At 59.6% G+C, this 114602-nt stretch carries 107 protein-coding genes and 1 tRNA gene (1 of these 108 running past the window's edge); 54 read left to right on the top strand and 54 right to left on the bottom strand.

Annotation, left to right across the window (positions count from 1 at the left end; all coding sequences use genetic code 11):
- From QP324_RS04065 to QP324_RS04050, 4 genes are all read left to right on the top strand, one after another.
- Nucleotides 1-518 carry the end of a sensor histidine kinase gene (locus tag QP324_RS04065; protein WP_284814613.1) on the top strand. The gene continues 661 nt to the left of window position 1, outside the view, so only the last 518 of its 1179 coding nucleotides appear in the window; its start codon lies beyond the left edge, outside the window; the stop codon is at nucleotides 516-518.
- Complete coding sequence (locus tag QP324_RS04060; RefSeq protein WP_284814612.1) at nucleotides 511-1170, top strand: response regulator transcription factor; 660 nt, start codon at nucleotides 511-513, stop codon at nucleotides 1168-1170. The genes QP324_RS04065 and QP324_RS04060 overlap by 8 nt, the downstream gene beginning before the upstream one ends.
- Before the next feature lie 86 nt (nucleotides 1171-1256).
- On the top strand, nucleotides 1257-1970 hold the full coding sequence (locus QP324_RS04055; RefSeq protein WP_284814610.1) for an ATP-binding cassette domain-containing protein: 714 nt from the start codon (nucleotides 1257-1259) through the stop codon (nucleotides 1968-1970).
- Nucleotides 1963-3453: a hypothetical protein gene (locus QP324_RS04050; protein ID WP_284814609.1), complete on the top strand. Its 1491-nt coding sequence runs from the start codon at nucleotides 1963-1965 to the stop codon at nucleotides 3451-3453. The genes QP324_RS04055 and QP324_RS04050 overlap by 8 nt, the downstream gene beginning before the upstream one ends.
- Before the next feature lie 140 nt (nucleotides 3454-3593).
- Here the strand turns inward: QP324_RS04050 and QP324_RS04045 are convergent, their stop codons facing one another.
- Nucleotides 3594-5057 (bottom strand): glyceraldehyde-3-phosphate dehydrogenase, encoded by a 1464-nt coding sequence (locus QP324_RS04045; RefSeq protein ID WP_284766890.1) that lies wholly within the window; start codon nucleotides 5055-5057, stop codon nucleotides 3594-3596.
- Nucleotides 5058-5112: 55 nt separating this feature from the next.
- Entirely contained in the window at nucleotides 5113-6096 is a 984-nt protein-coding gene (locus tag QP324_RS04040; RefSeq protein WP_284814607.1) for a nitronate monooxygenase, read from the bottom strand.
- 35 nt (nucleotides 6097-6131) lie between these two features.
- Here QP324_RS04040 and pth point away from each other — a divergent pair, with 35 nt between their 5' ends.
- On the top strand, nucleotides 6132-6779 hold the full coding sequence (gene pth / locus QP324_RS04035; protein WP_049379103.1) for an aminoacyl-tRNA hydrolase: 648 nt from the start codon (nucleotides 6132-6134) through the stop codon (nucleotides 6777-6779).
- Here pth and QP324_RS04030 read toward each other — a convergent pair.
- The gene (locus QP324_RS04030) at nucleotides 6776-7468 is read right to left on the bottom strand and encodes a TrkA family potassium uptake protein (protein ID WP_239273894.1); all 693 of its coding nucleotides are present in this window, start codon (nucleotides 7466-7468) and stop codon (nucleotides 6776-6778) included. The genes pth and QP324_RS04030 overlap by 4 nt on opposite strands.
- Nucleotides 7461-8813, bottom strand: a complete 1353-nt coding sequence (locus tag QP324_RS04025) for a TrkH family potassium uptake protein (protein ID WP_284814605.1) — start codon at nucleotides 8811-8813, stop codon at nucleotides 7461-7463. Before QP324_RS04025 ends, QP324_RS04030 begins: the two co-directional genes overlap by 8 nt.
- 80 nt (nucleotides 8814-8893) lie before the next feature.
- On the opposite strand from QP324_RS04025, the gene QP324_RS04020 reads away from it, so the two are divergent.
- Together QP324_RS04020 and QP324_RS04015 are read left to right on the top strand one after the other, a co-directional pair.
- Nucleotides 8894-9730: an SDR family NAD(P)-dependent oxidoreductase gene (locus QP324_RS04020; protein ID WP_284814604.1), complete on the top strand. Its 837-nt coding sequence runs from the start codon at nucleotides 8894-8896 to the stop codon at nucleotides 9728-9730.
- A gap of 24 nt (nucleotides 9731-9754) precedes the next feature.
- Nucleotides 9755-11389, top strand: a complete 1635-nt coding sequence (locus tag QP324_RS04015) for a peptide chain release factor 3 (RefSeq protein ID WP_284814603.1) — start codon at nucleotides 9755-9757, stop codon at nucleotides 11387-11389.
- A gap of 72 nt (nucleotides 11390-11461) precedes the next feature.
- Here the strand turns inward: QP324_RS04015 and QP324_RS04010 are convergent, their stop codons facing one another.
- Together QP324_RS04010 and QP324_RS04005 are read right to left on the bottom strand one after the other, a co-directional pair.
- Nucleotides 11462-13027 (bottom strand): TrkA C-terminal domain-containing protein, encoded by a 1566-nt coding sequence (locus QP324_RS04010; RefSeq protein ID WP_284791851.1) that lies wholly within the window; start codon nucleotides 13025-13027, stop codon nucleotides 11462-11464.
- A 152-nt stretch (nucleotides 13028-13179) separates the two neighbouring features.
- On the bottom strand, nucleotides 13180-14049 hold the full coding sequence (locus QP324_RS04005; protein WP_239277802.1) for a patatin family protein: 870 nt from the start codon (nucleotides 14047-14049) through the stop codon (nucleotides 13180-13182).
- A 25-nt stretch (nucleotides 14050-14074) separates the two neighbouring features.
- On the opposite strand from QP324_RS04005, the gene QP324_RS04000 reads away from it, so the two are divergent.
- Genes QP324_RS04000 through QP324_RS03990 form a run of 3 tightly spaced genes read left to right on the top strand, consistent with a single transcriptional unit; the run spans nucleotide 14075 to nucleotide 15363 of the window.
- The gene (locus QP324_RS04000; protein ID WP_225747272.1) at nucleotides 14075-14416 is read left to right on the top strand and encodes a hypothetical protein; all 342 of its coding nucleotides are present in this window, start codon (nucleotides 14075-14077) and stop codon (nucleotides 14414-14416) included.
- Nucleotides 14417-14427: 11 nt separating this feature from the next.
- Nucleotides 14428-14805: a hypothetical protein gene (locus tag QP324_RS03995; protein ID WP_284814601.1), complete on the top strand. Its 378-nt coding sequence runs from the start codon at nucleotides 14428-14430 to the stop codon at nucleotides 14803-14805.
- 18 nt (nucleotides 14806-14823) lie between these two features.
- Entirely contained in the window at nucleotides 14824-15363 is a 540-nt protein-coding gene (locus QP324_RS03990; protein WP_239277800.1) for a gamma carbonic anhydrase family protein, read from the top strand.
- On the opposite strand, the gene QP324_RS03985 is transcribed toward QP324_RS03990, so the two are convergent.
- On the bottom strand, nucleotides 15360-16013 hold the full coding sequence (locus QP324_RS03985) for a hypothetical protein (RefSeq protein WP_284814597.1): 654 nt from the start codon (nucleotides 16011-16013) through the stop codon (nucleotides 15360-15362). The two genes, QP324_RS03990 and QP324_RS03985, sit on opposite strands and share 4 nt — an antisense overlap.
- Before the next feature lie 234 nt (nucleotides 16014-16247).
- Here QP324_RS03985 and QP324_RS03980 point away from each other — a divergent pair, with 234 nt between their 5' ends.
- From QP324_RS03980 to QP324_RS03970, 3 genes are read left to right on the top strand one after another with little or no spacing between them, the layout of a single operon-like run.
- Nucleotides 16248-18626, top strand: coding sequence for an MMPL family transporter (locus tag QP324_RS03980; RefSeq protein ID WP_284814595.1), 2379 nt, complete (start codon nucleotides 16248-16250; stop codon nucleotides 18624-18626).
- Complete coding sequence (locus QP324_RS03975) at nucleotides 18619-19218, top strand: TetR/AcrR family transcriptional regulator (RefSeq protein WP_239277796.1); 600 nt, start codon at nucleotides 18619-18621, stop codon at nucleotides 19216-19218. The genes QP324_RS03980 and QP324_RS03975 overlap by 8 nt, the downstream gene beginning before the upstream one ends.
- Before the next feature lie 42 nt (nucleotides 19219-19260).
- Nucleotides 19261-20436, top strand: a complete 1176-nt coding sequence (locus QP324_RS03970; RefSeq protein WP_284814593.1) for a DUF6882 domain-containing protein — start codon at nucleotides 19261-19263, stop codon at nucleotides 20434-20436.
- Here QP324_RS03970 and QP324_RS03965 read toward each other — a convergent pair.
- Nucleotides 20413-21456, bottom strand: a complete 1044-nt coding sequence (locus QP324_RS03965) for a 3-hydroxyisobutyryl-CoA hydrolase (RefSeq protein ID WP_284814591.1) — start codon at nucleotides 21454-21456, stop codon at nucleotides 20413-20415. The genes QP324_RS03970 and QP324_RS03965 overlap by 24 nt on opposite strands.
- Nucleotides 21457-21480: 24 nt before the next feature.
- Between QP324_RS03965 and QP324_RS03960 the strand changes: the two genes are divergently transcribed.
- Nucleotides 21481-22323, top strand: a complete 843-nt coding sequence (locus QP324_RS03960) for an HAD family hydrolase (RefSeq protein ID WP_284814589.1) — start codon at nucleotides 21481-21483, stop codon at nucleotides 22321-22323.
- 120 nt (nucleotides 22324-22443) lie between these two features.
- Nucleotides 22444-26196: an acyltransferase family protein gene (locus QP324_RS03955; RefSeq protein WP_284814588.1), complete on the top strand. Its 3753-nt coding sequence runs from the start codon at nucleotides 22444-22446 to the stop codon at nucleotides 26194-26196.
- A gap of 189 nt (nucleotides 26197-26385) precedes the next feature.
- Here QP324_RS03955 and QP324_RS03950 read toward each other — a convergent pair whose 3' ends face one another.
- Nucleotides 26386-26709: a putative quinol monooxygenase gene (locus tag QP324_RS03950; protein ID WP_225747280.1), complete on the bottom strand. Its 324-nt coding sequence runs from the start codon at nucleotides 26707-26709 to the stop codon at nucleotides 26386-26388.
- Nucleotides 26710-26797: 88 nt separating this feature from the next.
- Nucleotides 26798-27388, bottom strand: coding sequence for a hypothetical protein (locus QP324_RS03945; RefSeq protein WP_284814586.1), 591 nt, complete (start codon nucleotides 27386-27388; stop codon nucleotides 26798-26800).
- A gap of 165 nt (nucleotides 27389-27553) precedes the next feature.
- Here QP324_RS03945 and QP324_RS03940 point away from each other — a divergent pair, with 165 nt between their 5' ends.
- A complete protein-coding gene (locus tag QP324_RS03940) occupies nucleotides 27554-28312 on the top strand; it encodes an AEC family transporter (RefSeq protein ID WP_284814585.1) in 759 nt (252 codons plus the stop codon).
- Here QP324_RS03940 and QP324_RS03935 read toward each other — a convergent pair.
- Complete coding sequence (locus QP324_RS03935) at nucleotides 28309-30042, bottom strand: alpha/beta hydrolase (protein WP_284814584.1); 1734 nt, start codon at nucleotides 30040-30042, stop codon at nucleotides 28309-28311. The genes QP324_RS03940 and QP324_RS03935 overlap by 4 nt on opposite strands.
- The gene (locus QP324_RS03930; protein ID WP_225747284.1) at nucleotides 30009-31817 is read right to left on the bottom strand and encodes an ABC-F family ATP-binding cassette domain-containing protein; all 1809 of its coding nucleotides are present in this window, start codon (nucleotides 31815-31817) and stop codon (nucleotides 30009-30011) included. Before QP324_RS03930 ends, QP324_RS03935 begins: the two co-directional genes overlap by 34 nt.
- A gap of 92 nt (nucleotides 31818-31909) precedes the next feature.
- Here QP324_RS03930 and QP324_RS03925 point away from each other — a divergent pair, with 92 nt between their 5' ends.
- Nucleotides 31910-33247, top strand: coding sequence for a hypothetical protein (locus QP324_RS03925; RefSeq protein WP_284814583.1), 1338 nt, complete (start codon nucleotides 31910-31912; stop codon nucleotides 33245-33247).
- Here QP324_RS03925 and QP324_RS03920 read toward each other — a convergent pair whose 3' ends face one another.
- The 4 genes from QP324_RS03920 to QP324_RS03905 form a co-directional block, all read right to left on the bottom strand.
- Nucleotides 33248-34228 carry a 4-(cytidine 5'-diphospho)-2-C-methyl-D-erythritol kinase gene (locus QP324_RS03920; RefSeq protein WP_284814582.1) on the bottom strand — a complete coding sequence of 327 codons (981 nt, stop codon included), beginning with the start codon at nucleotides 34226-34228 and terminating at the stop codon, nucleotides 33248-33250.
- Nucleotides 34229-35089 carry a 16S rRNA (adenine(1518)-N(6)/adenine(1519)-N(6))-dimethyltransferase RsmA gene (gene rsmA / locus QP324_RS03915; RefSeq protein WP_284814581.1) on the bottom strand — a complete coding sequence of 287 codons (861 nt, stop codon included), beginning with the start codon at nucleotides 35087-35089 and terminating at the stop codon, nucleotides 34229-34231. It lies immediately after the preceding gene.
- 72 nt (nucleotides 35090-35161) lie between these two features.
- A complete protein-coding gene (locus QP324_RS03910; RefSeq protein ID WP_239273875.1) occupies nucleotides 35162-36343 on the bottom strand; it encodes a resuscitation-promoting factor in 1182 nt (393 codons plus the stop codon).
- A gap of 285 nt (nucleotides 36344-36628) precedes the next feature.
- Nucleotides 36629-37483, bottom strand: a complete 855-nt coding sequence (locus QP324_RS03905) for a TatD family hydrolase (RefSeq protein ID WP_239273874.1) — start codon at nucleotides 37481-37483, stop codon at nucleotides 36629-36631.
- On the opposite strand from QP324_RS03905, the gene QP324_RS03900 reads away from it, so the two are divergent.
- Complete coding sequence (locus QP324_RS03900) at nucleotides 37482-37976, top strand: GNAT family N-acetyltransferase (RefSeq protein ID WP_284814580.1); 495 nt, start codon at nucleotides 37482-37484, stop codon at nucleotides 37974-37976. The two genes, QP324_RS03905 and QP324_RS03900, sit on opposite strands and share 2 nt — an antisense overlap.
- Before the next feature lie 10 nt (nucleotides 37977-37986).
- Complete coding sequence (locus tag QP324_RS03895) at nucleotides 37987-38487, top strand: GNAT family N-acetyltransferase (RefSeq protein WP_284766863.1); 501 nt, start codon at nucleotides 37987-37989, stop codon at nucleotides 38485-38487.
- Nucleotides 38488-38611: 124 nt separating this feature from the next.
- Here the strand turns inward: QP324_RS03895 and metG are convergent, their stop codons facing one another.
- The 3 genes from metG to rsmI form a co-directional block, all read right to left on the bottom strand.
- Complete coding sequence (gene metG / locus QP324_RS03890; RefSeq protein ID WP_284814579.1) at nucleotides 38612-40444, bottom strand: methionine--tRNA ligase; 1833 nt, start codon at nucleotides 40442-40444, stop codon at nucleotides 38612-38614.
- Nucleotides 40445-40596: 152 nt separating this feature from the next.
- The gene (locus QP324_RS03885) at nucleotides 40597-42453 is read right to left on the bottom strand and encodes a BCCT family transporter (RefSeq protein WP_284814578.1); all 1857 of its coding nucleotides are present in this window, start codon (nucleotides 42451-42453) and stop codon (nucleotides 40597-40599) included.
- 247 nt (nucleotides 42454-42700) lie between these two features.
- Nucleotides 42701-43555 (bottom strand): 16S rRNA (cytidine(1402)-2'-O)-methyltransferase, encoded by an 855-nt coding sequence (rsmI, locus tag QP324_RS03880; RefSeq protein WP_284766860.1) that lies wholly within the window; start codon nucleotides 43553-43555, stop codon nucleotides 42701-42703.
- Nucleotides 43556-43579: 24 nt separating this feature from the next.
- On the opposite strand from rsmI, the gene QP324_RS03875 reads away from it, so the two are divergent.
- Entirely contained in the window at nucleotides 43580-45199 is a 1620-nt protein-coding gene (locus tag QP324_RS03875; protein ID WP_198492750.1) for a dolichyl-phosphate-mannose--protein mannosyltransferase, read from the top strand.
- Between the two features lie 17 nt (nucleotides 45200-45216).
- On the opposite strand, the gene QP324_RS03870 is transcribed toward QP324_RS03875, so the two are convergent.
- The gene (locus tag QP324_RS03870; protein WP_284814576.1) at nucleotides 45217-45918 is read right to left on the bottom strand and encodes a zf-HC2 domain-containing protein; all 702 of its coding nucleotides are present in this window, start codon (nucleotides 45916-45918) and stop codon (nucleotides 45217-45219) included.
- Nucleotides 45905-46318: a DoxX family protein gene (locus QP324_RS03865; protein WP_049379053.1), complete on the bottom strand. Its 414-nt coding sequence runs from the start codon at nucleotides 46316-46318 to the stop codon at nucleotides 45905-45907. Before QP324_RS03865 ends, QP324_RS03870 begins: the two co-directional genes overlap by 14 nt.
- Nucleotides 46319-46474: 156 nt before the next feature.
- Between QP324_RS03865 and QP324_RS03860 the strand changes: the two genes are divergently transcribed.
- Nucleotides 46475-47191, top strand: a complete 717-nt coding sequence (locus tag QP324_RS03860; RefSeq protein WP_284814575.1) for a DNA-3-methyladenine glycosylase I — start codon at nucleotides 46475-46477, stop codon at nucleotides 47189-47191.
- A 14-nt stretch (nucleotides 47192-47205) separates the two neighbouring features.
- Here the strand turns inward: QP324_RS03860 and glpR are convergent, their stop codons facing one another.
- The 4 genes from glpR to QP324_RS03840 all read right to left on the bottom strand — a co-directional run bounded on the left by glpR (nucleotide 47206) and on the right by QP324_RS03840 (nucleotide 51749).
- Nucleotides 47206-48603, bottom strand: a complete 1398-nt coding sequence (glpR, locus tag QP324_RS03855) for a gephyrin-like molybdotransferase receptor GlpR (RefSeq protein ID WP_284814574.1) — start codon at nucleotides 48601-48603, stop codon at nucleotides 47206-47208.
- A gap of 143 nt (nucleotides 48604-48746) precedes the next feature.
- Nucleotides 48747-49457: a GNAT family N-acetyltransferase gene (locus QP324_RS03850; RefSeq protein WP_239279246.1), complete on the bottom strand. Its 711-nt coding sequence runs from the start codon at nucleotides 49455-49457 to the stop codon at nucleotides 48747-48749.
- A complete protein-coding gene (gene glp / locus QP324_RS03845) occupies nucleotides 49457-50767 on the bottom strand; it encodes a gephyrin-like molybdotransferase Glp (RefSeq protein WP_005329134.1) in 1311 nt (436 codons plus the stop codon). The genes QP324_RS03850 and glp overlap by 1 nt, the downstream gene beginning before the upstream one ends.
- A 55-nt stretch (nucleotides 50768-50822) precedes the next feature.
- Nucleotides 50823-51749: a UTP--glucose-1-phosphate uridylyltransferase gene (locus tag QP324_RS03840; RefSeq protein WP_284814572.1), complete on the bottom strand. Its 927-nt coding sequence runs from the start codon at nucleotides 51747-51749 to the stop codon at nucleotides 50823-50825.
- Between the two features lie 67 nt (nucleotides 51750-51816).
- On the opposite strand from QP324_RS03840, the gene QP324_RS03835 reads away from it, so the two are divergent.
- From QP324_RS03835 to mscL, 3 genes are all read left to right on the top strand, one after another.
- Nucleotides 51817-52392, top strand: coding sequence for a 5-formyltetrahydrofolate cyclo-ligase (locus QP324_RS03835; RefSeq protein ID WP_284814570.1), 576 nt, complete (start codon nucleotides 51817-51819; stop codon nucleotides 52390-52392).
- 48 nt (nucleotides 52393-52440) lie between these two features.
- Complete coding sequence (locus tag QP324_RS03830; RefSeq protein WP_284814568.1) at nucleotides 52441-53142, top strand: SAF domain-containing protein; 702 nt, start codon at nucleotides 52441-52443, stop codon at nucleotides 53140-53142.
- Nucleotides 53143-53253: 111 nt separating this feature from the next.
- Nucleotides 53254-53745: a large conductance mechanosensitive channel protein MscL gene (gene mscL, locus QP324_RS03825; protein ID WP_284814665.1), complete on the top strand. Its 492-nt coding sequence runs from the start codon at nucleotides 53254-53256 to the stop codon at nucleotides 53743-53745.
- Between the two features lie 110 nt (nucleotides 53746-53855).
- Here the strand turns inward: mscL and QP324_RS03820 are convergent, their stop codons facing one another.
- The 7 genes from QP324_RS03820 to QP324_RS03790 all read right to left on the bottom strand — a co-directional run bounded on the left by QP324_RS03820 (nucleotide 53856) and on the right by QP324_RS03790 (nucleotide 59239).
- Nucleotides 53856-54074, bottom strand: a complete 219-nt coding sequence (locus tag QP324_RS03820) for a hypothetical protein (protein WP_284814566.1) — start codon at nucleotides 54072-54074, stop codon at nucleotides 53856-53858.
- Between the two features lie 16 nt (nucleotides 54075-54090).
- On the bottom strand, nucleotides 54091-54699 hold the full coding sequence (locus QP324_RS03815) for a molybdenum cofactor biosynthesis protein B (protein WP_284766852.1): 609 nt from the start codon (nucleotides 54697-54699) through the stop codon (nucleotides 54091-54093).
- A gap of 85 nt (nucleotides 54700-54784) precedes the next feature.
- Nucleotides 54785-56251, bottom strand: a complete 1467-nt coding sequence (locus tag QP324_RS03810; protein WP_284814564.1) for a S1C family serine protease — start codon at nucleotides 56249-56251, stop codon at nucleotides 54785-54787.
- 109 nt (nucleotides 56252-56360) lie between these two features.
- The gene (locus tag QP324_RS03805; protein ID WP_284814562.1) at nucleotides 56361-57920 is read right to left on the bottom strand and encodes a HAMP domain-containing sensor histidine kinase; all 1560 of its coding nucleotides are present in this window, start codon (nucleotides 57918-57920) and stop codon (nucleotides 56361-56363) included.
- Complete coding sequence (locus QP324_RS03800) at nucleotides 57917-58615, bottom strand: response regulator transcription factor (protein ID WP_284766849.1); 699 nt, start codon at nucleotides 58613-58615, stop codon at nucleotides 57917-57919. The genes QP324_RS03805 and QP324_RS03800 overlap by 4 nt, the downstream gene beginning before the upstream one ends.
- A 165-nt stretch (nucleotides 58616-58780) precedes the next feature.
- Nucleotides 58781-58954: a 50S ribosomal protein L32 gene (gene rpmF / locus QP324_RS03795; RefSeq protein ID WP_005279913.1), complete on the bottom strand. Its 174-nt coding sequence runs from the start codon at nucleotides 58952-58954 to the stop codon at nucleotides 58781-58783.
- Nucleotides 58955-58969: 15 nt separating this feature from the next.
- Entirely contained in the window at nucleotides 58970-59239 is a 270-nt protein-coding gene (locus QP324_RS03790; protein ID WP_005323793.1) for a type B 50S ribosomal protein L31, read from the bottom strand.
- Between the two features lie 473 nt (nucleotides 59240-59712).
- Between QP324_RS03790 and rpmB the strand changes: the two genes are divergently transcribed.
- The 6 genes from rpmB (at nucleotide 59713) to QP324_RS03760 (ending at nucleotide 62534) form a co-directional block, all read left to right on the top strand.
- The gene (gene rpmB / locus QP324_RS03785; RefSeq protein WP_005279911.1) at nucleotides 59713-59949 is read left to right on the top strand and encodes a 50S ribosomal protein L28; all 237 of its coding nucleotides are present in this window, start codon (nucleotides 59713-59715) and stop codon (nucleotides 59947-59949) included.
- 2 nt (nucleotides 59950-59951) lie between these two features.
- Nucleotides 59952-60116 (top strand): 50S ribosomal protein L33, encoded by a 165-nt coding sequence (gene rpmG, locus QP324_RS03780; RefSeq protein ID WP_005279910.1) that lies wholly within the window; start codon nucleotides 59952-59954, stop codon nucleotides 60114-60116.
- A gap of 3 nt (nucleotides 60117-60119) precedes the next feature.
- Entirely contained in the window at nucleotides 60120-60425 is a 306-nt protein-coding gene (gene rpsN, locus QP324_RS03775) for a 30S ribosomal protein S14 (RefSeq protein ID WP_005279906.1), read from the top strand.
- Between the two features lie 15 nt (nucleotides 60426-60440).
- The gene (gene rpsR, locus QP324_RS03770; RefSeq protein ID WP_005279904.1) at nucleotides 60441-60695 is read left to right on the top strand and encodes a 30S ribosomal protein S18; all 255 of its coding nucleotides are present in this window, start codon (nucleotides 60441-60443) and stop codon (nucleotides 60693-60695) included.
- Nucleotides 60696-60935: 240 nt separating this feature from the next.
- Nucleotides 60936-61715 (top strand): putative nucleotidyltransferase substrate binding domain-containing protein, encoded by a 780-nt coding sequence (locus QP324_RS03765; protein WP_284814560.1) that lies wholly within the window; start codon nucleotides 60936-60938, stop codon nucleotides 61713-61715.
- A gap of 102 nt (nucleotides 61716-61817) precedes the next feature.
- Nucleotides 61818-62534, top strand: coding sequence for a TetR/AcrR family transcriptional regulator (locus QP324_RS03760; protein WP_204609795.1), 717 nt, complete (start codon nucleotides 61818-61820; stop codon nucleotides 62532-62534).
- A gap of 7 nt (nucleotides 62535-62541) precedes the next feature.
- On the opposite strand, the gene QP324_RS03755 is transcribed toward QP324_RS03760, so the two are convergent.
- The 5 genes from QP324_RS03755 to QP324_RS03735 are packed head-to-tail and all read right to left on the bottom strand — an operon-like array spanning nucleotide 62542 to nucleotide 68011.
- On the bottom strand, nucleotides 62542-63174 hold the full coding sequence (locus tag QP324_RS03755) for a hypothetical protein (RefSeq protein WP_239279234.1): 633 nt from the start codon (nucleotides 63172-63174) through the stop codon (nucleotides 62542-62544).
- Between the two features lie 24 nt (nucleotides 63175-63198).
- Nucleotides 63199-64095, bottom strand: coding sequence for a hypothetical protein (locus QP324_RS03750; RefSeq protein WP_284814557.1), 897 nt, complete (start codon nucleotides 64093-64095; stop codon nucleotides 63199-63201).
- A gap of 15 nt (nucleotides 64096-64110) precedes the next feature.
- Nucleotides 64111-65643, bottom strand: coding sequence for a bifunctional phosphoribosylaminoimidazolecarboxamide formyltransferase/IMP cyclohydrolase (gene purH / locus QP324_RS03745; protein WP_284814555.1), 1533 nt, complete (start codon nucleotides 65641-65643; stop codon nucleotides 64111-64113).
- A 27-nt stretch (nucleotides 65644-65670) separates the two neighbouring features.
- A complete protein-coding gene (gene purN, locus QP324_RS03740; RefSeq protein ID WP_284814554.1) occupies nucleotides 65671-66291 on the bottom strand; it encodes a phosphoribosylglycinamide formyltransferase in 621 nt (206 codons plus the stop codon).
- A gap of 10 nt (nucleotides 66292-66301) precedes the next feature.
- Nucleotides 66302-68011, bottom strand: a complete 1710-nt coding sequence (locus QP324_RS03735; RefSeq protein WP_284814552.1) for a DUF6350 family protein — start codon at nucleotides 68009-68011, stop codon at nucleotides 66302-66304.
- A gap of 412 nt (nucleotides 68012-68423) precedes the next feature.
- Between QP324_RS03735 and QP324_RS03730 the strand changes: the two genes are divergently transcribed.
- Together QP324_RS03730 and QP324_RS03725 are read left to right on the top strand one after the other, a co-directional pair.
- Entirely contained in the window at nucleotides 68424-69173 is a 750-nt protein-coding gene (locus tag QP324_RS03730; RefSeq protein WP_284786478.1) for a M23 family metallopeptidase, read from the top strand.
- A gap of 649 nt (nucleotides 69174-69822) precedes the next feature.
- Nucleotides 69823-70581 (top strand): M23 family metallopeptidase, encoded by a 759-nt coding sequence (locus tag QP324_RS03725; RefSeq protein ID WP_284814549.1) that lies wholly within the window; start codon nucleotides 69823-69825, stop codon nucleotides 70579-70581.
- Here QP324_RS03725 and pcrA read toward each other — a convergent pair.
- Nucleotides 70578-73091 (bottom strand): DNA helicase PcrA, encoded by a 2514-nt coding sequence (gene pcrA / locus QP324_RS03720; protein WP_284814548.1) that lies wholly within the window; start codon nucleotides 73089-73091, stop codon nucleotides 70578-70580. The two genes, QP324_RS03725 and pcrA, sit on opposite strands and share 4 nt — an antisense overlap.
- 97 nt (nucleotides 73092-73188) lie before the next feature.
- Between pcrA and QP324_RS03715 the strand changes: the two genes are divergently transcribed.
- The 3 genes from QP324_RS03715 to pgi all read left to right on the top strand — a co-directional run bounded on the left by QP324_RS03715 (nucleotide 73189) and on the right by pgi (nucleotide 76630).
- A complete protein-coding gene (locus QP324_RS03715; protein ID WP_023021988.1) occupies nucleotides 73189-73512 on the top strand; it encodes a chorismate mutase in 324 nt (107 codons plus the stop codon).
- A gap of 47 nt (nucleotides 73513-73559) precedes the next feature.
- Nucleotides 73560-74906: a Na+/H+ antiporter family protein gene (locus QP324_RS03710; protein ID WP_284814546.1), complete on the top strand. Its 1347-nt coding sequence runs from the start codon at nucleotides 73560-73562 to the stop codon at nucleotides 74904-74906.
- 86 nt (nucleotides 74907-74992) lie between these two features.
- Nucleotides 74993-76630 (top strand): glucose-6-phosphate isomerase, encoded by a 1638-nt coding sequence (gene pgi, locus QP324_RS03705; protein WP_284814543.1) that lies wholly within the window; start codon nucleotides 74993-74995, stop codon nucleotides 76628-76630.
- A 162-nt stretch (nucleotides 76631-76792) separates the two neighbouring features.
- Here the strand turns inward: pgi and QP324_RS03700 are convergent, their stop codons facing one another.
- The 3 genes from QP324_RS03700 to QP324_RS03690 are packed head-to-tail and all read right to left on the bottom strand — an operon-like array spanning nucleotide 76793 to nucleotide 82861.
- Complete coding sequence (locus QP324_RS03700; RefSeq protein WP_284814542.1) at nucleotides 76793-77206, bottom strand: YccF domain-containing protein; 414 nt, start codon at nucleotides 77204-77206, stop codon at nucleotides 76793-76795.
- Between the two features lie 18 nt (nucleotides 77207-77224).
- The gene (locus QP324_RS03695) at nucleotides 77225-78043 is read right to left on the bottom strand and encodes a DNA-formamidopyrimidine glycosylase family protein (protein WP_284814540.1); all 819 of its coding nucleotides are present in this window, start codon (nucleotides 78041-78043) and stop codon (nucleotides 77225-77227) included.
- An 18-nt stretch (nucleotides 78044-78061) separates the two neighbouring features.
- Complete coding sequence (locus QP324_RS03690) at nucleotides 78062-82861, bottom strand: ATP-dependent helicase (protein WP_284814538.1); 4800 nt, start codon at nucleotides 82859-82861, stop codon at nucleotides 78062-78064.
- 35 nt (nucleotides 82862-82896) lie between these two features.
- On the opposite strand from QP324_RS03690, the gene QP324_RS03685 reads away from it, so the two are divergent.
- The 5 genes from QP324_RS03685 (at nucleotide 82897) to QP324_RS03665 (ending at nucleotide 85417) form a co-directional block, all read left to right on the top strand.
- Complete coding sequence (locus tag QP324_RS03685) at nucleotides 82897-83655, top strand: 3'(2'),5'-bisphosphate nucleotidase CysQ (protein WP_239279221.1); 759 nt, start codon at nucleotides 82897-82899, stop codon at nucleotides 83653-83655.
- Nucleotides 83618-84463, top strand: coding sequence for a thymidylate synthase (locus QP324_RS03680; protein WP_284814535.1), 846 nt, complete (start codon nucleotides 83618-83620; stop codon nucleotides 84461-84463). Before QP324_RS03685 ends, QP324_RS03680 begins: the two co-directional genes overlap by 38 nt.
- Complete coding sequence (locus QP324_RS03675) at nucleotides 84463-84993, top strand: dihydrofolate reductase (protein ID WP_284814534.1); 531 nt, start codon at nucleotides 84463-84465, stop codon at nucleotides 84991-84993. Before QP324_RS03680 ends, QP324_RS03675 begins: the two co-directional genes overlap by 1 nt.
- Entirely contained in the window at nucleotides 84993-85274 is a 282-nt protein-coding gene (locus QP324_RS03670; protein WP_200436020.1) for a glutaredoxin domain-containing protein, read from the top strand. Before QP324_RS03675 ends, QP324_RS03670 begins: the two co-directional genes overlap by 1 nt.
- Before the next feature lie 70 nt (nucleotides 85275-85344).
- Nucleotides 85345-85417 (top strand) — tRNA-Arg (locus QP324_RS03665).
- Between the two features lie 211 nt (nucleotides 85418-85628).
- On the opposite strand, the gene QP324_RS03660 is transcribed toward QP324_RS03665, so the two are convergent.
- Nucleotides 85629-86579 (bottom strand): hypothetical protein, encoded by a 951-nt coding sequence (locus QP324_RS03660; RefSeq protein WP_284814532.1) that lies wholly within the window; start codon nucleotides 86577-86579, stop codon nucleotides 85629-85631.
- Nucleotides 86580-86854: 275 nt separating this feature from the next.
- On the opposite strand from QP324_RS03660, the gene QP324_RS03655 reads away from it, so the two are divergent.
- From QP324_RS03655 to QP324_RS03645, 3 genes are read left to right on the top strand one after another with little or no spacing between them, the layout of a single operon-like run.
- Nucleotides 86855-88789 carry a class I SAM-dependent DNA methyltransferase gene (locus QP324_RS03655; RefSeq protein ID WP_284814530.1) on the top strand — a complete coding sequence of 645 codons (1935 nt, stop codon included), beginning with the start codon at nucleotides 86855-86857 and terminating at the stop codon, nucleotides 88787-88789.
- Nucleotides 88789-90036, top strand: coding sequence for a restriction endonuclease subunit S (locus tag QP324_RS03650; RefSeq protein WP_284814528.1), 1248 nt, complete (start codon nucleotides 88789-88791; stop codon nucleotides 90034-90036). The genes QP324_RS03655 and QP324_RS03650 overlap by 1 nt, the downstream gene beginning before the upstream one ends.
- Nucleotides 90029-93118, top strand: a complete 3090-nt coding sequence (locus tag QP324_RS03645) for a type I restriction endonuclease subunit R (protein ID WP_284814527.1) — start codon at nucleotides 90029-90031, stop codon at nucleotides 93116-93118. Before QP324_RS03650 ends, QP324_RS03645 begins: the two co-directional genes overlap by 8 nt.
- A 205-nt stretch (nucleotides 93119-93323) precedes the next feature.
- On the opposite strand, the gene QP324_RS03640 is transcribed toward QP324_RS03645, so the two are convergent.
- Together QP324_RS03640 and QP324_RS03635 are read right to left on the bottom strand one after the other, a co-directional pair.
- Complete coding sequence (locus QP324_RS03640; protein WP_284814668.1) at nucleotides 93324-93503, bottom strand: hypothetical protein; 180 nt, start codon at nucleotides 93501-93503, stop codon at nucleotides 93324-93326.
- A 2-nt stretch (nucleotides 93504-93505) separates the two neighbouring features.
- Entirely contained in the window at nucleotides 93506-93958 is a 453-nt protein-coding gene (locus tag QP324_RS03635; protein WP_284814525.1) for a DUF2871 domain-containing protein, read from the bottom strand.
- Nucleotides 93959-94277: 319 nt separating this feature from the next.
- Between QP324_RS03635 and QP324_RS03630 the strand changes: the two genes are divergently transcribed.
- From QP324_RS03630 to QP324_RS03610, 5 genes are all read left to right on the top strand, one after another.
- Nucleotides 94278-95309, top strand: a complete 1032-nt coding sequence (locus QP324_RS03630; protein WP_284814523.1) for an ABC transporter substrate-binding protein — start codon at nucleotides 94278-94280, stop codon at nucleotides 95307-95309.
- 15 nt (nucleotides 95310-95324) lie between these two features.
- Nucleotides 95325-96932 (top strand): iron ABC transporter permease, encoded by a 1608-nt coding sequence (locus QP324_RS03625; protein ID WP_284814522.1) that lies wholly within the window; start codon nucleotides 95325-95327, stop codon nucleotides 96930-96932.
- Nucleotides 96933-96934: 2 nt separating this feature from the next.
- Nucleotides 96935-97963, top strand: a complete 1029-nt coding sequence (locus tag QP324_RS03620) for an ABC transporter ATP-binding protein (protein ID WP_284814521.1) — start codon at nucleotides 96935-96937, stop codon at nucleotides 97961-97963.
- 328 nt (nucleotides 97964-98291) lie between these two features.
- Nucleotides 98292-98645 (top strand): OsmC family protein, encoded by a 354-nt coding sequence (locus tag QP324_RS03615; RefSeq protein WP_336620582.1) that lies wholly within the window; start codon nucleotides 98292-98294, stop codon nucleotides 98643-98645.
- 67 nt (nucleotides 98646-98712) lie between these two features.
- On the top strand, nucleotides 98713-99705 hold the full coding sequence (locus tag QP324_RS03610; protein ID WP_284814519.1) for a DUF1906 domain-containing protein: 993 nt from the start codon (nucleotides 98713-98715) through the stop codon (nucleotides 99703-99705).
- Nucleotides 99706-99707: 2 nt separating this feature from the next.
- Here the strand turns inward: QP324_RS03610 and QP324_RS03605 are convergent, their stop codons facing one another.
- From QP324_RS03605 to QP324_RS03580, 6 genes are all read right to left on the bottom strand, one after another.
- The gene (locus QP324_RS03605; RefSeq protein WP_284814517.1) at nucleotides 99708-100730 is read right to left on the bottom strand and encodes a hypothetical protein; all 1023 of its coding nucleotides are present in this window, start codon (nucleotides 100728-100730) and stop codon (nucleotides 99708-99710) included.
- A gap of 39 nt (nucleotides 100731-100769) precedes the next feature.
- Nucleotides 100770-102413, bottom strand: a complete 1644-nt coding sequence (locus QP324_RS03600; RefSeq protein ID WP_284814515.1) for a cation acetate symporter — start codon at nucleotides 102411-102413, stop codon at nucleotides 100770-100772.
- Nucleotides 102413-102760: a DUF485 domain-containing protein gene (locus QP324_RS03595; RefSeq protein ID WP_239279186.1), complete on the bottom strand. Its 348-nt coding sequence runs from the start codon at nucleotides 102758-102760 to the stop codon at nucleotides 102413-102415. Before QP324_RS03595 ends, QP324_RS03600 begins: the two co-directional genes overlap by 1 nt.
- A gap of 290 nt (nucleotides 102761-103050) precedes the next feature.
- Nucleotides 103051-103914, bottom strand: a complete 864-nt coding sequence (locus QP324_RS03590; RefSeq protein ID WP_284814513.1) for an aldo/keto reductase — start codon at nucleotides 103912-103914, stop codon at nucleotides 103051-103053.
- A gap of 69 nt (nucleotides 103915-103983) precedes the next feature.
- Entirely contained in the window at nucleotides 103984-104343 is a 360-nt protein-coding gene (locus tag QP324_RS03585; RefSeq protein WP_005323855.1) for an FKBP-type peptidyl-prolyl cis-trans isomerase, read from the bottom strand.
- A gap of 122 nt (nucleotides 104344-104465) precedes the next feature.
- The gene (locus QP324_RS03580) at nucleotides 104466-105758 is read right to left on the bottom strand and encodes a citrate synthase (protein WP_040425095.1); all 1293 of its coding nucleotides are present in this window, start codon (nucleotides 105756-105758) and stop codon (nucleotides 104466-104468) included.
- A 160-nt stretch (nucleotides 105759-105918) separates the two neighbouring features.
- Between QP324_RS03580 and serC the strand changes: the two genes are divergently transcribed.
- The 3 genes from serC to QP324_RS03565 all read left to right on the top strand — a co-directional run bounded on the left by serC (nucleotide 105919) and on the right by QP324_RS03565 (nucleotide 108857).
- Nucleotides 105919-107037: a phosphoserine transaminase gene (gene serC / locus QP324_RS03575; protein ID WP_284814511.1), complete on the top strand. Its 1119-nt coding sequence runs from the start codon at nucleotides 105919-105921 to the stop codon at nucleotides 107035-107037.
- Between the two features lie 111 nt (nucleotides 107038-107148).
- Complete coding sequence (gene sepH / locus QP324_RS03570; protein WP_284814509.1) at nucleotides 107149-108024, top strand: septation protein SepH; 876 nt, start codon at nucleotides 107149-107151, stop codon at nucleotides 108022-108024.
- Nucleotides 108025-108026: 2 nt separating this feature from the next.
- Nucleotides 108027-108857: a hypothetical protein gene (locus tag QP324_RS03565; RefSeq protein WP_284814508.1), complete on the top strand. Its 831-nt coding sequence runs from the start codon at nucleotides 108027-108029 to the stop codon at nucleotides 108855-108857.
- On the opposite strand, the gene QP324_RS03560 is transcribed toward QP324_RS03565, so the two are convergent.
- Genes QP324_RS03560 through QP324_RS03550 form a run of 3 tightly spaced genes read right to left on the bottom strand, consistent with a single transcriptional unit; the run spans nucleotide 108818 to nucleotide 111755 of the window.
- A complete protein-coding gene (locus QP324_RS03560) occupies nucleotides 108818-109624 on the bottom strand; it encodes an RNA methyltransferase (protein WP_239279176.1) in 807 nt (268 codons plus the stop codon). The genes QP324_RS03565 and QP324_RS03560 overlap by 40 nt on opposite strands.
- Before the next feature lie 9 nt (nucleotides 109625-109633).
- Nucleotides 109634-111037: an NCS2 family permease gene (locus QP324_RS03555; RefSeq protein WP_284814506.1), complete on the bottom strand. Its 1404-nt coding sequence runs from the start codon at nucleotides 111035-111037 to the stop codon at nucleotides 109634-109636.
- Between the two features lie 49 nt (nucleotides 111038-111086).
- Entirely contained in the window at nucleotides 111087-111755 is a 669-nt protein-coding gene (locus tag QP324_RS03550; protein ID WP_284769405.1) for a DUF3027 domain-containing protein, read from the bottom strand.
- A 38-nt stretch (nucleotides 111756-111793) separates the two neighbouring features.
- On the opposite strand from QP324_RS03550, the gene QP324_RS03545 reads away from it, so the two are divergent.
- Complete coding sequence (locus tag QP324_RS03545; RefSeq protein WP_284814505.1) at nucleotides 111794-112558, top strand: glutaminyl-peptide cyclotransferase; 765 nt, start codon at nucleotides 111794-111796, stop codon at nucleotides 112556-112558.
- 6 nt (nucleotides 112559-112564) lie between these two features.
- Nucleotides 112565-113143 (top strand): DUF2771 domain-containing protein, encoded by a 579-nt coding sequence (locus QP324_RS03540; RefSeq protein WP_284814502.1) that lies wholly within the window; start codon nucleotides 112565-112567, stop codon nucleotides 113141-113143.
- Here the strand turns inward: QP324_RS03540 and QP324_RS03535 are convergent.
- The gene (locus tag QP324_RS03535; RefSeq protein ID WP_005323875.1) at nucleotides 113140-113520 is read right to left on the bottom strand and encodes a cold-shock protein; all 381 of its coding nucleotides are present in this window, start codon (nucleotides 113518-113520) and stop codon (nucleotides 113140-113142) included. The two genes, QP324_RS03540 and QP324_RS03535, sit on opposite strands and share 4 nt — an antisense overlap.
- 321 nt (nucleotides 113521-113841) lie before the next feature.
- On the opposite strand from QP324_RS03535, the gene QP324_RS03530 reads away from it, so the two are divergent.
- A complete protein-coding gene (locus QP324_RS03530; protein ID WP_284814500.1) occupies nucleotides 113842-114471 on the top strand; it encodes a resuscitation-promoting factor Rpf1 domain-containing protein in 630 nt (209 codons plus the stop codon).
- The last annotated feature ends 131 nt before the right edge of the window (nucleotides 114472-114602 follow it).

Raw genomic sequence — 114602 nt, 5'->3', positions numbered from 1 at the left:
GATCAGACGCTAAAGCTGCCGAGGAAGCGCTGGCCAGCATTCGCGATGGTGCAGATTCTGCGTTGGAAGAGGTACGCGGCATCGTCACGGCACTGCGCAGCACTGGTCCCACCACACTGAAGCCAACCACGCAGCTAGAGCACATCGAGGGAATCATCGATGGCTTCCGCGCGGCAGGCTTGGACATTTCGGCCCGCCTGCCGCAAAATTGCGAAGTTCCAGCACTCACGCAGTTGGCACTGGTGCGCATCATTTCTGAAGGCCTAACTAATGCGTTGCGGCATCAAGGAGCCGGTACACGGGTGGAAGTAGAGCTAGTGCTAGCCGACGTCGCCCAGATCGCCCTTAAATCTACCAACCCCTCCCCAACTGCCAGCCAAGTGCCCGGCAGCGGTGTGGGTCTTGTTGGCATTGCAGAACGCGCTCACGCTTTGGGTGGAAATCTAGAAACCCGGGGCGATGCCAAAAAGTTCATCGTGCGCGCCGAGCTACCGTTGCAGAAGGAAAGCCGTGTCTAAGATTCGTGTCCTGCTCGCCGATGACCAAGCGATGCTTGTTGCCGCATTGTCTACCATCCTTAACGCACAGGATGATATTGAGGTCGTGGCCACCGCCAATACCGGCTCAGATGCCGTCACCGCGGCGATGAGCCACCGCATTGATGTAGCCATCCTGGATATCCGAATGCCGGGAATGGACGGTATCGCCGCGGCCCAAGCGATCCTTTCCCGCTTCCCCGAGTGCCGAATCATCATGCTCACCACGTTTAATGAAGAGGAATTGGTAGCTCAATCTATCGCCTCTGGCGCGCATGGGTTCCTCCTCAAAGATGCGGATCCGGAGGTGTTAGCGGGGGCAGTCCGGGACGTCGCCAAGGGCGAATCGGTACTGGCATCCCAGGTGACCGGACCGGTTCTGGAGGCCTATCGCACCGCTCTTACGCGAGGCGAGTTGAGCGCGCAAGAGCGCCAAGGGCTTAGCCTGGTTACCCGGCGCGAGATGGAGGTACTTTCGCTCATCGCCCGAGGGGCCACGAATTCTGAAATCGCCGCCGAGATGGTCATCGCTGAAACGACGGTGAAGACGCACGTCTCTTCGCTCATGTCTAAGCTTGCGGCACGCGATCGCGTGGCGCTGGTGCTGTTGGCCCAACGCGCCGGAATTGCCTAGTCTCCTACTGCGGTCGGAGATATTCACTGCGAAGTCCGTCTTGTGGGCGGAAGATATTCGCGTCCCAGCACGGGAGACTACGCAGTATGAATTATGAAGTCTCCTTTGAGCACGTCTCCAAGTCTTTTGGGCCTCACATGGTTTTGCGCGACGTAGATTTTCGCATCGCGCCTGGTCGCGTCCACGCCTTATTGGGGCGCAATGGCGCCGGAAAATCTACGCTCTTTTCGATCTTTTTAGGCCTGCTCTCCGCCGATTCCGGGATGGTTAAAGTAGATGGCGTTCCCTGGTCTCGTGAAGTCCTCGACCACGTTGGTGCCTCCGTCAACGGCCCTGCCTTTTACGGGCATCTGTCTGCTGCAGCCAATCTTCGCGTACATACTAGATTGCTCGGGATGCCGGAGGCTGAGGTCGACCGCGTGCTCTCCATCGCCGGTCTCAGCGAAGTTGGTTCCAAAAAGGCAGAGTCTTTTTCTACCGGTATGAAGGCACGCCTCGCCTTGGCCCAGGCTCTCCTAGGCGATCCAGAAATCCTTGTGCTGGATGAACCACAAAATGGCCTTGATCCGCAAGGCATTGTAGAACTGCGGAACCTCTTGCAAAAGCTTGCTTCTGTCGGCCACACCGTAATCGTGAGCTCACATCAGCTCGGCGAGGTTGTCCATCTAGCCCAAGACATCACCATCCTTGCTGAGGGTTCCATTCGCTATTCCGGCGCACTGGAGAACTTGGCTCCCAGCGGTCAACTTGAAGCAGAATTTTTCCGCCTGACGTCTCCGGATGGTGAGCGCCATGTTTAAGCGCTACCTTTCCGCCGAGCTCCTGCGCAGCCGCGGTAGCGCGCTGCAATGGCTCCCGCTCCTAGCCATACCGCTCGTGGTGATGACCGTACTATTTTCCTCCTTTGCTTCCTCCACAAAGGACGCTACTGGCGTCTTAGGATGGCAGTCCATGTTCATCACGGGCATGTATGCACCTCTCGTTGCGCTTTTTGCCACTGTTGCCGAACACCGAGAGGCCCGTACCCGGAGCGGCGGAACGCTGTGGCGGCGAGTCAATCCTCACTATGAACAGGCATCCCGCTTTCTTGTCATTCTCACCAGCCTTGCGGCCTTCCTTCTCCTGAATTTCGGAGTTTCCTGGGCAGTGGTCGCACTTCAAGGACGAGCGAACCATCAATTGTTACTAGTAGCTGGAGTCTATTCCTTCCTGGGTGCCATCGGCATCGCCGGTCTCGCCGCAGCGAGTGCACGTCGTTGTGGTCTCGCCGCCGCGCTCGGTGCGGGTATTGTCTGGCAGGTAGTTAGCGTTTTACCGAGCATTGTCGAAGGCAATGCGTGGTGGGCTTTCCCTCCAGCATGGCCGTTGCGGCTATTACTTCCTGCACTGCGCATTCATCAGAATTCCGTTCCTCTCGATCCGGGAGATCCGCTGCTGCAAGAAAGTCCTGTGCCTGCTGCGGTGCTATGTCTCCTTTTGGCGGTAGTCGGTGCCTGCGCAGCAATCCTTACTCCTCGCCGTACACGCCCTCTTTCTCTGCTCCGCCGCGCGGAGGCACCTGCTACTACTGCCGCACCAACTACCGCTGCTGGAACTTGGACCCCCGCAGTTATACCTCGTGCCGCCGCTCGTTCCCGGCTTTTGGGCGCGGTGCGCGGACTTCATCGTGCCGCTTTGAGCCCCGCACTCATCGCCTGCCTAGCTTTAACCGCACTGGCTCTGGTTTTCCTCTCCGCTATCTACTCGCCTAGCTATGTAGAAGGGTTCTTCCTCTTCTTATTGCTACCGGTAGGTGCGGGGATCCTTCCCGTGATGGTGTGGCCCCTTCTCGCGCCCTCGTGGCCTCTCAGTTATATTGAGTCGCGCTATAGCCCAATCGCACTCCTTTTGTGGCTAGTTGGCACTGTTGTGCTCGTGTGTTCTGCCGCATCGCTCGCGATGGTCTGCTCTGGTGGTTCTGCCACGGCCGCAGCAGCACAGTTGCCTCTGGCTGTGGGGGTGGGCTTTGCCATCACAGTAGTTTCCCTAGTTATCGTGCTGCTTTTCGGTATTTTGAGCGCGCTCGCCTTCACTATCGTAGGCACGATAGTCTCCGTAACCCTCGGCGGTGATGTACTAGCCAAGACCTTCTTGTGGCTCCTTGCCTTTCCAGTGTGGCCGATGAATGCCGATTCTCCTGGACGCTACACCGTCGCGGCGCTTTTGACGTTGTTGATTGCTGTCGCTGGTTCATGGGCATCCGCACGGTTACTACGGACTACTGCTCTGCGGCCCACAGGGTAGAAACGCTACAAAGCAGCCACGATATCCGGCACTTCGGTCCGTTTTGAGTCAACAACGCGGCCGCAATATCGGCCCAGCACCGGGACACAAGGATAAAACGGCAAAAGCCCGCGGAAACCGCGGGCTAGAGCTAGGTGAACTTAGAGCTCAGAAGGAGATACGCGCTTCGGCAGAACAACCGGGCGGGTGTGCGCCAGCTCTTCTACGATGCGTACTACCTGGTTGGAGTAACCATACTCGTTGTCATACCACACGTACAGCACCAGGTGCTTGCCGGAGGCGATGGTAGCAACGCCGTCGACGATGCCGGCGTGGGTATTGCCGATGAAGTCAGAGGAAACAACCTCTGGAGAGGCAATGTAGGAAATCTGCTGGCGCAGGTCGGAGTGCAAAGAGACATTGCGCAGGAAGTCGTTGACCTCATCGCGCTCTACTTCCTTGGACAGCTCGAGGTTGAGCACGGCCATGGACACGTCCGGGGTAGGAACGCGGATGGCGTTGCCGGTGAGCTTGCCCTCAAATTCCGGCAGAGCCTTAGCCACAGCCTTGGCTGCGCCGGTAGCGGTAAGCACCATGTTCAGGCCTGCAGCGCGGCCGCGACGATCGCCCTTGTGGTAGTTATCGATGAGGTTCTGGTCATTGGTGAATGAGTGCGCGGTCTCCACGTGGCCGTGGTTTACACCGTAGCGGTCATTGATGACCTTGAGAACAGGGGTAATGCCGTTGGTGGTGCAGGATGCAGCGGAGAGAATCTGATCCTCATCGCTGATGTTGTCGTTATTGATGCCGTAGACGATGTTCTTGATATCGCCCTTGCCCGGTGCGGTCAGCAGCACGCGGGAGATGCCCTTGGCCTTGAGGTGCTGAGACAGACCCTCGCGGTCGCGCCATGCGCCAGTGTTGTCCACCAAGATGGCATTATTGATGCCATAGGAGGTGTAATCGATCTCGGCGGGATCATTGGCATAGATCATCTGGATCTTGGTGCCGTTAGCCCAGATAACCTCGTTTTCCTCGTCCACAGAGATGGTGCCGTTGAACGCACCGTGAACGGAATCGCGGCGCAGCAAGGAAGCGCGCTTGAGAATGTCACCGTCGCCCTTCTTGCGCAGGACGATGCCGCGCAGGCGAACGCCACCGTATGCTGCCTCGCGGGCGACGAGCAGGCGGGCCAGCAGACGTCCGATGCGGCCGAAGCCGTAGAGGACGACGTCAGTGGTCTCTAGGTCAACGCCAGCACCGACGATCTCGCACAGCTCGCCTTCCAAGTACATGCGGAGGTTTTCCTCGTTGGATTCCTCCCACCCGAGGACCAAGCGGCCGAGGTCCACACTAGCGGCACCCAGATTCATGTCTGCCAATTCCACCAGGATAGGCAGGGTCTCCGCCGTGGACAGGTGGCGCTGCGCAATGCGGCGGCCGTAGCGATGAGACTTGATGATGTCGATATCGGTCTGTCCCACCAGTGGGCGGCCGAAGATGGTGGTGACAACGTTATTGTTGCGGTGCAGCTGGTGGATGAGCGGAATCATCTGCTGCGCCAGCTCGAGGCGCTCGTTCCAATCATCATGGCCAACATGTGCGTTCGCAGTCACGTAATTCATTCCTTTTCTGTCACGGGGGTGGCATTAAATCTTCAAACATAAATATTAGCGCTTACTAGTGTGGGTTTTGGCATAGATCGTTCAGGATGTTGGCCACAGTACCCCCGTTAATTTTTGCCACGTCGGTACCTACGAGGCAGTAAGCTACGGCATCATCGTGCTGCGCACGGCGTTCCTTAAGCACAGGGTTCAAGAGCGGATAAACCGGTGGAAGGTTGGGGTGACTGCGGGTGTACTGAGTTTCTAGTCCACGAGCAAAGCGGCCCGAGAAAGCACGGGTAGACACGGTTTGCCCACCACGGCGCAGTAGCTGCCGGTTGTAGTCACTCGTTCCTGCTTCTTCGGTGAGCAAGAATGCGGAACCACAGGAACATGCGGCGACGCCATCCCAGGACATAGCGGTGGCTATATCGTCTGCGGTGCGCAGACCGCCGGCGGCAATGAGGGGAACTTCTGGGGCTGCGGTATGCACGTCGGACACCAATTCCTCCAAGTCCCGAGAATCGGGAGTCGCGGCTAAGTCCCAGGTTCCGCGATGGCCGCCGGCGGCTGGGCCTTGGACGCAGAGCACGTCGACGCCCCGACGTGTGGCGGCGGTTGCCTCCGCAGAAGTGGTGACGGTGGTCCAGGCCTCTGCGCCCGCGGCGTGGATTCGCTCTATCTGTTCAGGTGTGAAGGTGCCAAACATAGACCACACCACGCGGGCACCGCCGCGCAACGCTAGGTCCAGCTTCTCTTCAAAGCCAAAGGAGTAATCGGGATCAGGTAATGGCTGGTTTTCTGCTTGCGCCAGCTCGCGTGCGGCGGCGCGTTGCGCCCCGGAAAGCGGCTGTTGTGGGCAAAAGAGGTTTACCCCAAACGGAATGCCGGCACACTGGTCAATCTGTATGCGGGCAGTGTCTATGCTGGCAGAGCCCACACCTAAGGTGCCAAAAGAGCCGGCGGCATGGGCGGCGCGCACTAGTTCCGGGGTGGTGGGACCGCCGGCCATGGGCGCGGGGATTACGCTACGGGAAAGAGAGCTTATAACCTGACTCATACCACCCCACCCTACCGAGAGAGGAAGCTAGTGCAGTGGCAGCTTTAGGAGATTTTTTCGCGCGGTTCTTTGGCTCGAAGAATAAACCCACACCAGGCCTCAATCCGGACGAGCTAGAGGCGGAGTGGCTTATTGTGGGCTTGGGCAATCCCGGCGCAAAGTATGCCGCTACCCGCCACAATGTGGGCTATATGGCCATCGATGATCTATTAGCCGCAGACGGAGACGTGCTTGAGCCGGTACGTGGGATGGATGTGCAGGTCGCGCCACTTAGCTGGGCGGGGCAGAAAGTACTTGCCGTGCGTTCAGGAACCTTTATGAATCTTTCTGGCGATCCAGTAGCGCCGCTGGCACAGCAGCTAGGAATCGCCCCAGATCACATCATTGTTCTCCACGATGAGCTGGACCTTCCGGCCAATAGGATCCGGATCAAGCAGGGCGGAAATGAAAATGGGCACAACGGACTCAAGTCGCTCACGGAGCGCTTGGGCACCCGCGACTATCTGCGTGTGCGCATTGGTATTGCCCGACCACCCAAGGGATCGTCCATTCCGGATTACGTATTGGGCCCCGTGGATGCGGGCGCCGGCTTTGATGACGCCATCGCCACCGCGGCCGAGGCCGCCCGCCTCATCGTGACAGACGGGTTAGGCAAAGCCCAGAACCAGATCCACTCGCGCTAGCACTGGGAAAATTTTTCTAGGGCCTGGGGGCTGCCGGCGGCGACGATGAAATCGGTGGGGGTGAGCTCGGTGGCGTCGGCAAGCGGGGCCCACTCCCCTTCCGCGCGGCGCACAGAGACCAATTGCACGCGGTGCGTGCGCCAGATGGCAGAAAGGTCGAGCGGCCGGCCCACCAATGAACTAGGAACGGCCATCTGGGTCACGCCATAATCAGTGGCAATCTCTGCAAAATCACGGAAACGCCCGCCCAACAGATAAGCCACGCGGCGGCCAGTATCACGCTCTGGCCGGATGACATGGTGGGTACCAATCTGGCTGAGAATACGCGCATGTGCCTCCGAATCAGCCTTGGCCCAGATGTCTTTGACCCCCAACTCCACCAGATTGGACGCGGTGAGGATGGAATCTTCCAAATGGGAGCCGATGGCGACAATGACGCGCTCGACCTCCTCCACGCCCAGCTGGCGCAAGGCCTCTGGGTCAGTGGTATCGGCCGCAATGCTCTCCGTGAGGTAGGGAGCTTCTTCGCGCACGCGCTTTTCGCTGGAATCGATGCCGAGGACCTCAACGCCATTGGCCATCAGCTCATGAGCAAGCGAAGAACCAAATCGGCCTAACCCAATAACGACGACGGGTGGAATATCGATGCCGGCGCGGGAGCGTCCCAACGCCTTGAGAATATTAGCCAAGGAACGGCCTTTCTTCGGGGAAGCTATAGCGCCGGCTAACGGATTTCGCCGCCAGCGCTGCTACCAAGGTGGTTGGGCCAATGCGACCCAAGTACATGATGAGGCATAGCACAATCTGCGAGGGCGCAGACAGGCTTGCGGTAATTCCGGTGGACAAGCCCACCGTAGCGAAAGCGGAGAGCACTTCAAAGGACACTTGATCACCGCTAAACTCCGGATCGAAAAAGCGCAGCGCCGCCACGCCCAGCGTGACTACCATGACCCCGGCAAAGCTCAGCGCCAGCGCCTGGCGGGTCACCGACCGCGGAAGGCTACGGTGCCCAATGGTGGTGGTTTCCCGGCCCGTAAATTCTGCTGCCATGGCTGCCAAGAGCACGCAAGCGGTGGTGACTTTAATGCCGCCGGCCGTACCGGCCGAGCCACCACCGATGAACATCAAAATATCGGTGCCCATCAGTGTAATGGGGTGTGCCTGGCCATAATCGATGGCATTAAACCCCGCCGTGCGCGGAGAAGCGCCGGCAAAGAAAGAGTTGAGCAACTTATCCCCCAGCGACATCGAGGACAAAAGCCCGGTCCACTCCATGCACGCGAAAAAGACGCCGCCGGCGAGCAAGAGCACCATTGTGGCCGTTAGGGTCATGCGGGCGGTAATGGAAATGCGGTGGACCACATGGCGATCGCGGCGTACCAACCGCGCCAACTCCGCCCACACCGGAAAACCTAAACCGCCACCAATCAATGCGGCGGCCAAGGGCAGCAAAATCCAGGCATCAGAAACAAAGGGCACCAGGTTATCGCTATTGGTGCTAAACCCCGCATTGTTAAACGCAGAAACCGCATGGAAGATGCCCTCCCATACTGCGAGCGGAAAGGAATGCCCATAGCCAATCATCAAGCGCGCAGCCACAATGACGGCGATGATGGTCTCAGCCACCGCGGTAAATGCGAAGGTAAAAATCAGCGTCTTGCGGATACCACCAGGGGCGATAGGGCGCCCCTCATAAGCGCCGGTTTTGCGAGCCTTAAAGCTAATCCGGCCGGTAAATAGCAGGCCAGATAGCGAGGCGAGCGACATGATGCCTAGGCCGCCAAGTTGAATCAGCGCCAAGATGACGACCTGGCCAGCTGGGCTCCAGAAGCTACCGGTATCCACCACGATAAGCCCGGTCAGCGATACCGCAGACGTGGCGGTAAAAAGGGCAGACAGGAAGGAAGCGCGGGCGGTGCCGGCCTCTGCGAACGGCAGCATGAGCAAAACCGTTCCCACCAGAATCAGCAAGAGGAAGCCAGCCGCGGTCAATCGCGCCGGGCCCCACTGCCGTATGGAAAGCAAGTGTTTCACCAGCGGAAGTATAGACCTGCTTAAGGCGCAGGGAAACTGCTGGCCGGTGCTGCCCTCGGTGGGCGGTTAGGATTGGTGCTATGACTTCGCCAAATAGCACTGCCAAGACCATTGTGATTACCGGCGCATCCGGCGGGTTGGGGGCCGCGGCTGCTCGTCAGTTGCACCGCACCCGGCCACAAGACAACCTGGTTATCGTCGGCCGCAATCCGGAAAAGACCCGCGCGGTGGCCGAGGAAGTCGACGGCCAGTACTTCCTGGCGGATTTTGAATCCCTGGGCCAAGTTCGCCGCTTGGCACAGGACTTGGAGGGCCTGGAGCATATCCACGCCTTGGGCAATAATGCCGGCGGCATTTTTGACGGCCCCTCCACCACCGCCGATGGATTTGAGCGCACCTGGCAGGTCAACGTGGTGGCGCCCTTTCTCTTAACCTCGTTGCTGCGAGACAAGCTGCGCGCGGATAACGCGAACGTGGTTCAGACCGCTTCCCTAGCCAATTTCCTTATGTCTAAATTCGACCTCAGCGATCCCACTACGCTGGAGCACTTCAGCCCCGAGCGCGCCTACGGCAACGCCAAGCTGGGCGATATCCTGCTCACCCGTTATTTTGATGCCCACGGGCTTTCCGCGGTGTCCTTCCACCCCGGCGTGCTTGCCACTGATTTTTCCAAGTCTTCTACTGGCCTAATGTCCAAGATGTATTCCGGGCTGATTGGCAAGACCTTTGGCACGCCTGCAGACGGCGGCGATAACCTCGCCTACTTTTTGACCGGCACCGAGGGAATCCACTTTGAATCCGGCGAATACTACAACGACAAGCGCAAACCAGGCCTCCAGCGCCCCATTGCGAAGAAGCTGTCGGTGGCTCGCCGCGTCTTTGATGATTTGGGGCGCCGCCTCAATGTGGAGTGGTAGCGCGAAACCACTAGACTATGCCGCATGAGTTCTGTCGCTTCTGAGGCCTCGCGCCGCCGCACGTTTGCCGTTATCGCCCACCCGGATGCTGGTAAGTCCACGCTGACGGAGGCGCTGGCGCTGCACGCACACGTTATTAATGAGGCCGGCGCGGTCCACGGCAAGGGCAACCGCAAGTCCACCGTGTCTGACTGGATGGATATGGAAAAGGACCGCGGTATTTCCGTGGCTTCCTCGGCGCTGCAGTTCGAATATGCACCGGAGGGCCACGAGGGCGAGCCCTACATGATCAATCTGGTCGATACCCCGGGCCACGCGGACTTCTCGGAGGATACCTACCGCGTGCTCACCGCGGTGGATGCGGCAGTCATGCTTATCGACGCCGCCAAGGGCCTCGAGCCCCAGACCCTCAAACTCTTCCGCGTGTGCAAGGCCCGCGGCCTGCCTATCATTACCGTCATCAATAAGTGGGACCGCGTGGGCCGCGAGCCCCTAGAGCTTGTCGACGAAATTGTCAACGAAATCCAACTGCAGCCCACCCCACTGTACTGGCCGGTAGGCATTGCCGGTGACTTCCGCGGCCTGGCACACATCAACGATGATGGCGAGGCCGATGAGTATATCCACTTCATCCGCACCGCCGGTGGTTCTACCATCGCCCCAGAGGAACACTTTGCTCCGGATGCCGCCGGGGAGAAGGAAGAAGAGGTGTGGGAGACCGCAGTCGAGGAAGCCGAGCTCCTTGCCGCCGATGGTGCCCTGCACGACCAGGAGCTTTTTGAACAGTGCGTGACCTCCCCACTCATTTTTGCTTCCGCGATGCTGAACTTTGGTGTGCACCAGATTTTGGACACCCTGTGCGCCATTGCCCCGGCTCCGCACTCGCGCGACTCCGATCCGAAGGCAGTTGAGGCTGCCACCGGCGCCATTGATGAAGTCCGCGAGGTCAGCGATGACTTCTCTGGCGTCGTCTTCAAGGTCCAGGCAGGCATGGACCAAAAGCACCGCGATAATCTGGCCTTTATGCGCGTGGTATCCGGTGAATTCGAGCGCGGCATGCAGGTCAACCACGCCCAGTCCGGCCGCAGCTTTTCCACCAAGTACGCCCTGACTGTCTTTGGTCGCACGCGCGATACCGTGGATACCGCCTATCCGGGCGATATCGTAGGCTTGGTCAACGCCGGCTCGCTTGCCCCTGGTGACACCATCTATTCCGGCAAGAAGGTGCAATTCAAGCCCATGCCGCAGTTCGCGCCAGAGGCCTTCCGCATTCTGCGCGCGAAGTCGCTGGGCAAGTACAAGGCCTTCCGTAAGGGGCTGGAGCAGCTGGCAGCCGAGGGCGTGGTCCAGATTCTCAAGAACGAGGCGCGTGGCGATGCTTCCCCGGTCATGGCGGCGGTGGGCCCCATGCAGTTCGAGGTCATGCAGGCCCGCATGGAGTTCGAATACAACGTGGAAACCGTCACCGAGCCTATTCCCTATTCCGTGGCTCGCCGCACCGATGCCGAATCCGCCCCAGAGCTCGGCCGTCAGCGTGGCGTGGAAATCTTTACCCGCCAAGATGGCGAGCTCATCGCGCTCTTTGGCGATAAGTGGAAGCTCGCCTTCATTGAGAAGGAACACCCAGAGCTCACTATGGAAACCCTCGTGGCGGATTAGAAACCACACAGGTCCACATAGCAGAGAAAAAGGCCCCTTCCCGTTCTGGGAAGCGGCCTTTTCCGTTGCGTGTTAAACCATCAACATCACAGGGACAACGGCAATCTTGACCACCTGCCCCACCACAATGGTGGCCGCATAACCGGTCATGATGCGCGAGTCGGAGCTCAGCCCCGTGGCGTAATTGACCACGGCCGGCTGAGCAAAGATGCCAGAAAGTCCGCCAGAGGTACGGGTTTCGGACTGACCCATGAAGCGATTCGCTACAGCGAATAGGACCGAAACCACCACGGTGACAATGGCGGCGAGGATCATGCACTTCAGACCCATCCAGGAGAAGGCGGTGGACAAGAATGCCTCGCTGGATGAGAGGCCCACAGACGCCAAGAAGATGACGAGGCCCCACTGCTGGAAGGCGGTATTAATGGAAGCCGGAACCTGCCATGGAATGCGGCGGGTGCGGTGCAGCGCACCGAGGATAAGACCGGTAATCAGCGGGCCGAGCGCGAAGCCCAGCTCGAAAGAAGCACCACCTGGCATCGGTACCACGACCTGGCCCAGCAGGTAGCCCAAGAACAGGCCACCGCCCAACGCTACCCAGTTCAGCTCGGAGTAGGACTTAATGGAGTCGCCGAAGTAATCCTGGATATCGCCCAAGCGGTCAAACTTCACGATGAGCTCGAGGGTATCGCCGGAAGCCAGGTGAGTTTCATTATTGGCCAAGAATTCCTCATCGCCGCGCTGCACGCGCACGATGCGACCGCCATAGCGGGAGAACAGGTTGAGCTCCCCAACGGTGCGGCCGGCAATATCTTGGTTAGAAATAGCCACGGTTTCGATGACCAGGCGCTTATCCACGAACGGAGTTTGCGGCTGGCGCTTGCCCAACATCTGGGTGAGTTCGCGGGCCTTGGCCTTGGTGACCATCACGCGCAGGATATCGCCCTTGTGCAATTCGGGGCGATCGCCGGCAACCCGGACCTTATTACCGCGGCGAATGGTAGCGATAACAAAGTGATCCTTGAACTGTTCTTCCAAATCATCGTAGTTCACGTCTTTGGTAACGCGAATGGTGCGGGAGCGGAAGATCTTGGAGGCAGAATTGTCCTTATCGTGCTTGGCGGGCCAATTCTGCTTGAGCAGGAATGCCACGACCAAAATGGCCACCGCCACACCCACGGGATAGCCCAGCGAGTAGCCCACGGCGGGTAGCTCTTCACCGGTTTGTTGCTGGGCAACTGCCAGCGACGGCGTCGAGGTCGTGGCGCCGGCAAATACACCAACGGAAGCCAAGGTATCCAGCCCCAGCATGCCACCAAAGAGGATGGCTGCGCCCGCGGCCACCACAATCGCAATGGTCGCCGTGAGCATGTGCTTCATCTGCTTGGAAAAGCCCTTGAAGAAGCGCTCACCGGCGGACAGACCTTGCATATAAATAAAGAGTCCCAAGCCCAGCTCTTGCAGGGAGCTTAAGATGTCTTTATCTAGGTCAATAAACGAGCCGAAGGCCAAGCCCACAAACAGCGTGCCTGCCGCGCCAAAGCGCAGCGGACCGAAGGGGATCATGCCAAATAGCGTGCCGAGCAGCACTATGAAAAAGATGCTCAGCCATATATTTCCATCAAAAATTGCTAACACGCTGGAATATTTTAGGCATTTTCCCCCAAAATTCCACGTGAAAGGCACATTCTTTAACGACCACCAATGGCATCGCTACTGCTTAGACCCTTTTCGTCAGGGGCCACCCACCTCCAGCAGCGGCACATCTCACAGCTAACGCCCATAGTGAACTAATCGAGGAGGAATTCCTTCCACCGTGGCCACTCCGTGTAGGTCTGGGCTTTCCCTGCCTGATAGTTCGCCCGCAGCTTGTGTACGTTGCGTTCGGTGGAGGCCACCTGCATATCTTCCGGGAAAAATAAATGCGCCTTCCCTTGGCGCTCCAACTCCAAAAGCCGATCTTTGGCTGCGTTATAGAGGGCGGGGCGGGCTATAAGGGCGTCGGCAATAGCGGGGTACCTGCGGAAGATGCGGCGGACGAAGGCTGGGCGCGCAACCTCCGGGCGCACATACCCGCGCGGCTTAGTACCAATAAACAGAAACTTCTCGTATCCGGCCTCTTCTGCTTGCGCAATGGTAATGCCACCGGAAGAGCCCAAAGCACCGTCCACGTACGGCGCGCCGTCGATAAATCGCATCGGCATAATCAGCGGCAGCGTGGAGGAAGCGCGCACGCGCACGAAGAGATCTTCCGGGGTGTGGATGTCCTGGCGAGTCCAGTAAACAGACTCGCCGGTATCGGCGCGCGCTGCAGCAAGCACCATATCGGCCGGATGCTCGCAGTAGGACTGCCAATCAAAGGGCAAATCCCTGTCTGCTGCGCGCTCATAGATGTACTCGGCATTGAAATACCCGGTGCCACGCACCAGCGAACCCACGCCACCGAAGCTAGGGTTTTTAGCAAAGTCCGTAAAAGACTCTTCGGCGCGGCGGGCATCGCGCGACAAGTAATTAACGGTGTGCGATGCCCCGGCAGAGACGCCGCCTACCCAGCCAAAGTCCACGCCTTCTTCGATGAGTTTGACCATACAGGCGGCAGTATAGGAATTGCGCATGCCGCCGCCTTCAATAACGAGTGCGGTGTTACTGGCGTCAATCATGGTGCCCCATACTACGCTGGGCCCAATGAAGCGCATTTTCCGACAATTGCTCGCGGACGAAGAAGGCACCTTCGATATCGAAACCGGCCAGCAGCCCCGCACCGGGTTCGCCTATAACCCCACCGGGAAGGTGCTCCTGCGGGTGACGGAGCCTACCCCAGCCGCGGTGAGCAAAGCCTTGGCCTTAGCCAAGGAACACGGCGCGCGGTATCTCGGCACATGGCGCCAGCCCGATGGTCCACTCGTCTTCCTCGCCACGGCCGTAACCCACGATGAATCTGTGGCCCGCGAGCGCGTTGCCGCCACCGGGCAGCGTGCGTACTTCGACTTGGAGCGCTGCCGCACCATCACCGTGAGCGCTCACTAGACTGGGCTCCCATGGGATTTAAAGATGCACTTGCCCGGCTGACCGGCGCGCAGTCCCCACGCCTGGCCCGCCCAGATTCCGCGGCGCTCACCTCCCACATTGACCGGCTGGAAATCCACACCGCAGGGCCGCTTATCATCGTCGTTACTGACCAGCCCGGCGCCGAGGTACTGCGCGAAGTAGCCCGCGCCCGCGAGTCAGCTACGCTGGATTCTCCCACCACGACGGTGCATTTTCCCGCCGTAAAAAAGGAAGCCTTGCCCATCAAAGATCCTCGGCACGGCTGGGTCATACCGATGACGCCCGCGCTTGCCGACGCCCTCGTAGACAACCTCCCCTACCCCGGCGACTACGAGCTTTCCCCCGCCGTAGCCGTGGTGGTGGAATAGTTTCCTGAAAGGACTGACATGCTGCTTTTGCCTTATTCTGGAAAGAAGCCGCGCATCCACCGCAGTGCGTGGATTGCACCCACTGCCACCATCATTGGCGATGTAGAAATCGGCCCGGATTCCTCCGTGTTTTATGGCAGTGTCCTGCGCGGCGACGTGGGCGCGATTCGCATTGGTGCTAGGTGCAATATTCAGGACAATTGCGTCTTCCACGTAGAAGAGGACACGCCGTGCGTACTAGAAGATGATGTCACGGTGGGACACATGGCGATGGTCCATGCCGCGCATGTGGAGGCCGGTTCCCTGGTGGGTATGTCCTCTTCGCTGCTCTCGCGCTGCACTATTGGCACCGGCTCACTCATCGCGGCAGGCGCTGTGGTACTGGAAGGAACCACCATTGCGCCGCGGAGCCTTGCCGCCGGCGTGCCAGCCAAGGTCCGCCGCGAGCTCAGCCCAGAGGAATCGCAAGCCTTCATTCCGCATGCTGCTCGCTACGTGGACTGCGCGCGCAGCCAATCCGATGCGGCTTTGAGCCTGGATGAGGTCACCTTTGATTAAAGGGAAAGCACGCCCATGAGGATGAGGAAGACCGCCACGAGGTAGCCGCCAAAGAGCGCCACCTGGGTGCTATTGGCGCGCGCCGCGGCAAAAAGACGGCCGGCAGCCGATTCGGGATGGGCGCGCACCACCGCAATAAAAAGGCCACAGATAGTGGGCAGGGACAGGGCAAGGCTGGCGTACCACACCAAGCCGCCGTACTGAGCGGCCGGAGCAATATCTTCGGTAGCCAAGTGCATAAGCCCGTAATAAAACGGCACCGAGGTCAGCGATTGCACCACACCCATTACGAAGCCGATGAGTGCGGTAATCGGTGATGGCGTCCGCAGCGGCTCTAGCAGCCGATTGACTAAGGCATTGGGCTGCCCATTAGATCGCCATGATCCGAAAGCCACCGCAATGCCCACTGCTACAAGGACCCAGCCAGCAATGGGTGAGCTCAAAATGGCCTCAATTTGGTCTTTGACTCCTAGCAACAAAAACATCACCACTGCCGCTGCGACGAGCACCCCGACCCAATCTCCTATTACCACCAATGCAGCAATGCGCCGATACTTACCGCGGGGCAAAATGATGCCGATGGCCACAAGGATGCCAATAAGTAAGGCATTGACGGAATCCAGAAGGGCGAAACTAACGGCGTGGAGCATGCCGGACAGTCTACCGCCCCATACCGCCATCGCCGATACACCCGAGGGCACAAGCCGTATATCTCACGAGCAGCTTCCTATTGCCCACCACACACGTCTTTGCACACATTCCGCAATTTTGCGTACACTATGCAATGTTTCGCACGGGGTGCAGATTTTTCCCCGCGGATTCCATATTCACTGTCACCCGCGCGCAAAGCATTGCACGCATACTGCACAAGAAAGCACATTTTTATGTCTAAATTCCTCTACCGGCTAGGCAGCTGGTCCTACCGCAAGGTGTGGCCATTCCTCGCCTTTTGGCTCATCGTCTTGGTGGCCATGGCGGGACTTACCGCCGGCTTTGCCAAGTCCCCGAACCCTAATTTCTCCATGCCGGAGATGGATTCCACGACCACCCAAGACAAAATGATGGAGCGCTTCGGCCAAGATACCGATGCCATGAGTGCTCCCGAAGGCACGGTGGTCATCCAAGCACCGGAGGGCAAAGACCTCACCGATAAACAGGTAGCCGGCAAGGTAGATGACCTCCTTAGCGAGCTCAAAGACACTGGCGCGCTCAAGGCCCAGGACAAACTGGTCAGCCCGGTGATGGCTGCAGCCGGCATGGAAAAGCAAATGGGCGAAAAGATGAAGGCCCAGCACATGCCGGAGGAGCAGATTCAAAAGAACCTGCAACAGCTCTCCCCGCTCAGCGAGGACAAAACTACCGGTACCGTCACTATTACCTTCAACGCCAACGAAGTCATGGACATCCCAGAAGAGGACATGACCAAGGTCACGGACGTCCTCAACAAGTACGACGAGGGCGAGCTCACCGTGAAGTACCAGGGCAACGCCTTTAGCTCCGCGGGCCAAGAGATGGGTGGCAGCGCCGAGATGATCGGCCTCATCGTCGCCGCAATCGTGCTGCTGATTACCTTCGGTTCCTTCGTAGCCGCTGGTATGCCGCTAATTTCCGCCATCATCGGCGTGGGCATCGGCATCCTCGGCGTACAGGTATCCACGGTCTTTACGGATACCGTTTCCGATATGACCCCGACGTTGGCCTCCATGATTGGCCTGGCCGTCGGCATCGATTACGCGCTGTTTATTGTCAACCGCTTCCGCAACGAGCTCATCACCTCCTCTGGCCTCAACGATCTTTCGCCAAAGGAACTGGCCCAAGAGCTCAAGAAGATGGATAAGGCCACCCGTGCCCACGCCATGGGCATGGCGCTGGGCACCGCGGGCGGTTCCGTTGTCTTCGCCGGCACCACCGTGGTCATCGCCTTGGCCGCGCTGACCATTATCGGCATCCCGTTCCTGGGCACCATGGCCATCGCCGCCGCGGCAACAGTGATCATCGCCGTATTGGTTGCCAATACTTTCATTCCCGCCCTGCTGGGACTTTTGGGCACCAAGATCTTCGCCGGCCGCGTGCCTGGCCCCAAGGTTCCAGACCCAGAAGACGAAAAGCCCACCATGGGTCTGCGCTGGGTTCGCCGCGTGCGTGCCCACCCGTGGCTGCACCTTATCGCGGGCGTCGTTGTGCTGGGCATCCTGGCCGTACCATTTGCCCAGCTGCGCCTGGCCATGCCCACCGATGGCACCGCAAAGCCCGGCACCCCGCAGCGCGAGGCCTATGAGATCACGGCAGACGCCTTTGGCCCTGGCCGCAATGCGCCGATGATCGCGTTCGTTGATGTGGCCGACGTCCCTGAGCAGGACCGCATGCCGGCCTTTCAGGAACTGCTGCAAGAATTCAATGACAACGACGGCGTAGAAAACGCCCAGATCGTGCAGACCACTGACAACGGTGATGCTGCGCAGATCATGATCACGCCTACCACCGGCGCAACCGATGAGGAAACCACCGAAACCCTTAACCACTTGCGCGATTACCAGGGTGAGTTTGAAAAGACCGGCGGTTCCTACGGCATTACCGGTATCACCCCGATCTTCGATGACATTTCTGAGCGCCTCAATAACGTGCTTATCCCATACGTAGCCATCGTGCTGGGCCTGGCCTTCATCGTCTTGATGCTGGTCTTCCGCTCCATTTGGGTACCGCTCATCGCTGCTGCTGGATTCGCGCTTTCGATGACTGCCACCTTCGGCATCACCGTGGCCATTTGGCAAGAAGGCATGTTCGGCATCGTCGACGACCCACAGCCGCTGCTTTCCTTCCTGCCCATCATGCTCATCGGCCTGACCTTCGGCCTGGCTATGGACTACCAGGTCTTCTTGGTCACCCGCATGCGCGAGGGCTTTGTCAATGGCAAGACGGCTGGCAACGCCACCTCCAATGGCTTTAAGCACGGCGCCCGCGTGGTCACAGCGGCGGCCCTTATTATGATTTCTGTCTTTGCCGCCTTCATCTTGATGGACGAGCCATTCATCAAGACCATGGGCTTTGCCTTGGCTACGGGAGTGCTTATCGATGCCTTCGTGGTCCGCATGATGATCATTCCCGCTACCATGTTTGTGCTAGATAAGAAGGCATGGTGGTTCCCGCGCTGGTTGGATAAGATCACGCCAAACATGGACATCGAAGGTGAGGCCTTGCACTCTGACCGCGAGGAACTCCTGCGCGCACAACGAGAGAAGGTAGGCGAGACACACCGTGGCTAGTCTGCGCGAAGAAAAGAAGCGGGCTACGCGTCAGGCCATGGCCGATGCGGCAGCGCGCCTCGTCCTCGACGGTGGCGCCGAAGCCGCCACGATCTCCGGCATCACCGCGGCCGTCGGGGTCTCCCCGCGCACCTTTCACAACTACTTCTCCTCCGTGGCAGATGCGCTACTGTCCTTTAGCACCGATGTGCTTGCCAAGTTTTCCAAGGAAGTACCCACTGTCTTTCCTAATTCATCCATTTCTGAATTCCTCGAACAGGTAACGCTCGATGCCACCGAAAACGAGGGCAAAGAGCTACATTCTTTTACCTCTCCTTTCACCATTGGCGAGGCTTTAGAAAACTTGAGCCATACCTCGAAAAAGCGCCAACAATTCCAAGTCGTAGCTGACCAAGTTTTGGAAGCTTTCCACCAACGCGTCCCGGATAAGTCGCGCTTTGAGATCGCGGTCATTCTCCAAGCGTGTGCGGGTGCCAGTGCGATGAGCATGAAAGAAATCCACCGCCGCTCCCAGGCCGAAGAATCACTGGACGCTCACACAAAGCATGAGATAGTTCGCACAGCCTTTGCCACCGTGCGCGCCATCGACTAGCTAGCCTAATGGGCGCTTTAATCCGTATGCTCGGCAATAGTTATGGATAAGAAAGCCCCTATATCGAGCACCGCGCAAAACGCCCGCTTCATTCAAGCGGGCGTTAATGCCGCATTTCAAGACCGCATCGGGGAGGCGACCGACGTGGAATTTAATTTCCTCGGCCCCTCCACTGACGATAAAGGCAACTTTGTCACCGATCAGCTAGTGGAGGCGAGGATAAGTTCCGCGCGGCACGTTTCTGATTTCCGTGGCGTGCGTCTCGCCGTCATCGCCGCAGGCACTTGGCACTGGACTACCGCTGCTACCGCGCACTATGGTGACCTTCCGCAGTCAGGTACGGCCAGCACAGACGTCGACCGAATGGTTGCTTATGCCTCCCTCATCGTGGGAAATATGCCGGTGCTGCGCGCCCAGCAGGGCGAGCACGTGGCCATCGTTGCGGTAGATTTCCATCCCTACCTGGACTTTCGCCAGACCTTGCTGCGCGGTCTCCAACACAGCAACGCGGACATGGATGAGAAAGGGCCGGTCCTCGCACTTGCCCGCTACCTAGACATGGATTCCACCGCGGAAGAGCCTTACCTGCATTTTTCTGATGGCACCACGGTGCGTTTTGAACAGCCAAGCCCCGAGGTACACAAGATTTCCAGCATCACCCCGGGCTTGGCGGCCGCGCGCGTCTTGGAGGACGCCTTTTACTTAAGCACCGAAAACCAGATGTTTTTCCAGGGCAACTTCCCAGATGCCACGGTAGAACTCGATGTGGATAAGGCCACCGCCACGGTGTCTTATTGCGGCGGGCAGATTGCGGCCAACGCGGTGCTTATCGCGACCATTTCGGACGAGGAGTTCACGTGGGCCTGGGCAGATCCGGTGTTTAAAGACACCGCGGCGGCGCGGTTGGCAAGAAACCTAGCGCGCTTTGGCATCGACGAGGCTGTGCCCGAACTGGTGCGCCCGCACCTTCCGCTTCCGCTGGCGCGCGAGCACCAGCTACCGCACCTAGCTTTGCCCATTTTGGGGATCTGGACGCTGGCGGGCACTACGCTTGCCGACGCCCGCGTGGGCCTCGTCCTGCTCGATGCTCCACAGCTGCACCTCCCGGAGCCGACGCCAGCCGCCACCGAAGCTACTTTGGCGGTAGCCCCTCCCTCATGGATCAACGCCGATCGCGCCCGCGCCGCCTATGGATCATTTCGCGGGGTGGACGTGTAGGGCGTTGCGGAGGGCGTCCACATCGACGTCGGCAAGCGCGGCAGGTTCAAATGCCGCATCGTTGGTTTTATCCACCAAGACCGCTCGCACGCCCTCGGCAAAGTCCCCACGCCGGTACATATAAGCGCCCAGGTTGGTCTCCATATCTAGCGCTTCGCGGATGCTGCTGCACTCCTGCTCGGCGCGGAAGAGCTCCATGGCCGCCACAATGGAGGTGGGGCACGCCTGCGCGGTCAGCTTGTCTACCAGTTGTTTAAGCTCTGGGTACTTTTCCAGGGCCGCGGTGATGCCTTGCCAGGTATCGTGGGAAAAGGCGTCCTCGATGGCGTCGATAAGCTCGGCCAAGGCAGCCTCGCCGCTAGGTGCGGTGGCATGCTGGGCTAGCGCCGTGGCTAGTCCCTGCTCGATAACCGCACTAGCAAAGGCTTCGCCGTCCGCCACATAGTGGGTGGCCAGCCCGCTCCACACAAGGTCTGCGGCATACATGCGGTAGCCGGTAATCCCCCAGAACTTCGCCAACTCGGCCGAGGCCTTGCCGCGCGTTCCCACCGCACGCTGGGCGGCATAGGCCATGCCCACGTCCGTGACATAGCCAATATTCATCTCTGGCATGGAGGCAAAGGTTTTCTCCGTAACCACGCGGTGGGACCCATGGGCAGAAATGCCCAGACCGCCGCCCATAGCGATGCCATCGATGAGCGCCACGATGGGCTTGGGATACTCCGCGATATCACCGTTCAACGTGTATTCGGTGGCGAAGAAGGCATCCACCTCATCCACTTTGCCTTCCTTGACCGCATCGCGGGCATAGCGAACATCGCCGCCGGCGCAATATGCCTTGGGGCTAGTCGAGGTAAACAGCACCTGTTCCACCTCATCGTTGGCGCGCCACTGCGCCAGCGACTCCGCAATGAGGTGGATCATTTCCGGGGTGAGGGAATTGAGAGCCTTGGGGCGGTTGAGTTCAATGACTCCGGTATGGTTACGGATTGAGGAAACGATAGGTGCAGCAGTAGTCATAGCCCCTAGTGTGACACAGAACGCATGCACCTATCCACCATAAGCCAATTCACAGATAGGTTCGGAATTTTGCTCCCACAGCTCATCGCCCTGGATATGGACGGCACCCTACTGGACGGCAACGGCCAGCTTCCACCAGATTTCGCCGCGATCAGCACCCGTGCCCACCAGCTCGGCGTCACCCTAGTACCCGCCTCGGGCCGCCAGCTCGCCACCCTGCAAGAGATGTTTCCGCACGAGGACACCTTCATTGCAGAAAATGGCTCCGTGGTCGTCCACGGTAATCGCGTCATTAGCGCCACTACCTTGCCCAGCGCAGCTGTGCGCGCCGCCATGGCCGCACTCCAGTCTGTCGAGACCCCGCATACCGTAGTGCTGTGCACGCCGGATACCGCCTATGTCCACAAAGGCGCCAATAAACAGGCCCGTGCTGAGATTGCCAAGTACTACAGGTCAGTGGAATGGGTAGATAACCTCGATGCACTACTGGATGCGGACATCATCAAAATCGCCGCTTACTGCGCCGACGGCAGCGAAAAGCACCTACACCAGCCCCTTCTTGCGGCCGTACCGGAACACAATATCGCCATTTCTGGCGCCGTATGGCTCGATGTCATGGCCGCTGGCGTCAATAAGGGCGTAGCACTACAAACCATGGCCGAGCTCCTCTCGGTTCCTATGCCTCGTACCGCAGCTTTTGGCGATTTCCTCAATGACTACGAGCTCCTCCGCGAGGCGGGCACCGCGATCGCCATGGAAAATGCGCACCCAAAGTTGAAGGAAATCGCCGATCGCATCGCCCCACCCAATACCGAATATGGGGTCATGACAGTTCTGCGTCAGCTTTTTGACAGCGAAGAGTCTTAGACTCGAATTTTCGCCTCCGCCCCGCGCGCCGCACCGCTACTCCCCTGCATGAGGAGAAGTGCTGGTGCGCAGGCTAAAATAGTCCGTTTAGAAAATATACGTAGTGCTTTGGGAGTTTTTGTGAAGCAAATTTTGCGCTCACTGCTGGGGAAGAAGAAACCTGGGCGTTCGAACGAACCACGCACACCGGTCTATCAGCCAGTACCGCCCAAAGCTGGCTCTACCAGTGCGCCCCAGACCCCTAAAAACAAGGATTCTGCGCGCCAGAACTCGACCAACACCGAATCCACCACGGGTGCCCAATCCACCGAGCCGAAGGGCAAGCCCCAGGACCGCACCGCTAAGGACGGCGAGTCCAAGAACCAAGCTAAACAGGCACCTGCGCGCAAGCCCACCCCGGCAAAGGCTGCACAGGCTTCCGAATCCAAGCCTGCTGCTGCGAAGTCGAAAAGTGCGAAGCCTGCCGCCAAGCCCGCGGCTAAGGACACTACTCAGCCCAGCACTGAAAAATCCCAGGCAAGCAAGGCCACTTCCGCAAAACCGCAGCAGGCTAAGTCCGCCTCGCCATCGCCTGCAGCCAAGGCGCCAATGACCAAGCCTGCAGCCCAAGGTTCTGCCACCAAGCCATCCACCACACAGCAAAACAAGGCAGAATCCTCCCCCAAAACAGCTGTTAAAAAGCAACAAGACTCGCCTGCTCAGGACAAGAAGCCACAGCGCAAAGCACACGAACCGGTTCAGCGACCACGCCGCGGCGCAAGCTTTAGCACCACCCCGCCTAAGTCCTCCCCAAAGACTCCGTCTACCCGCAGTACTTCCCCGAAGCCGGCCGCGAAGCCTGACACCCAACCCTCTCAGAAAGGCGCGGTAAAGCCCGCACCTCAGACTCAACCCACTACCCAGAAGCCGAAGCAGACGCCCAAGCCGTCCTCTTCTTCCAGCGCGAAGAAGGCTTCCCCGCAACCGGCAAAGCCGCAGAAATCCCAGCCGGCTAAATCCAAGCCGGCCACCGGCCAGCAGCAAGCACAGAACCCCCGTTCCCCCAAGCGCGTGCCGGCAAAATCGGCAAAGCAGCAACCGCAGCCGCAACCTACGCCGAAGAAGAACGCGCAGCCGTCGAAGCCCTCGCAACCGTCCAAGGGCCAAGGATCAGCACGTACTCCCGGCTCTGCAAAGCAGAAGGCTGCCCCACAGGTCTCGACTCCTAGCGCTCCAGCGCCAAAGAAGGGCACCTCTGCCCCCAAGCCGAAGGTGGCTGCGCCAAAGACTGCATCTAAACCTTCCCAGGAGAAAGCTGGGGCGGCGCAAAGCCAGACTGCTCACAATGGAAACAAGGTAGTCCAGCCGAAATCGCAGCAAGGCGCACCCGCTAAGGGCAAACTGCCCAAGCAACAGGCACAGAAACAACAGCCGCAGCCGAAGGCAAAGGAGGCGACGCCTCAAGACAATGCCAAGGAGGTAACCAAGCGCCGCCCGCAGGTTAAGCCCTCCGATATCAGTCGCGGATTGGCGCGTAAATCGCAGCAGGTGGGCACTCCAACCCCGGCCCAGCAAAAGCCGTCGCGAGCCGCTCAAAAGCCCAAGGCAAAGCAACAGCCTGGTTCGCCCCAGCCGAAGAAGGCCGAGCCTCAAGCCGCTCCGAAGACGAAGCCTGCAAAGGCAGACAAGTCCGCTGCGACAGGCGCCGTAGCAGCTGGAGCGGGTACGGCCGCCGCCGCTGCCGCCGCTGAGAAAAAGCGGGAGAAGGCACAGCCGTCGAAGGAGCAACATCCAGCCCCTGAAAAGCCACAGGCAAAGGCGGCACCGCGCCAGCCACAACAAGCTGCGCAAAAGCCAGCATCACAGAAAGCCTCGATCACGCAGGTAGATACTAAGTCTAAGTATCCGCTACAAAAGCAGGCCAAGGACCCTGAAGCGCTGGCTACGCCGCCAGAGAGCAAGGTCGTTAAGAAGAAGCGCCACGCCCGCCTGCGCCAGGTCAAGGGGCTGGATGGACTGCGCGGCCTCGCAGTTATTGCAGTGGTGCTGTACCACTTCTTCCCTTCCCTGCTTCCCGGTGGTTACTTGGGCGTTGACCTCTTCTTCGTCCTCTCCGGATTCCTCATCACCTCTTTGCTGGTGCGTGAATTCCGTACCTCCGGCACAATCAGCTTGAAGGACTTCTGGGTGCGCCGATTCCGGCGCATCCTCCCAGCCGCAGTATCCGTCCTAGTCATGTGTACCGCTTTGGTGGCATGGATAGGCGGGGACCTAGCGGTCGGCTTGCGCCAGCAGTTCTTAGGCACCCTATTCTTTGTCAACAACTGGACGCAGATCGCCACCTCCCAGTCCTACTTTGCGGACAATGAGATTCAGGTCTTTGCCCACTATTGGTCGTTGGCTGTGGAGGAGCAGTTCTATGTCATCTGGCCACTTCTTATCACTGGCGTTTTCCTGATTTCTCGCCGCAAGCCGCGCCGGCTTCCCATCCTCGTAGCCGCAGTCTTAGCTATCGGTTCCGCCGTGGCCATGGCGCTCATCTACGTGCCGGGTGAAGACCCGACGCGCGTCTACTACGGCACCGATACCCATGCTTTTGGCCTGCTCACAGGCGCCGTGCTGTCTTTGCTGATGACCTCTACCAAGTCCGACCCGCAGGCGGATTCGTGGGCAGCGGCAGGCAAAGCCGAATCGCGCATCGCCGGAATCATCGGCACTGTGGCGCTCATCGGCTACGGTGTCCAGCTATTCCTCATGCCGGATGACGCAGAGATCACCTACCGGGGTGGGCTCTTCCTCACTAGCGTGCTTGGCGTCCTGATGGTGTGGGGCGTGGTTCGCGAATACGGCCCGATGACCCCGCTCTTTAGGACCAAGGTCATGCGCTGGTTTGGCCAGCGATCCTTCTCGCTGTATCTCTGGCACTGGCCGGTCATCATGATGCTCAAGGCGCTTTTCGAGGGCAACCAGAACTCCGATAAATCGTGGATCCTGGGCCTTGTAGCCGTGCCTATTTCGCTGCTCCTGTCCGAGATTTCCTATCAGTTCATTGAGAATCCGTTCCGCCGCGGCGGCTATAAGAAGACATGGAAGACCTACTGGTCCTCCCGCCCAGGATTTAGCGAATTGCGCGATGGCTTTGGCACGACCATGTGGCCGGTAGTCCCATTCTTGGTCATTGCCTCTGTAGCCGGCGTAGTCTACGGCGTTGTCAATTCCAGCGATAAGACCGAGTTGGAACAGCAGCTGGAGCAGCTTCAGCAGCAGAACCAGAGCAGCAACAATGCCCCGGCGCAGCCGAACAACACTGCCCCACAGCCGCCTGCTGCGGACAACGACGATAAGGCTGCCACGAAAGATAAGAAGACCCGCCCGATGCCGCAGGGCAAAGACATCACCGCTGTCGGCGACTCGGTGATGCTGGCTTCTAGTGGCGCCCTCAAGCAGCGCTTCCCGCAGATTTACGTCGATGCAGATGTATCCCGCCACTACACTGCGGGTATCCAGATTCTGCAGCAGCTTAAAGATTCTGGTCAGCTGCGCGATACCGTCTTCCTCGGGTTTGGTACTAACGGCCCTGCCTTCCCAGACCAGATCAAGGAAGCGCTGGATATCATCGGCGAAGACCACACCGTTGTCATGGCTGTTCCTTATGGTGACCGTGAGTGGATGGCCCAATCCCAACAGGATGTCCTCGACGCAGCCAAGGAATACGACAACGTATATATCGCTGACTGGTGCGGACATGCACAGAGCAACCCGGAGATCCTCTACTCCGATGGTGTTCATCCAATGCCGGAACGCACCGGCGGGTACTCGGATGCCTTCTACGATGCTCTAAAGCAGTACTCGAATGGCGACAAGACTGTGTCCTCTCAGTGCGTGCCGCAGTAAAGCACAGGCCGGCGCGGGGCGGGGCGTCGGAAAGCGCCTAGTTCCCTCCCTCCCGCCCTTCGCGCTCACCGGAAGGTGTGCTCCGCTAGCAGCAGCATCCGCTGTGAGCGCGAAGGGCGCTGGTGCGCCTAGGCATAGATAAAGCTCGCCCCCTACATCACGGTAGAGGGCGAGCTTTATTCGTTGGGATTAATCGACGGAGAATTCACCCATCTTGTCCCAACCGGTGCGGCCATCGATGTGAACGTTAATGATGTCCGGGGTTTCCACGAGGTACTTCGGGAATTCCTCGCAGGAGCGCTGGAAGTGCTCGCTCTGGACGTGCTCTACGTCCTTGCCATCTGCGTAGGACTCCAGCAGAAGGAAGCGCTGACGATCTTCCGGATCGCGGAACCACTTGAAGTCGATGCAGCCCGGCTCTGCGTTGCAGGCCTCGGTGTACCAATTGATTTCATCGAGGAAGGTCTCTGCGTATTCGGGCTTAACGTGGAACTGTACGTTGATCAAAATCATGCCCCGATTCTACCGGCACCGTGCAGCTTCTTCATCGTCACAGTTGGAGACCACGAATGCGGTGAAATCGGGGCTAGTGGAATGCGGTTTAGTTGAGGAAGAACTCCGCAACGTAGATGTAGGTTCCGTCATAAGCAGTTGCTACGCCAAAGCCGTGTGGGGAACCAGCATTGACTGGAACATCGCGGTTGAACCAGTTCAGGCGGTCTTGTGCCTGCTGCTCGGTGAGGCGGTGAACAGAACCCTGTCCTTCATCCTTGTGATTCAGGCCGTGGGCTACCCCGCCCTTGTAGTCGAGCTTGCCGGCGGCACCCTGGTTGGCCCATTCCTGGGCGATGGCGGTGGCGTGAGCGTCCTTGCGGTGCCCAGCCTTCTCGAGGTGGGCGGTGGTGGCGGCCCCCAACTCACCAGCGACCTTAGGCGCGTGGCCCGCCGGCTTGGCCAGGAATGCTGGCAGCGAGATACCGTACTTCTCGGCCAGCTCATAGGCCTGCGGTGGCAAGGTGAGGCGGAAATCCTGCACAGCGGCGAAAGGATCAGAAGAAAGCTGCTGAACCTGCGAAGAAGCCTGCTGAATCTGCGGCGGCAAGGCCGGCTGCGCAGAGGCCACGGTAGAAGTACCAGTAATGACAAGAGCGGTGGACAGGGCGGCTACGGTTGCACGGTGAGAAAGCTTCATGCCCTCCACCGTGCCATAAGTGGCCGGCAGTCTGGAAGGAGTTGCCGGGCTGCGCAGGTGATTCGATACAACTTTGTTATGGTCCCTGTGCTCTTGAGGAAATCCGGATGGTGGGACAATATCCTCACCGCGCATTTTTGGAGTACTGCGAAAGGTTGTTGACTGTTGCTGGACGTATTGACCGGGTTTGCGATTATTTTCGTAGTCATCGGCGTCGGGTTTGTGCTGGCCCACAGGGGCGTTATTGGCAAGGGCGAGGCGCGCTTGCAATTCAATCGAACGGCCTTTTGGGCGGCCACGCCGGCACTCATTTTCTCCAGTGTGGCTACATCCGATACCTCCGCGTTTGCGTCCCCAGTGGTGGCCGTGATCGCTGCGGCGGCGAGCTCCTACAGCTCGGTCAATATTGGCCTGCCCATTGCCACCTATGCCATTGGTGATGCCACCTACGTCATCCCAGCATTGGTTCTCCAGATGGCGGTGCTCTCCCCGTTTATCATCGCGGGTCTCAATGCGCAGGGTACGAGCCTGCGATCGATATGGAACTCCGTACTCGCAGGGATTACCGCACCGGTGGTGTTAGCTGCGGTGGCGGGATTTATTGTCTCCGCGGCGCAGTGGCAGGTACCGGATGTGGTGATGAAGCCGCTGGAGATATTGGGTGGCGCCTCTATTCCTATGATCCTGATGAGCTTTGGTGCCTCGTTAAAGGGCGAGGGGCTATTGGAGGAGGACCGTCTGCCCACCCTAACCGCGACGGTATTGAAGTTGGTGGGCATGCCCGCTGTCGCGCTGGCCGTGGGCGCAGCGCTGGGGCTAGACGGCGTGGAGTTATATGCGGCATTGATTCTGGCTGCCTTCTCTACAGCACAGAACGTGTATAACAATGCCGCCACCTATGAGGTTTGGCTAAAGCGCACTTAGTATATGCCGACGTCGAGCGCGGCAAATTCGCGCTGCAGCGCATCGGGGTCAATGGCTCCCGCCACGTCTGGACCAGCGATGGCGGCAAAGCCGTCGAGCACCGATGCACCGTAGTTATGACCGTGCCCATCGGGTACGTCCTTTGCGCCGGGCAGATCGGCGGCTACTTGGAGGGAAGAGATGAGGGGCATCCACTGCATTACGCGCTCGGCAGAATACGGTGTCCGCTCGCGCATCCAATCCGGCTCCTTAAAGGCCATCTGTGGCGACCACCAGGCCACCGGGTCCGAGGGATGTTGGATATAGAGCATGCGGGTGCGTCCCCACTCCTCTTCTGGCACCGTGCCCCATTGGCGCACCTGCGCGTCATCGTTGGCAAAGCGCACGACGAGGCCGCCGGCGTATTCGGGAGTTATCTCAGAAGAGCCAGGGTCGCGGCGCTCCACAAACTGGGTGCGCAGGCGATTAAAGTGCGGCGGCCCCGTCAATAGGATGCCGTCGACGGAATTGGCGATATCGCGCACCCCGGAAAAGGCCGCCTCAATGCCCGTGGTGCCCAAGGATTCGCCGTAGAGGTAGAGCTTCGGGCGTTTATCCTCCGGCAGCCCGTTCCACCAGTCCACGATAGGGTTGATGAACTCCTGCCCGGCGCGTTCTACCTGACCACCGCCGGACAGGAAATGCAGGGCTGAGGGCATGGCAGAGTATTGGGCGGCCGCGATGGCGGTGTCCCCGCCGTAGAGCAGCTCGAAGGCTTGGGCGGAATAGGAAGACACCCACCCGGTTCCGGTAGTCATAATAAGCAGCAGCGCCTTGCGGTCTTGGGCGTGGGTGCGCTCGAGTTCATCGATAAGCAGCTGCGCTCGCTCCTCATTGGAGGCGCGATTGCCCAGGCCGGCATAGGCGCGAATGGGTTCTTTAGCGGGCTTTCCGGTAACCTCTTCCAATTCCGCGCGGTGCGCACCGGAGGAGAGGAAACGCGAGCCCTGCAGCCCTACCCCATTCCAGTCCACGCGGGAGTCTGGGGAGCCACTGCGCTCAGCAGACGTGGGACGCTGCGTTGCGGGATCGGGCTCGGCATTTTGGGCGGTAAAGATCCTCTCCCCCACGCCCACAATGGCGCCGGGGATGAGGTTTTCCACGGTATACGTGCCCACCAGTGCCACGATGAGTACCGCACCCGCAACGCGGTAGGCGGCGCGGAAGCGCTGGGGAAAGTGGCTGGAAAGCCAGCGCACGCAAAAGCGCAGCAGGCGCAGGAGGAAAAGAAAGGCGGTAAATACCGCCAGTGCCAGCGGAACCACCAGCACATAGCTCGCAATGGTGGGCGCCGGTGCGGACAGGGCGTCTGCGAGTTGGCGTTGCCACCGCACGGCAAAGACCGCAAAGCCTATCATCCAGACCACAAAAGCGGCGGTGGCGATGCGGGAGGCTAGGCGGTAGCGCCGAGCTGGCCACGTGGCGGCATCGAGCCAGGCATGCCGAGGCGCCACATAGCGCACCACCAGCCGGTACCACACGAGCTTGAGGGCGATGCCCAGCGTATAGCCCAGTCCTGCGGCGATGCCGGAGACGAGCCCTTGGTAGAACCAATCGCGCGGCAGAATGGATGGGGTAAGCCCCAGGGTAAAAAGCGCTGCGGCGCCGATAATGCCCCACAGGTCGAGGTAGCTGACAATATCGGCGATGCGGGCTTCTACCCTTCGAGCTTCTCCCCCAACTCCAGCCATTCCATCTCCAATTCCTCGTAGGCGCTGCGGTTTTCCTTTAAGTCTCCGTCCAATTCGGTCAAGGCCTGGGTATCAACCTTTTCCGCGGCGGTCGCCATTTTCTCATTAATCTGCGCGGCCGCCTTTTCCAGCTTGTGCATCTTGCGCTCGAGGGCGTTCATCTTCTTGGTGATTTCGCGCTCTTGCTGGGACGAGAGCTTCTTTTCTGGCTTCGGTGCAGCGTTGTCTGCCTTCTTTTCTCCCAGGTTGAGCACACCGGAACTCTGCTGGGCCTCAAGTGCGGCGCGCTTGCGCAGGTACTCGTCGATGCCACCGGGAAGGTTGGTGAGCTTGCCATCGCCAAAGAGCGCGTAGGTGTTATCCGCGATGCGCTCAATGAGGTAGCGATCGTGCGAAATGACCACCATGGTGCCAGGCCAGGAGTCCAGGAGGGACTCCAGTTCCTGCAGGGTATCGATATCGAGATCGTTGGTGGGCTCGTCCAGCAACAACACATTGGGCTCGGCCATCAGTACGCGGGTCAGCTGCAAGCGGCGGCGCTCGCCACCAGAGAGGTCACCTACCGGAGTGCGTTGACGCTTGGCGGAAAATCCCAGGCGCTCGGCCAGCTGGGAGGCGGAAAGCTCCTTTTTGCCAAGCTGAACGTAGGTGGCGACGTCCTCGACGGCGTCGATAAGCCGGCGCTCCGGATCCAAGTCATCGAGTTCCTGGCGCAGCCAACCGAGGCGCACGGTTTGACCCTCGATGCGCTTGCCTGCCGCCAGCTCGTACTCGCCGGCCAAGGTGCGCAGCAGGGTGGTTTTGCCAGAGCCATTAACGCCCACCAAACCAATGCGTTCGCCGGGGGCTAGGCGCCAGGTGAGGTGGTCCACCAAGGTGCGACCGTCCGGGGACTGCACGGTGGCATCCTCTAGCTCGATAACCACGCGGCCTTGGCGCTGCTTGGAAAAGGCCATGAGCTCGACCTTATTGCGTGGCTCCGGCACGTCAGCGATCAGCGCCTCAGCGGCCTCGATACGGTAGCGCGGCTTGGAGGTACGCGCCGGTGCGCCGCGGCGCAGCCAGGCCAGCTCCTTGCGGGCGAGGTTCTTGCGGCGCTGCTCCATGGCGTCGGCCTGGCGGGCACGCTCGGCGCGGGCAAAGGTCCAATCGTTGTATCCACCCTCGTAGGTATCGACCACGCCATCGTGTACCTCCCAGGTCCACGTGGCCACGGTATCGAGGAACCAGCGATCGTGAGTAACCACGACCACGGCCAGGTTGCGCTTGAGCAGGTGGTCCGCGAGCCACTGCACGCCTTCCACGTCGAGGTGGTTGGTCGGCTCATCGAGCACCACGAGGTCCAAATCCTGCACTAGCGCGGCGGCCAGGTTCACGCGGCGGCGCTCGCCACCGGAGAGCGAACCCACCGGAGTATCGAGCCCAAGATCTACAATGCCCAGCCCGCCCAAGACATCGCGCACCTTGGCATTGGAGGCCCACTCATAGGTCTCCAATTCCAGCGGCTCAATAATCACTTGCGCGATGGTCAGCTCATCGGGCAAGTCAAAGCGCTGGGTAACCACAGCCATGCGCAAATCAGAGGTATGGGATACGCGGCCGGCGTCGGGCGGCTCGATGCCGGTGAGCACCTCCAGCAGGGTGGTTTTGCCACCGCCATTAACGCCGACGATGCCGATGCGATCGCCGCTTTGCACACCTAGGGATACCCCGTCTAGGAGGGTTTTTAATCCATAAGTTTTGCTGACTTGCTCGAGGTTAATCAGGTTTGCCATAACGAGTGTCCATCTTAATACCTCCCTGCACATACCCCCGCATTCCTCCAACCTATTGCTATTGATTTTCACGTCCAATAGTGTGCCTATGTATGAAGCATTACACACTTTCCCTCTGCGCGGTGCTCTCTGCCGCGGCAGTAGCCATTACCTCCTGTTCCGCCCCCACCGAAGAGGAAAAGGACTCCCTGCACTCCCACGGCCACGCGCACAGCGAGGAGGACCACGCTCACGAGCACGACCATGAGCATGAGCACGGCCATGACCACGCCGGGCACTCGCACGAAGGTTTCGAAGCCGAGGAGGGCGAGACCGAGGTAGCCCAGCTGCCCACCCGCATTGTCATTTCCCACGCGGAGGGTCTGCGAGCTTATGACGCCAAGACCGGCAAGGTAATCGGCGAGGACAAAATGAATGCCTTCCTGCGCCTGAGCGATGCCGGCGACGACCGCCACGTCATGGTCACCAAAGGCGATAGCTTCCTCACCTACGACACCGGGCGCATCACCAAGGGCCACGGCGATCACAACCACTACTACACCGCTGAGCCTTCGCTTGGCGACGCCACTATTAACGCACCCCATGCCGGCCACGTGGTCCACCACGACGGCTTTACCGCACTGTTTTCAGACGGCGATGGAGTAGCGAAAATTTACAAGACCGAAGACATTGGCAAAGACGATGCCCAGCCGGTCAATACCGTAGACACCGGCGCCGCACACCACGGCGTGGCTGTACCGCTGAAGGATGGCTCGGTAGTTATCACCAAGGGAACCGAGGACGAACGCCATACTATCCAGCATCTGGATAAGGAGGGCAAGGTCCTTACTGAAACCACCGAGTGCCCAGGCGTGCACGGCGAGGCCGCCGCTGGAAACGGCAATATCTTCTTCGGCTGCGAGGACGGCCCTGTAATCTTCGATGGCACAAAGTTCCACAAGGTGGACGCCTCCGCCTATGCCGGCGCAGGCGGCTACCAGCGCTCGGGCAATGCTGCCGGTTCGGAGGAATCCGATGTCATTCTGGCCGATAATAAGACCGACGAGGATGCAGAACTCGAGCGCCCCACCTCCGTAACTCTGGTGGATACTAAGGACTTTTCCGCGAAGAAGGTTGACCTCGATGCTTCCTATTGGTTCCGCTCCCTGGCCCGCGGCCCGCTGGGCGAGGCACTGGTGCTCACTACCGACGGCAAACTCAACATCATCGACCCAGATTCCGGCGAAATCACCTCGCAGATCGATGCCATCTCCAGGTGGAAGGAAAATAAGGAATGGCAGCAGCCGGGGCCCATCCTGCAGGCTGCCGATGGCTACGCCTTTATTACCGACGCCCAAAAGAAGCAGCTCGTGGTCATCGACCTCCTCCAAGAAAAGGAAGTCAACCGTTTCGACCTCGACATTGAGCCCACCGAGATGACGGTGCTCTAGCTACAGCACCACGGCGCCGCTGGCGGGTCCATGGGTAGCCACACCCTTGGTTCCGGGAATCTCTACCGTCACTTGGGAGACCACTTCCTTAGCCTCCTCTGCCCCAGCACAGAGGAAGGCACAGGTCGGACCACTGCCGGAGACAATGCCCGCGAGGGCTCCGGCGGCCACACCCGCCTCCAGCGTCTTACGCAGATCCGGGCGCAGGGAAAGCGCCGCCGGCTGCAGGTCATTATGCAAGTGCTCTGCCACCCGGTGCGGGTCGCCTGAGATGAGCGCCTGCGATACCGCCGCGGTATCCATGTGCGGCGCGCCGCCGCGACCCTTTTCTCGCATTTCATCCAGCTTGTGAAAGACCTGCGGGGTAGATAACCCGCGGTCCGAGGCGATGAGCGCCCAATGGTAGGTACCGCGCGCCATCATCGGGGTAAGCTGCTCGCCGCGCCCCGTACCGAGCGCGGTGCCACCCAACAGGGTAAAGGGAACATCCGAGCCCAACGCCGCGCCTAGCGCGTCCAGAATCGGCTCACCTACCGAGTCGATGTTGTAGTAGCCGCCATAGCAGCGCTCGGCTAAGCGCAGCGCGGCGGCCGCATCAGCAGAGCCGCCCGCCATGCCTCCGGCGGTAGGGATGGCTTTGTGGATTTCCAGCGCTACCTCCGGCAGCGCCTTCGGCCCATGGGTGGTGTATAGGTACTGCATGATGCGGTTAACCGCGGTCCACGCCAAGTTTGTATAGTCCTCTGGCACGCCCTGTGCATGAGGGCCCGTAACCTTTAAGCCTTGAATGCGCGGCTTATCCACCTCGGGATTTCCCAAGTCCGTGAGCGTCACGGTGTCATGCAGCTCCAAAGACTGAAAGACACTGGCGAGCTCATGGAACCCATCCTCGCGCGGTTCCTCCACGCCGAGGTGAATATTGACCTTGGAGTGAGCGCGCGCGGTATAGACGAATGGTTCGTTATCTAGCGGTGCACTCATTTAGATTCCTGCCAATCGTACGAAGTCCTCTACGGCAAGCTTTTCACCGCGCTGCTTCGGATCGATATCCGCCGCTCGCAGCGCTTCCTCGGCCGCGGCACCCGAACCAAAGTGGCCAGACAATGCCGCGCGGAGGGTCTTGCGGCGTTGGGCAAAGGCGGCGTCGATAACCGGCCAGACATTAGCCCGCGACTCATCGGTGATCGGCCAGGGAGCATTTTCAAAGACATCGATGCGCACCAGCCCGGATTCAATATTGGGCGCGGGCCAAAAGACGTTCTTGCCAATCGTGCCTGCCTTGGAGACCTTGCCATAAAAGCCCGCCTTGACCGAGGGCACGCCATAAACCTTGCTGCCCGGCTGGGCGGCGAGACGGTCCGCCACCTCCAGCTGGACCATCACCAGCACGCGACGAATGGAGGGAAATGTCTCCAACAAATGCAGCAGAACCGGCACAGCGACGTTATACGGGAGGTTGGCCACGAGGGCAGTCGGCTCCGTGACGTCAAAATCCGTTACGCGCAACGCGTCCTTTTCCACTACGCGCAGGCGCTGCGCGTATTCAGGGGCGCGCTCGGCCACGGTATCGGGCAGCTGCGCCGCCAGGCGGGAATCAATCTCCACCGCGGTCACGTCCCCCACGGCCTCAACCAAGCCAAGGGTCAGCGAACCCAGTCCGGGGCCTACCTCGAGGACGCGATCTGTGGGATCCAGCTCCGCCGCAGCGACGATGCGCCGGATGGTATTCGGGTCATGCAGAAAGTTCTGCCCCAACTTCTTGGTGGGCACGATGTCGAGCTTCTCCGCGAGGGCGCGGATCTCAACGGGACCCAAAAGCGCGGCGCCGGTGGAATTAGTCATGCCTTCTAACTTAGTAGAAGAGACAAAAAGGCCGCACACCACAGTGGGTGTGCGGCCAAGAAGCGCTGCGGTTTAGCGCAGGCCCAGCTTGGAAGTACATGCCGGCCATGCGCCCCAGCCTTGCGCTGCCTGCACCTTTTCTGCCACGGCAATCTGCTGCTCGCGGGAAGCCTGCCATGCCTCCGGTGCATACTCAGTACCGCCGAATGCTGCCCAGGTGGATGGGGTGAACTGCAGACCACCGGAGAAGCCGTTGCCAGTATTAATAGCCCAGTTACCGGTGGCCTCACACTGTGCAATGGAATCCCAGACGGAGCCATCTGCCACCGCCGGAGCAGCAGCACCGGAGTTGCCACCCTTCTCCGGCTTTTCCTCCTCGGACTTCTTGGTGCCGCGGGCAATGGTGGCAGCCTTAGGCTCGACGGTCACCTTTTCCTTGATGACGTCATTGGATTCCTTAGCGCCGTCCTTCATTACCAGCTTGTGGGTAATAACACGCTTGCCCTTAACGCCTTCCTCGCGGACCTCTTCGGTGCCCTCTTCCAGCTCCGGGTCATCGACAAAGTTGGGCTCGGCGTCAAACTCTTCTTCCGAGTCATAAACGGTGGTAGAAACCTGGTCCACCTTGATGGACATGCCTTCGGTAACCTTGGTCTCCTTGGACGGGAAGACGCGGTCATCGTCATCAACGTCGATATTGCGGGCTTTGAGGACGTCCTCGACGGTCTTAGCGGCAATCTTGGTGTAGGTTACCTTGCCGCCATCATTAATCTTGACGATCTTCGGGGACACAACCTCAAGGTCCATGCCCTCTTCCAGCTGGGCGTCCTCGTCCACGTCGGCATCGCCAGACTTCACAGAAGCACCCTTGACCACGCCGTTGAGGTTACCCAGCAGGTCAGAAACGGTGAGGTCGGTGGTGGACAGCTGCTGCTGCACACCGTCGATGGTCACGGCCACCGGCTTGGCGGTGCGCACGGAAATCTCATCGCCATCACCCACGGATTCGGACGGGGCCGGGGAGACGATGTCTTCCTCACTCACCTGCACGCCGGCTGCCTCCAGCGCGCCGTCGACATCCTTGGCAAAGGTAGCCAACTCCACCTTGTCGCCGTTGATGTCCACGGTGACGTCCTTTTGTGCCGCAACGGCTACCACGCCGCCGACGGCCAGGGTGCCCAATACGCCACCCGTTGCCAGACGCAGTGGCAGCGAGCGGGAGTTATTGAGGCGCTTGATCTGATGAGGTGACATGCTGAATGAATCTCCGGTAGTGCAGGTTTCAACAATTACAAGAGTTTAGGTCAGCAAAGAAGTCCACGCAGGCAATTCCCTTGCTCAGATCCGCTGCTGCCGCACCGAGGGTGGCGCTGCACGACCTTAGAACCTAAACGAACGATTAATAACGATACGATAACAGCAAGATAAAGTCGAGGGCTAATCCACCACACGCCTCACTGGCCACACAACCGCCACACCAAACACCCCCGCCACGTCTGACCAGCGGGTTTTATTTTTGTGAAAACCATCACCTAGGCGTTAGCGAAGGCCGTAAACGCGATCAAAAGTGTCGTTTACCTCCGCCGCTAACGCCTGCACCGTCTGGTGGCGAACGCGAGCGATGCATTCATATGTGTGCCCAATAAGAGCCGGTTCATTGCGCTGGCCCCGGTAGGGCTCTGGCGTCATATATGGCGCATCGGTTTCCACCAGAAGCTGGCCAGCCGGCGCCTTCGCCGCCGCCTGCCGCAGCTCGGCGTTGCGCTTGAAGGTGACGTTACCGGCAAAGGACAATACGTAGCCGCGCTCCAAGGCTTCCTCGGCTACCTTCAGCGGCGAGGAAAAGCAGTGCAGCATAACGGTGTCGGGTGAGGGGGCGTCGGCAAGAATGCGCATTAAGTCCGCATCCGCCTCGCGGTTGTGAATCATCAAAGTCTTGCCATGGCGCACCGCGAGATCAATATGCCACCGCAGAGATTCCTCCTGTTGGGCCATGGTCGCGGTGGTCTCCGGCTCGTGCTGCACCCAGTAAGCATCAAGGCCGGTCTCTCCCACCGCTACGCAGCGCGGATCCGCCACCATTTCCTCCAATGCCACCTTGGTGGGTGCATCCAACTCGTTGGCGCGCACTGGGTGAATGGCACAGGCGGCATAAACATCCGGAAAGGAATGTGCAGTAGCCAGCGCCGCTGCCGATTCACGGCGGTCATCGCCCACCGTCACCATGCGGCTAATACCGGCGGTACGCGCGCGATTGACCAGCACCTCATCGGTGTCCTTGTGAGAAAACAGATGCGTATGCGCATCGATGAGGCCGCTTAGGCCCGGTGCTGGAACGGGAGTGGGACGTCGCTTCTTTTTAGCCATGTAGGCAATTGTAATATTGGCTGCCATGTTGATCAGACCCGCTGGCCTTGCGGATGTGCCCGCCATGACCGAGACCCTCAACTGGGCCATCGAGCACACCGACGTCATTTTCCGCACGACCCCGGCTAGCATCGCAGAGCGCGAAGCCTACCTGCGCCACATCTGGGAAGAGGGCTGCCCGTGCCTCATCGCGGAGTCCGATTCCGGCGCCTACCTGGGGTGGGCTCTCTACCATCCTTACCGCGATCCGCAGGTGTGGACCGGCTGCTATGAGACGACCATCTATCTCTCCCCCGCCGCTCAGGGCCAGGGCGTAGGCACTGCGTTGCTTGGCACCTTGGTAGATGCGGCCCGCGCCGATGATAAGGTCCATTCCTTGCTCGCCCTCATCGTTTCCACCAATGCGGCATCACTAAAGTTGCATGAAAAGTTCGGGTTTGAAAACGTGGGTACTCTTAAAGAGGTTTGCTACAAGTTCGATCACTGGTTGAGCCTCACCCACCTACAACTTCTGGTGTAAAGGAATTTCTATGCATATCCGTCCTGCTGAGCTTGCCGACGCCCCCGCGCTCACCGCCATCTACAACGCCGGCTCCGCAGCGAAACCCGCCGCTAACCTGGTCACGTGGCAAGAAGATGTCTCTGACCGCGAAGAGTGGCTCAAGGAGATGTTTCAGGCCGGCTCGCCGGTCTTTGTAGCCGTGCACGATGATGAGGTCATTGGCTGGGCGGCCTACTTCCAGTTCGTGACCCCCGCCATCTATTACGGCACCGTGGAAGATTCCGTCTACATTGCCCCCTCCGCTCAGGGCAAGGGCGTGGGCTCCGAGCTTCTCGACGCCCTCATGGACTTTGCCGCCGACGATGCCTACGTGCAGACGATGATCACCTATATCGTCGATACCAACGAGGGTTCTATTGCCCTGCACAAGAAATTCGGCTTTACCGAGACCGGCCGTATGCCAAATATCCATACCAAGGATGGCGTCCGCCTCGGCTTGGTGCACCTCCAGCGCGATTTCGAGCGCTAAACCACCCTTCCCGGCAAGGATTCGGGTATTTCGTGCTCCTTTTCTTGACCGGAATGCAGAAATGGCCGCGTTATGCCCTTTTCTTTGTTGAAAAGAGACAATAACGCGGCCGTTTTAGGTGCTGTTACTTAGTAACAGGCGCCCACTCTGGGCCTGTCTCGCCCAACTCTGGGTCGAGCTTAGAGATGAGCGGCTTCGGCTTGGCCAAGGCAGTGCCCGGCTCTACCTGGATGCGCTCCCACTTTGCCTGCTGCTGAGTGTAGTCACCCATGATGACCGGATACTCATGACCCTCTGGCGGCAAGCCAGCACCAACGAGCTCTACCGGGATATCGTCCTTGACATCATGGACCTCCGGCTGGGCTGCCCACACACCGCTGCGGCCCAAGGTTTCATGGACCTTTTGCGCGGTAAACGGCAGGTACGGCGTGAGCATGACATTGCAGTCAGAAACCACCTGGAGAGCAGTCCACAGCACGGTAGCTAGGCGCTCGCGCTGGGTCTCATCCTTAGCCAACTTCCATGGCTCTTGGTCTGCAATATAAGCGTTGGCTTCGCCGACGACGTGCATGATAGCGGTAATCGCCTGCTTGAACTTGGACTGTTCCAGCAAAGAACCGGCGGTCTCGAAGGTCTCTTCCGCCAGCTGCAGGATTTCCTTATCCTTTTCTTCCAGCGCTGCTGGTGCTGGAACCTCACCGAAGTTCTTAAACGCCATAGAAACGGTGCGGTTAACCAGGTTGCCCCAGCCATTGGCCAGCTCATTATTGATACGGCGGACAAATTCATCCCAGGTAAAGTCCGTGTCGTTATTTTCCGGACCAGCCACGGCGATGAAGTAGCGCAGGGCATCTGGGCCAAACTCCGCCAAGAAATCCTTGACATAGATGACAACGCCCTTGGACGAAGAGAACTTGGAGCCGGACATGGTCAAGTACTCAGAGGAGACAATTTCCGTTGGCAAGTTCAGCTCGCCGTACTGGTGAAGCTCACCGCCCTTGTTGCCCTTGCCGGCATAGCCCAAAAGCTCGGCGGGCCAGATCTGGGAGTGGAAGGTGATGTTGTCCTTGCCTTGGAAGTAATAGTGGCGGGTCTCCGGGTTCTGCCAGAAGTCCTTCCAGGCTTCAGGCTGACCAGTGCGGTATGCCCACTCGATAGAGGAAGACAGGTAACCGATGACCGCATCGAACCACACGTAGAGCTTTTTGGCGTTATTGTCCTGCCAGCCCTCGACGGGGATCGGGATGCCCCAGTCAATATCGCGCGTCATGGTGCGCGGGCGCATATCCTCCAGCAGGTTCAGGGAGAACTTCAAGACGTTCGGGCGCCAGTCCTCACGGGTGGACAGCCACTTGTGCAGCTCATCCTTGATGGAGGGCAGATCCAGTAGGAAGTGCTCGGTTTCAATGAACTTCGGGGTCTCGCCGTTGATCTTGGATACGGGGTTAATCAGGTCCACCGGGTCGAGCTGGTTGCCACACTCATCGCACTGGTCACCGCGGGCGCCATCCGCGCCGCAGATGGGGCAGGTGCCCTCAATATAGCGGTCCGGCAGGGTGCGCCCGGTAGACGGCGAAATAGCACCCTGGGTGGTCTCTTTGAGCATGTAGCCATTGGCATACAGGCCCTTGAAGAGTTCCTGTACCACGGAGTAGTGGTTACGGGTGGTGGTCCGAGTAAAGAGATCGTAGGACAGGCCGAGGTTGGCTAGGTCAGTGACGATCTGGCGGTTGTAGCGGTCTGCGAGCTCGCGAACGGACACGCCTTCTTTGTCCGCTTGAACCAATAGCGGAGTGCCGTGCTCGTCCGTACCGGAGACCATGAGTACGTTGCGGCCACGCATTCGCTGGAAACGTGCGAAGACGTCAGAAGGAACACCAAAGCCGGCCACATGGCCGATGTGGCGCGGGCCGTTGGCATAGGGCCAGGCAACATTTACTACTACAGACTCAGTCATGGGTTCTACTGTATCGAAGCCAGCTCGTGCCCACACGATTAGGGCAGACAATTACCCCGCAGGTGAACCGCATTTTCAGAACAAAGCGCCCACCGCTTCCCCACTGCTGAGGAAACGATGGGCGCTATGAAAGCAACCGCAAAGGACGCGAATTACTTGCGCTTCATCGGGTGCTTCAGACGCTCGTTGCGGCGCTTCTTAAGTACCTGCGTGCGCTGGTATTCGCGGTGCAGGCGGCGCTCGCGAGCCATCTTGCGCTGGAACTGCTGTGCCTCGCGGTACTCGAGGTAAATAACATCCTCGCTCAGAGCCTTGTAGATGGCGAACATCAGGCCAACGACAATGAACAGGAACGGCAGTGCAGCGACGATGGTGACGTTCTGCAGGTTAGACAGCGCGTCTTCATTAGCCAAGAGCAGGGTCAGGCCTACCAAGGCAGTCAGTGCGCCCCATGCCGCGGATAGCCACGGCTTAGCGGTAGAAGCACCATTTTGGGACATAGAGCCCATAACCGTGGACGCAGAGTCTGCAGAGGTGACGAAGAAGGTAGCCAGAAGGACCGCTGCAACAATACCGGCAACGAAGCCACCGGGCATGGACTGCAGGAGATTAAACAGCTCTTCCTCAGCCGACTCGCCGGTAATGGATTCGCCGTTTTGCTCCATGTGGATAGCAGTGCCGCCGAAGATAGCGAACCACAGGGTGGATACGCCGGCTGGGATGAGCAGGACGCCCAGGCAGAACTCGCGGACGGAACGGCCACGGGAGATGCGTGCCAGGAACATGCCCACGAATGGGGACCAGGAAACCCACCATGCCCAGTAGAAGATGGTGTAGCCGGACAGCCACTCACCGGCGGTACCGTTTTCGGACTCGGCGGTGCGGCCGATCATCTCGGTGAAGTAGTTGAGGTAGTTACCAATGGAGCCAGGAATCTGGTTGAGGATGGTAACGGTCGGGCCCAAGATGAACACGAAGATCGCCAGCACTGCGGCAAGGACCATATTCGCATTGGAAATGTACTGAATACCCTTGCCCACACCGGACATCGCGGACAGGAGGAATGCGAGGGTAAGGACCAGCACGATGCCGATAACCACGGAATTGGTGGGGTTATCGATGATTCCGGATGCCTTCAAGCCGGCCTGAATCTGCAGGGCACCCAAGCCCAAAGAGCAGGCGGTACCGAAGACGGTAGCGAAGATAGACAGGATATCGATGAACTTGCCTACCGCGCCGTTAGCGTTACGCTCGCCGATGAGCGGCACGAAGGCCTGGCTCAACAGCTGCCTGCGGCCAATGCGGAAGGTGGAGTACGCGATGGCCAAGCCAACAATGGCGTAGACCGCCCAGGGGTGCAGCGTCCAGTGGAACATGGCATAGGCCATGGATGATCCAACGTTGCCAGTTCCCTCGCCCGGGGTGCCGTCACGGTAGTTAGCCAGCGGCTCGGAAGCGCCGTAGAACATCAGGCCAATACCCATGCCGGCGGCGAACATCATGGCAATCCACGATGGTGTGGAAAATTCCGGCTCCTCATTAATGCGGCCCAACTTGATGGAGCCGAACTTGGAGGCGGCAATAAAGACAACGAACACCACAAAGACGGTGCCGAAGAGGATATAGGCCCAACCGAAGTTGTCCACGACCCAGGTCAGGGCCGAAGAAGAGAAGTTGGCAAAGTTATCCGGGGCGGCCAGGCCCCACACAACGATCGCGGCGACCAGAACACCGGCGATGCCCACGATGGACCAATCGATTGGCATATTGTCACGATCCGCTGCGACTTCCACCTCAGGATCGTCATAGCGCTCCGGGTGGAAACCATCGGAGTGAATCATATCCTGAAGCTGGCCGGTGGCAGATTGTGCATCCAGCTGTTCGTCTACAGTCTGATAATTCTCAATAGGCTGACCGCTCGAAGAAGCAGAAGCCGGCTGCGCCTGTGCGCCGACCGGTTTCTTTCCTTCTTCTGGCACGCCTGTGCCCATATTTTCCGAGTTTGTCATGAGCTATACAGTGGTGCGGAACTACTCAATTATCAAACGAAGCACGTAGAAACTTCGCTGCTCAACACCGTTTCCCAGGGATTTTCCACGATAATTTGAAGGGATTTTACGCTTCGTTTCCCCATGTAAATACCGCTTTAAGCCGCCCACACGCCCGAGCACTATAACAATTCAATTACAAAGCCCCCGTTAGTGAAGCCATCTACGCGCGCTACGGGGTGTGACGTAATCGAATAGGCGGTAGGGACTAGTCCTTGCGGGCTGCTAAAGCGGCATCATAAAGCTCGCGATTAGAGACCTCGGTGCCTTTGGCAACCTGCTTGCACGCGTCCTTCAGCCGCATCCCTGCCTCCGCTAGCTCGAGCGCCTTGGGCACCAAGTCCGCGGCGGTAGCGGCAGCGGCCGTACCGCCCTCGATCACCACGGTGATCTCTCCCCGAGCGCCGTCTACTGCCCACTCGGCAAGCTCGCCCAAATTCCCGCGGCGGATTTCCTCATAGGTCTTGGTCAGTTCCCTGCACACCGCGGCCGGGCGGTCGGCGCCGAGAATTTCCGCTGCTTCGGCCAGGGTTTCGGCCACGCGGTGAGGAGATTCGAAGAATACAATGGCTCGCTTTTCGTTGCGCAGTGATTCCAGCCAGGCCTTGCGGGGACCGGGCTTGCGAGGAGGAAAGGCGTCGAAAAGGAAGTGCCCCACGCCCAGGCCCGAAAGCGCCAGGGCCGTCGGCACTGCGGACGGGCCGGGAAAACAGGTCACAGGAATATCGCGCTCGGCCGCCGCGGCCACAAGGGACAGGCCTGGATCAGAAATAATCGGCATGCCGGCATCGGTGACGACGAGGACGGTGCCTGACGCGGCGGCGTCGATAAGCTGCTGGGCTCGGTCCTTTTCATTGTGATCAAAATTGGACACCACCCGCCCGGAAATCTCGATCCCTAAGGCCTGGGCCAGATTACGCACGCGCCGCGTATCTTCGGCCGCGATGACGTCCGCATGCTGCAAGGCATGCATTAAACGCGCGGAGGCATCTCCTACGTTTCCCAGCGGCGTGGCGGCGAGAATTACCCCGCGCGGTAGTGGATCCAGACCTAAAACAGACATACCTCTAGCATTCCATACTCTCTAATGCGCGGTCGCGCTACGTTGTCGCCTAGACTCAACCAAGTGACTATTGCTACCGCTGCCCCATCGCGCACCACGCACGACACCGTGGCCCCGCCAGCACCCCGCGCCTATCAGTGGGGCAAGGCTGACTGGATAAGCACTAGCGTCGTCGGCGTCCTTGCGCTCATTACCCGTTTTGTCGGACTTACTGCGCCCGTTTCCAAGGGCACGCCCGTCTTTGATGAAAAGCACTATGTTCCCCAAGCCTGGGACATGGTGCGAAGCTGGGATAACCTTTTTATCGGCGGCATTGAAACCAACCCCGGCTACGGGCTGGTGGTTCACCCACCGCTGGGCAAGCAGATCGTGGCACTTGCCGAATGGATCTTTGGTTATTCCCCTCTGGGCTGGCGTTTTATGACGGCCCTCTTCGGTGCAGCCACCGTGCTCTTGACGATGTCCCTGGCCCGCCGAGTCTCTTTATCCTGGCAGGTGGCAACCCTAGCTGGCCTCATCGCCGTATTTGATGGCGTGCTCTTGGTCTCCTCCAAGTTCGGCATGCTGGATATCTTCCAAGTCTTTTTCGTTGTAGCCGCCGCCTGGGCGCTCGCCCGCGATCATAATCAGATGCGTGAGCGCCTCCACAACGCGTTTTTGAAGGGCGGGATGGGCTCTTCCGCCTTTGGCCCGCGCTTTGGATTCCGCTGGTGGCGCCTCCTCGCAGGTGTCTGCCTTGGTCTTTCCCTGGGCGTGAAGTGGTCCGGCCTGTACTTCATCATGTTCTTTGGTCTGATGTCCGTCTTTAGCGACCTTGCCTTGCGCAAGCGCTATGGGGTACGCCGCTATATCCTCGGCACCCTGGTGCGCGATACCCCTGCTGCCTTGGCCTCCCTCGTGCTCGTGCCGGTACTGCTCTACGCCTGGACCTGGCGGGCTTGGTTTGCCTCCGAAACCGCCGTGTACCGCCATGCCAAGGTGGATGGCACCATCGAGGATGGATCGTGGCTGCTGAACCTGCCTGATTCCTTGGCCGGCTGGTTCTACTATCACTCCTCTGTCTTGGAATTCCATGCCAGCCTAACCTCTTCCGGCGGCCACCATCACCCGTGGGATTCCAAGCCCTGGGCTTGGCTCGTGGCCGCCCGCCCCATCTTGTACTACTCCTCCACCGACCTGCAGTGCGGTGATGGCAGTAACGAATGTCGCAAGATGCTCTACCTCTTTGGCACCCCAGCCATCTGGTGGCTGGTCATCCCGGCCGTATTGTGGGGCCTGTGGTCGCTCATTATTCGCCGCAACCGCGCTTTCCTTATCCCCTTGGTGGGCTTTGCGGCAGGCTTCTTGCCCTGGCTCGCGGCCTTTGACCGCCAAATGTACTTCTTCTACGCCACGGCTTTTATCCCCTTTGTCATCGTGCTTATTGCGTTAGCTTTAGGCCAGCTCATCGGGCATGGCAGGCCTGTGCGGTGGGGATGGCTGAAGAACTTGGCCGGCGGCCCCGTACGTTGGGGTACCATCGCCGCCGTGTTCTACCTAGCCCTGGTAGTGGCAATGTTCTTCTACTTCTCCCCCATTTTGTACGGCTACAAGATTCCAGATTCCTGGTACCACTCCATGATGTGGCTGCCGAGCTGGACCTAACCCCGCCTGAACGAAGTTTATTGCGGCTGTGCGTTAAGAGACTTCCACCACGCGCGCACCAGGTAGCCCCTTTTCGCCGCCCAGGCCCACGCCAGGCTAAGAGTCGCAAGCGCAGTGGCGATAAGGAAATACACCTGCTCAATGGTTACGGTACCCAGCGCTATATCGCGCATGCCAAAGCCGAAGACGAAGGCAAACATCGTGGCCGATACCGGAAGCAGTCCGGTGACCGCTGCGGGGCGCCAGGCGCTGAAGAATAGACCACAGGCCATGCCAAAGCGCACTGCCGCGCCCTCCATCAGCAGGTTGGCTCGCTCCGGATCCGCAGTGGGATCTAGAACTTTTCCTTCCGCACCCAACGGTACGAGCCCGGAGGCGTGCACGATGAGCACCACCGCCCAGATCGCAAAGATGACGCCCATAAGAACCATGGCGGCACGAGCAACCGTAAGGTTGGCTTGACGAGCGCTGGAGGTACGCCGCCATTCCGGTTCCACGCCGGCCAAGATGACATCAGAAAGATCCGTAGGAGGCGCCATACCGGAATCCGCAGGCTCCACAAAGCTCAATGAACGCGATAGCGCGGCCGCCTTATCGCGGAATGCGCGGCATTCGGCGCAGCTTTCCAGGTGAGTATCAATAACGTCCTGGGACAGGTCGGAGTGCTCTCCATCCATGTGCGCGGAGATTGCCGCCTGAACCTGGCTATGCGTCAACATTGCTGAGCACCCCGTCCATGCTGGCTCTACCGGAGCCAAAAATTACGATCATCAGCAGGGATAACAGCAATACCAGTGGGTATTCGATTCCGCCGTCGGCAGCAAATAGACCGTGGCCCAGGTGCACGAAATACAGGGCACACCCCATGAGCAATGCGAGTGCCCCGGCGACAAAGGTGGTGAGCAGACCAACGACGAGGAATGCACCTCCGGCCATCTCTCCTATGGCGGCGATATAGCCGGAAAGCTGTGGCTGTGGCACCCCTAGAGCGGAAAATTGCCCCACGGTTTCATCCATGCCGGTCATAAACATCTTGTCCACGCCGTGTGCGATAAAGATTAATCCGAGGACCGCTCGAAAAATAAGCAGTGCGGCATCGCGTACGGCAGGTCTATTCATGCTGAACAGATTACCCTGAACCCCTCGCCCGATGCGAAGGCAATGGACTACACCTATACTCCTGGGAAATTCGCCCTTTGGCGGGGGAAGGAAAAGACCACGGCCGCGCGGGCTGTTTCAATGGGAACCACGCACAAAAGATAAAAGGAGAACACCATGAGCGAACCAACTACGCAGTCCGAAGAGCGCACCACCTTGGTCTATGACGATGATGGCCTGGGCCGCCCGCCTTGGGCGATGTCCTCGCCGATGCTGAAGGAGTATTACGACACCGAATGGGGCCTGCCCATTTTCGATGAAGCTGGACTTTATGAGCGTTTGAGCCTCGAGTCCTTCCAGTCCGGCCTGTCCTGGGCTGTGGTGCTCAAGAAGCGCGAGGCGTTTCGCGCGGCCTTTTGTAACTTCGATCCGGACAAGGTCGCCCAATTCGGCGAGGCAGACGTGGAGCGTTTGCTTGGCGACGCCTCCATTATCCGCAACGAAACCAAAATCCGCGCCGCGATTAATAACGCCAAGGCGACCATCGCTCTGCGCGAGGAAGGCGGGCTGGCGGAGTTCATTTGGGCCTACCAGCCTCCGGAGAACCTCTACCCCACCGTGATGGAGGATATTCCGAAAAAGAGCTACGAGTCCAAGCTCATGTCCCGCGAGCTTAAGAAGAAGGGCTTTCGCTTCGTTGGCCCGGTTACCTGTTTCGCGCTCATGGAGGCCATCGGCATGATTGATACGCACCTTATCGGCTCCCATCGCCGCGGTACCTCCGGGGTATGGCTGGAGAGCGGTGTGCCGAATTATGGCTTAGCGCAGGAATACAACGCGCTCACGAACTCGCAGACAGCGAGCGCCGACGACCTCCACGGCGCTGCTAGCTAGTCCGCCTCGCGCGCTTATCCAGCGCGGCGGGCCGCTAGGTCATCGCGACGGCCATAACCATCGGGCCCGGCGTGCGGGCCGTCAAAGTCGCCGTCCTCACCATCGCTATAGCTCAGCGGAAGGTGCACGAAGTCCGGGCTCTCATCGTCGATTTCCACAACCACGGCACCTGGGCGGCGCAGATTACGCGGAATCTTCAGCTCTTCGTCCTCGGCGTTGCGCACGCCCAAGCGGGCGCGGCGCAGGTGGCGCACGCGGCGGCGCATCAGTGCCTGTTCCTGGCGTACCTGGGAGCGAAGGGCGATCAAGTAGGCCACGGTGAGCACGCCGGCGACGGCAGCCAACCACCAAGTCCAACCACCGACCACGATGCCGAGGGCTACCGTGAGTACCACAGCCACGGCCAGCCCCAGCAGGGTGCGCTGACGGCGCTGGTAGCGCGTTGCAGACTTTTCCTTTTCCGCCACCGGATCCCAGCCACCGCGGCCCAAACGACGCTGGGCAAACTCAACCTCGTCCTCGGACAGGTCGGTATCCATGCCGGCGTCGTCTGCTTCGGCGGTCTCAGCGAGTTCTTCAGCTCCCTCGGTATCCACCGTTTCTGCAGATGCAGGCTCGGTATCATCCGCGCTGGCAGAATTTGCGGAGTCGTTTTCACTATCCTCGGCCTTGTCTACGGCACCCGGATACATGAGGTCTACCGGTGAGGTATAGGTTTCGTCATAGGCATAAGCATCGCTCGCCACGCTAGAGACAGCTGGGGCGCTAAAGACCTCAGCCTCGGCGGCGGCAACATCGGAGGCTTTGTCCTTAGTGGACTCGTCCGCGGCGTCGTCCTCGTCCTCCAGGAGCACGTCATCGACATCGTCCGCCTCTGCGGTGCTGGCTTCCTTGTCCGCATCAGCCTGCTGGGAGACAGGAACCGCAGCTGCCTGTGGCTCGACTGCAGTCTCGTCTTCTTCTGCAATCGCTTCTTCCACCAATTCACCATCGATGGTTTCTGCCTGTTGCGTGGATTCTTCACCAGCGGTGGAGGCGGATGCTGCAGTAAACGCACGGCTACCGCTACCGAAGGGCTGGGACTTGGCCCGGCGTGCGGCACCGGCAATAGTTACGGAGCGCGACGAGGACTTGGTGGCCTTACTATCGGATTCACTGTCGGCAGCGTCTGCGGCCTCGACGACTTCGTAGTCCGCCTCATCCTCATCGTCACGGCGGTGGACGTCGCCGGCGCGCAGGCGCGGACGACGCCGGCCGGCGACCTTGCCGGAATCTCCTTCAAAAAGGACACGGGTATCTTCAAAGGCCTCACCGGTATGGCTCATTGGGCGGTTATTCCTACCCAATAGCCACGGTGCGAGCACGAAGAGCCACACCACGATGATCGCGATAATCGGCACAGCTGTCGACACGAAAAGGACCTTCCCCTTGAATACAGATGATTACTCCACCTTAAACGGTGAAACCGCACCGTAGCACCCCAAATTCGCACAAATTACAATGTTGTGACTTATGTGAAAATTGAGGTCGGATTCCCAGCGCTTGGGAAGCTATTTCACGCCAGTCGTCCAGCTTGACGCAGGCGCTCCACCGCCGTAGAGGCAAAGTCTTCTTTCACCAACGCCACGTAGTGGTGGTCCTGCCACGCGCCGTCGATATGCAAATTGCGCCGCAAATACCCTTCATGCCGAAACCCGTTGACGGTCAAGACGCGACCCGAGGCCGGGTTATGCTCCAAATAGGTGGCGGTCACGCGGTGCAAACCCACTCGCCCAAAGGCGTGGTCCACGCCCAAGGCGGTGGCGGCCGTAGCCACCCCGGCGCCGTGAACCGCGGAATAGACCCAGTAGCCAATCCAGCAATCGCGAATGCTGCCATGCTGAATATTTCCCAGGGTCACCTGCCCCGCGAATTTCCCCTCCACCTCAATGACGAGCGGGACCACCAGCGCCTCACGCGCGGCGGTGCGCAGGTACATCAGGTGATTCCACCACGCCTGCTGGCTATGCGCCTCCGCCCACGGTGCGGCTTGGGTCGGCTCAACCGGGCGGAGGAAACTTTCATCGTCGATGCGCTGACGCCGCCACTCATGGCCGTCGGAACGCAGCAGGGGGCGCAAACGCATCCGCGCCCCCGAGGGAAAGACAGAAGAGGAGGGAAGCTGGACAAGAGGAGTAGATTCCGGCCACCCAGGATGCATGTCATCGGTGGGGCCGGTAGCAGGATGGCGGAACCTATCCGCCGCGTTGCCGAAAGGATCGAGCATTAGCTGCGCTGGGTCAAAAACAACACATCAACCACATCGCCCGGGCGGATTTCCGTGACCTCTTCCGGCACGCGAATCATGGCGTTGGCCTCTGAAAGGCCGGCCAAGAGGTGTGCCGGGGCCCCTGCGGCACCGCCGAGGCCTTCCACCAAGTAGTCCGCGGTTTCGGCATCGCGCATCAGACGAGCACGGATGAAGCCGCGCCGGCCAGGACGAGAATCGATGTGGTTTAACGCGCGGGCACGCACCACGCGACGGTGCGCATTACGCTTGCCCAGCGCCAAGCGGATGAGCGGGCGGATATACACCTCAAAGACCACAAGCGCGGACACCGGATTGGACGGCAGCAAGAAGGTAGGAATGCGCTCCTCGCCCACCAGTCCAAAGCCCTGAACGGAGCCGGGATGCATGGCCACGCGGGAGGTATCGACATCACCAAGGTCGTCGAGGATCTCGCGGATAGCCTCGGCACCAGCGCCGCCCACTGCGCCGGAGATTACCAGCACCTCGCTGCGGGCAATGTGCTTTTCCAACGCTTCGCGGATGCGGCGCGGCTCGCCCTCGGCAATGCCTACGCGGTGCACCTCCGCCCCGGCTTCACGGGCCGCGGCAGCTAAGGAATAAGAGTTCACGTCAAAAACCTGGCCCAGTGCCGGTTCTTGATCCAAGTCAACCAACTCGCGGCCAAAGGAAATGATGGTAATACGCGGCCGCGGATACACCAGCACCTTTGAGCGGCCCACCGCGGCTAGAAGGCCAATCTGGGCAGGCCCCAAGACGGTGCCGGAAGATACGGCGACATCGCCAGGCTGAATATCGTCGCCCACTCGGCGCACAAAGTCACCAGAACGCACCGGGCGGTGGGCGGTAACGCGCTTGCGGCCGCGGTCAGTCCACTCGAGGGGAAGGACGGCGTCGGCAAGCGTGGGCAAAGGCGCACCCGTATATACGCGCACCGCTTGCTTAGGTTGCAGGCGCAGCGGCTGCTTGGAGCCGGCCGGAACCTCGCCCACCACGGGCAAGGAACGCTCTACCTCCGGCTGCGGGGAATCCGCATCCTCTTCGCCCTCTGCGGACTGTTCTTCCTGGTCCTTGTGGCGGCGCACCCGCAGGCCCCGCTCGCCTCCAATATCCACGGCGCGCACCGCGTAACCATCGATCGCCGCCTGCGGGAAGCCTGGCAGGGGCTGGTTAGCCTGTACCTGCTCGGCGCACATCAAACCCAGCGCGTTGGAAATACCGATGCGCACCGGCTCCGGCGTCGTCGCCGCATCCGTTACCAGCGCCAACTGGTCATCAACTGAACGCATAAGGTCTATGCCCGCCCTTTCTTCGCTTCCACGTCCTTGGCCACCGGGAAAATCCCTAGGCTAGGCCGTGCTCGTCCTCATACTCGGCCATGATTTGCTTAATCGCTTTATACAGCGTGGGACCATACTTTTCATCGCGCAGGCCAAAGTCCACGTTGGCAGGGATATAGCCGCCGGGATTGCCTAAATCATGGCGCTTTCCTTGGTGGACTACCACGTGGACGGGCTCGCCTTCCTCAATGAGGAGCTCGATGGCGTCAGTAAGCTGCAGCTCGCCGCCCTTGCCCGGCTTAATACGGCGCAGGGCATCAAAGATCTTGCGGTCCAAAAGGTAGCGGCCGGTGGCCACGAGGTTAGAAGGAGCATCCTCTACTGCCGGCTTTTCCACCATGCCCACGACCTTCTTCACGCCAGGGGCATCGGTATCCTCCACGTCGAAGACGCCGTAGTTGTAGGTCTGCTCGCGCGGGACCTCGAAGGCGCACAGCACGCTGCCGCCCAATGCCGCACGCACACGCGCCATATCCGCCATGACGGTGGCGGGCAAGACAATGTCATCAGGGAGCATGACGGCGAAGGAATCCTCGTCTTCCTCAAGCACCTCTTCGGCAAGGCCCACCGCGTGGCCCAATCCCAGCGGCTTTTCCTGCTCCACCGCAACGGGGTGAATGATCTGCTTGGCGCGCTTGACCTTGGCCACCTGTTCGTCCTTGCCGCGAGATTCGAGGGTCTCTACCAGCTCGGGGAAAGCCTCGAAGTGGCGCATGACTTCTTGCTTATCGGGCGCGGTAATCACCGCAAGGCGGCGCGCGCCGACAGACGCTGCCTCCTCTGCGATGAGTTCGATGCCGGGAGTATCAACAACGGGCAGCAGTTCCTTGGGAACCGTCTTGGTGGCGGGCAAAAATCGGGTGCCCATACCTGCCGCTGGAACTACAACCGTGGTGATTCCGCGGGCGGAATCTTCGCGTTCTATAGCCATGCACAATAGCGTACAACGCCACATTATTTTCCCGTGCACCGCTACGCCGCGGGGTTATGATTTATTTATGACCTCTTCCATCACCGCCAAAAACGAGCTGCGCGCCCGCTTGGTCCAGGCCCGCCGCGAACTTTCCTCCGAGGACCACGATGCTTTTACCGCCGCCGTGCGCAAGCATCTCGAATCCGAGCTCACCGAGTCCATGACCGTGGCCGCCTACTGGCCCTTGGGCTCTGAGCCCGGTGGTGCGGACTTTGTGCCGTGGCTCAAGTCCCATGTCTCCCGCGTCCTCCTGCCAATTTCCGGCGAGAATGGCACCTTGACCTTTGCCGAATACCGCGGCAAGGAAACAATGCACACCAGCCCACTGGGGTTGAATGAGCCCCAGGGCCCAAGCTTTGATAGCAGCGTGCTGGCTGAGTGTGATCTAGTGCTCGCCCCCGCCATGGCGGTGGATGCCAAGGGCAACCGCATGGGCAAGGGCGGCGGCTACTATGACCGCGCGCTAGAACCGCTTCCCCACGGCAAGCCGCCGGTTTTCGCCATGGTCTACCCCTCCGAGTTTGTAGACGAGCTGCCTACCGAGGATCATGACCGCAAGGTTGATGCCGCCGTCACCGCAGAGGGCATTACCCGCTTCTAGTTTTCAGGGTGCGGGAACCATGCGCGGTTTCGGGCAGTCTAAAAGAGTATGCCCACTTCACGTATGCCCCGCCTCATTTCCACCCTTCGTACTCCTGGCCACCGCCGCGGCGTTGTAGTGCGCCGCGCCATTGCGGTGGCCCTTCTTATTGCCGCGCTGGCTTCGGCTCTTTCGGCGGCCAAGGAGTTACCGCGCGTGCCCGTCTTTAGCCGCGATCTGCCGGCAGGGGCGGAGCTGGCGCTTGCCGACGTCGACCTAGCCCGCCTTCCTACCTCCTCCATCCCCGATTCGGCGGTAGCTGCAGAGCCAGAAGAGCTGAGCGGCCGGGTCATTACCGCGGCAGCCGGCAAGGGCGAAGTGATTACCGATGCTCGCCTTTTGGGAGAAGACCTCGTCTCCAGCTTGGTTAGCGGCTCCGACGCCGCGTCTGCGCGGATGATCCCGGTGAAGCTCGCCGAGCCAGATATCATCCCCCACCTACACCATGGCGATACCGTGGACGTGGTAACCGCCGTCGACGCCGCATCCTCCCCGGCCGAAGAGGGGTCGGCTCCCACAACGCCCACCGCGCGCGTTATCGCCACCGGCGGGCGCGTGGTGTCGACCTCTAGTTCCGAGGGCGAGGCCTCTTCCTCTACTGTTTTGCTCGCGCTGCCCCATGACCACGCCAATGATGTAGCCGCGGCGTCGCTAAGCCAACCACTCACGGTGGTCATTGTTGGTGACCGCGCTCACCCGCAACAACGCTAGACCATTTCAGCCACAACAGTTGTGGTTGGTTAACAGCTGCACTAAAGTTTCGCCATGTCCATGGTTTCTAACTACCCTTAGTTATTCCCAGAAAGGTTCGTGCATATCACTATGCTCAAGGGTTTCAAAGACTTTATTATGCGTGGCAACGTCATCGAACTTGCCACCGCGGTCATCATCGGCTCCGCCTTCACCGCAATCGTCACCGCCGTTACTGACTCGATCATCCAGCCGATCATCAATTCCCTTGGCTCTGCTGAGGTGGACGGATTGGGCTTCCAAATCACCGACAACAAGAACACCTTCGTGGACTTCGGCGCAGTAATCACTGCAGCGATTAACTTCCTCATCATCGCCGCCGTGGTCTACTTCCTCATCGTCATGCCGCTCAACAAGCTCACCGAAGCTGCGAAGCGCCGCCACGGTGTGGACCCTGAGGCTCCGGCACCAACCTCCGAGGAACTGCTCGCGGAAATCCGCGACCTGCTCGAGGCCCAAAACGTCTCCGATAAGGACATCCCGGGTACCGGCATTGACGGTTCCGCCCACGGCGCTACCGACGCCGATAACGGTTCCACCGGCGGCGGCCGTCACCAGGCCTAGTTCCCTTCGCTGCATATACAGCGCAGAGCCCGCGGTTTCACTTCTTCGGAAGCGAAACCGCGGGCTTTTAGGTACCTCTGTGACTGCAGACCTGCATCCTGTTTTAGGCACTAGCCGCCGTAGTGTGGGGGCTGGTTTTCTCGGTAGAATTGCTCATCACGCTGACCGGACTCCCCCTCTGCCGCCACCGAATCCGCGTCATCGACAGTAACGATTCTCTCTTCATCAACACCGTGGGAAGCGGGTGCGCCGGGCTTATCAGCACTACGGTCATAGCCGGCAGCATCCGATTGGCGGAATACCCGCCGGCGGTTTCTCCGCGACGTCATAGAAAATACCCTGCAGTTACTGGACACTAGACTGCTGCAGCTGGTCAATGAGGTGGTGAACCAGAGGCGCCAAGGTAGCCATGCCGTCGCGGATGGCAGCGCGCGACGAGGCAAGGTTGACCACTACAGTAGAGCCCGAAACACCCGATAGACCGCGGGACGTACAGGCATCCACCGCGCCACAGGCTTGGCCAGAAGAACGCAAAGCCTGGGCCACGCCCGGCACCATCTTGTCGATGACAGACCGGGTAGCCTCCGGAGTCTTATCGCGTGGACCGACACCGGTGCCGCCCACGGTGAGGACCACGTCCACGCCACCGACCACGGCGGTCTCAATTGCCTGACGGATCTTGGATTTTTTGGAACGCACCACGATGGCGCCATCAACACGGAAATTGGCCTCCGCAAGCAACTCACTTACCAGCTGAGAAGTGCTATCGGATTGCTCACCAGGATGATCGGTGACAATAACGATGAGCCCGCGGCGCGGGGCAGCAAGGCTATCCTCCTGCTCGCTTGCCAGCAAGAAGGCATCATCGGGTTCGGCAACATCCATCAAGGAATCGCGCTTAGTCGCGCCATCGGGCTGCGCGGAGTCGGTCACATCGTGCTGCGAATCTGGCATTTTTCTCCTTAAGTTAAGGCATTGCGGCCTTGTGGCGGGGTGAGGTATGGCGCATTCAGCACCTAATGAGGTCTTGCACAGTAATTTACTCGCCTGAGAGGGTTACCTCTACCTGACGGCTTTCTTCCGAGTCTTCGCGGGTAACCTCCAAGGTCACCGTCGCGCCAAAGTCTTGCGATCGCGCCGCCGCGATGAGCGCATCAGCGTTTTCGATCAGGCGATCGTTGACGCGGGTGACAATATCGCCATCCTTCAAGCCCGCCTCATCTGCTGGGCCACCCGGCTCTACCTCGGCGATGCGGGCACCATTGCCGTCGTCGCGCGCTAGCACCTTCACGCCAAGGGTCGGGTGAGAAACTTTGCCGTCGTTAATGAGCTCATCTGCCATGCGCTTGGCAAAGTTGGATGGAATGGCAAAGCCCAAGCCAATGGAGCCGCCCTCGCCGGAGGAACTATTAGACAGCGAAGCAATCATGGAGTTCATGCCCACGATATTGCCGTCTCGATCCACCAGCGGGCCGCCCGAGTTGCCAGGGTTTACTGCGGCATCGGTCTGAATGGCGTCAATCAATGAAGACTCGCCGCCTTCCTGGGAAGCGCGAACGGGACGGTTCTTTGCCGATACGATACCGGAGGTCACGGTCGCGTTTAGCCCCAAAGGAGAGCCCACGGCCACTACCTCTTGGCCCACAGCAACGGAATCGGAGTCACCGAATTGCAAGAAGGGCAGGTCCTTGACGTCCTTGATTTTCACGATGGCAACGTCCGTATTCGCATCCGAGGCCACCACCTCAGCATCATGCTTACTGCCGTCATTCATGGTCACCTGCATCATGCCACCGTGCTCAGCACCGGCAACCACGTGGTGGTTGGTCAGTACATAACCATCTGGGGAGATGACAGAACCGGAGCCTTCAGCCCCACCAGTCCGAGTCATCGTCTGGATAGAAACCACCGCCGGCAAAACCTTAGAGGCAACTTCTTCAACGGAACCCTGTTCCGGTTCCTTACCGGTGCTATTGTTGGCCGGCTCTGCTTTGAGGGCTTCATTGACCACGGAGGTATCGTTATTGCCTCCCCCGGAAGTCCAGCCAACAACAGCGCCGGCAATCGAGCCCGCTGCGATGGAGGCTACGGCCGCCAAAGCGGTGGCGGCACCCAAGCCGATTTTCTTCTTTTGCTCCGGCTGCGGGGGCAGAGGAGTGACCATCGGGCCTTCCTGCCCCTGACCGCTAAAGCTTTGGGCCTGTGGGGCATTCGGATAGGCCCCCAGCGAACCTAGCGTTCGCGGGTCATCGCCTTCAGCACCGCCGCGCGGCTGATTCCACCCCTGCGAATAGGAACCGACCTCATACGCCTGCGCACCAACGCCACCATAAGGACCAGTGCCAACGCTGTAGGGGCCAGCATTTCCGGCACCCGCATCCGGCTCTCCGGTCTCCCCAAAGTTCGGACCCCGCTGAATCGGTTCGGCCCTACCCAGACCTTCCTGGGATTCTCCTTCTGGAGAGTTTCCATCAAAGGCGCGGTAATCGTCATTCCTCATGTTCATGAGAAAACTATGCCTCATTTCGCTTGGTCAAGACTGAAACTGATCTGCCAACCTACTAGGAATTCCTGAAAGGTTGCTGTATTATCTCACCAGTATAAATGCTTATACACTAGCCCTGATTAAACCAGCGCTGCGCAAAGATTTCACCGCGGTCGCTCGGGTCTTCCTTACCACCCGGCAGCCCCTCATGCAGATCTGCCAAACCGTCCACGAAAACCTCACCCGACACAGGCTTGCCCGGCAAGATGACTTCCATGCGGGTACCACCATCATTAGACACGCGGATCTTGATGGTGCCATCGTGACGTTCAATCACCGATTTCACAATGGCCAGGCCCAAGCCCGAGCCCGGCATGGAACGCGCTTCCGCCGAACGGTAGAAGCGTTCAAAGACCTTCTCCCTCTCCTCCGGCGCAATGCCAGGCCCGGAGTCATCAAAGCGCAGGCGCACCTCGCGGGTGGATAGCTGATCCATAGACACGCGCACCGTGCCAGTAGCCGGCGACCACTTGGCCGCATTATCCATGAGATTAAGCGTGGCACGGCCCAATGCGAAGGGGTCGCCGTCCAGCTCCCACGGGATAAAGCGCACCAAGAACTCCACATCGGGACGGCGGCGGCGCGCTCGCTCCAGCGAAGCCATCATGACTTCACAAAGGTCAACCGGTTCCGGTTCACGCTCATTGCCGTCCTCGCGCGCCAAATCAACGAGGTCTCCAATCAAGGTGGAGAGCTCATTCATCTGGGACATGACGTCATCTTCGAGGTCCTTGCGGTCCTCATCGCTAATACCAAAGCCACCACCGGCGCGATTGAGCATCATCAAAAGCTCAATATTGGTACGCATAGAGGTCAGCGGGGTCTTCAGCTCGTGTCCGGCATCGGCTACGAATTGAGACTGCTGCGAACGGGATTCCTGCAGTGCCTCCAGCATCTGATTAAAGGAGGTGGTCAACTGCGCCATCTCGTCGTTATTAGAGACCTCAATAGGACGCAGGTCGTTGGTCTGCGTCACGTAATCCACCGCTCGCTTCAGCCGGGCGATGGGTTGCATACCGGTTTTGGACACGATGAGGCCTGCAAAAATGGCGAGCAAGATGCCAAGGCCAACGATAATCAGAAGCACAGTGCCCAAGATGGCTATGAGCCCTTGCGTAGGAGCGAGAGACTGAGCAACGACCACGGTAGAACCAAGATCATGACGCTTGGCCAGCACTCGCTCGCCACCCACGGTACGCACGGAAGTTTCCGTGTAATCCTCCGTTCGGTGGAAGTCCCCGCCCACAGGAATGGTGTCGCCGTAGGAAAAGCTCATGGAGGGCGGTGATAGGGCTACGCGGGTGCCGGGGTTATAGGACTTAAAGTCCTCGATTTCCTGATCCACGTTATCCATGAACCGCGGGTCTTGGCTTTGCCGCAACAAGACATCGGCCTTGGCCTCCAAGCGGTCATCGACTGAGGCAGTAAGGGACATAGAAACAACCCAATACGTTGCCAACGTCATCAAGGCAACGGCTACGGCCACCACAAGGCCAGTAACAGTAGCAAGGCGCCACCGCAGTGGCGTCCGTGAAGCCCAACTCCCCTGACGATCAGAGAACTCGGTAAGAGGGGTGGACTGTACTTTACCGGAAGCCACCGCAGGGGAAGCGGGCTTCCTTAAAATCACGGATTAGACTCCCTCAAAACATAGCCCACGCCACGGACCGTGTGGATGAGGCGAGCATCGCCCTCGCCCTCGGTCTTCTTACGCAGGTAGCCGATATAGACCTCGAGAGCATTGCCGGAGGTAGGGAAATCGTAGCCCCATACTTCTTCCAAGATCTTGCTGCGGGAGAGAACCTTGCGGGGATTTTCCATCAGCAGCTGCAGCAACGCAAACTCGGTACGAGTCAAGGAAATTGCGCGGCCACCGCGGCTGACTTCGCGAGTATCAGCGTCGAGTTCAAGGTCCTCGAAGCTCAGCTTGCTTTCCACTGGGGCTTCAGCTGCGATGGAATCTGCGGAGGCGCGGCGCACCAAGGAGCGCACACGGGCCAAGAGCTCCTCCAATGCGAACGGCTTTGGCAGGTAGTCATCAGCGCCGGCATCAAGGCCAGCCACTCGGTCCGAAACACCATCGCGCGCAGTTAGAACGAGGATCGGACGGTCCCAACCCTCACTGCGCAGGCTGCGGCACACCTCGAGGCCATCCATGTTGGGCATCATGACGTCCAGAATCAGCAATTCGGGATTCTCAGCGCGCACCGTCTCCACGGCCTCCAAGCCGTCGTTAGCGGTCAGCACTTCGTAGCCGTTAAAGCGTAAGGAACGGCGTAGCGATTCGCGGACGGCTTGTTCATCATCCACCACAAGGATTTTCATAGGCCTAATTATTACTTATGGCAGTCAACTTCATGAAGTTTAGGGAAATATTTACCCCCACAGTCCCCCAAATACGGCTAAAACATGCTTATAGAACGCTTCTAAAGCTAAAAATCCCCGCCCAGCCCTCTAATCGAGAGCGGACGGGGAGATTAAAGAGCGAGCTTAGAACTGCTCTACGTCAACCAGGCCCAGCTTGGCAGCCTTAACCAGGCGGCGCGGGATACGGACGGTCTGGCCGTCGATGGTGACTTCCTGGAGGGCTACATTGTCAGCCTTCCACTGGGAACGGCGTGCGTGGGTGTTCGCACGGGACTTCTTAAACTTAGGAGTTGCCATTTTCTACTCTCCTCCTTACGCGTTCTTCTTCTTGCGGCGTGCCATGCCACCGAAGCGCTGGTTGAAGCGCTCGACGCGGCCGGCGGTATCCATAACGCGCTGTGCACCAGTCCAGAACGGGTGGGACTCAGCGGTAACGTCAACGACGATCAGTGGGTACTCGTTGCCGTCTTCCCACTCAACGGTGCGGTCGGAGGAAGCGGTGGACTTGGTCAAAAAGGAGTGACCGGTACCAGCATCACGGAAGACTACCGGGTGGTAATCCGGGTGAATATCTTTCTTCATATATATTCCCTCAGGGTTGGACTACGGGTCGGTTCCACACCCTTAGCGTGGATCGTGCCCGAGTTGGGACGTACAAATTTCACTCTGTTAACCGCGCGCCGCGCGGCACGGGTCAACAACCTGAATTATCCTACAGTCAACTAACCCATATGCGAAATCCCCAACCAGCGGCAACCACTCATTTCACTCCCGTTTCTTGCGCCACGCTTAACGGTGCCCCACAGGCAAACACCACCCCAGCACGGCAAACGGCCCACCTGTCACAGCAAGATAGCGATTAGGTAATTCGCGTCCGAGGCTGTAAGATTTTCCCTTGCTGTTGTCAAAATATACGTTTTACGCCCCGTCTACTGGTGTTTGACGATGGCGCCGCACCCGCTCACACCTCACTTTTGAGCACTGCCACCCTCACACGGCAGTCGGCGCTTCATTGTCTATAGCCATGATGTGGGCGGCTAGGAGAAAGAAGACCCATGTCGGCTATTTGCCAGGTAACGGGCCGCAAGCCGGAATTCGGCAAGCAGGTCTCGCACTCGCACCGCCGCACTTCGCGCCGTTGGAACCCCAACGTGCAGCGTCGTCGCTACTACCTGCCCTCTGAGGGCCGTACCATCACCCTGAATGTTTCCACGAAGGGCATGAAGATCATCGACCGCGATGGCATCGAGTCCGTTGTGGCTAAGATTCGCGCACGTGGGGAGAAGATTTAAGTATGGCACGTAACGATATCCGCCCAATCATCAAGCTTAAGTCCACTGCGGGCACCGGTTACACCTACGTGACCCGTAAGAACAAGCGCAACAACCCGGATCGCATCACCTTGAAGAAGTTCGATCCGATTGCCCGCAAGCACGTCGAATTCCGCGAGGAGCGATAATCAATGGCTAAGAAGTCCAAGATCGCTAAGAACGAGCAGCGCAAGGAAATCGTCGCCCGCTACGCGGAGCGTCGCGCTGAGCTCAAGAAGATCATCAAGAACCCGAACACCCCGGATGAGGAGCGCCTGGAGGCTCAGTTCGAGCTGAACCGCCAGCCTCGTGACGCTTCCCCAGCCCGCGTACGTAACCGTGACGCTGCCGATGGCCGCCCACGCGGTTACCTCCGCAAGTTCGGCCTGTCCCGTGTCCGTATGCGCGGCATGGCTCACCGTGGTGAGCTGCCGGGCGTTCGTAAGTCCAGCTGGTAAAGGGGTAATTGCACAATGGCTAATAAGCGCAATAACCAAAAGAAGTTCCGTATGGAGCAGAGCCGTCGCCCAAAGAAGAACCCTTTGAAGGCCGAGGGCATCGAGAAGGTGGACTACAAGGACACCAAGACTCTGCGTCTGTTCATCTCGGATCGTCACAAGATCCGTTCCCGTCGCGTCACCGGTCTGACCCCGCAGCAGCAGCGTCAGGTTGCTACCGCCGTCAAGAACGCACGCGAAATGGCTCTCCTGCCGTTCACCACCCGCTAAACAGTAGCTGGGTATCAACAGCGCACTTTTGCCGCTGGCAAGTGTGACACGGTAAAAGAACCATAAGCTTCCGCCGCCCCCCTCCTCGAGGGCAGGCGGCGAAAGTCGTTTTATCCCTCCCATCCCTTCCCTGCGGCCCACATGCCCGGCTTACCAGGCTGAGGTGTTAGATTGAAAACATTCGTGTACCCCGCAGCCGGCGGGGTACACTGGCCCCGCACTAGTGAAAGGCAGTGAGCAATGGCCCTGCACAAATCCCTACTCGATCTCTCCGAGCTCGCCCCGCACTGCCAGTCTCGCGCTACGGCCCGCGGACTGCTCGCAGAGGCCCAAGATATCTTGCGCAACGCGGTCGCCCACCAGGACAATGAGATTGAATTGGCCCACTGGTATTCCCGGCTGATTACGGATATTGTTCGCTCCCCGGGGGTCAACTCCCCGGTCCGCCTTAGCGGCGCTGCCGCCCGCGGCGACCAGTTGCCCTCCATGCCCGTGGTGTGGATGGGTGAAGATGCCGATCTGCAAGAGGTCTTCGCTGATGTCGGTCTCCAGGCTCACGTAGCCGCCGATTCCATCGCCGCGCGAGTCGACGCCGGCCTGCCCCTTGGAAACGGCGGAGAACAAGCGCTACTGGAAGAAGCCTTGGGCCAGCGCCCTCCTACCCTAAAGATGGTCGATGGCCTGCCGGACCGCGATACAGCGGTGGATATTAAAGTCACACTGCTCTCCCCCATCGCGGCAATCGCACGCTGGGCGGCGCCGGGGCCGCGCCCCACGGTGGATCGCTTAGCGATCGGCGTGGAACGCGATCTGCTTAGCGCCGCTGATGCAGAGGCTTTGGACCTAGCGTGGCGCACTGGCTATGCGTTAGAGTTGCGCCGTTGGTACGAGGGGGTTAGTGATCACTCGGCAACATTGCGCGATCTCCCGCCGTTGGACCGCACTGCTTATGGCTCCGCGTGCCGCATTGTCGCGGCGGCGTTTGAGTCTATTGCCCGTCGGACGGAAGAATATAAATAGTCTCTACGGTGCGGATTCGGAAGCAGTACCTAGTCGGGCATAAGATTGTACAGTTGATTATTAGAAGTGATTTCTCTTTTGCGAAAGGAGGCGTCCCACCGCATGGCAGGCAATGTCGGTAGGCCGCGTAAACACAGCCCGCGGCGCAGGGGCAATAGCGCCCGAGAGGAGATCCTGGACGCCTCCTCCGAGCTTTTCACTACTCAGGGTTTTGCTACCACGTCCACGCACCAGATCGCAGACGCGGTGGGCATCCGTCAGGCGTCGCTGTACTACCACTTCCCGTCCAAGACGGAGATTTTCCTGACGCTGCTCAATTCCACCATCGAGCCCTCCTTGGAGTTGGCCGATGAGTTGGCGGGTACCGACGCGGCCCCAGCACAGCGCCTGTGGTCTTTGGTCGCCGCAGAATCGCGTCTGCTGCTCACCAGTGGCTGGAACGTGGGCCGCCTGTATCAGCTGCCGGTGGCTAATTCTTCGGAGTTCTCCGAGTATCACGAGTCGCGCGACCGCCTGCAGAATCATTTCCGCTCCACCGCCGCCGCCATTGTGGGCGAGGATGACCCCCGCGTGGAGCTGCCCTTCCACATCGCGCTGTCCGTCATTGAAATGCGCCCCAATAACGGCACCCCTCCGTTCGACGCTTCCCAGTCGGTTCCGGAGACTGCCGCCATGCTTGCCGACGCCGCCTTGGCCGTCCTCGGTGCCTCCGTCCCCGACAATGCCGAGGAAACTACCCTCGAGCTACTGAAAAATCGCAACGACTCCATCTCTGCGGCCGCCGCCGCTGCGGCCGACCGCAAGAAGAAGTCGCGCTAACTCTTTCTTAGCGCTGCCACGACTCCGTGAACTCGCCCGTGGCGGCCAATCCGCCGCCCTCGCGCACGCTCACTGCGCTCGGGGTCACCACTATGATCGACGGATCCGCATTGACGTAGTAGTTATTGCCGTCTTGGGTAACGTCGCTCGTCTGGAACTGGCCATCAAACATCGACGATCGATAGATCTTGTCGCCACCTCCGGTCTCGCAAATGATGACCCTGCCGTCGGGACCAGCCCCAGCGAACAAGGCACGCTCAAAGCGCTGACAGTTGGCGTAGCCTCCGTCGAGCCATCCGTACTCGTTGAAATCAGAAATGTAGTTTCCCACACCCGTCTTCTGACCCCCACCGGTGGAAGACGGGGCTTCCTGCTTTTCCGTCTGCGTGACCGTAACTACCGGCGGTTCCTCAGGGGCTTCCTCTTGCTTGGTTACAGTCTCTTGCGCGGCTGTGGATTCCTCGGCGTTTTCCTCTTCTCTGTCGGAGTTATTGACCGTGGTCATTCCGCTGCCCTTCCCTTTGAAGCTCGGGGCAGCGTCGTCCGTGGAGTCACTGCAACCGCTCAGCGCGAGGCTGGCGGCCACGAGCGGGACGAAACCTGCGGCAATGAGCGAGCGGAGGCTTAAGCGAGAAGTCATGAGTTTTCCTTTCTACTGGCAGGCTTAGCAGGCAGGGCTGGACCACTGGGTATCGGCCTGCGCTAGGGCTTCGGCCATGGAGGTAAGCACCGTTTGGGTGGAGGCGTACTGGCCATCAGGGGATGAGGCAATCAGTGCCACGGCTACGTCGTGCCCGCCCAGTTGCACGATGCCCATCTGCCGCACATCGTAGGAACCGGCCGGGCTCGGTCCCCAGCCGCCTTTCATCAAGGCGCCCGGCAGGGTGCGCAGGCCGTAGCCTTGGGCGGGATCGGCGACACCCATGGCGTCGATAATCGGCTGCGCTCCTTCAACGCAGCGCAACCCGGCCATAAACTTTGCTTGGTTGCCCACGCTCCACATGGTTTGGCCAAAGGCCGTAAATTCCGGGCGGGTGACCTGGGATTGGACTTGGGTGGCGGTATCTCCCGCCTCCGCGATGACGCTTTGTGCGGCCTGCGCGGCGGCGGTGCCCTCCCCTAGCCCCGCCCACGCGGCTTTGGCGGCCTCGTTATCGGAGTAGGTAATCGCGGAAGACACCAACTGGTTATCGGCAGCACCCGTGCGATTCGCCGCGATGAGCACCGGCACCTTGGAGGTTGACCACGCGGCTTCGGGAGCGGTGCGCCCCGCTTCAATGGTGGTGGTGCCATCGGAGACCGCGATGCCCACATCGCCGTGTTCGGCCACGATGCGGTCAAGCACGGCTTGGACGTCACCAGAAGGGGCCGCGGATGAGGCCGCGGGCGCTGCGGTCGTGGTCTCTTTTCCGTAGAGGGGATCCGCCGTGCCACGGGCCTCGGTATTGACAAAGGTAGGGGAATTATTCGCCGCGTCCTCGTCGCCGCAAGCGCTGAGGGTGAGCGCGCAGGCGATAAGGGCAGCTGCCGGGCCCCAGGCCCGGCAGATAGGGAATGTCATGGCATTTAGCTTAGGCTAGTGCGCGAAGTGGCGGGTACCGGTCAGGTACAAAGTAACGCCGGCTTCCTTCGCTGCCGCGATGACTTCTTCGTCGCGGATGGAGCCGCCGGGCTGAACAACGGCCTTAACGCCGGCGTCGAGAAGCACCTGCAAACCATCGGCAAACGGGAAAAAGGCGTCGGAAGCGGCGAAGGAGCCCTCGGTGCGGTTGGCACCATCGGCCAAGGTGTTAGCGCGCTCGACAGCCAGCTTGGCGGAGTCAACGCGGTTGACCTGGCCCATGCCTACGCCCACGGTGGCATTGTCCTTGGCCAGCAAGATGGCATTGGACTTCACCGCGCGCACGGCGCGCCATGCGAATTCGAGCTCAGCCAAGTCGGACTCGTTGAGGGCCTCGCCCGCAGCCAGGGTCCAGTTGGCCGGGTTATCGCCCTCGGCCTGGTAGGTGTCTGGCTCTTGGGTGAGCACGCCGCCGGAGATGTACTTGCGCTCCTCGTGCTGGTCTTCGTGCTCTGCCTGCAGCACGCGCAGGTTCTTCTTGGCCTTGAGCACCTCGATGGCGCCGTCCTCATAGGAAGGAGCGACGATGACCTCGGTAAAGATCTCCTTGACCTGCTCGGCCATCTCTACGGTGACCTCACGGTTGACGGCAATCACGCCACCGAAGGCGGACATTGGGTCGCACGCGTGCGCCGCACGGTGGGCGGCGGCGATGGACTCCTCGGACACGGCAATGCCGCATGGGTTGGTGTGCTTGATAATCGCAACACAGGGACGCTCGTGGTCCCAGGCGGCGCGCCACGCGGCATCCGCATCCTGGTAGTTGTTGTAGCTCATCTCCTTGCCATTGAACTGGGTGGCATTGGCAAGGCCCTTGGAACCGATGCGGGTGACAGTCGCCGCCTGGTGAGAGTTCTCGCCGTAGCGCAGCGGGGTGGTTTGGCCCTCCTCGCTGAGCTGATCCACGAACCACGCGGAGACGGCCGCATCATAATCCGCGGTGTGCAGGAAGGCGTCGCGCGCCAAGCCGCGGCGCTGCTCCAGGGTAAAGCCACCGTTGTTCACGGCCTCCACTGCCTCACCGTAGCGGGAAGGGTCTACCACAACGGCGACGGACGGGTGGTTCTTGGCGGCCGCACGCACCATGGATGGGCCGCCGATATCAATCTGTTCCACGCAGCCATCAAAGTCCGCGCCCGAGGCCACGGTCTCGCGGAAGGGATACAGGTTGACCACGACGAGCTGGAAAGGCTCTACCTCGAGCTCGGAGAGCTGGTTGAGGTGGTCGTCCTTGCGGGTATCGGCCAGGATTCCGGCGTGCACGCGCGGGTGCAGCGTCTTGACGCGGCCTTCCAAGCACTCCGGGAAGCCGGTGAGCTTTTCTACCGGGGTGACCTCGATGCCTAGGTCCGCGATCTTCTTCGCGGTGGAGCCGGTGGAGACGATTTCCACGCCTGCCTTATCGAGGGCGCGGGCTAGATCCTCCAGCCCGGTCTTGTCGTACACGCTGATAAGGGCGCGCTTTACCTGCTTGCGGTCTTCGCTCATGAGGAGGATTAAGCCTTTCGAAAAGTCTTAGTCTGCGAGTTGAATAGTTAGTTTCTCGTCGTGGACGTTAGCTGCACGCAGCACCTCCACGATGAGATCGCGCTCTACTTGTTTAATGCGTTCATGGAGGGTGGACTCGTCATCGTCCGCGTCAATGACAACGGGGCGCTGCGCGATAATGGAGCCGGTATCCACGCCCGCGTCCACAAAGTGGACGGTAGAGCCAGTGATCTTCACGCCATAATCTAGGGCGTCGCGCACCGCGTGCGCTCCCTTGAAGGCAGGCAGCAGCGCCGGGTGGGTATTGATAGTGCGGCCTTCGAAGCGGTCCAAGAATTCCTGGCCCAGGATCTTCATAAAGCCCGCAGAAACAACAACGTCTGGCTGCGCAGCATCTACTGCGTCAACCAGACGTTGATTCCATTCGGCGCGATCCGTACCCAGCGCCACGACCTCGGTTTCAATCCCGTGGCCCTGTGCGCGCGCAATACCGTGGCATTCCTTATCCGCCACCACCTTCACTACCTGGTAATGCCCGGCCTGGGCATCCACAATGGCTTGTAGCAGGGAACCCGTTCCAGAAACGAGCACCACCACTCGGAGGCGTTCAGGGTCAGCGGTATAGCGCGGAGGCATCGGTGAAGTCACGCGCTATAGCCTAGCCCCTCTCCCCCTCCTCGGGGGAATCTTCGCCCGCAGAGTCCTGCTCACTCTCCCCCATTTGGTCCTTGAACTGTTGGCTCAGCGGCTTGGCGACGCCCCTTTCATTGCCCTCCTCAGCCTCATCCTGCTGCTCTGCTGTTTCTTCGGCTGGAGTGTCCTCTTCTTTCTGCTCTTCTTCCGGTTCCTCTGCGGCCTCGCCAGGTGCGGAATCCTGGGGCTCGTCCTCGACTACCTCGGCATCAACGATTTCCGGATCGGTGATGGGCTCGCGCTCCGGTTCGGCGGGGGCGTCGTCAGTTTCGGCGGTGGCTGCATCGGTCACCTCGGTAGTGGTGGCATCAGCAGCGGGCTCATCGGCGTACTCATCGGCGGTGTCCACACCAGGTACCGTGCGGGCCGCGCGCCAGGCCACGAAGGCGAAGCCTGCGGCAACGGCACAACCAACGACAGCCATCCACAGGGCGGTAAGGCCTGCGGCAGTCCACAGCTGCGGGCCGGTCGCGCCGTAGTAGCCAAGGTCACCGCTGACAAGGTAGCAGGCAACCAGCATGAGTACTGCGGAGGCCACCGTAGCTACGAGGACGTCTTGAAAGCTCGGACGTTTCTTGTACAAAGAGTAGATTGCAGCGCCGAGGGGGACGATCAATAGCGCCACAGCCCAGCTGGGCGCGGAGGCAGGAATGCCGCCGGTAATGGGCAGCGGTGGCAGCGGCACGAGGTGGGCGCTAAAGAGGCTTACCGAGCCTTCACCTACGGAGAACTCCGAGCCCACCAATACCGCCGCGGTGCTCACGATGGCATTGGGAATGTAGAGCACGCTCAGCAGCACGAGTCCGGCAATGCCTAAGCCGGAGATCGTAGGATAGTCATTCATCATCTCGCCCTGGCGGGAGACATTGACAAGGAATACCACCGCAAAGACTGCGGCTGCGCCAATGGCCAGGTAGGCGAGATAGCGAAGGGCGATCTGGGTGGCGTCGACAAGCGGGCGCGGTACCCCATAACGCTTGGCCAACGCCCGCCACAAGCGCCACCCCATACCGGACGCCATGGCTGCCAGATGCAGAACAATAACGCGCAGCAACGCCTGCGCCAGATTAGGCGGGGAGACGTCATAGACCTTGCCCGCATCCCACAGCATCAGCCACGCGATGATGGTAAATACCACCGGCACGCCAAACACGCAGGCCAAAAGAGTAAGCAGGTCCTTGACGCTGACCTTGTGTTTTACCGCGCTGCGCACCCGAACCGCCACCACCGAGGCAAGGATAAGCGCTGGCAAGGCCGGCAAGAAGGAAATATGCACATCAGCCGCAGAGACCGGGGCGAGGTTAAAGACCATCCAGGCCTCCGCCACGATGGTGTACCACCACGCCATGGGAGAGCCGGTGAGCATGAGACCGCCAAGCGCGATGGCCATAATGATAAGGACAATAACCACGTTGGGCACTGCCGCCGTAATAAGCATGCGGCGAATGCGCCCGGCTTTGGTCAGCGGCGCGGGGGTACGGCGCGCCTTGGCCTTGGAGCCGGCTTTACGGGCGACGCGCTGCGCCGATCCAGAGGACTGGCGTGAGCCACTGGGATGAGGCGCGCGTGGGGTGCGCTCCGCGCGCACCGTACGGCCCCGCGCCTGGCTACGCGGGCGGGGCGTTGACCGAGATTGGGGGCTGGTGTTTTTGTTCATCGGCGTCCACTTTGCCACCTTCCGGAAGTGAAATCGGGGTGGCGCGACGAGGCACTCGCAAAATCACCGGCGGCAACCCCTGTACCTGGGCTATACAAATATATAAGGAGTATAAAATCTACCCTGGTTTCACACCCTTAACTCTGGCTGTAATACTATGAAGGAAAAGGCCGCTAGTTTTGCGTGACGCACGCGGAGCTCGCGTGGGATCTTTATCGCACTAATAACATTCCGTGTGCCCCATGTTGCCTGCTCGTGGACAATTTCCCCGAGGCGAGCCTGAAAATTCTTTAATTTGGGTTGCTGTTATCTTTTCGAGACGCTACTGTTACATCTCGTTGGTAACAAGAAGGTCACAATCTCGTAACTAACTCGGTGGGGACGTAACACTCGTTCTGCGCAGATTGTGAAAATGACGAAAGAAGACCTAATGCGAAGCAAAGTTCAGCGTGGCGCCGGCCGCCATCGCAAGATTGTCACCTCGCAGACCGCGAAGGGCCGCATTGCCGTAATGACGGTTGCGGCAGGTGCAGTTTCCACGGCCGGCGTTGGTGGCGCAGCCGCCGCAAACATCCAGTCCGATGACGCGGCCACCACCAAGACGCAGTCCGTTGACTTCGAGCTCGCCTCTGACTCCACCCAAGTTGAGGATGCTGCTGCGGCTCCGGTTGATACCACCCCACAGATCCTCAACGTGGCTGAGGCTAAGCCAGTTACTGATCTGACCGATCAACTCAACAAGGCCATTCAGGCCTCTGAAGAGCGCGCCGCTGCCGACGAGGCTGCTCGCGCTCCGTCCGTAGCTCGCCCTGCCGAAGGCGCATTCACATCCCCATTCGCTATGCGCTGGGGCACCTTCCACAAGGGCGTCGACATCGCCAACTCTCCCGGCACCCCAATCCTTGCCGTCATGGATGGTACGGTCATCGACTCCGGTCCAGCTTCCGGCTTTGGCCAGTGGATCCGCATCATGCACGACGACGGCACCATGACCGTTTATGGTCACATGCAAACTCTTGACGTGGCCGTTGGCGAGCACGTGCATGCCGGCCAGAAGATCGCCGGCATGGGCTCGATGGGCTTTTCCACCGGCTCCCACCTCCACTTCGAAGTTCACCCGAACGGTGGCGAGGCAATCGATCCGCAGCCTTGGCTGGCTGAGCGAGGCATCGACCTCTAAAGCCCCACCCCAACACCTTCTTGTTAAGCGCTGCAGAGAACTTCTCTGCAGCGCTTTGTCATGCCCACAGATACTCTCCCCTCACCTAGTACACTCGCCCGGAAGATGGGATTACATCAACTGCGCCCCAAACCGCCCCAAGGGCGCACTACACCGCCCTTGGCGCCGCCTGAGGGCTCCGCTGCCATTAGTGAACACAGCACCAGCTAGACCCTCGCCACGGCCCCACAAGAGAGCCAGAAGCACATTCAGACAAGTCCAGTGCGCAGACTTGTCGCAGGTGAGTGGATATTTTTAACGTTCAGCCACCGACACCGCATGAGACTGCGGACCCAAGCCATGGACGCCACCCCCAAGGTTCACCCCCAGACCCTAAACCAGTACTTTACAGACGCCACTCGAGCCACATTCGCAACATGCGTAACAAGCTGGCATGTTCGAATAATTTCGAATCATTTCCGTCTCTACCAGCGTTTTTTAAGATTGCGCGGGCTGTTCGGGCGGGCTAACTTTTAACTCGTTGCCACGAGCGATTTCGAACGCAAGCATTTCAGCTTTCGGCGTGTCGCGGTTGGCAGTTGCAAGACGCCTCCCTCTCTAGGGCACAAGCGTCCCGAGACCATGCACAGCCATGAAAAGGACTTTAACTATGAAGCGCATGAACCGCGCACGCAAGAACGTGGCGCTGAGCATCGTTACGCTTGGCACCGTACTTGCTACCGGCACCACCGCTTTTGCTGCAGAGCCAGTGGCTAGCGTGGACGTATCAGACGGCTCTTCCGAGCCCACCGCTACCAATGTAGATAACGCCGGAGTGGTCGACGCCCTCGTTGGCCTCGCCACCACCTCGGTTGGCCTGCTCAACGGCGAGGCTACCCCGCAGGTAGATGGAAACGAATCCGGCGGCGTCAATATCGTCCTAGACCCGGGCACTGTACCGGGCCTGAAGGAAGCTTTCGCACCGCAGGGGAATCACTCCGGACTCACCACGAAGCGCGGCAAGGACTCCGCGGGCAATACCGTGGTCTTTCCTACCTCCGGCACGCTTACTTCTGGCTTCGGCCAGCGCTGGGGCACGATGCACAACGGCATCGACGTAGCTAACCCGGTGGGCACCCCGATTCTGGCGGTCATGGACGGCACCGTCATCAACTCCGGCCCGGCACAGGGCTTTGGCAATTGGATCCGCATCCAGCACGATGACGGCACCATCTCCGTCTACGGTCACATGTCGGCAGACCAGCTCAAGGTAAATGTGGGCGAGCGCGTGACCGCGGGTCAGGAAATCGCCGGCATTGGCAACGAGGGCCACTCCACTGGCCCGCACCTCCACTTTGAGATTCACCCAGGTGGAGGAGCACCCGTTGACCCAGTCTCCTGGTTCAACGAGCGCGGCATTACGGTCTAGAGCTTTTCCATCGGCACCCCGCCGATGAGCATCAGCCGGACCTTACCGGAAGAACCAAAATCCACGGTGACCGTGGCACGCTTACCGGAGCCGGACGTCTCAATGACAGTTCCGAGCCCGTACTTAGCGTGATTGACGCGGTCACCCACGGCAAGGTTGAGGTTATTGTTCTTAGGCATTGAGGTCGCCGCTGGCTTGCTAGTGCGTCGCGATGGGGAAGACGCAGCGCGCTGGCCACCGCGGGACCCTCCTCTGCCCCACCCAGACCAGTCGCGGCCGTAGGAACGACCATATTGGTAATCGTCCTCGCCCCACGCGCCGGTCAGGGAACTATCGGAGTCTTCGCGCCGCCAGTTGATGAGGTCTTCTGGGACCTCGCCGAGGAAGCGGCTGGCGGGATTAGTCACCGGATTGCCCCACGCCGAGCGCAAAATGGCGCGGGTAAGATACAACTGCTCGCGAGCGCGGGTAATGCCCACATAGGCGAGGCGGCGCTCCTCGCTTAGTTCCTTCGGGTCACCCAGTGAGCGCATATGCGGGAATTGGCCATCCTCCCAGCCGGTCAAAAAGACTACGGGGAACTCAAGGCCCTTGGCGGTGTGCAGAGTCATCATGGTGACCACACCGGTCTCGGAATCTGGGATCTGGTCAGCATCGGCCACCAGCGACACCTTTTCCAAGAATGCCTGCAGCGAACCGGGCGCGGCTTCGCCCTCCTCTACTAGCTCGGAGGGGTCCACTGCATCCGCACCGGATGCAGCAAGCTGGTTGGCCGCCTCCGAGGTGAATTCGCGCGCCACCGATACCAACTCGTTGAGGTTATCTAGACGCGCTCCGTCCTGCGGATCATTCGAATTTTCCAATTCCGCCTTGTATCCCGTGGCATCCAAAATGGCGGAAAGCAGCTCGCCCAAATCCGGTTGGCCGGTAACCTCATCGCGCATAGACGGGATCTGATTGCGGATACCCTCCATCATGTCGTTGAATTTGGTGACTGCGTTAATAGCCCGAGTACCAAGGCCAGGGACGTCGCCCCGGGGGACATCGGCAAGCGCCTTGCCAAAGCTAATGCCGTGGTTTTCCGCATGGAGGGCAATATGCCCCTGCGCCTTGTCACCAATGGCACGCTTGGGCACGTTGATAATGCGGCGCAGGCTTACCGTATCGTCCGGGTTATCCAAGATTCGCAGGTAGGCCACCATATCGCGGATTTCGCGCCGTTCATAAAAGCGCGTGCCACCCACCACCTTGTACGGAATTCCGGAGCGAATGAAGATATCTTCCAGCGCACGGGAGGCGTTATTGGTGCGGTACATGACCGCGATATCGGAATAGCTGCGGCCCTTATCCGCCAAGGAATCGATTTCAGAGGCGATGAACCGCGCCTCATCATGCTCATTATCGGCAACATAGCCTACGATCTGCTCGCCCTCACCGTGGGCGGTCCACAGGTTCTTCTCGCGGCGGTTCTCATTTTTTGCAATAACGGCATTGGCCGCGTTGAGAATGGTCTGTGTGGAGCGATAGTTCTGTTCCAGCAAGATGGTGTGCGCCTGCGGGTAGTCGCGCTCGAATTCCTGAATATTGCGGATGGTGGCCCCGCGGAAGGCATAAATGGACTGATCGGAATCGCCCACTACGCACAGCTCCGGCGCATCCGGACCGAGCTCTCCCCTACCCACGAGCGCAGCAACTAGGGCATATTGGGCGTGGTTGGTGTCCTGGTACTCGTCAATAAGCACGTGCTTAAAGCGCCGGCGATAAAAGTCCACCACCTGCTGGTGCTGGGTGAAAATCCGCACCACCTCACCGATGAGATCATCAAAGTCCACGGCATTGGCCGCGCGCAGGCGGCGCTGGTATTCGGCATATACCTGGGCCACGGTGGTCTCAAACGGGTTCTTGGTCTGCTGCGCCTTTTCCAGTGCGGATTCGGGCCCAATGAGTTCGTTTTTGTGGTTAGAAATCTGATTGGCCAGCACGCGCGGGGTGTACTTCTTCAGATCCAGCTGCAAGTCCTTGGCAATCATGGACAAAAGCCGGCGAGCATCATCGCCATCGTAGATGGTGAAGTTGGTATTAAGGCCTGGCACAAGCTGCGCGTTTTGGCGCAGGATGCGCACGCAGATGGAGTGGAAGGTAGATACCCACATGCGCTCAGCCACAGGGCCCACTAGCCCGCCCACGCGCTCCTTCATTTCCGCTGCGGCTTTATTAGTAAAGGTAATGGCGAGGATCTCCCACGGATTCACCCCGCGGTGGCGCATGAGATAAGCAATACGCCGGGTAAGCACGGCGGTCTTGCCGGAACCGGCGCCGGCCACGATGAGCAGCGGGCTGCCCGTGTGGGTAACGGCCTCAAGCTGCTGTGGGTTGAGGCCCTCGGTCAAGGCATCGGGGGATTCGGATTCCGAGCTCGCTGTGCGCGGTGCGCCGAAGCCGCCAAAGGGGCTTGGCGTGGGAGCGCCGCCGGTGGACGAGGAAGGGCTAAAAGGAGAGTTTTCGTTCATAATGCCTTCCAACCTACTAGCCCCACCGGACACGCCCCGTATCCGCCGTGCGAGCTGCTATTTCCTTTTGCGCGGGCGGGTGGCACAATATGGTCTTATGACCGCAGAAGATAACAAGGACATCGTCGATAACGGCCTGGACATCCGCACGCCTTCGGGTACGGATGATCCCCTATCTGATGCGGAGATCCAGCAGTATCGCGAAGAAATCAACCGCATGGACCGCATCATCTTGGATGCCGCCAAGCGCCGCACGGAAGTCTCTCAGGCTATTGGCCGCACCCGCATGAGCTCCGGCGGCACCCGCTTGGTCCACACCCGCGAGATCGCCATTTTGAATCAGTTCCGCGATGAACTTGGGGAAGAAGGCCCCACCATCGCCTCGGCGCTACTGCGGATGGGCCGCGGCCGCCTGGGTTAGCCGAATAATTACGACCCAGCCGATACTATGCAGTACCCTGAATTAGCATGAATGCAGTTCTCGTCGCCGTCATAGTCATGCTCGTGCTCGCCCTCCTGCGCGTGCATGTGGTGGTAGCGCTCTTCCTAGGAGCCATCGTCGGCGGGCTCCTGTCGGGCATGGGCCTCGATGCCACCATGGTCGCCTTCCAAGATGGCTTGGGCGGCGGCGCCAAGATTGCCCTGAGCTATGCCCTCTTGGGCGCTTTTGCCATGGGCGTGGCCTCGGCCGGGCTGCCACAGGTCCTAGCTAATTTCCTCATCCGCAAGCTCGGCGGCAGCGGCGAAGCAGACCCCAAGGCCGCCTTGGCCACCAAGTGGATCCTCATCCTCGGGCTCATCGCCATGTCCGTGATGAGCCAGAACCTCATCCCGGTCCACATCGCCTTCATTCCGCTCATCATCCCGCCGCTACTTACAGTGATGAATAAGCTGCGCTTGGACCGCCGGCTGATTACTACCTGCCTGACCTTCGGCCTTATCACAACCTACATGTTCATTCCGGTGGGCTTTGGCTCCATCTACTTAAATGACATCCTGCTTTTTAATATCCAGCAGGCAGGGCTTGATACCTCCGATATCAATATCATGCAGGTCATGGGCGTGCCGGCGCTCGGCATGCTCGCCGGCCTACTCATCGCCATTTTCATTAGTTACCGCAAACCGCGCGACTATGAAAACCTGCCCATCGCGGCTGAGGAGCATCAAGAGACCCCCTCTGCCTATAAGGTGTGGGTTTCCGTCGTGGCCATCATTGCCACCTTTGCGGTGCAGATTGTCATGCAGGCGCTCGACTTCGAATCCGATGGCCTCATGGTCGGTGCGCTGACAGGCTTGGGAATTTTGCTGCTTACCGGCGCGGTGGATTGGAAGCACGCGGACGATGTCTTTACCAATGGCATGAAGATGATGGCGCTCATCGGCTTCATCATGATCACCGCCCAGGGGTTCGCCTCGGTCATGACGGCGACCAATGAGGTCGGCCCGCTGGTGGATGCCACGGCCAACCTCTTTGGCACCAATAAGGTCCTTTCCGCCGGCGCGATGCTCGTGGTGGGCTTAGTGGTCACCATGGGCATCGGCTCTTCCTTTTCCACCTTGCCCATCATCTCCGTTATCTATGTGCCGCTGTGCATGTCGTTGGGCTTTAGCCCCGCGGCCACCGTGGCGCTTATTGGCACCGCAGGCGCGCTTGGCGACGCCGGCTCTCCCGCCTCCGATTCCACCCTCGGCCCTACCGCGGGCTTGGGCGCGGATGGCCAGCACGACCACATCCGCGACTCGGTCATTCCCACCTTCATTCACTTCAATATTCCGCTGCTTATTGCCGGCTGGGCAGGCGCGCTCATCCTCTAAGACGGCCCGACGCGGTAGTGCTTTCTGGACTACGGTGGGAGGGGTACATGTTGCCAATGCGCTAGTTGCCAGAAAGGCCTACCACCATGGATATCACCGCATCTGCCCAGTGGAGCGAGCTCGCGAAGGTTTATGAGGAGAAAAAGGACCTCAACCTCCGCGAGCTTTTTGCCGCCGATGCAGACCGCGCCCGCAACTTCACCTTCGACGCCGCCGGGCTGCACGTCGATCTGTCGAAGAACCTTATCGACGGGGACATCGTCAAGCAGCTGGTTGAGGTAGCCAAGGCCGCCGACCTTGAGGCCCGCCGCGATGCCATGTTCGCCGGCGAGCACATCAATAACACCGAGGACCGCGCCGTGCTGCACACCGCACTGCGCATCCCTGCCGAAGATGACTTGAGCGTTGACGGCCAGGACGTCGCCGCCGATGTCCACGAGGTCTTAGGCCGCATGCGCGATTTCGCCACCGCGCTGCGCTCCGGCTCGTGGCTCGGGCATACCGGCCACACCATCAAAAAGGTAGTCAATATCGGCATCGGCGGCTCTGACCTTGGTCCGGCCATGGCGGCCAAGGCGCTGCGTTCCTATGAGGTCGCTGGCATCTCCGCCGAGTTCGTCTCCAACGTGGACCCGGCCGATATGGCCGCCACGCTCGATGGCCTCGATGCAGAATCCACCCTGTTTATCATCGCCTCCAAGACCTTTACCACCCAGGAGACGCTGACCAATGCGCACGCCGCGCGCCGCTGGCTCATCGAGCAATTCGATGGTGACGAGTCCGCCGTGGCCAAGCACTTCGTCGCCGTGTCCACCAATGCGGAGAAGGTAGCCGAGTTCGGCATCGATACCGAGAACATGTTCCCGTTCTGGAACTGGGTCGGCGGCCGCTACTCCGTAGATTGCGCCATCGGCCTATCCCTCATGTGCACCATCGGCCCGATGGACTTCATGCGCTTCCTCGAGGGCTTCCACGCCATGGACGAGCACTTCCGCACCACCCCGCTGGAAGAAAACGTCCCGGCGCTCATGGGCCTCCTCGGCGTGTGGTACACCAACTTCTTCGGCGCCCAGACCCACGCCGTGTTGCCCTACTCCCAGGACCTCGGCCGCTTCCCGGCCTACCTGCAGCAGCTGACCATGGAATCCAACGGCAAGTCCGTGCGCCGCGATGGCACCGCGGTTGCCGCCCCGTCCACCGGGGAAATCTACTGGGGCGAGCCGGGTACCAATGGCCAGCACGCCTTCTTCCAGCTCATGCACCAGGGCACGCGCCTCATCCCGGCGGACTTCATCGGGTTCGCCCGCCCGAAGCAGGACTTCCCCACCGCCGATGGCTCTGGTTCCATGCATGATCTGCTCATGGGCAACTTCTTTGCCCAGACCAAGGTGCTGGCCTTTGGCAAGACCGCAGAAGAAATCGCGGCCGAAGGCGTAGACGAGGCCATCGTGCCGCACAAGGTCATGCCGGGAAACCGCCCGACCACCACCATCCTGGCTGAGGAGCTGACCCCCGCCGTGCTCGGCGCGCTCATCGCCCTCTACGAGCACATCGTGTTCACCCAGGGCATTATCTGGGATATCAACTCCTTTGACCAGTGGGGCGTGGAGCTGGGCAAGCAGCAGGCTAATGACCTAGCTCCGGCCGTCTCCGGCGCTCAGGCCGCCGATTCCGGTGACCAGTCCACCGATGAGCTCATCGGTTGGTACCGCTCCAACCGCTAAAGGCCCACTTTAGCCGCGTTATCCCCTCCCGCACACTAAGCGGGGTGGATAACGCGGCCGCTTTTTGGCCTCTTTCGGCCCCCGCAATGCAAAACAAGCACGTTCTGCCCAAAATCAAGGCGAAATTGGGCGAAACGTGCTTGTTTGTCAGCGGAATGCGGTTTAGAGCTTGACCATCGGCTCCCAGCCGAATGGGATGTGGTCAGAGTCCACAATCTTGCGGCCGAAGGGGAAGCAGGTCACCGGAATCATCTTCAGGTTGGCCAGCGCGGCCGGGATGCCCACGATGGTCACTACCTGTGCCGCCGCGGTGGTGACGTGGCCAATGGCCAGCCATAGGCCGGCGACCACGAACCAGACGATGTTGGAGAAGGTGGACATGGAGCCGCTGCCCTTTACCGGCTGCACCACCGAGCGGCCGAATGGCCACAGGGCGAAATTAGCCATGCGGAACGAGGCCACGCCCGCTGGAATGGTGACGATAAAGATACAGGCGATAATGCCAAAGAGGAAGTAGGCCAAGGCTAGGAGGTACCCGCCGGTGATGAACCAAATGATATTGAGAAGGGTACGCATAGTCCCCACCCTAGCGGGCTACGCCGCGGGGTGAAGCGGCTGGCAGTGCGGGCACCACCAGATGATGCGCTCGAGTTCGCCTTCGTCGCCGCCTTGGTCCACGCCGCCGAGCGCGCCCTTGGTAATGAACGTGCCGCAGCGGCGGCAGCGCTTGCGATTGCGCCCGAAGACATAGGTGGTCTCCCCGGCGCGGCGCACGCCGGTGGTCACGCGCACCGGGGAGGTTCGGTTGGCCCACATGATGCGCCGGGAAATATCGAGGATGCGGGCGGTATCGACCTCGGCTACCGGCGTGGCTGGGTGCACGCCGGCCAAGAAACACGCCTCGGCGCGGTATTCATTACCGATTCCCGCAACGACCTTCTGGTCGAGCAGCGCCGCACCAATGGCACGCTCGGGCCGGGAGTTGAGCCGGCGCAGGGCTTCCTCGCGGTCCCAGTGGGGGTCGAGGATATCCGGACCGAGATGGGCGATGCGCTGGTGGTAGTGGTCGGCGGGGTAGATGTCCACGAAGCCCAACTGGTGGCCGACGACCTCGATATCGCGCGGGGAATTGGCCAGCTGCAGCACGATGCGGGCGGTATGCCCAGGCTTGCGCCAGCGATCGCCTACGTAGTGGATGGCCCAAGTGCCTTCCATCTTGAGGTGGGTGTGCACAATGGTCTGGTCGAATTGCATGAACAGGTGCTTGCCATAGGGCCAGACGCGCTCGCACACCATGCCATCGAGGTGAACGGTGGCGTAGCGCGGCACGCGCACGGAACAGCCGGTGACCTCGCGGCCGGCCATAAACTGCAGTCGATTGGATAGCTGCAGGACGGAATCGCCTTCGGGCATAACACCTCCTGTGGATCTTTAGCGGCGGTACCCGCCGCGCGGGCGGAAACCACCATTATTGCGCGGAGCGGGCGGTGGATCATCAAAGCTGAGTTCTTCGATGGCCTCTGAGGCCCGGCGGCCTGCACGCGGGGTACGGGGAGCGGCGGCGCGAGCAGAGATGCGCACGCCCTTCGGCGTAATCCCGGCGCCGGCTTCGCGCAGGTGGGCCGCCACATCGGTTTTATGGATGGGGCTGCCATTGCACTTTTCGACGACCAACGGGGACAACACTCCCCTTGCCACCATGTCCGTGAGCGCGGAAACCACGCGGGGATAGACCTCGGCGGGGTCGATGCCGTCGGGCAGCGATTCGATAAAGGTGGTGAGGGTTTTGCCGCCGCGGGTGAGGTGGGCGATGGGCAGGCCGTCGATAAGCACCACCAGCGCACCGGCCGAGCGCGTGGGACCGCCGGTGGCCTTGCCGTCGGCGTCGTCGCGCTGCGGCCAGGGCAGGGCCGCGCCGTAGGGGTTGGCCGGGTCGCAGGCGGCGAGGACATAAGTCTCGGGCTCGGTGGCGCCAGAGGGCCAGCCGGTCACGTCCGGGGAATCGGCCAAGCCGCGCAGGCGGTCGATAATGGCGGGCGTGGAAAATTGGGCGGCGCCGAGCCCGTCGATGACGTAGCCGCGCATGGCTTTGCCAGATTCCTCGAAGCCGGAGAGCACCTTATAGGCCAGCGCGAAACCGCCGAGCACGTCCTCGGCCACGACGGAGCCGCGGGTGAGCACGCCGTAGCGGTCGAGCCAGGCCTCGCCATGGGCGACGGACCGGGAGGTGGCATCGGTGGCGGCTGGTACCGCGAGCGACCACCGGCCCATGACATCGGGCGGGGTCTGCGCCGCCGCGGCGTTCTGCGCTTGGGCGAAGGAGGTGCGCCCCATGCGCAGGCGCGAGCGGGTAGGCCGGCGCTTCGAGCGGTGCGCGGTGCGACCTGAGCGCGAGCCACCGGAAGACAACCGGGTACGCAATGGGGCGAAGGAATCGGGGCTTACCAAGCCCATCTCCACTAACCCCCAGAGGGCCTCGCGGGTTTCCTCGGTGGTGCCGGGGGCCTCGGCGGCGATATCGGCAAAGAGGAAGCCACCGCCGCGACCGAGGACATCGAGGATGGCGCGCTGCAGCATGCTGACACCTTCGGCATCGGTTTCCGGGGCGAGTTGGGCGGCATAGTCCGAGGGCAGCAGCATGATCCAGGGGTCGGCCGCACCGGCCTTGCCGGCGCCTAGGATGAGCACCTCGCCATTGGAGGTGAGCTCATCGAGCATGGTGGGCGAATAATCCCCCACGCGGGCGGGTAGGATGAGCGATTCCCACGCGGAGGCGGGCAGGCGCACCCCGGCGAGCTGCTCGATGACGGAAAAGACGCCATCCGCTCCGCGCAGGGCGGGGTGCTTGCCGGCCGGGGCGATGCTATGCCACTCCGGCAAGAAGCGGGCGAAGGTAGCGCCCGAGACCGGCTCGGTGGCAGCCCTAGCTGCGGCGAGCGAGCGCGAGCGAATCGTCTTCAGCACCGCGGCGGCGCAGTACTCCTGCTCCTCCACCCCCTGGCGGTATCGGCCTTCTACTACCCCATCGAGAGCGCCGAGGACGGTGTGCGCGGCGGAGACGGAAATGCCGAATGCCTCGGTGAGATCGCGCAGCACAAACGGACCGCGGGTGCGGGCCCAGCGCGAGACCAGCTGCGGTAAGGCATCGGAAATGGTGGCCACCTGGGCGGGGATGCCGGGAGGAACGGGGATACCCAGGGCGTCGCGAAGCAGGGGTGCGTCCTGGGCCTGGGCTAGGTGCTCGCGCCCGCCAATGCGCACGCGCATGATCCGGGTGCCCAGTTTGTCCAGGGCGGATAGCGGGACGTCGGTGTGCGCTCCCAGCTCGTCTACGGGAATCGGACCGAGCACGCGCAACAGGTCCGCAACCTCCTCGATGGTGCGGGCCCGGCGCGCGGGATCGGTGCGCTGGAGCTGGGAATGGACCTCGGCGATGATCTCCGGATCGAGCAGCTCACGCAGCTCTACCGTGCCCAGCAGCTTGGCTAAAAGCGCTGGGTCGAGGGCTAGGGCGGCCGCGCGCTTTTCCGCCAGCGGGGAATCGCCCTCGTACATGAACGCGCCGGTGTAGTTAAATAGCAGCGAGGAGGCGAAAGGCGAAGGCTGCTCGGTGGTGACCTCCGCGATGCGGATGCGCCGGTGGCCCAGCTCCCGCATGACCTCCGTGAGCGCAGGAACGTCGTAGACGTCCTGGACGCACTCGCGCACCGTCTCCAAGATGATGGGAAAGGACGGGTACTTGCGGGCAACGTCCAAAAGCTGCTCGGCGCGCTGGCGCTGCTGCCACAGCGGCGCGCGCTTGCCGGGATTGCGCCTAGGCAAAAGCAGCGCGCGGGCCGCGCACTCGCGGAAGCGGGAGGCAAAGAGCGCGGAATTGCCCACTTGCTCGGCCACGATATCGGCAATCTCATCGGCATCGAAGGCGAAGATGGATCCATCGGGCTCGGATTCTGCCTCCGGCAAGCGCAGCACGATGCCGTCATCGCCGGCCACCGCCTGCGGGTCCATGCCGGTGCGCTCGCCTACCCGGGCGCCTACCGCAAGTGCCCACGCGGAGTTCACCGGCCGGCCAAGCGGGGTATGCAGCACCACGCGCCAGTCACCCAGCTCATCGCGGAAGCGCTCGAGCACTAGTGTCTTTTCATCCGGGATGACACCAGTGGCCTCGTTCTGTTCCTGCAGATAGGCCACGATATTGGAGCGCGCATTATCATCGGCATCCGCAATGATCTCCGGCGAGGAAAAGACCTCGCGGCGATACTCACCTAGCGCCTTGCCCAACTCATAGGGTCGGCCCGCGCCATCGCCATTCCAAAACGGCAGGCGCCCGGTATGCCCCGGTGCGGGCGTGACCAACACCTGATCGCGAGTGATGTCCTCGATGCGCCAACTGGTAGCGCCCAGGGTGAAAACATCGCCCACTCTGGACTCATAAACCATCTCCTCATCCAGCTCGCCCACCCGGCGCGGAGCACCACCGGAGCCCTCGCCCGAACCGGTATAGAGGAATACGCCAAACATGCCCCTATCCGGAATCGTGCCACCGCTGGTCACGGCCACGCGCTGGGCGCCAGGCCGCGCGGTCATCACTCCCGTCACTCGGTCATAGACCACACGGGGTTTAAGTTCCGCAAAGTCTGTGGACGGATACACACCGCTTACCAGGTCCAGCACGGAGTCATAGACTTCCCGCGCCAGATCGCGGTAGGGCCAGGCCCGGCGGACCATCTCGTACCACTCATCGGCATCGAGCCCGTCCTCGCCGGCCGCGGCCACGGCCGCCACTGTCTGCTGCGCCAGCACGTCCAGCGGGTTGCGCGGGGTATGCATCTCCTCGATGAGGCCGGCGCGCATGCGCGCTACCGTCAGCGTGGACTGCACCAAATCCGCGCGATGTTTGGGATAAAAGGAGCCGTGCGATACCGCGCCCACAAAGTGCCCAGCGCGGCCCACGCGCTGCAGGCCGGAGGCCACCGAGGGCGGCGATTCCACCTGCACCACCAGCTCCACGGCACCCATATCGATGCCCAGCTCCAGCGAGCTCGTGGCCACCACGGCCTTGAGCGTGCCCTCCTTCAGCATGGTCTCGGTCATCGCGCGCTCGTCCTTGGACACCGAGCCGTGGTGGGCACGGGCGATGACGGCTGGGGCCTTGCCGGCGACGTCGACCTGTTTCATCAGCTGGGCTGGGTCGCGCCGAGTCTCAGGCGAGAGCGAATCCGGATCGTGCTCGGCCGCATAGAGCTCGTTGAGCCGGCTGGTCAGCCGCTCGGCTGTGCGGCGGGAGTTGACAAATACCAGCGTGGAGCGATGCGCCATGATTTCCGCATAGAGGTCATCCTCAATAAACGGCCAGATGGACTTGGCCGTGGGCAGCGCGGATTCATCCACGGAAGGAGAGCTGATGCCAATCGCATCATCCACCGTCATCTCCCCAATGGTGGAGCCTTGCTCCGGCGTGGGGAGATCGGACATATCCTCCACCGGCACATGCACGTCCAGCTGCCACTTCTTCTCCGCGGCCGGTGCCACAATTTCCACCGGCCGGTTGCCGCCCAAGAAGTTTGATACCGCAGACAGCGGCCGCACGGTGGCGGAAAGTCCAATGCGCTGGAAGTCTCCTGCCACCTGCTGCAGGCGCTCCAAAGTCAGAGCCAGATGCACGCCGCGCTTGGTGCCAGCCAGGGCATGAATCTCATCGATGATGACGGTATCCACCGTCTTTAAAATCCCCGACGCCTTGGAGGTCAGCATCAAATAGGCTGACTCCGGGGTGGTAATCAAAATATCCGGCGGCTTGCGCACCTGCCGCGCACGCTCCGCGGAAGGCGTATCGCCCGAGCGCACGCCTACCGATATATCCGGCACCTCCAGCCCTAGGTTCTCCGCAGTGCGCGCGATGCCGGTCAGCGGGGCGCGCAGGTTATTTTCCACGTCTACGCCCAGCGCCTTCAGCGGAGAGATATACAGTACCTTCACCCCGGCTGCGGATCCAGCAGTCCCTGACCCCACCGGCAGCGCCAGCTGCCCGTCGCGCTCGACCAAATTATTCAGCGCCCACAAGAACGCGGCGAGCGTCTTACCGGAGCCGGTAGGGGCCACCACAAGGGCGTGCTCACCGCGGGAAATCTTCTCCCAGGCCTGCGCCTGCACGGCGGTAGGAGCAGCAAATACATCCCTAAACCACAGCGCTACTTGGGGCCGGAAGCGGTCGAGGATGTTTTCTGGCATGCCCACACTCTAGTCCGCGTTGTAATGTGGGCACCATGACCGTCGAGATTTCTGATTCCCGCCTGACCAATTCCCTCGCCCAGGGCTGCGGTGAGATCCTTAAGGGTGTGCGCAACGGGGGCCTGCTGCGGGGCCTTTCGCTTGGCGACGCCGGCGATGAAGCCGCCCAAGAATGGATCGCCCGCGTCCTCGAGCAGCACCGTCCCCAGGACGGCATGCTCTCTGAGGAAGCCTCCGATGACCTTGCCCGCTTGAAGAAGGACCGCGTATGGATCGTGGACCCGCTCGACGGCACCAAGGAATTCGCCACCGGCCGCCAGGACTGGGCAGTGCACATTGCCCTCGTAGAAAATGGCACTCCCATCCACGCGGCGGTGGGCCTGCCGGATCTCGGCGTTACCTTTAAGTCCTCGGACGTCCGCGCGGTCACCGGCCCGCTTTCTAAGAAGTTCGTCATCTCCCGCAACCGCCCGCCCAAGGTAGCCGGCTACATCGCGGAGAAGATGGGCTATGAGACTGTGGGCGTCGGCTCCGCGGGCGCGAAGGCCATGCACGTGCTGCTAGGCGATTATGACGGCTATATCCACGCCGGCGGTCAGTACGAGTGGGATCAGGCCGCTCCGGTGGGCGTCGCTCAAGCCTCCGGCCTGCACTGCTGCCGCCTCGATGGCTCCGAAATCCGCTTCAATAATGAAGACACCTTCATCCCAGATATCCTCATCTGCCGCCCCGAGCTCAAGGATGAAATCTTGGAGCATGCCCAGGCCTTTGCCGCGGAGCACGGCGGATTCTAAACTAGTGCGCATGATTGAGACCCCGTATGAGGATCTGCTGAAGAAGGTCCTAGAGACCGGCACCCCCAAAGGCGATCGCACCGGCACCGGCACGCGTTCTATTTTTGGTGCGCAGCTGCGCTATAACTTGGCCGAGTCCTTCCCGCTGCTGACCACCAAGAAGGTCTATTTCCACGCGGTGCTGGGCGAGCTGTTGTGGTTCCTCAAGGGCGAGTCCAATATCAAGTTCCTGCAGGACAACAAGGTCCGCATCTGGAATGAGTGGGCGGATGATAACGGCGAGCTAGGCCCGGTCTACGGCGTGCAATGGCGCTCCTGGCCCACCCCGGACGGCCAGCACATTGACCAGATCCAGCAGGCGCTCGACACCCTCAAGAACAACCCGGATTCCCGCCGCAATCTGGTCTCCGCGTGGAACGTCGCGGAGCTCGACAAGATGGCGTTGATGCCCTGCCACCTGCTCTTCCAGCTCTACGTGGCCGATGGCACCTTGTCCATGCAGGTCTACCAGCGCTCGGCCGATATGTTCTTGGGAGTTCCCTTCAATATCGCCTCCTACGCGGCGCTGACCCACATGTTTGCCCAGCAGGCCGGCCTCAAGGTGGGCGAGCTCATCTGGACCGGCGGCGATTGCCATATCTATAACGACCACGTGGAGCAGGTCAAAGAGCAGCTTTCCCGCGAGCCGCGCCCCTACCCGCAGCTTCACCTCACCAAGGCGAAAGACATGTTCTCCTATGACTTCGCCGATTTTGAGATTGAAGGCTACGATCCCCACCCCACCATCAAGGCGCAGGTGTCCGTTTAATGTTGGGCGCAATCTGGGCGCAGTCTCTGGACGGCATCATTGGCGATGGCGAGCAGATGCCCTGGCACGTGCCGGAGGATCTCAAGCACTTTAAGGACGTGACCATGGGCGCGCCGGTCATCATGGGCCGCAAGACCTGGGAGTCCCTCAACCCCAAGTTCCGCCCGCTTCCCGGCCGCGGGAACTACGTGCTCTCCTCCCGCGTCCCCGGCCAGTGGTCCGCCGGCGCGCAGGTGCTTACCGCAGTGCCCTCGCTTTCCGACGCCTGGGTTATCGGCGGCGGCCAAATCTACACCGCCACCTTGGACCAGGTCGACCGCATTGAGGTCACCCTCATGGGCGTCAATATCGGTAGCACCTACGGCGATAAGTCCATCTACGCCCCCGCCATCCCCGATGAGTTTGGGCTTGCCCACAGCACCGATTGGCTCACCTCTGCCAAAGGCCACCTGGCCCTGCCCGACAAAGAAGCCAGCGATCTTCCTATCAAGTACCGCTTTTTAACCTACGACCGAAAGGATGCAGCCTAATGACTGTACAAACCCCCGAAACCACCGCTGACGTCACCATCTTCTACGCGGACTGGTGCCCCTTCTGCGCCAAGCTCATCAAGAACCTGGACCGCACCGAAACCCCGTACGCGCTTGTCGACGTCGAGGGTGACAACACCGACGACATCAACGCCTGGATCGAATCCGTCAACGACGGCAACCGCATCATCCCCACCGTCCTGTACTCCGACGGCACCCACGAGACCAACCCACCGGCCTCCTCCGTGCGCAATAAGCAGAAGGAATTGGCCGAAAGCTAAGCCACACCCCAGCCATTTCGGGGCACTCCTGCCCCACTGCTATGATTAGCCAAGTTGCACCCGCAACCCCGCCCCAGTAGCTCAGGGGATAGAGCACGGCTCTCCTAAAGCCGGTGTCGGTGGTTCGAATCCACTCTGGGGCACAATGTGAAGTCTCGAGACATCGTTCCTATGGTGTCTCGAGACTTTTCATTTCATGGCGTCCGAATTCTTGCTTGCTGACCTTCGAACACCACGCAACACTTCAAGTGTTACAGCGAATTCGCTTCCATTTGCTCGCGTTTCACGAACCCGATCCAGGAATTGCTCTGATCCGCGTTGACTAAAAGTTTCAGGTATCGACGACCTCAATCCTCAACTAATTGGGTCGATTCGATCAACCGCTTTCCAAAATAGTTCGGGGTCTTTGCTTCCTTTATATCCAGCCTTTGAACCATCAAACCGCCGTAAATTTCCTGGAGAAAACTTTGCTGATTGAGCACTGGAAGAAACAATGATTCGGTCTTTATTTAACTCGGGGCGATCCAACGTCAGGTCCCAATCCTTCACTGATCTCGTCAGGAAAATAAAGGCACCATTCTTGAGCGCACTGTCCAAAAGTTCACGAGAATAAGAGGTACTCGGCAGCCGATTAGCGGCAGACACCAGACCGTTGGGTTTACTTTCCGAGTGGTACGGAAAGTACTCAATAACTGCAAACTTCTTCCGCAAAAGGCGGTAAGCCCGCTCAGGCGAATAATCGTCGTATTGCTCAACAACCTTCTTGACTTTGCGCAATCCAAAATCCTTTAGCTCACGGACCTCCTCACGAGCTTTGCGTGAGCTCAGTACTAAATGAAGTAGTTTGTACTTCGCTCTATTCTCCCCGATGCACTCAAGCTTCCCCTCACTGTCCTCAGCACCGAAGTACCAAGTATGCGGAGAACTATATAGATCTTCCCCATCGTCTCCGAAATTTGGTGTTGGCTCTGCCCAATACATTTCGCGGTTGTGCCCGTGCAGATTGCCTAAGATTCGTTCATGCATAGGCTCAAAAGCCCTATAGTCGCTTGATCGCTTCTTATCAGGTCGATCCTTAGGACTGGCCCCCGGATTCAATTGAAGTGCGACAAGTGCTGCGGTAGTTGGATCACCAATTACTGGTTCAGGCAAAACATCTAACCGCAATTGCCGCTTTGGGTCGGTAATTTTCTTTCGGTAATCATCAATGACCTCTTGGTCTACCTGAGCTACAAACTCTTCGCGACCGTCGGCATTAGTTCTGACTTCTCTGTCTTCTTCTATGGCTTCCCAAGGGTTCTGCATGTTCTAAAAGTAGCTCTCACCTGCTTCTATCTCAACCCTTTTAAACAACACAAGATCCGGCCGTCCAAACTCCTGTTTATGAAGAGATACACAAAACGGCTCTTACGTAATTTGGACAAATCCAAAACTTGGAGCGTGGAAAACCTCCGAGATCGGGAACCTTGAATCCTATGTCATCACCACCCGAGTAGGCCTGTCGATAGAAGAACAAAGGGTTCAGAACTCTAAGATTACAGAGGAAGATACCTAGCCCTAAGCCAGAAAGACCCTGCATAGTGAGCACCGCTGAGCTAAATCAGTCCGTCGTGTGGAACACCGCCGACAAGTACCTGCGCTCCATCGTCGAGCCTGAGGACTACGGCGATTACATCCTGCCGCTAACTGTGCTACGCCGCCTCGAGTGCATCTTGGCTCCCACCAAGGACAAGGTTGTAGAACTGGCCACCAAGCTCAACGCCGAAGGGATGAGCGAGGCCTACCTGGATTGGGAAGTAGAGTCGCAATTTGGCCTGTCTTTTTACAACACCTCACGACTGGATCTCACCCGCATCGCGGAGACCGACGACCACGTGCTCGACTCGCTCATGGACTACGTAGGTGCGTTTTCTCAGTCCGTGCGCGACATTTGGGATGCCTTCGACTTCGGGGTCAAGATGAGCACCCTCGATCAGGCCGGCCGCTTGTGGCCAGTGATTAAGCACTTCTCCACCATCGATATGTCAGTCGAAGCACTGCCGGACGCACAGATGGGCGACCTGTTCGAGCACGTCATGTACCGCGCGTTCAACACGAAGGGCAAGGCCGCGGGCGCCTTCTACACCCCGCGTGACGCGATCCGCCTCATGGTGGACATCCTGTTTGCCTCCGATGACCTTGGCCTGACCTCCCCCGGCGCGTCGCGCACCGTCTACGACCCCACCGCAGGCACGGGCGGCATGCTACTGGTAGCTGAGCACGCGTTGAAAGAGCTTAACCCCAACATTGAAGTCAATCTCGCAGGCCAAGAGCTCATGCCCACCGGCTATGCCATCGGCAAGGCTGACCTGCTCATTCAAGGTGGTGAGCCAGACGCAATCCGCCACGGTGACACCTTGCTCACTGACCTATATGAGGGCGAACAGTTCGAGTACATCCTGTCCAACCCGCCGTTTGGCTCCGACTGGTCGGTGCAGCAGTCCGCAGTCAAGGAGCAGGCCAAGGTACCTGGCTCCCGCTTTAGCCATGGCCTTCCTACCAAGAGCGATGGCCAGATGCTGTTCCTCTCCCACGTGGCTTCCAAGCTCATGCCTGCAGGTAAAAACGGGTCTGGTGGTCGTGGCGCGGTGGTGTCCAACGGCTCGCCGCTGTTTACTGGCAGCCCCGGTTCAGGCCCTGACCAGATCCGCGCATGGCTGCTAGAAAGCGACCTGGTGGACGCAATTATCCAGCTGCCCACCAACATGTTCTACGGCACCGGTATCTCCACCTACGTGTGGATTCTAGATACCAACAAGGAAGACCACCGTAAGGGCTTTGTGCAGCTTATTGACGCCTCCGAGTGCTGGTCTGTCCCAGACAAGGGCCTGGGCGATAAACGCCGCGAGATGCGCGAAGCGGACCGAAACAAGGTCCTGCAAGCCTACAGTGACTTTGCCGATAGTGAGATGTCCAAAGTCCTCACTCCGGACGATTTAGGCTTTCGAGATGTGAAAGTCACTAAGCAGGCTCGCCTAGGAGTTCACGTCACCGACGAAGCAATTGCTGAGGTATTGGAGCACAAGCAAGCCGTGGCAGGTCACGCCAACGTAGTACGCGCAATGGCTCACACTTCCTACAACGACCTGCCGGACGCGCTCAAGGCCGCGGCCAAGGAGCATGGCGTAAAGATGCCCGCCACGCTTATCGACGCCATCTCCAAGGCCATCGCCGTCCCCGACGCAGACGCGGAGCCAGCAGTAGACCGCAAGGGAAACCCGGTTCTTGACCCGTCGTTCACCATGACCGAGCGCGTGCCCCTTACCGAGGACATCGACGAGCACATGCAGCGCGAGGTAATCCCATTCGCGCCCGAGGTCACCTGGGACGTAGACAAAGCCGTCACCGGATATGAGATTCCGTTTAAGCGCGTGTTCTACAAGCCTGAACCCGTGCGCTCACTAGCCGAAATCGACACTGACGTAGCCGAGGTTATGGGCCGACTCATGGAGAAGTTTGGGCAGGTGAGGAAGTAATGACTAAGTCCACACGTGTGCGCTTCCTTGCCGACTTGGTGACCGGATATCCGTTTAGCTCGGATGATTTCAGCAACGAACCACGCGAAAACGATATCCCCCTCGCCAGAATTCGAGACATAAAAAGTTCCGAATTCACCACATTTATCGACCGAAATAAGGTTCCAGATGAAGTTGTCATTCAAAACGGTGACCTCGTTATTGGAATGGACGGCGACTTTAATTCCACAATTTGGGGCAAAGGCCCAGCGGCACTCAACCAAAGAATGTGTTTGCTGCGGTCTTCTGATAGTAAGACCCTCCGATTTATTTCCTACGCCATCCCTGACCAGCTGCAAATAATCAATGAATTTACCTATTCGACGACCGTCAAGCATCTCTCTTCTGAGCAAATTTTAGGACTTCCACTTCCCGACCTAGATCTACAGCAGCGCCATGCCATCGCTGACTTCCTCGACCGCGAAACCGCCGAGATTGACGGAATGCGCGCCGATTTGGACGCGATGGAGCGGCTGCTGACGGAGCGACGGGCAGCAATTATTTCAGAGGCAGTGAACGTCCAATACGGCCAAGTTCTGCCAGGTGAGGAAGAAAAGGGGATCCACAAGTGGATAGGTTCAGTTCCTAATGAGTGGCCGACTGCGGCGCTTTGGATTCTGGGACAAAGAACTAACGATAAGAACGACGGTTTAAAAGAGAAAAACCTGCTGTCTTTGTCCCATGGAAGCGTCATTAGAAAGGACATCAAAGACAAAACCGGCCTTACACCTGCATCGTATGAGACTTATCAAATAGTGGAACCGGGTGACATTATCTTCCGATTCACTGACCTCCAGAACGATCATCGCTCACTCCGTTCAGCATTGGTGACAGAACGAGGAATAATGACTTCTGCTTACATCAACTTTCGGCCGGATACTTCAAAAGTACATCCCGATTTCCTGGCGTATTTCATGCGTGCGATGGATCAGGCAAAGATCTTTTATGAAATGGGCACGGGAGTTCGTCAGACTTTGAATTATGAAGAGTTTTCTCGGCTTGAAGTTCCAGTTCCGCCACTTCTCACCCAGCTCGCCATGGCTGACCTCCTAGACCGGGAGACCGCTGAGATTGACTCAATGTTATCGGACATCACGAAGTTGCGGGACTTGCTTGCTGAGCGTCGCGCAGCTCTGATTTCTGCGGTGGTGACTGGCCAGATTGATATTCCCGTCTCCTCTACTGACAAGGACGAAGTTCATGCCTAAACGTGACATTATGCGCGAAGAGCGCCTGGAAGAAACTATCTGCGAGTCGCTGAAAGCCAGCGGCTGGATCTATGAGCCAGGGATGAAGGACACCGGCTGGAACGAACGTCTTGGCCTGTTTCCGGCTGATGTGCTCCACTGGCTGGAAACCCAGTACCCCGAGGACTACGCCAAGGCCGTGCCGCAGGACGCGACCGAAGCAACACGGGAGAACGCGAAGAATTTGCTGCTGGAATATGTAGCCAAGCGGCTAGAGTCCACAACCCGTAAGGACGCACAGACCGGGCGTATCCGCGGCGGTTTGTTGGGAACGCTGCGCGAAGGCTTTAAGTACGCGCAGACTAACGCGCGCTCGGCAACCTTTGGCCCCATGGTGGCATTCCCACCGGCCAACCTATTGAGTGTGACTGCAGCCAAGCGTGCGGAAGAGAACCGCCTACGCATTATCCGCCAGGTGCATTTCGATGCCGATAGCAATGAGACGCTGGATCTCGTTGCCACGGTTAACGGCATTCCAGTCGCCACGTTTGAGCTAAAGACGGACAACACCCAATCCGTGACGCAGGCAATGAAGCAGTATCGCGAGGATCGTGTGCCCTCGAAGAACCGCCGGGTACTGCTGCCAGGCCGCGCGCTTGTGCATTTCGCGGTCTCGAATGACGAGGTCTACATGACCACGGTGCTCAAAGGCGAGGAAACTGGGTTCCTGCCGTTTAACCAAGGACATGACGGAGCAGGTGGTAACCCGCCAATCGCAGGCAAGTCCGCGACTTCCTACCTATGGGAGCAGGTATTGCAACCTCGGCTCCTTCTACGCATCTTGAGCGACTTCGCAGTGTGGGAGCCGGACTCTAAGTCCAAGCGTGGAACGCAAGGCAAACTTATTTTCCCGCGCTTCCACCAGCTGCGTGCGGTGGAGCGGGTGACCACCGACGTCGCCAAGCGCGGCGCAGGCGGTCGCTACCTCATCGAGCACTCCGCTGGCTCCGGCAAGACCAAGACGATTGCATGGCTGGCCCATCGCTTGATTAGGCAGGTAGCCGAAGACGGAACTAAGACTTTTGATTCCGTCATCGTCGTTACTGACCGCACTGCACTAGATACCAATATCCGCCAAGACATGCAGGCGCTCGCGGCTTCACGCGGCCTAGTGGTCTCCGTGGGTGAAAACTCCGGCTCGAAGTCACCACAGCTACAGCAGGCATTGGTTGAGGGCGGCCACATCATTACCTGTACGTTGCAGACATTCCCGTATGTACTCTCGCTCCTTGATAATGACCCGGATATTCAAGGACGCAATTGGTGTGTGATTGCAGATGAAGCTCACTCCTCACAAACCGGCTCCTCCGCCTCAGCGCTGCGTGAACTGCTGGCCGAGGTCGATGCGGATGAGACCGAGGAATACACCGCCGATGACTTGCTAGAGCTGCGCCAGGAAGCAGTTGCTAATGCTTCCAATATGACGTTCGTGGCGTTTACTGCCACCCCTAAGGGAAAGACCCTGCGCCTGTTTGGCTCACAGACCCCGGACGGTCACTACGTCGCCTTCGACACGTATCCCATGGGCCAGGCTATTGCCGAGAACTTCATCATGGACGTGCTCACCAACTACTCCACCTACACCATGTGGGCGGAGGTCCGCGATGAATTAGGCCGGACCGAGGAGGTGGACCAGTCTGCCGCAGTCACGGACATGGTGCGCTTTGTCCGCCTGCATCCGACCTCCATTGCCCAAAAGGTTGAGGTGGTTGTAGAGCACTTCCGCCGCAACGTTGCCCACCACCTTGATGGCCAGGCCCGTGCCATGGTGGTGACCTCCTCGCGCAAGGCAGCAGTGCACTGGTCCCACGAGATGAACCGCTACATCACCGCGAAAGGCTACGGGTTCCATTCGCTGGTGGCGTTCTCCGATTCCGTAAGCATGGAAGACGAGCCGGAACCAGTGACCGAGGTAAGCCTCAACGGCGAATCCGACGTGGAACGCGCGTTTAAAGACGATAACCTGTCTTACCGCGTGCTCATTGTGGCGAATAAGTTTCAAACCGGCTTCAACGAGCCTCGTCTGTGCGCGATGTACGTGGACAAGCACCTCTCTGGTGTGGCAACGGTGCAAACCCTGTCACGACTGAACCGAATCTATCCGAAGAAGCCCGCGCCGATGGTGGTCGATTTCGTCAACGATCCCGAGCTCATTGAGGCTGACTTCAAGCGCTACTACCAAGGTGCATCGATCGATACCGACATTGACCCGAACTCGCTGCACACGCTAGCCGACGAACTCGATACCGCCGGTTATTACGATCCCGACGAAATGAACAAAGTCGCCGAAGCCTATATGGCCGGCGAAGATTCGGAAAAACTCCGCGGTGCCGCTGACGCCATCCTTAGCCGCTGGCGCGCCGACCGCAAGTCAACCGACAAGGATTCCGTCGAACACGCGAAGGACTTCAAGGCTCACGTACTGAAGTATCGGCACGCCTATGAGTTCCTATCGCAGATCATTGCTTACGCAGATGCCGATGTATCTCGCCGCGCCATGTTGTGTAGCGTTCTGGAGCCGAATCTGCATGTTACAGAGAACGTCGAGGACGAAGATTTCCTAACTGGCGTCACGTTGGCTGGCGTTGCCATTGCCCAAGGCGAAGTCGAAGAAGATCACCGCGTTTCCGATACCGAACCAGAACCGCTCAAGGTACCGGAGTTCACGGTCCGACTCGGCGAGCCCCAAACTCCGTTGCGCAGTGCCTTCGATGAAGCTGTTGAGAAGGTCAATGACCTGTTCTCACTCGCCGGAGTCGACGTCGATAGCAGCGAAACCGGACAGATGATTGTCGCCGCATGGGGAACCCTCTCCAAGCAGCCGGTTGCGGTAAAGCTCGGCAAGGAAAACACCAAGGAGCAGCTAAAGCGCTCCAAGAAGTTCAAGACCGAAGCCACGCGCGCGATCTTTAGCGGCATTGAACAACGCAAGCAGCGCGATGCTCTGGTATCTAGCGACCGCAACGTCCTCGAGAGCCTGGTCGAGGCCTTGGCTAATATCATGGCGTCGGCGAACGAAACAGGGCAGCTGGAAGAAGACTAATAGAAGGGGTAGCCCGGCGGAAGTATCTAATCGTGAGCTTTCCGCTGGTCCGGTGACCTTTCGAGTTTCAGAGCTTGTCTATTGATTCACCCCTACGAAAAGGTCGATGTTGCTTGAGGCTCCGTCCATTTAAGCGATTCGCGCTCTACAGCATCGCCCTGACTCACAGCATGGTCTACCTGCAGCGCACCGACAAATCCCAAAGCTAGGAATGCGGTGATAGCAAGAAGGGAGTAGCCATCGGCGTCAGTATGATTGCTGGCAGTGCTACACCAACAATAGTGCCGTCCAAGACGATAACGCCGAGGCCGACGGAGAGAACCGCGAGATCTATCCAGTCTCGCCGAGTAGGCGCTGCAGCCTTTTCAGCGTCAGCCTCGGTCATCGTTAGTCACTTGCTACAGCTTGAGACTTTGCTTCTTGGGTCTCGCTAATGGCATTGCCAAGCGCTGCAATGAATGCGATTAGGCCCACCGTGATGAGGATGTGTCCAAGACCAGCGATACCAGAAATCATTGCAGAGGACTCCTCCCCTAGTACGGTCAGACACCCGTGCCAGATCATGACGCCAACAGTGATGACCACGCCGACGTTATAGAGCCAGAAGAACGCATTGAACTGACCGCGGCTGCGCGAAAGGCCAAAGACCTTCTCCAATACCAAGAAGATAAGACTCATCATGAAACCGAGCGCTAGCAGGTGAGTATGCGCCACACTTAGCTGAGTGAACTCACCCGAGGGGAAATCATTAGCCCGCGTGAATTCTCGATAAAACACGCCAGCGCCCAAGCCCAACACGAGGTAGAAAATAGATGCCCAATACAAAGCTTTCAAGGTCATTCTCCTTCCCAACCGCTGCCACGGCTGGATTAGCGATGGATCAAATACTCTAAGGACTCATCTTTCTACATTCGTCCCCATTTTGAATCACGGGGCTGGTTGAAGCTGCAATCAACCAGTCGGTTGACTGTTTGGCCTATTAGATAAAGAGGGCGCCGACCCTCGTTAGGGATTTCATCAATAACCACCGCATCCTCCAAACACCCGCTCAAGGAGCCTAAAAATTTACTGCACGTTTACATCGATCCCAAGTTTTCTTAACTTCAGTGCAGTTAGATTGATGTTCCTGATCACTACTCTCTCTGGAGGAACTCCCACGATGAAGTCGAAGCACACTTCTCTCTCTGCCATAGCCCTTGCTTCAACCGTCCTTCTTACTTCGTGCGGCGAGCCTGCGTCCGACCAGGAAGATTCACACGCGACCAGCGATTCAACCTCCATAACCGTCTATACCTCCGAACCAGAAGAAAAGGTCGATGAGATCAATGCGGCCTTCAATGAGGAATACCCCGATATCGAGGTCAATGTATACCGCGCTGGTACCGGTGATTTGAACGCCCGCATCTCTTCAGAGAAGCAATCTGGCGACATTGAAGCGGATGTTTTCTGGGCGGCCGATGCACCTACCTTTGAAAATTACGCCGAGGATGGTGACCTCATCGAGCTTGCCGATGTCGATTCCGATGACATCATCGACGAAGCCAAGGACGACGAGAATTTTTATGTTGGCACGCGCATTATTCCTACGGTAATTGCTTATAACACCGACGAAATCGCAGAAGGCGATGCCCCGACCTCGTGGGCGGATCTCACCGATCCGAAGTACAAGGACAAACTCGTCTTGCCTAACCCAGCAGTCTCCGGTGCAGCGGCATTCAACGCCTCTGCGTGGAAGAATAATTCAGACCTCGGAGAAGCGTGGATCGAAGATCTGGGCAAGAATTCCCCGATGATCGCAGAGTCCAATGGCCCTACCTCCCAAGAGATCGCCTCCGGTTCCAAGCCCGTGGGCGTGGTTGTCGATTACCTAATCCGCGACCTCGCGGATAAGGGGTCCCCAGTTGCCCTCGCCTACCCCACCGAAGGATCACCGTATATTTCTGAGCCCGCGGGCGTATTCAAAGACTCCAAGGCACAAGAAGCAGCACAGAAATACATCAACTTCCTGCTTTCAAAGAAGGCACAAGAAATCGCCGTCGAGCAGTCGTACCTCCCAGTGCGTGAGGACGTGGGAACCCCAGCGGACACCCCTGAACTCACAGACATTGAGCTCATGGACCAGGACTTGGGGAAAATCACCCAGGATAAAGACGCCGCCGTCGAGGTATTCCAAAAGGCAGTGTCTTCCTAGTTCTTGGTGACCCACTTGTTGAAAAATCCCTCCGTATCCGCCCTACGCGTTGGCATCTGGCTGATTGCCATTGGCCTGTTCATCGCGCCTTTGGCCCTTGTTGTTTCCCTTGCACTGGGCGGAAACCAAATTCCCATCCTGCTAGAGCAAGGGCTCGGCATCGCTACATGGAATTCGCTATTTACCACGGTGCTGTCGGCTCTCGCTGCCGTCATCATCGGCACCGTTATTGCCATCGCGCTAGACCGCACAGATATCTACGGCTCTTCACTACTGCGCCTATTCCTGCTTTCGCCTCTCTTGGTTCCGCCATTTATCGGAGCGATCGCCTGGATTCAACTCTTCGGCCCGAATCAGGGCCTGAATAGGCTTTTTGAGTTCGAAATATGGAATATCTACGGCGCAGACGGGGTCATTGCGCTGATGACTATCCATTCTTTTCCCACTGCATACGTCATCATTTCTTCAAGCTTGCGCTCCATCTCCCCCGATTTTGAGCTAGCCGCCCGAGTATCTGGCGCTTCCGTGATGACAGTTCTGCGCACGGTCACCCTTCCACTCTTGCGCCCCGCGCTATTATCCGCGTTCACTCTCACAGCAATTGCTAATCTGGCTGATTTCGGCATTCCCGCTATTATCGGCTCGCCGGCTCGGTTCGAAACGCTCGCGACGATGATTTACCGGTTCATTGATTCCGGCACCGTATCCAACCCCCTACAAGTGGTCTCGACCATCGGCGTTGTCCTCTTATTTTTGGGAATCGGCGCAGTCATCATGGACTATCTCACCTCCCTGAAAAACTCGTCTTCTACACATGACTCCGGAAGTCCGGCACGCTTTGCACTGCATTCGGCGCGCTGGCCGGTCACGATCATCATGTGGGTGTGTGGGCTCGCCATTTCCATTGGCCCAATTCTTGGTTTGGCCTACCGTGCATTGCTGCCAGCTCCTGGGGTCCCATTTACCTTAGAAACCATCTCGCTGGCGAACTTTAGCAGCGCTTTATCCAACCCGCGCGTCATCGACGGACTCGGTAATTCCGCATTTCTGTCCTTAACCGCCGCGCTAATCTGCGGGATTCTTGGTTGGGTCATCGGAATCCTAGTGACCCGGATTCAGGCGCGAGGAAATACGCTTTTAACCCTTTCTGCGCTGCTACCGAGCGCGCTGCCTGGGCTCATCATCGGTGTCGCCTGGCTGATTGCCGGGCGCTATACCGGACTGTATAACACCATTTGGATAATCCTTATCGCTTATGTCTGTGCTTTTACCGCACTCGTTGTCCAGGCCGTGCGCGCCCCGCTATTAAGCACCCCGGTCACCGTGGAAGAAGCAGCGCGCATTTCTGGCGCCACGCCGCTTAAGGCGCTATTTACTACCACCGGCGCGATGACCATTCCAGCGGCGATATCCGGTGCGGTGCTCGTAGCGGTGACCGCGATTCGAGAACTTACTATTTCCGTACTCCTCGTCGCACCCGGAACCACAACATTGGGTGTCCAAGTCTTCAACCTGCAACAGGCAGGAAACTATAACCAGGCATCGGCACTCGCCCTGCTCTTTGCGCTGCTCGGCATCATTGCCGTCGCACTGACTATCCGTGCTCCTAAGGTAAGGACTTAATAATGGCGAAAATTGCAGCTTCCCACCTCACGGTCACTTTTCCGGACGGAACCACCGGCCTGCGCGATATCAACCTTTCCATCGAATCTGGGGAACTCATTGCTCTCGTAGGCCCCTCAGGATCCGGTAAGACCACGCTCTTGCGCACCATCGCTGGTTTTATTTCCCCTTCGTCAGGTGAGCTTTACATAGATGGCCGGCAGATGACTGCTATTCCTCCCGAGAAACGCGGCATCGGCATGGTTTTCCAACAGCACGCGATCTGGCCGCACATGTCTGTTAAGGACAATGTTGGCTACCCGTTGCGCCAGGCGAAAGTAGCAAAGCCCGAGCGCGAAGAGCGCATTTCTGAGACTCTAGCTCTAGTGGGCCTGCCAGGATTCGAGGACCGTAATCCGGACAGCCTTTCTGGCGGGCAGCGCCAGCGCGTTGCCCTAGCCCGGGCGATCGTCGCTAATCCCAAGGTTTTGTTACTAGATGAAGCTCTTTCAGCCCTCGATGAACCATTGCGCGATAATTTGCGCCGCGAGCTGGTAGCCCTGACACAAAAGCAACGCCTAACCACGGTGCACGTCACCCACGATCGCGCCGAGGCGCTGGCAATCGCAGATAGAGTCGTGGTTCTAGACGGCGGCGAAATCCAACAAATTGCTACCCCACAACAGCTGCTGGAAAATCCCGCAAGCCCGCTGGTCGCGGAATTTATTGCGGATGCCACGATTGTCCAGGCCGTTATTTCAGGAGACCGTGTCGAGTGCCCCGCCCTTGGCATTTCTTGGCCACTGAGTAAAGTCTCCGTGCGGGGCGAAGGCACTAAGGCCGCCATCTTGCCGCACCACGCAACAATTGTGGAGGAAAACCATCCAGGCGCCACGGTTCCAGCGGTAGTTGACTCCGCCATTTTCGAAGCCGGGCACTACTCCGTTACCGCCTCCCATGGATCGGGAGCCAGATTCCGCACCACCTCGGACGAAAAGCCTTCGATCGGACAATCGGTGCGCATCCGCTTCGCACCGCCCTTGGTTTTTTAGATCACCATCCCGCAGGAACTATGACCAGCTCAGAGATTGCACGGTGCCATCATTTTCTACAGCGGTTGCACCCACCGTCTCAAACATAAAGTTTTACGCCAATGCCGACCACAGCCGACACGGACCGCTGGTTTTAGCAACCATCATTATCACCATGCTCTCGGACGGCAGTGTCGTATAAAGTCTAAACCCGCTTGAACTCTAAGCCATAAGTGAGAACACTAAGCAATCTTCCATTGACCTTAACGGCCTGGAAATATCGGTATACCGCGCCATCAAGCCTGATGACGCCAGCATCTCGCTCGTCCGCCGGGAAGGCTAGTTATCGCTGGAGGAGCACCTCCTGGCGGCCGTTGCAGGGTGTTCCGCGGTGGACGTGGACATCGTGACGTCCCGGCGCGCGGAGCCGGAATCTTTTGAAGTACATGTAGAGGGTGATCGTGTAAGCGAAGATGGAGCATCGCGTCTGTCGGAGGTGCGCGTGGGATTCGATCTATCGTTCCCGGATACGCCGGAGGGCAACCAAGCGCGCAAGCTGGGGGACAACCTGATTCGCATCTCCCACGAGAAGGACTGCACGGTATCGCGCACGGTTGAGAACCCCACGCGGGTGAAGTTCAGCAACGACTCGAAATGGCTACCCTGCGTATTTGCGCGACATGCGGTTTCGCTGCGGGGATAGCTTCGAACCCCTGCTATGGTGCAATTGTTAACTACTGTGACAAATGTGATTACTGCAGGAGCTCAACATGTCACCATCTTTCTCCCGTCGCGGCCTTTTTAAGGCTGGCGCTCTCGCCCTGACCGCAGGTGCTATCGGCGCTGCCGCTCCGAATGCGGCGGCGCTCGGACCGGTGCGCGGCACCATCATTGATTTCTCCGCCGGCGTACCTTCCCCGCAGGCAATTAAGAATGCCGGCCACATGGGTGCGATTCGCTACGTCTCCGATAAGCGCCCCGGCGCCGCGTGGATGACCGGTAAGCCCGTGACCCTCAAGGAGACTAGGGCCAATGCGGCTGCGGGTCTGCCAACTGCGTCGGTGTACCAATTCGGCCGCGCAGAAACCGCCGATTGGAAGCAGGGCGCGGCAGGTGCCGCAGTTCACACACCGAAGGCGATTGCGCTGCACAAGAAGGCAGGCGGCCCCACCAACCGCCCGATCTACATCGCGATCGACGATAACCCCACCCGCGAGCAATACACCCGCCAAATCCGCCCCTACCTGCAGGCGTTTTCCAAGACCCTGGAGCTGGCCGGCTACCAGACGGGCATCTACGGCAACTACAACACTATTGAGTGGGCGATCCAGGATGGCATCGGCAAGTACTTCTGGATGCATGACTGGGGGTCCAACGGCAAGATTCACCCGCGCACCACTATCCACCAGCTGCCGCACGGCAAGCAGCAGACGATTGGCGGCGTCATCGTCGACGTCAATGAGGTCTATGCCGATGACTGGGGCCAGTGGACGCCAGGCAAGTCCGCGGCTCCTGCACCGGCAAAGAAGCCGACCACCAAGAAGCCACAGCCAAAGCCGCAGCCGCAGACCAAGGCCCCGAGCAATGGCTCGTCCGACCTAGTCAATCAGCTGAGCTCACAGCTGCAGAGCAAGCACCCGGAGCTACCGGAGCTGCCGCAGGTCACCGCCAATGGCGTGACCTTTAATGGCAAGACGTTGAGCAACGATCAGATTCGCCAGCTAGCGAAGATCGTCGCAGAGACGGTTGCTAAGGCGCGGTAGTACTACTTCTTAGAGGGCTCGGAGGTTTTCTCCGAGCCCTTCTTTTTATCTGGGGACTTCTTTTTGGACGTGGTGGATTCGCTAGTCGGCTCCTTGGACGTGGACTTATCCTTCTTGTCCTTGCCGGATTTCTCGTCCTTGTCCTTCTTACTGGAGGAAGTAGTAGAGGTCTCCGAGGCGGAAGTCTCGATCGGTGGGACGTCCTCGCCGTCTTTGTACTTGAGGAAGCGCTCGGTGGCCTTGCCCAGATTCTTGCCGGTCACCTCGTCCTTGACGTAGTCGGTGAGGTCATCGGATGAGCCGGTAATGGAGGCGGCGGCGACGAAGTTCTCGCCAAAGGAGACCGAGGAGTTAATGGACTTGTCATTGGACCAGCCCCACTTGCTGCCCACCACGTTGGAGAGCTTGGCGGTGCCGTAATCCTGGCGGTAGCCATCCTCCGAGATGGGATCAGCATGCGCCATGGCTACCAGCACTGGGTGAGTTTCATCGCGCTCAATGAGCTGCGAGATGAAGCTGGCGACGTCATACGTGGAGGTTTGCGAGTAGCCCCATTGCTCGCCCGCCTTGGTGGATTCGAGATTGAATTCATCGGCAATCGTGTCGATGGAATCCGGGTACTTATCAAAGAGGTCTTCGGCGGACTTATCAGAGGAGCTAGCAATCATGTCCAGCGCCTCATATTTGTCCTCGTACTCGCCCTTTTCCATTACGTAGGTGGCGATATAGAGCTTAATGAGGCTGAGCGCCGGGCGAGCCTCGTGCTCTGAGGCAGAGCCCATGTGCATGCCATCGTGTAGGCGGATGTAGGTAACCGAGCGCCCCTCATCACCTTCTAGAAACTCATTGATTTCTGGTGGGACGTCGCGGTTGGTGTCTGGTGCGGCCGAGGGGGCGTCGGCAAGCGCGTCGCTTTCGCGCTCGCTATTGCTGCACGCGGTGGTGGTCAAGGCGAGCATGCATACGGCCAAAGCGGCACCAGCCTTAACTGATGCCGCCTTGCGGGTCACGGACGTTCTAAGCACGTCCAACCACATTACCGGGTGTGTGCACTTTTCAAGCAATTAATGCTGCACGGGTGCCTCCACGCCCACGCCAGTAAGCGAGCGAACCTCCATCTCTGCGGAAAGCTCCTCAAAGTTGTCCGGCTGGGTCATAATGGAGACCAACCAGCCGACAAAGAAGGACAGCGGAATGGAGACCAAGCCCGGCGAGGAAAGCGGGAAGATGGCCCAGTCCGCACCTGGGAACATGGAGCTCTCAGAACCGGAGACTGCCGGGGAGAAGAAGATGAGCACCAGGCAGGACACCACGCCGGTGTACATGGAGGCCACCGCGCCCGCGGTGTTGAAGCGGCGCCAGTACAGGGAGTACAGGATGGTCGGCAGGTTGGCGGAGGCCGCCACCGCAAACGCCAGGGAGACCAGGAAGGCCACGTTCTGGGTCATGGCCAGGATGCCCAAGATGATGGAGACGATGCCGAGAACCACCACGGTGGCCTGGGAGACGCGGACCTGCTCGGCCTCGGTAGACTCGCCGTTGCGGATAACCGCGTGGTAGATATCGTGCGCAATGGACGCAGAGGCGGTAATGGCCAGGCCAGCCACCACGGCGAGCACGGTGGCGAAGGCCACGGCGGAAATAATCGCCATGAAGATGGAGCCGCCGATCTCCATTGCGAGTAGCGGTGCCGCAGCATTGGCCCCGCCCGGCGCGGCGAGGATGCGGTCCGGCCCGACCAGTGCAGCTGCGCCGTAGCCCAGGACCAGGGTCATGAGGTAGAAAGCACCAATAATAACGATCGCCCAGGTAACGGAGCGGCGCGCCTCAGTAGCGGTAGGCACGGTGTAAAAGCGCATCAGCACGTGCGGCAGGCCACCCACGCCGAGCACCAGGGAAATGCCCAGGGAGATAAAGTCCAGCTTGGTGGCAGTGGTGGCGCCGTACTTCAGGCCCGGGGCCATGATGTCCTTGGCCTCGTAGCCCTTCTCTTTAATCTGCTCAGAGGCGGCGTGCATGTCGATGGCGTTATTAAACAGGGTGCTAAAGCCGCCGCGCAGGGCAATGAAGACCAAGAAACACATGATGACCACGCCGGCGACCAGAAGCACGGCCTTAATCATCTGCACGTAGGTGGTGCCCTTCATGCCGCCGACCAGGACGTAGACAATCATGAGCACGCCCACAATGCCCACGACGAGAGCCTGCCACTTGAAGTCGTGGATATCCAGCAGCACGGCCACCAGCGAGCCGGCGCCGGCCATCTGCGCGATGAGGTAGAAAAGCGTGACAAAAAGGGTGGCGATGGACGCCGCCACGCGCACGGGCTTCTGCTTCAGGCGGAAGGATAGGACGTCCGCCATGGTAAAGCGGCCGACGTTACGCATGGGCTCGGCGACGAGCATGAGTGCTACCAGCCAGGCGACGAAGAAGCCCACCGAGTACAAGAAGCCGTCGTAGCCGTTGAGCGCCACCGCGCCGACGATACCTAGGAAGGATGCGGCGGAGAGGTAGTCACCGGAGATCGCCAGGCCGTTCTGGCGTCCGGAGAAGCTGCCGCCACCGGTGTAGAAGTCCGAGGCTTCCTTGGTGGTTTTGCCGGCGCGCAGCACCACCGCCATGGTGACGATGAGGAAGATGGCGAAGATGGAAATATTCAGGATGGGGTTGCCGGCGGAAGACTCGGCGGCAAGGGTGGTGGTAGTCATTAGATGCCCTCCAGTTCTTCACGGATGGCGGCCGACTTCGGCTCGATATTCTTATTGGCGTACTTCACGTAAATCCACGTGATGATGAAGGTGGTGAGGAACTGGGCAAGGCCGAAGACTAGGCCGATGTTCCAGCCGCCGCCGAGCTCGGTTGCCATGAAGTCAGGGGCGAACACGGCGGCAAGAACGTAGACCACGTACCACACGAAGAAGGCCACGGTCATAGGGAAGGTAAAACTCCGGTAGGTGCGGCGCAGCTCGCCGAATTTGGCGGAGTCGCGCATCGCGATGAACTCGCTACCGGTGGGTTCGCGGCGCGAGACAGGAGTTGCAGCTACGTCACTCATAGAGCATCGTCTCCTTGGGTGAGAGGAACTTAGGTCACACGAGATAGTGTGTCACTGCTCACTATCAGCGTTGTCCTGTAAGTTACAGAACATTTTCTGCAAGGTTGTAAACTCTGCCAAGAAAACCTTCCACTCCCCCACCCTTTCAACCCCATAGGCTTCACTGAACTGGAATAACATCTTTAGCAAACTACCCCCGCGGGAAGAATTTTCTACCCCCTGTAAAGATTGTTAACAGCCGCTTGGCAAAAGAAAAAGCCCCCATGAGGGGGCTTCATCTGCGGTTGACGTTACTCTTCGTTGCCTGGGAATTCGCGTGGGTCATTGAACATGCGGCCAAAGCCCTCCTGGCCCTCCAGGGCGTCAATGGCGGATACTTCCTCCGCCGTGAGCTCCAGCTCGGTGGCGGCCAAGTTTTCCTTCAAGCGCTCGGTGCGCGCGGACTTCGGAATGACGGAGATGTCCTTGGACATGAGGTACGACAGTACTACCTGTCCCTCGGTGGACTCGTGGTCAGCAGCAGCCTGCTCGATTGCGGGGTTGTTGAGCACAACGCCACGTGCCAGCGGGGCCCATGCCTCGGTGACGATGTCATTATCGTGATGGAAGGCGCGCAGGCTGGACTGGGTAAAGCCCGGGTGGATCTCCACCTGGTTGAGCACCGGAGAAATGCCGGTGGTGGAAATGAGGTCCTTGAGCACGTCTTCGTAGAAATTGGCCACACCGATGGACGCAATCTGACCCATACCCTGCAGGCGGGCGATAGCCTCAAAGGTCTCGTTGTACAGGCCACCCTGCGGCCACGGCCAGTGAATGAGGTACAGGTCGAGGTAGTCCAGCTGCAGATCCTTTAGCGACTGCTGGAATGCTTCTTCCACCTTGTGCTCACCCTGGTGGGAGTGCCACACCTTGGAGGTAATAAAGAGCTCATCGCGAGTGACATCGCCGGCATCCATAGCCTGCTTCAGGGCGGTGCCTACCGCCTCTTCGTTCTTGTAGAGCGTGGCGGTATCGAAGTGGCGGTAGCCCAAATCGATGGCCTCGCGGATGACGCGGATGCACTCCTCGTCATATAGCTTGTACGTACCCAAGCCCAGCTGGGGCATTTCGCGGTCATCATTGAAAGTTACGGTTGGCACAGTCATGCCCTCCATTGTGCCGCAGTTTTTTCAGCCGCGCCGAAAACGACGACACCCCAGGGCGAACCCTGGGGCTGAGCGCTTTTAGTCGGCGCGGATGAGGTCAATAATAAAGACCAAAGTGCGGCCGGACAGCGGGTGCGCACCACCTGCGGGACCGTAGGCCTTTTCCGGCGGAATGATGAGCTTGCGGCGACCGCCCACCTTCATTCCCGGAATGCCCTCTTGCCAGCCGGCGATGAGACCGGTCAGCGGGAACTCGATGGACTGGCCACGGTCCCACGAGGAATCGAATTCTTGGTTGGTCTCGTATTCAGCGCCGACGTAGTGGACTTCCACTACGGCACCAGGCTGCGCCTCAGCACCGTCGCCGACGACGATGTCTTCTACAACAAGGTCGGTCGGCGCTGGGCCAGACTGGGCTTCAATAACAGGCTTATCCATGGGGATTATTCTCCTTGGGAAATCTAGTTTGTTCGTGCGGTCGCATTAAAAACCGAACCGAGCTGCACCTATTATAGGTGCTACCACCCGATTCGGCTTAATTAGGCAGACCGCGGAGCGCTTTAACGCTCGCTACGCGGGGTGACCTTACGCAGGGACTCGCCGGTGTAAATCTGGCGCGGACGGTTGATCTTGGTGTTGATCTCCAGCTGCTCGCGGTACTGTGCAATCCAGCCTGGCAGGCGGCCGATAGCGAAGAGGACGGTAAAGAAGTCCGTCGGGAAGCCCATGGCGCGGTAGATCAGGCCGGTGTAGAAGTCCACGTTCGGGTAGAGCTTGCGGGAGACGAAGTAGTCGTCATTCAGCGCAATATCTTCCAGCTTCATGGCCAGATCCAGCATTGGGTCGCCGCCCAGGTGCTCGATGATCTCGTGGGCGGTGTCCTTGACGATGGCCGCGCGTGGGTCGTAGTTCTTGTACACGCGGTGGCCAAAGCCCATGAGGCGAACGCCCTTTTCCTTGTTCTTCACGCGGTTCATGAAGTCGGTAGCGTCACCATCGTGGTTGTTCTGGATATCTTCCAGCATCTCCAGAACGGCCTGGTTTGCGCCGCCGTGCAGCGGGCCGGACAGGGCGTTAATGCCGCCGGCGATGGAGACGAACATATTGGCCTGAGCGGAACCAATCATGCGCACGGTGGAGGTGGAGCAGTTCTGCTCGTGGTCAGCGTGCAGGATAAGCAGCTTATCCAGGGCCTTAGCTACAACCGGGTCAACCTCGTACTCCTCGGTGGGGTAGCCGAACATCATGCGCAGGAAGTTCTCGCGGGCGTTCAGGCTATTATCCGGGTACATATAAGGCTTGCCCTGGGAAGCGCGGTAAGCATACGCAGCCAGCATTGGAACCTTAGCCAGCAGGCGGACGGTGGCCTTATCCAGCTGCTCTGGGTCCAGCGGGTTGAGCTGATCCTGGTAGTACGCGGAAAGAATGTTAAGGGAGGAAGCCAGCACGGCCATTGGGTGCGCGTTGCGCGGGAAGATATTGAACGCGGCCTTGAAGTCCTCATCCAACAGGGTGTGGTGGCGGATTTCGCGGTTAAAGTGGCTGAGCTCTTCCTCGTTAGGCAGGTGTCCCTTAATCAGCAGGTAAGAAACCTCATTGAACGTGGCGTTTTCCGCAAGGTCCGCGATATCGTAGCCGCGGTGGCGCAGGATGCCCTCTTCGCCGTTAATGAAGGTGATCTTGGACTCGGTGGAACCGGTGGAGGTATAACCAGGGTCGAAAGTAACGAGTCCGGTCTCGTTACGGAGCTTGGAGATGTCAAAGCCAGAGTCGCCCTCGGTGGACTGCTTGATGTCCATCTCGTACTCGCCGCCTGGGTACTGGAGCACTACCTTGTTGTCTTCAGAAGCCACGGAAGTTCCTTTCTCTATGTGAAGAGTCACTATTAAGCACTAACTTAAAGAAGTTAGCTTGATACCTCTTCACACTTTAGCAAACTTTGTGACGCCGCCTACAAGTTTCGGTCAGCTAAAATAACTGCCGTTCGACCGGAACTGTTCTACACTTGCACGCATGAGCACTCCAGAACTTACGCTGCCCACCGACCTCCTGCCTGCCGACGGCCGCTTTGGCTGCGGCCCCTCCAAGGTTCGCCCCGACCAGCTTGCGGCCATTGACCCCGCAGTCATGGGCACTTCTCACCGCCAGCCGGCAGTGAAGAACCTCGTAGGTTCGGTGCGTGAAGGTTTAAGCGATCTCTTCTCCCTGCCAGAGGGATACGAGATTGTCCTTTCTCTGGGCGGCGCTACTGCCTTCTGGGATGCTGCCACCTTCGGGCTCATTGAACGCCACTCCGCCCACCTCACCTTTGGCGAGTTTTCCACTAAATTTGCCAAGGCCGCCGCGGGTGCACCCTGGCTCGATGCCCCATCCATCGTGGAAGCCCCCGTGGGCACGGCGCCCGACCCACGCGAACTCTCCGCGGAGGCGGACGTCGTCGCTTGGGCACACAATGAAACCTCCACCGGTGCGATGGCAGAAGTCACCCGCCCGCACCCCCGCAATGATCAACAGCTGGTGGTCGTGGACGCCACTTCCGGCGCGGGTGGTCTGCCCGTGCACATCTCCGATACGGATGTCTACTATTTCTCGCCGCAAAAGTGCTTTGCTTCCGACGGCGGCCTGTGGCTCGCCGCCATGTCCCCCGCCGCGCTGGAGCGGATTGAGAAAATCAACGCCTCCGAGCGCTATATTCCCAACTTCCTCAACCTGCAGACAGCAGTAGATAACTCCCGAAAGAACCAGACCTATAACACCCCGGCAATCGCCACCCTGCTCATGCTGGATAACCAGGTCCAGTGGATGAATGCCAACGGCGGCCTGGACGGCATGGTTGAGCGCACTACGGAATCCTCCACCACGCTGTACAACTGGGCCGAATCCCGCCCGGAGACCACTCCCTTCGTCGCGGAGCCTGCGTCCCGCTCGCTCGTGGTGGGCACCATCGACTTCGCAGAGTCCGTCGATGCCGCAGCGCTCGCCGCCACCCTTCGCGCCAACGGCATCCTGGACGTGGAGCCCTACCGCAAGCTGGGCCGTAACCAACTGCGCATCGGCATGTTCCCGGCTATCGATCCGGCCGATATCGCCAAGCTGACCCAATGCATCGACTACGTCTTGGATGCGAAATAACGCCTCACCCCAACATGCCCCGCCGCCTCGCAGGCCGCGGGGCATATTCACGTTATAGTTGAATGCATCACAGATATGTCCGCCGTCGATAGGCAAAAGGAGCGCCCTATTATGCGCGAGCTGTTCCCAGTTGACAGCGAGTCGACCGAAACCTCTTTGGTGCTGCGCACCGAAGACGGCGAAGAGTTTTTCCTCTCCATCACCGATGAGCTGCGTGAGGCCCTGCAGGGCGAGCAGGAGGAAACCCCGGAAGAGGAACCGGCGGCTCCGGCCATCAGCCTGGCCAAGCCCACCAAACCGGAACCGGTGGAAGAGACAAAGATCCGCCCGGCGGAGATCCAAAACCGCATTCGCGCCGGTGCCTCCGCGGCGGAGCTGGCGGAAGAAATGGGCGTGACCGAATCTCGCATCGAGCCCTTCGCCTACCCGGTCATGCTGGAGCGCAACCGCATCGCGGAGATTGCCAAGCAGGCCCACCCCGTCCGCGAGGACGGTCCGGCCAAGCTCACCTTGTGGGAGGTTCTGGCCACCGCCTTTGCCGCCCGTGGACACTCGCTCTCCGAGTCCACCTGGGATGCCTACCGCCACCAGGGCGAAGCCTGGATCGTGCGCGTGACGTGGAAGGCCGGCCTGTCCGAGAACGAGGCCGAGTGGTACTTCAAGCAGTCCATGTCCTCGCCTGCCACGGTGGAAGCGCGTAACTCGGTGGCCGCGGACCTGACGGACCCGGATTTCGTGCAGCCGGTACGCTCGCTGACCTCGCTGGGCAGCGGCCGCTATGACGAAGCTATCGATGGCGACCAGCCCAGCAACGTCACTGACCTCACCGCGCCAACCACCCCTCCGGAAGAGCCGGAGGAAGAGAAGTTCTTGCAGAATCCCTCGCCAGAAGAAAAGCCCGCCAAGCGCCGCCGCAAGGCCGTCACCCCGCATTGGGAGGACGTGCTGCTCGGCGTTCGCTCCAATACCAAGCGCCCTAGGGACTAATCGTGGACATCTCTCACGCAGTACTCACTCTCTGGTACATCTCTCAACCCAATGCGGAAGAGGTGTTGAAAACCGAGCCCAAGGCAGACCGCGGCTTTGGGCGGAAGTTCCTCGCCCAGCTGGACCCGACTTTCCCGGTCACACCGATTGGGCAATTCCCGCTCAACCGCTCCGCGCAGACGGATCCGAACGAGTACTATATCGGCGGCTACCCCGGCATCACTGTGGTGCAAACGGTGTGTGAAGGCGACTCTGTCCTCCTCTCTCAGCTGCCGGACACGCTGCTCAACGCGGTGCCCGCCCAGCGGGTTATCGCGCTGGCAAGCAACGAGAAGGAAGGCTACGCCGGCTTTGCGCTCTGGGAGGGCGGCGAGCTCAAGCGCTGCCTTTGCGCTACCCGCGAGCACCTTTATGAAGACACCGGCTTGCCCGAACCTTTCGAGGCTCCTTATTGGGCGGGCGAAAAATACGAGCCGCTGGGCGGAATCTCCCTGCCTTTCGAGCCGCAGGGCATCATGGAAGCGGCCCAAGAATACTGGCTTGGCATTGAGGTCGGGTACGAGGGCCCTGATCTCGACGTCGTGGGCTACGCGGTCGATGGCCGCCCAGAGCCGAAAATCGACCCGCCGAAGCCCAAGCGGACCGTTGGCGAGCTAGCGGCGCAATCGGCCAATAAGCTGGGGCTCAACGATTACGATGACTACGAGGATCACAACGCCGAGCCGGAATCCACCGGCGAGGAAATTATCTCCACCGCCAAGCACTTGGGCTCGCTCATTGGCAATTGGAGCGCTCAGACGTTTAGGTCGCTCAAGGAGCGCTGGCGCTCATAAAAGGAAATGGCGGCGGCGGTCGCCACATTAAGAGAATCGGTGCCAGGGGCCATCGGTATGCGTGCGCGTATATCGGTGGCCTTCATTGCGTGTTCGGTAAGGCCGGGGCCTTCCGCGCCGACGAGCATCGCCACCTTATCTAGGCCATGCATGGCCTCGGCCAAGTGCACCGCGTGGGGGTTGGGGGTTAAGGAAATGAGGGTAAAGGAGGCGTCGGCAAGCGCCTGCAAGGAACGCTGCCAGGTAGTAAACCCGCCTTCTAAATGGGCAAAGGGCAAGCGCAGCACGTGCCCCATAGACACGCGCACCGAGCGCCGGTAGAGCGGATCCGCGGCACCGGAGCCCAGCAGCACCGCATCCACGCCCATGCCGGCGGCATGGCGGAAGATGGCGCCGATATTTTCATGATCTCCCACGCCCTCGAGCACGGCGATGGTTTTTGCGGTCTCTAGGATCTCGCCCACCTCCGGCTCCGGGGCGCGATCCGCGGCGGCGACCAGCCCGCGGTGCATATCGAAGCCGGCCACCTCCGCTAGGGTCTCGCGAGAGACCTCGTAGATGGGGCACTCGGGTTCGCCATACTCGGAAATATAGGCCTCCACCTTCTTGGGAAAGCCCACAAGGCAGCGCATGGGGAACCGGGATTCGGCCAGCCGGGAGACCACCAGCGGGCCCTCAGCAATGACGAGACCCTCGCCGGACTTATCGGATTTGTTGAGGTTCCGAATATCGTCCAGGCGAGGGTCTGTGGGGTCAGTAATCAGCATGCCCTTAGGCTAGCCGATGGCATTGGAAATCGGATCCATGCCAAAGAAAATCACGAAGAGGCCAGCCAAGAGCCACATGATCCAGTGCACGTCCTTGGCCTTGCCGGCGAAGGTGGACATGAGCGCGAAGGAGATGAAGCCCACGCCGATGCCGTTGGCAATGGAATAGGTAAACGGCATGATCACGATGGTGAGGAAGGCGGGGATGGCGATCTCCATCTTGGTCCAGCGGATCTCGGTCAGCTGCGCGGCCATCATCACGCCGACGATGACCAGCACCGGGGAGGCCGCCTCGATGGGCACGATTTCATACAGCGGCGTCAAGAACATCGCGGCGAGGAACAGCACACCGGTCATGAGGTTGGCCAGGCCGGTGCGGGCGCCATCGGCAATGCCGGCGGAGGAATCCGCAAAGACGGTATTGGAAGAAGCAGAGCCCAGGCCGCCGGCCACGGCGCCGAAGCCTTCGACGACGAGGGCCTTCTTCATGTCGGGGAGGTTGCCGTCGGCGTCGACAAGCTTGCCTTGCTTGCCCAGGCCGGTCATGGTGCCCATCGCATCAAAGAAGTTGGTCAGCAATAGAGTGAAAATCAGCAGCACCGTGGAGACCACGCCGATCTTGGTAAAGGCGCCCACCAGGTTCACATCGCCCACGATGGACAGATCCGGAATGCCGCCGAGCGCCTCCGGCTTCACGGGCGCGGCCATGCCCCAATCCTCGGAGCCGGTAAACGCCTGGATAATAAACGCGATGATAGTGGTGAGCACGATGGCGATGAAGAGCCCGCCCGGCACGTTCCGGATGACCATGAAGGAACAGATAATGAGGCCGATGACAAAGACCAGCGCCGGCCAGGTAGAAATCGAACCATTGATGCCCAGCCCCACCGGTACGGTGGTATTCGCAGCGTCCGGCACGCGGGTGACAAAGCCGCCATCCACGAGGCCGATCATGGCGATGAACATGCCGATGCCCACGCCCATCGCCGCCTTCATGGACTGCGGGATGGCGTCAAAGACGGCGGTGCGGAAACCGGAGATGGCCAGCAGGACGATGATGATGCCCTCGATGACCACCAGGCCCATGGATTCTTGCCAGGTCAGCCCGCTGGTGGCGACCATGCTCACGCCCACAAAGGTATTCATGCCGAGGCCGGCGGCCATGGCGAAGGGATACTTGGCAATGGCGCCGAAGAGGATGGACATGACGCCGGCGACCAGCGCGGTGGCGGCGGCGACCTGTGGCACGCCCAGCGCGTAGCCTTCCGCGTCCTCGGTAGTACCGAGGATGAGCGGGTTCAAGAGGATGATATAGGCCATGGCGAAGAACGAGACCGTTCCCGCGCGTAGCTCGGTTCCGATGGAGGAACCACGTTCAGAGATATGGAAATAGCGATCGAGAGTGGCTTTCAACGCCTGCGCCTTTCACGTACAGCGAGTCTTACGCCATAAGTGTGCTGCCTTAATCCTCGATTTCAAAATCCTGGAAGATGGGCTTTTCATCATCGAAGGCCACTTCCGGGGTCTTTTCTTCCCGCACGCGCGTCTGCGAATGCGCACCGCAGCCATAGCGCGAGTGCACCACCCGGCCGTCCGCCGAGTACTCATTGGCGCAGACGCCGTAATTGTCCATCAGCTGCACATAAAACGCACAGGTGCGGCATTGCAGGCGCGCCTTGGCCGCCATATCCGTATTTGGGCCGAACTCCGTGCGCCAGCGCTTCTTGGCGTCTTCCAGGCCGGACGTGGATAGGTTATCCCCGTCCAGGCGGGAATCATCTACGGCCGGTGGCATCAGGTCTCCGGGGCCGAGGTCACCGGGGCGCACGCGGTCCTCATAGGGCACCCATTCCGGCGGCTGCAGGGCCTCCCCGCCCGGCACCAGCGCTACCTCATTGACGGTGACGTAGCGCGATCCCTCCGCGCAGGCGAGCACCGCCTGCCATTCCCAGCCGGGGTATCCAGGCATTTCTGCTTCAAATCGGTGGGTAGCAACGTTTCGGCCCATCCCGGCGACGCCGATATGCTTGCCGACGCCCCCTTCCCCCACCTCATCCAACGCCTCGCGCGCGATGCGCACGGCGCGGGAATCGATCAACGGATTTGCTTTTCGCTTACTCACGCCCCTCATTATTCATTATGGAGCGCACCCGGTGGTACATATGGTGCATGTCGTTTCTTTCCCGCGCCGCCTGCATTCTCCTCCCCTGCACGCTCGTTGCCTGTTCCTCTACCCCAGCTGAACCCGAAGTAGAACACCTCTCCGTCGAGGTTCTCGGCACCGCTTCCCTGCCGCCCAATTCCTTTACGCAGGGCCTCGAAACCGATCCGGACGGCAACCTGCTCCTGGGCACCGGCCAATGGGGAGAATCCCGCCTGGAGCGCTTCTCCCCCGAAACCGGCGAAACCTTGGCCGAAACACGCCTGGATAGCCGCTACTTTGGCGAGGGCATCACCCAAACCGGCGATTCCATCTGGCAGCTGACCTGGAAGTCCGGCCAAGCCCTGAAATACGACCACGACCTGCGCCAAATAGATACCGCCACCTACTCGGGCGAGGGCTGGGGCCTGTGCAATACCGGCGAGGATCTCCTCCTGTCCGATGGCTCTGCGACCCTGCGGCACATGGACCCAGAGACCTTCGCGGAGCGCTCCACTACCGACGTCACCCTAGAGGGAAAGCCCCTCGAAGACATCAATGAACTCGAGTGCGTAGGCGACGCCGTCTACGCCAATGTCTGGATGGATGACAATATCTACCGCATCGATCCCTCCACCGGCCGCGTGACCGCCGTAATCTCTACCGACGCGATTGATAAGTCTCGCTATACCAACCCCGATGATGTCCTCAACGGCATCGCACACATCACAGACGATGAGTTCTGGCTTACCGGCAAGCGGTGGGAAGAACTCTTCCACGTTCGAGTAAGGTAAAGGCCCATGGCAACCCGTAAGGAAGCAAGGAAAAAGTCGCTGCTGCAGATCTTGGCCCTCATCGTGGTCGTGGCGGTCATCGTCGCCGCCGTAGTGATCTTCCAAAATTGGTGGAACCAGCGCCCGGGTCCCGATCCCCGCGACATCAAGGTCACCGCCTCCGTGGGCGATAAGTCCATCGACGTCGCCCCGTACATTACATGCGAGCCCGGCACCGAGTGCCCGGAAGGCGAGGTCCCGAACCTCACCGTGGGCGATGATGACACCCTCAAGCTCGATATTCCCGAAGAAATCTCCGACCACGAGTGGAAGATTCTTTCCATCTACGATGACCCCGCCGCCAACGATGAAACCGCACACGGCGCAAACGAGACCACCGAGGTATCGATCCCCGGCTCGGTAGACCCCATCAAGGCCTCTACCGGCAAGCGCCCCCGCCTCAAGGTGGTGGAGATTTCCTCCATGATGATCGGCACCGATGACAACGGTGACGAAACCCCCTTGGCCACCGTGTGGTCACTGACCACGATGACCGATAAAGAACGAGAAGCCTCCGCGGAGGAATCCACGAAGGCTTCTGATTAGCTATCCAAATCCTTCGCGATAGCGCGGAGGATTTCTGCTACCTGGCGCCCAGTCTTTCGCTCCGGGTAGCGGCCGGAATTGAGCACCGGCTGAATCTGCGACTCCAGCAAGGTCATTACGTCAGAGACCATGCTGCCGAGCTCTTCCGGCTTGCGGGCCGGCGTGCGGCGACGCGGCTTATCCAATACCTTGACCCGCAGCGCCTGCGGACCGCGGCGCCCGGCCGCGAAATCGAAGTCGATGCGCTGGCCGGGGAACAGTTCCTCTACTCCCTTGGGCAGCACGTTGCGGCCAACATAGACGTCTTCATCGCCCGGGTTGCTGACGAAACCGAAACCTTTCTCGGCGTCATACCACTTCACTTTGCCAATAGGCATAGGTACCCACCTCTTCTCTAGGGGAAAATCTATATTTTAGCCGCCTGGTCAAAACAACAGAAGTCGCGCACTCTAATGCGACACACCCGCTCTACATGACACAGATCACACATTGGCGCCCACCTGCGGAGATAGCCCTTCACTCACCACATTTGTCTCATTTCTTTCCCATTTAGTGCCCATAACGTGACACTTTCGTTATAAACCGCTACGCTGTCCCCCAGACACTTAAAAGCCGTTAAGAAAGTTGCCCTCGCCCGCCCTTTCTTTTTGGTACATAATTTTTGCACTTAATGCGGGCACACAGAGAGGACTAACTACATGGGACGCCACTCCGCTAAGAACCGTATGGCCGCTAAGTTCACCGCCGGCACCGTCGCTTTCGGCGCCGCCGCTGCCATCATGGCACCGACCGCATCCGCTGCCCCAGATTCCGACTGGGACCGTCTGGCACAGTGCGAGGCCGGCGGCAACTGGCACATCAACACCGGCAACGGCTTCTACGGCGGACTGCAGTTCAACCCGCAGACCTGGCAGGCTAATGGTGGCGGCGAGTTCGCCGCTACCGCCGATCAGGCTTCCCGCGAGCAGCAGATTGTCGTCGCTGAGCGCGTGCTTGCTTCCCAGGGCTGGGGCGCATGGCCGGCTTGCTCCGCTTCCCTCGGCCTGAACTCCGCTCCGACCCAGCGCACTGCTCCGTCCGCTGCCCCTAAGGCTCCGGCCCAGGCACCGGCTCCGGTAAAGCAGGCTGCCGCTCAGAAGTCCGACGAGCTGGCTGTTGATGCTCTGTACAACACCATCAAGAATGCCGCTAACTCCTACGGCCTGGCACTGCCTGCGCAGTTCACCGAGCTGTACAAGGCTAACCGCCACGACTTCAACAACTTCTACTCTGCCAACCGCAACGTCATCGACCCGATTGCGCAGATGATTGAGAACATCACTCGCTAAGACATAGCGATAAAGGACCCTTTGCAAATGCAAAGGGTCCTCTTGATTTCTAGCGGTCGTGGAAACACCTGACATGGGTTAGGTGATTGTGTGGAGTCGAAATGGGTTCCGGATTCTGCTGTTGTGGCGCG

This window comes from Corynebacterium sp. UMB0012 (assembly GCF_030216265.1).
Taxonomy (GTDB): domain Bacteria; phylum Actinomycetota; class Actinomycetes; order Mycobacteriales; family Mycobacteriaceae; genus Corynebacterium.
This window is presented reverse-complemented; position numbering and strand designations above follow the sequence as displayed.

Coding starts and splice junctions, on each gene's coding strand:
- QP324_RS04055 (WP_284814610.1), top strand. CDS start 1,257: ATGAATTATGAAGTCTCCTTTGAGCACGTCTCCAAGTCTTTTGGGCCT.
- QP324_RS04050 (WP_284814609.1), top strand. CDS start 1,963: ATGTTTAAGCGCTACCTTTCCGCCGAGCTCCTGCGCAGCCGCGGTAGC.
- QP324_RS04045 (WP_284766890.1), bottom strand. CDS start 5,057: ATGAATTACGTGACTGCGAACGCACATGTTGGCCATGATGATTGGAAC.
- QP324_RS04040 (WP_284814607.1), bottom strand. CDS start 6,096: ATGAGTCAGGTTATAAGCTCTCTTTCCCGTAGCGTAATCCCCGCGCCC.
- QP324_RS04020 (WP_284814604.1), top strand. CDS start 8,894: ATGACTTCGCCAAATAGCACTGCCAAGACCATTGTGATTACCGGCGCA.
- QP324_RS04015 (WP_284814603.1), top strand. CDS start 9,755: ATGAGTTCTGTCGCTTCTGAGGCCTCGCGCCGCCGCACGTTTGCCGTT.
- QP324_RS04005 (WP_239277802.1), bottom strand. CDS start 14,049: ATGATTGACGCCAGTAACACCGCACTCGTTATTGAAGGCGGCGGCATG.
- QP324_RS04000 (WP_225747272.1), top strand. CDS start 14,075: ATGAAGCGCATTTTCCGACAATTGCTCGCGGACGAAGAAGGCACCTTC.
- QP324_RS03995 (WP_284814601.1), top strand. CDS start 14,428: ATGGGATTTAAAGATGCACTTGCCCGGCTGACCGGCGCGCAGTCCCCA.
- QP324_RS03990 (WP_239277800.1), top strand. CDS start 14,824: ATGCTGCTTTTGCCTTATTCTGGAAAGAAGCCGCGCATCCACCGCAGT.
- QP324_RS03985 (WP_284814597.1), bottom strand. CDS start 16,013: ATGCTCCACGCCGTTAGTTTCGCCCTTCTGGATTCCGTCAATGCCTTA.
- QP324_RS03980 (WP_284814595.1), top strand. CDS start 16,248: ATGTCTAAATTCCTCTACCGGCTAGGCAGCTGGTCCTACCGCAAGGTG.
- QP324_RS03970 (WP_284814593.1), top strand. CDS start 19,261: ATGGATAAGAAAGCCCCTATATCGAGCACCGCGCAAAACGCCCGCTTC.
- QP324_RS03965 (WP_284814591.1), bottom strand. CDS start 21,456: ATGACTACTGCTGCACCTATCGTTTCCTCAATCCGTAACCATACCGGA.
- QP324_RS03960 (WP_284814589.1), top strand. CDS start 21,481: ATGCACCTATCCACCATAAGCCAATTCACAGATAGGTTCGGAATTTTG.
- QP324_RS03950 (WP_225747280.1), bottom strand. CDS start 26,709: ATGATTTTGATCAACGTACAGTTCCACGTTAAGCCCGAATACGCAGAG.
- QP324_RS03945 (WP_284814586.1), bottom strand. CDS start 27,388: ATGAAGCTTTCTCACCGTGCAACCGTAGCCGCCCTGTCCACCGCTCTT.
- QP324_RS03935 (WP_284814584.1), bottom strand. CDS start 30,042: ATGGCTGGAGTTGGGGGAGAAGCTCGAAGGGTAGAAGCCCGCATCGCC.
- QP324_RS03930 (WP_225747284.1), bottom strand. CDS start 31,817: ATGGCAAACCTGATTAACCTCGAGCAAGTCAGCAAAACTTATGGATTA.
- QP324_RS03925 (WP_284814583.1), top strand. CDS start 31,910: ATGAAGCATTACACACTTTCCCTCTGCGCGGTGCTCTCTGCCGCGGCA.
- QP324_RS03920 (WP_284814582.1), bottom strand. CDS start 34,228: ATGAGTGCACCGCTAGATAACGAACCATTCGTCTATACCGCGCGCGCT.
- rsmA (WP_284814581.1), bottom strand. CDS start 35,089: ATGACTAATTCCACCGGCGCCGCGCTTTTGGGTCCCGTTGAGATCCGC.
- QP324_RS03910 (WP_239273875.1), bottom strand. CDS start 36,343: ATGTCACCTCATCAGATCAAGCGCCTCAATAACTCCCGCTCGCTGCCA.
- QP324_RS03900 (WP_284814580.1), top strand. CDS start 37,482: ATGTTGATCAGACCCGCTGGCCTTGCGGATGTGCCCGCCATGACCGAG.
- QP324_RS03905 (WP_239273874.1), bottom strand. CDS start 37,483: ATGGCAGCCAATATTACAATTGCCTACATGGCTAAAAAGAAGCGACGT.
- QP324_RS03895 (WP_284766863.1), top strand. CDS start 37,987: ATGCATATCCGTCCTGCTGAGCTTGCCGACGCCCCCGCGCTCACCGCC.
- metG (WP_284814579.1), bottom strand. CDS start 40,444: ATGACTGAGTCTGTAGTAGTAAATGTTGCCTGGCCCTATGCCAACGGC.
- QP324_RS03885 (WP_284814578.1), bottom strand. CDS start 42,453: ATGACAAACTCGGAAAATATGGGCACAGGCGTGCCAGAAGAAGGAAAG.
- rsmI (WP_284766860.1), bottom strand. CDS start 43,555: ATGTCTGTTTTAGGTCTGGATCCACTACCGCGCGGGGTAATTCTCGCC.
- QP324_RS03875 (WP_198492750.1), top strand. CDS start 43,580: ATGCGCGGTCGCGCTACGTTGTCGCCTAGACTCAACCAAGTGACTATT.
- QP324_RS03870 (WP_284814576.1), bottom strand. CDS start 45,918: ATGTTGACGCATAGCCAGGTTCAGGCGGCAATCTCCGCGCACATGGAT.
- QP324_RS03865 (WP_049379053.1), bottom strand. CDS start 46,318: ATGAATAGACCTGCCGTACGCGATGCCGCACTGCTTATTTTTCGAGCG.
- QP324_RS03860 (WP_284814575.1), top strand. CDS start 46,475: ATGAGCGAACCAACTACGCAGTCCGAAGAGCGCACCACCTTGGTCTAT.
- QP324_RS03850 (WP_239279246.1), bottom strand. CDS start 49,457: ATGCTCGATCCTTTCGGCAACGCGGCGGATAGGTTCCGCCATCCTGCT.
- glp (WP_005329134.1), bottom strand. CDS start 50,767: ATGCGTTCAGTTGATGACCAGTTGGCGCTGGTAACGGATGCGGCGACG.
- QP324_RS03840 (WP_284814572.1), bottom strand. CDS start 51,749: ATGGCTATAGAACGCGAAGATTCCGCCCGCGGAATCACCACGGTTGTA.
- QP324_RS03835 (WP_284814570.1), top strand. CDS start 51,817: ATGACCTCTTCCATCACCGCCAAAAACGAGCTGCGCGCCCGCTTGGTC.
- QP324_RS03830 (WP_284814568.1), top strand. CDS start 52,441: ATGCCCACTTCACGTATGCCCCGCCTCATTTCCACCCTTCGTACTCCT.
- mscL (WP_284814665.1), top strand. CDS start 53,254: ATGCTCAAGGGTTTCAAAGACTTTATTATGCGTGGCAACGTCATCGAA.
- QP324_RS03820 (WP_284814566.1), bottom strand. CDS start 54,074: ATGACGTCGCGGAGAAACCGCCGGCGGGTATTCCGCCAATCGGATGCT.
- QP324_RS03815 (WP_284766852.1), bottom strand. CDS start 54,699: ATGCCAGATTCGCAGCACGATGTGACCGACTCCGCGCAGCCCGATGGC.
- QP324_RS03810 (WP_284814564.1), bottom strand. CDS start 56,251: ATGAACATGAGGAATGACGATTACCGCGCCTTTGATGGAAACTCTCCA.
- QP324_RS03800 (WP_284766849.1), bottom strand. CDS start 58,615: ATGAAAATCCTTGTGGTGGATGATGAACAAGCCGTCCGCGAATCGCTA.
- rpmF (WP_005279913.1), bottom strand. CDS start 58,954: ATGGCAACTCCTAAGTTTAAGAAGTCCCGTGCGAACACCCACGCACGC.
- QP324_RS03790 (WP_005323793.1), bottom strand. CDS start 59,239: ATGAAGAAAGATATTCACCCGGATTACCACCCGGTAGTCTTCCGTGAT.
- rpmB (WP_005279911.1), top strand. CDS start 59,713: ATGTCGGCTATTTGCCAGGTAACGGGCCGCAAGCCGGAATTCGGCAAG.
- rpmG (WP_005279910.1), top strand. CDS start 59,952: ATGGCACGTAACGATATCCGCCCAATCATCAAGCTTAAGTCCACTGCG.
- rpsN (WP_005279906.1), top strand. CDS start 60,120: ATGGCTAAGAAGTCCAAGATCGCTAAGAACGAGCAGCGCAAGGAAATC.
- rpsR (WP_005279904.1), top strand. CDS start 60,441: ATGGCTAATAAGCGCAATAACCAAAAGAAGTTCCGTATGGAGCAGAGC.
- QP324_RS03765 (WP_284814560.1), top strand. CDS start 60,936: ATGGCCCTGCACAAATCCCTACTCGATCTCTCCGAGCTCGCCCCGCAC.
- QP324_RS03760 (WP_204609795.1), top strand. CDS start 61,818: ATGGCAGGCAATGTCGGTAGGCCGCGTAAACACAGCCCGCGGCGCAGG.
- QP324_RS03755 (WP_239279234.1), bottom strand. CDS start 63,174: ATGACTTCTCGCTTAAGCCTCCGCTCGCTCATTGCCGCAGGTTTCGTC.
- QP324_RS03750 (WP_284814557.1), bottom strand. CDS start 64,095: ATGACATTCCCTATCTGCCGGGCCTGGGGCCCGGCAGCTGCCCTTATC.
- purH (WP_284814555.1), bottom strand. CDS start 65,643: ATGAGCGAAGACCGCAAGCAGGTAAAGCGCGCCCTTATCAGCGTGTAC.
- QP324_RS03730 (WP_284786478.1), top strand. CDS start 68,424: ATGCGAAGCAAAGTTCAGCGTGGCGCCGGCCGCCATCGCAAGATTGTC.
- QP324_RS03725 (WP_284814549.1), top strand. CDS start 69,823: ATGAAGCGCATGAACCGCGCACGCAAGAACGTGGCGCTGAGCATCGTT.
- pcrA (WP_284814548.1), bottom strand. CDS start 73,091: ATGAACGAAAACTCTCCTTTTAGCCCTTCCTCGTCCACCGGCGGCGCT.
- QP324_RS03715 (WP_023021988.1), top strand. CDS start 73,189: ATGACCGCAGAAGATAACAAGGACATCGTCGATAACGGCCTGGACATC.
- QP324_RS03710 (WP_284814546.1), top strand. CDS start 73,560: ATGAATGCAGTTCTCGTCGCCGTCATAGTCATGCTCGTGCTCGCCCTC.
- pgi (WP_284814543.1), top strand. CDS start 74,993: ATGGATATCACCGCATCTGCCCAGTGGAGCGAGCTCGCGAAGGTTTAT.
- QP324_RS03700 (WP_284814542.1), bottom strand. CDS start 77,206: ATGCGTACCCTTCTCAATATCATTTGGTTCATCACCGGCGGGTACCTC.
- QP324_RS03695 (WP_284814540.1), bottom strand. CDS start 78,043: ATGCCCGAAGGCGATTCCGTCCTGCAGCTATCCAATCGACTGCAGTTT.
- QP324_RS03690 (WP_284814538.1), bottom strand. CDS start 82,861: ATGCCAGAAAACATCCTCGACCGCTTCCGGCCCCAAGTAGCGCTGTGG.
- QP324_RS03685 (WP_239279221.1), top strand. CDS start 82,897: ATGACCGTCGAGATTTCTGATTCCCGCCTGACCAATTCCCTCGCCCAG.
- QP324_RS03680 (WP_284814535.1), top strand. CDS start 83,618: ATGCCCAGGCCTTTGCCGCGGAGCACGGCGGATTCTAAACTAGTGCGC.
- QP324_RS03675 (WP_284814534.1), top strand. CDS start 84,463: ATGTTGGGCGCAATCTGGGCGCAGTCTCTGGACGGCATCATTGGCGAT.
- QP324_RS03670 (WP_200436020.1), top strand. CDS start 84,993: ATGACTGTACAAACCCCCGAAACCACCGCTGACGTCACCATCTTCTAC.
- QP324_RS03660 (WP_284814532.1), bottom strand. CDS start 86,579: ATGCAGAACCCTTGGGAAGCCATAGAAGAAGACAGAGAAGTCAGAACT.
- QP324_RS03650 (WP_284814528.1), top strand. CDS start 88,789: ATGACTAAGTCCACACGTGTGCGCTTCCTTGCCGACTTGGTGACCGGA.
- QP324_RS03645 (WP_284814527.1), top strand. CDS start 90,029: ATGCCTAAACGTGACATTATGCGCGAAGAGCGCCTGGAAGAAACTATC.
- QP324_RS03640 (WP_284814668.1), bottom strand. CDS start 93,503: ATGACCGAGGCTGACGCTGAAAAGGCTGCAGCGCCTACTCGGCGAGAC.
- QP324_RS03635 (WP_284814525.1), bottom strand. CDS start 93,958: ATGACCTTGAAAGCTTTGTATTGGGCATCTATTTTCTACCTCGTGTTG.
- QP324_RS03630 (WP_284814523.1), top strand. CDS start 94,278: ATGAAGTCGAAGCACACTTCTCTCTCTGCCATAGCCCTTGCTTCAACC.
- QP324_RS03620 (WP_284814521.1), top strand. CDS start 96,935: ATGGCGAAAATTGCAGCTTCCCACCTCACGGTCACTTTTCCGGACGGA.
- QP324_RS03610 (WP_284814519.1), top strand. CDS start 98,713: ATGTCACCATCTTTCTCCCGTCGCGGCCTTTTTAAGGCTGGCGCTCTC.
- QP324_RS03600 (WP_284814515.1), bottom strand. CDS start 102,413: ATGACTACCACCACCCTTGCCGCCGAGTCTTCCGCCGGCAACCCCATC.
- QP324_RS03595 (WP_239279186.1), bottom strand. CDS start 102,760: ATGAGTGACGTAGCTGCAACTCCTGTCTCGCGCCGCGAACCCACCGGT.
- QP324_RS03590 (WP_284814513.1), bottom strand. CDS start 103,914: ATGGAGGGCATGACTGTGCCAACCGTAACTTTCAATGATGACCGCGAA.
- QP324_RS03585 (WP_005323855.1), bottom strand. CDS start 104,343: ATGGATAAGCCTGTTATTGAAGCCCAGTCTGGCCCAGCGCCGACCGAC.
- serC (WP_284814511.1), top strand. CDS start 105,919: ATGAGCACTCCAGAACTTACGCTGCCCACCGACCTCCTGCCTGCCGAC.
- sepH (WP_284814509.1), top strand. CDS start 107,149: ATGCGCGAGCTGTTCCCAGTTGACAGCGAGTCGACCGAAACCTCTTTG.
- QP324_RS03560 (WP_239279176.1), bottom strand. CDS start 109,624: ATGCTGATTACTGACCCCACAGACCCTCGCCTGGACGATATTCGGAAC.
- QP324_RS03550 (WP_284769405.1), bottom strand. CDS start 111,755: ATGAGGGGCGTGAGTAAGCGAAAAGCAAATCCGTTGATCGATTCCCGC.
- QP324_RS03545 (WP_284814505.1), top strand. CDS start 111,794: ATGTCGTTTCTTTCCCGCGCCGCCTGCATTCTCCTCCCCTGCACGCTC.
- QP324_RS03540 (WP_284814502.1), top strand. CDS start 112,565: ATGGCAACCCGTAAGGAAGCAAGGAAAAAGTCGCTGCTGCAGATCTTG.
- QP324_RS03535 (WP_005323875.1), bottom strand. CDS start 113,520: ATGCCTATTGGCAAAGTGAAGTGGTATGACGCCGAGAAAGGTTTCGGT.
- QP324_RS03530 (WP_284814500.1), top strand. CDS start 113,842: ATGGGACGCCACTCCGCTAAGAACCGTATGGCCGCTAAGTTCACCGCC.